General features: G+C 54.1%; 83 protein-coding genes, 1 tRNA gene, 2 rRNA genes and 2 pseudogenes (2 of these 88 cut by a window edge). 45 read left to right on the top strand and 43 right to left on the bottom strand.

Annotation, left to right across the window (positions count from 1 at the left end; all coding sequences use genetic code 11):
* The 9 genes from G7064_RS06375 to G7064_RS06340 form a co-directional block, all read left to right on the top strand.
* Window positions 1–40, top strand: a tRNA-Ala gene (locus G7064_RS06375); it begins 34 nt to the left of the window's first position.
* Window positions 41–246: 206 nt separating this feature from the next.
* Window positions 247–3,157 (top strand): 23S ribosomal RNA (locus G7064_RS06370).
* Between the two features lie 83 nt (window positions 3,158–3,240).
* Window positions 3,241–3,352: ribosomal RNA gene (gene rrf, locus G7064_RS06365) — 5S ribosomal RNA — on the top strand.
* Window positions 3,353–3,500: 148 nt separating this feature from the next.
* Window positions 3,501–5,567, top strand: a complete 2,067-nt coding sequence (locus tag G7064_RS06360; RefSeq protein WP_166072933.1) for a BatA domain-containing protein — start codon at window positions 3,501–3,503, stop codon at window positions 5,565–5,567.
* Between the two features lie 12 nt (window positions 5,568–5,579).
* Window positions 5,580–6,143: a DUF4199 domain-containing protein gene (locus G7064_RS06355; RefSeq protein ID WP_166072932.1), complete on the top strand. Its 564-nt coding sequence runs from the start codon at window positions 5,580–5,582 to the stop codon at window positions 6,141–6,143.
* A 48-nt stretch (window positions 6,144–6,191) separates the two neighbouring features.
* Window positions 6,192–6,719 carry a DUF4199 domain-containing protein gene (locus tag G7064_RS06350; protein WP_166072931.1) on the top strand — a complete coding sequence of 176 codons (528 nt, stop codon included), beginning with the start codon at window positions 6,192–6,194 and terminating at the stop codon, window positions 6,717–6,719.
* The gene (locus G7064_RS06345) at window positions 6,712–7,698 is read left to right on the top strand and encodes a glycosyltransferase family 2 protein (protein WP_133272079.1); all 987 of its coding nucleotides are present in this window, start codon (window positions 6,712–6,714) and stop codon (window positions 7,696–7,698) included. The genes G7064_RS06350 and G7064_RS06345 overlap by 8 nt, the downstream gene beginning before the upstream one ends.
* An 80-nt stretch (window positions 7,699–7,778) precedes the next feature.
* Entirely contained in the window at window positions 7,779–7,994 is a 216-nt protein-coding gene (locus tag G7064_RS22280; RefSeq protein WP_240935777.1) for a hypothetical protein, read from the top strand.
* Window positions 7,991–8,902 (top strand): glycosyltransferase, encoded by a 912-nt coding sequence (locus G7064_RS06340; protein WP_240935776.1) that lies wholly within the window; start codon window positions 7,991–7,993, stop codon window positions 8,900–8,902. Before G7064_RS22280 ends, G7064_RS06340 begins: the two co-directional genes overlap by 4 nt.
* Here the strand turns inward: G7064_RS06340 and G7064_RS06335 are convergent.
* Together G7064_RS06335 and purB are read right to left on the bottom strand one after the other, a co-directional pair.
* Window positions 8,899–10,008, bottom strand: a complete 1,110-nt coding sequence (locus G7064_RS06335) for a glycosyltransferase family 9 protein (protein ID WP_166072930.1) — start codon at window positions 10,006–10,008, stop codon at window positions 8,899–8,901. The two genes, G7064_RS06340 and G7064_RS06335, sit on opposite strands and share 4 nt — an antisense overlap.
* A 92-nt stretch (window positions 10,009–10,100) precedes the next feature.
* On the bottom strand, window positions 10,101–11,459 hold the full coding sequence (gene purB, locus G7064_RS06330) for an adenylosuccinate lyase (protein ID WP_166072929.1): 1,359 nt from the start codon (window positions 11,457–11,459) through the stop codon (window positions 10,101–10,103).
* Between the two features lie 159 nt (window positions 11,460–11,618).
* Between purB and G7064_RS06325 the strand changes: the two genes are divergently transcribed.
* Window positions 11,619–13,769, top strand: coding sequence for a transglycosylase domain-containing protein (locus G7064_RS06325; RefSeq protein WP_166072928.1), 2,151 nt, complete (start codon window positions 11,619–11,621; stop codon window positions 13,767–13,769).
* 84 nt (window positions 13,770–13,853) lie between these two features.
* On the opposite strand, the gene G7064_RS06320 is transcribed toward G7064_RS06325, so the two are convergent.
* The 3 genes from G7064_RS06320 to hemG are packed head-to-tail and all read right to left on the bottom strand — an operon-like array spanning window position 13,854 to window position 17,009.
* Window positions 13,854–14,798, bottom strand: coding sequence for a TerC family protein (locus G7064_RS06320; protein WP_166072926.1), 945 nt, complete (start codon window positions 14,796–14,798; stop codon window positions 13,854–13,856).
* Window positions 14,799–14,856: 58 nt separating this feature from the next.
* Window positions 14,857–15,651 carry a polyprenol monophosphomannose synthase gene (locus G7064_RS06315; RefSeq protein ID WP_166072925.1) on the bottom strand — a complete coding sequence of 265 codons (795 nt, stop codon included), beginning with the start codon at window positions 15,649–15,651 and terminating at the stop codon, window positions 14,857–14,859.
* Between the two features lie 26 nt (window positions 15,652–15,677).
* A complete protein-coding gene (gene hemG, locus G7064_RS06310) occupies window positions 15,678–17,009 on the bottom strand; it encodes a protoporphyrinogen oxidase (protein ID WP_166072924.1) in 1,332 nt (443 codons plus the stop codon).
* A 165-nt stretch (window positions 17,010–17,174) separates the two neighbouring features.
* On the opposite strand from hemG, the gene G7064_RS06305 reads away from it, so the two are divergent.
* A complete protein-coding gene (locus G7064_RS06305) occupies window positions 17,175–17,714 on the top strand; it encodes a D-glycero-alpha-D-manno-heptose-1,7-bisphosphate 7-phosphatase (RefSeq protein WP_166072923.1) in 540 nt (179 codons plus the stop codon).
* An 87-nt stretch (window positions 17,715–17,801) separates the two neighbouring features.
* Here G7064_RS06305 and G7064_RS06300 read toward each other — a convergent pair whose 3' ends face one another.
* Together G7064_RS06300 and G7064_RS06295 are read right to left on the bottom strand one after the other, a co-directional pair.
* Entirely contained in the window at window positions 17,802–17,954 is a 153-nt protein-coding gene (locus G7064_RS06300; protein ID WP_165963497.1) for a hypothetical protein, read from the bottom strand.
* A 354-nt stretch (window positions 17,955–18,308) separates the two neighbouring features.
* Window positions 18,309–19,718: an arginine decarboxylase gene (locus G7064_RS06295; RefSeq protein WP_133272087.1), complete on the bottom strand. Its 1,410-nt coding sequence runs from the start codon at window positions 19,716–19,718 to the stop codon at window positions 18,309–18,311.
* A 272-nt stretch (window positions 19,719–19,990) separates the two neighbouring features.
* Between G7064_RS06295 and rocF the strand changes: the two genes are divergently transcribed.
* From rocF to G7064_RS06220, 15 genes and pseudogenes are all read left to right on the top strand, one after another.
* Window positions 19,991–20,983 (top strand): arginase, encoded by a 993-nt coding sequence (rocF, locus tag G7064_RS06290; protein ID WP_166072922.1) that lies wholly within the window; start codon window positions 19,991–19,993, stop codon window positions 20,981–20,983.
* A gap of 142 nt (window positions 20,984–21,125) precedes the next feature.
* Entirely contained in the window at window positions 21,126–21,572 is a 447-nt protein-coding gene (locus tag G7064_RS06285; RefSeq protein WP_133272088.1) for a YbaY family lipoprotein, read from the top strand.
* An 80-nt stretch (window positions 21,573–21,652) separates the two neighbouring features.
* On the top strand, window positions 21,653–23,446 hold the full coding sequence (gene argS / locus G7064_RS06280; RefSeq protein WP_166072921.1) for an arginine--tRNA ligase: 1,794 nt from the start codon (window positions 21,653–21,655) through the stop codon (window positions 23,444–23,446).
* A 101-nt stretch (window positions 23,447–23,547) separates the two neighbouring features.
* Entirely contained in the window at window positions 23,548–24,129 is a 582-nt protein-coding gene (locus G7064_RS06275; protein ID WP_166072919.1) for a TIGR00730 family Rossman fold protein, read from the top strand.
* 224 nt (window positions 24,130–24,353) lie between these two features.
* On the top strand, window positions 24,354–24,854 hold the full coding sequence (locus G7064_RS06270) for a glutathione peroxidase (RefSeq protein ID WP_240935774.1): 501 nt from the start codon (window positions 24,354–24,356) through the stop codon (window positions 24,852–24,854).
* Between the two features lie 81 nt (window positions 24,855–24,935).
* A pseudogene (locus G7064_RS06265) lies at window positions 24,936–25,879 on the top strand (1,4-dihydroxy-2-naphthoate polyprenyltransferase).
* Between the two features lie 156 nt (window positions 25,880–26,035).
* The gene (locus G7064_RS06260) at window positions 26,036–27,955 is read left to right on the top strand and encodes a 7TM diverse intracellular signaling domain-containing protein (protein ID WP_166072918.1); all 1,920 of its coding nucleotides are present in this window, start codon (window positions 26,036–26,038) and stop codon (window positions 27,953–27,955) included.
* Window positions 27,956–28,451: 496 nt separating this feature from the next.
* Complete coding sequence (locus G7064_RS06255; protein ID WP_166072917.1) at window positions 28,452–30,836, top strand: beta-glucosidase; 2,385 nt, start codon at window positions 28,452–28,454, stop codon at window positions 30,834–30,836.
* Between the two features lie 111 nt (window positions 30,837–30,947).
* Window positions 30,948–34,049 (top strand): SusC/RagA family TonB-linked outer membrane protein, encoded by a 3,102-nt coding sequence (locus G7064_RS06250; protein ID WP_166072916.1) that lies wholly within the window; start codon window positions 30,948–30,950, stop codon window positions 34,047–34,049.
* A 22-nt stretch (window positions 34,050–34,071) separates the two neighbouring features.
* Entirely contained in the window at window positions 34,072–35,589 is a 1,518-nt protein-coding gene (locus G7064_RS06245) for a RagB/SusD family nutrient uptake outer membrane protein (RefSeq protein WP_166072915.1), read from the top strand.
* A 34-nt stretch (window positions 35,590–35,623) separates the two neighbouring features.
* Complete coding sequence (locus tag G7064_RS06240; RefSeq protein ID WP_166072914.1) at window positions 35,624–35,953, top strand: PKD domain-containing protein; 330 nt, start codon at window positions 35,624–35,626, stop codon at window positions 35,951–35,953.
* Entirely contained in the window at window positions 35,953–36,888 is a 936-nt protein-coding gene (locus G7064_RS06235; protein ID WP_166072913.1) for a hypothetical protein, read from the top strand. The genes G7064_RS06240 and G7064_RS06235 overlap by 1 nt, the downstream gene beginning before the upstream one ends.
* 49 nt (window positions 36,889–36,937) lie before the next feature.
* Window positions 36,938–37,822, top strand: coding sequence for a family 16 glycosylhydrolase (locus tag G7064_RS06230; RefSeq protein WP_133272096.1), 885 nt, complete (start codon window positions 36,938–36,940; stop codon window positions 37,820–37,822).
* Between the two features lie 529 nt (window positions 37,823–38,351).
* Window positions 38,352–41,549 carry a SusC/RagA family TonB-linked outer membrane protein gene (locus G7064_RS06225; protein ID WP_166072912.1) on the top strand — a complete coding sequence of 1,066 codons (3,198 nt, stop codon included), beginning with the start codon at window positions 38,352–38,354 and terminating at the stop codon, window positions 41,547–41,549.
* A gap of 21 nt (window positions 41,550–41,570) precedes the next feature.
* Entirely contained in the window at window positions 41,571–43,055 is a 1,485-nt protein-coding gene (locus tag G7064_RS06220; protein WP_166072910.1) for a RagB/SusD family nutrient uptake outer membrane protein, read from the top strand.
* Window positions 43,056–43,276: 221 nt separating this feature from the next.
* Here G7064_RS06220 and G7064_RS06215 read toward each other — a convergent pair whose 3' ends face one another.
* Window positions 43,277–43,429 carry a hypothetical protein gene (locus tag G7064_RS06215; protein ID WP_165963500.1) on the bottom strand — a complete coding sequence of 51 codons (153 nt, stop codon included), beginning with the start codon at window positions 43,427–43,429 and terminating at the stop codon, window positions 43,277–43,279.
* Between the two features lie 222 nt (window positions 43,430–43,651).
* Between G7064_RS06215 and G7064_RS06210 the strand changes: the two genes are divergently transcribed.
* Window positions 43,652–45,166, top strand: a complete 1,515-nt coding sequence (locus G7064_RS06210) for a hypothetical protein (RefSeq protein WP_166072909.1) — start codon at window positions 43,652–43,654, stop codon at window positions 45,164–45,166.
* A 62-nt stretch (window positions 45,167–45,228) separates the two neighbouring features.
* Here G7064_RS06210 and G7064_RS06205 read toward each other — a convergent pair whose 3' ends face one another.
* Window positions 45,229–46,818 (bottom strand): DEAD/DEAH box helicase, encoded by a 1,590-nt coding sequence (locus G7064_RS06205; RefSeq protein ID WP_165963700.1) that lies wholly within the window; start codon window positions 46,816–46,818, stop codon window positions 45,229–45,231.
* Between the two features lie 303 nt (window positions 46,819–47,121).
* On the opposite strand from G7064_RS06205, the gene G7064_RS06200 reads away from it, so the two are divergent.
* Window positions 47,122–48,330 (top strand): CaiB/BaiF CoA transferase family protein, encoded by a 1,209-nt coding sequence (locus G7064_RS06200; RefSeq protein ID WP_240935772.1) that lies wholly within the window; start codon window positions 47,122–47,124, stop codon window positions 48,328–48,330.
* Between the two features lie 110 nt (window positions 48,331–48,440).
* Window positions 48,441–49,145, top strand: coding sequence for a hypothetical protein (locus G7064_RS06195; protein WP_240935771.1), 705 nt, complete (start codon window positions 48,441–48,443; stop codon window positions 49,143–49,145).
* A 217-nt stretch (window positions 49,146–49,362) separates the two neighbouring features.
* Here G7064_RS06195 and trpS read toward each other — a convergent pair whose 3' ends face one another.
* The 5 genes from trpS to G7064_RS06170 all read right to left on the bottom strand — a co-directional run bounded on the left by trpS (window position 49,363) and on the right by G7064_RS06170 (window position 53,839).
* Window positions 49,363–50,337: a tryptophan--tRNA ligase gene (trpS, locus tag G7064_RS06190; protein ID WP_166072908.1), complete on the bottom strand. Its 975-nt coding sequence runs from the start codon at window positions 50,335–50,337 to the stop codon at window positions 49,363–49,365.
* A 123-nt stretch (window positions 50,338–50,460) separates the two neighbouring features.
* Entirely contained in the window at window positions 50,461–51,207 is a 747-nt protein-coding gene (locus G7064_RS06185) for a queuosine precursor transporter (protein WP_166072907.1), read from the bottom strand.
* A 103-nt stretch (window positions 51,208–51,310) separates the two neighbouring features.
* On the bottom strand, window positions 51,311–52,222 hold the full coding sequence (locus tag G7064_RS06180; protein ID WP_166072906.1) for a ribonuclease Z: 912 nt from the start codon (window positions 52,220–52,222) through the stop codon (window positions 51,311–51,313).
* 171 nt (window positions 52,223–52,393) lie between these two features.
* Entirely contained in the window at window positions 52,394–52,768 is a 375-nt protein-coding gene (locus tag G7064_RS06175) for an STAS domain-containing protein (protein WP_084446661.1), read from the bottom strand.
* Between the two features lie 234 nt (window positions 52,769–53,002).
* Window positions 53,003–53,839, bottom strand: a complete 837-nt coding sequence (locus G7064_RS06170; RefSeq protein WP_166072905.1) for a DUF4198 domain-containing protein — start codon at window positions 53,837–53,839, stop codon at window positions 53,003–53,005.
* A 137-nt stretch (window positions 53,840–53,976) separates the two neighbouring features.
* Between G7064_RS06170 and G7064_RS06165 the strand changes: the two genes are divergently transcribed.
* On the top strand, window positions 53,977–55,011 hold the full coding sequence (locus G7064_RS06165; RefSeq protein ID WP_166072904.1) for a fasciclin domain-containing protein: 1,035 nt from the start codon (window positions 53,977–53,979) through the stop codon (window positions 55,009–55,011).
* Between the two features lie 98 nt (window positions 55,012–55,109).
* Here G7064_RS06165 and G7064_RS06160 read toward each other — a convergent pair whose 3' ends face one another.
* The 3 genes from G7064_RS06160 to G7064_RS22275 all read right to left on the bottom strand — a co-directional run bounded on the left by G7064_RS06160 (window position 55,110) and on the right by G7064_RS22275 (window position 58,899).
* Window positions 55,110–56,948 (bottom strand): glycosyltransferase, encoded by a 1,839-nt coding sequence (locus G7064_RS06160; RefSeq protein WP_133272105.1) that lies wholly within the window; start codon window positions 56,946–56,948, stop codon window positions 55,110–55,112.
* Between the two features lie 143 nt (window positions 56,949–57,091).
* Entirely contained in the window at window positions 57,092–58,078 is a 987-nt protein-coding gene (locus G7064_RS21885) for an alpha amylase C-terminal domain-containing protein (protein ID WP_240935864.1), read from the bottom strand.
* Window positions 58,078–58,899: an alpha-amylase family glycosyl hydrolase gene (locus G7064_RS22275; protein ID WP_240935770.1), complete on the bottom strand. Its 822-nt coding sequence runs from the start codon at window positions 58,897–58,899 to the stop codon at window positions 58,078–58,080. Before G7064_RS22275 ends, G7064_RS21885 begins: the two co-directional genes overlap by 1 nt.
* Before the next feature lie 171 nt (window positions 58,900–59,070).
* On the opposite strand from G7064_RS22275, the gene G7064_RS06150 reads away from it, so the two are divergent.
* Both G7064_RS06150 and G7064_RS06145 read left to right on the top strand, forming a co-directional pair.
* The gene (locus G7064_RS06150; RefSeq protein WP_166072903.1) at window positions 59,071–59,736 is read left to right on the top strand and encodes a hypothetical protein; all 666 of its coding nucleotides are present in this window, start codon (window positions 59,071–59,073) and stop codon (window positions 59,734–59,736) included.
* Between the two features lie 159 nt (window positions 59,737–59,895).
* Entirely contained in the window at window positions 59,896–60,297 is a 402-nt protein-coding gene (locus G7064_RS06145; protein WP_166072902.1) for a DUF6960 family protein, read from the top strand.
* Between the two features lie 66 nt (window positions 60,298–60,363).
* Here the strand turns inward: G7064_RS06145 and G7064_RS06140 are convergent, their stop codons facing one another.
* From G7064_RS06140 to G7064_RS06125, 4 genes and pseudogenes are all read right to left on the bottom strand, one after another.
* Window positions 60,364–61,710 (bottom strand): YfcC family protein, encoded by a 1,347-nt coding sequence (locus G7064_RS06140; protein ID WP_166072901.1) that lies wholly within the window; start codon window positions 61,708–61,710, stop codon window positions 60,364–60,366.
* A 148-nt stretch (window positions 61,711–61,858) separates the two neighbouring features.
* Window positions 61,859–62,134 carry a hypothetical protein gene (locus tag G7064_RS06135; protein WP_133272109.1) on the bottom strand — a complete coding sequence of 92 codons (276 nt, stop codon included), beginning with the start codon at window positions 62,132–62,134 and terminating at the stop codon, window positions 61,859–61,861.
* Window positions 62,135–62,220: 86 nt separating this feature from the next.
* Window positions 62,221–62,493, bottom strand: coding sequence for a hypothetical protein (locus G7064_RS06130; RefSeq protein ID WP_166072900.1), 273 nt, complete (start codon window positions 62,491–62,493; stop codon window positions 62,221–62,223).
* A gap of 447 nt (window positions 62,494–62,940) precedes the next feature.
* A pseudogene (locus G7064_RS06125) lies at window positions 62,941–64,166 on the bottom strand (cation:proton antiporter).
* A gap of 296 nt (window positions 64,167–64,462) precedes the next feature.
* On the opposite strand from G7064_RS06125, the gene G7064_RS06115 reads away from it, so the two are divergent.
* Window positions 64,463–64,705 (top strand): hypothetical protein, encoded by a 243-nt coding sequence (locus G7064_RS06115; RefSeq protein ID WP_166072897.1) that lies wholly within the window; start codon window positions 64,463–64,465, stop codon window positions 64,703–64,705.
* A gap of 83 nt (window positions 64,706–64,788) precedes the next feature.
* Here G7064_RS06115 and G7064_RS06110 read toward each other — a convergent pair whose 3' ends face one another.
* Window positions 64,789–66,915 carry a T9SS type A sorting domain-containing protein gene (locus tag G7064_RS06110; protein ID WP_166072896.1) on the bottom strand — a complete coding sequence of 709 codons (2,127 nt, stop codon included), beginning with the start codon at window positions 66,913–66,915 and terminating at the stop codon, window positions 64,789–64,791.
* A 470-nt stretch (window positions 66,916–67,385) separates the two neighbouring features.
* On the opposite strand from G7064_RS06110, the gene G7064_RS06105 reads away from it, so the two are divergent.
* A complete protein-coding gene (locus tag G7064_RS06105; protein WP_133272115.1) occupies window positions 67,386–67,817 on the top strand; it encodes an EamA family transporter in 432 nt (143 codons plus the stop codon).
* Window positions 67,818–67,840: 23 nt separating this feature from the next.
* Here G7064_RS06105 and G7064_RS06100 read toward each other — a convergent pair whose 3' ends face one another.
* The 4 genes from G7064_RS06100 to G7064_RS06085 all read right to left on the bottom strand — a co-directional run bounded on the left by G7064_RS06100 (window position 67,841) and on the right by G7064_RS06085 (window position 71,953).
* Complete coding sequence (locus G7064_RS06100; RefSeq protein WP_166072895.1) at window positions 67,841–68,290, bottom strand: GNAT family N-acetyltransferase; 450 nt, start codon at window positions 68,288–68,290, stop codon at window positions 67,841–67,843.
* Between the two features lie 60 nt (window positions 68,291–68,350).
* Window positions 68,351–69,784: an amidohydrolase family protein gene (locus G7064_RS06095; RefSeq protein ID WP_166072894.1), complete on the bottom strand. Its 1,434-nt coding sequence runs from the start codon at window positions 69,782–69,784 to the stop codon at window positions 68,351–68,353.
* Window positions 69,785–70,050: 266 nt separating this feature from the next.
* Entirely contained in the window at window positions 70,051–71,271 is a 1,221-nt protein-coding gene (locus G7064_RS06090) for a Gfo/Idh/MocA family protein (RefSeq protein ID WP_166072893.1), read from the bottom strand.
* A 181-nt stretch (window positions 71,272–71,452) separates the two neighbouring features.
* Window positions 71,453–71,953, bottom strand: a complete 501-nt coding sequence (locus tag G7064_RS06085) for a hypothetical protein (RefSeq protein ID WP_166072892.1) — start codon at window positions 71,951–71,953, stop codon at window positions 71,453–71,455.
* A 281-nt stretch (window positions 71,954–72,234) separates the two neighbouring features.
* Here G7064_RS06085 and G7064_RS06080 point away from each other — a divergent pair, with 281 nt between their 5' ends.
* The 6 genes from G7064_RS06080 to G7064_RS06055 all read left to right on the top strand — a co-directional run bounded on the left by G7064_RS06080 (window position 72,235) and on the right by G7064_RS06055 (window position 78,058).
* A complete protein-coding gene (locus G7064_RS06080; RefSeq protein ID WP_166072891.1) occupies window positions 72,235–74,013 on the top strand; it encodes a TonB-dependent receptor in 1,779 nt (592 codons plus the stop codon).
* Entirely contained in the window at window positions 73,959–74,477 is a 519-nt protein-coding gene (locus tag G7064_RS06075; protein WP_166072890.1) for a putative porin, read from the top strand. Before G7064_RS06080 ends, G7064_RS06075 begins: the two co-directional genes overlap by 55 nt.
* Window positions 74,478–74,620: 143 nt before the next feature.
* Window positions 74,621–75,301: a hypothetical protein gene (locus G7064_RS06070; RefSeq protein ID WP_166072889.1), complete on the top strand. Its 681-nt coding sequence runs from the start codon at window positions 74,621–74,623 to the stop codon at window positions 75,299–75,301.
* 71 nt (window positions 75,302–75,372) lie between these two features.
* Window positions 75,373–76,044 (top strand): hypothetical protein, encoded by a 672-nt coding sequence (locus tag G7064_RS06065; protein WP_166072887.1) that lies wholly within the window; start codon window positions 75,373–75,375, stop codon window positions 76,042–76,044.
* A gap of 4 nt (window positions 76,045–76,048) precedes the next feature.
* Complete coding sequence (locus G7064_RS06060; protein WP_166072886.1) at window positions 76,049–77,176, top strand: sensor histidine kinase; 1,128 nt, start codon at window positions 76,049–76,051, stop codon at window positions 77,174–77,176.
* 81 nt (window positions 77,177–77,257) lie between these two features.
* Window positions 77,258–78,058, top strand: coding sequence for a LytR/AlgR family response regulator transcription factor (locus G7064_RS06055; protein ID WP_166072885.1), 801 nt, complete (start codon window positions 77,258–77,260; stop codon window positions 78,056–78,058).
* A 36-nt stretch (window positions 78,059–78,094) separates the two neighbouring features.
* On the opposite strand, the gene G7064_RS06050 is transcribed toward G7064_RS06055, so the two are convergent.
* The 6 genes from G7064_RS06050 to G7064_RS06025 all read right to left on the bottom strand — a co-directional run bounded on the left by G7064_RS06050 (window position 78,095) and on the right by G7064_RS06025 (window position 84,312).
* The gene (locus tag G7064_RS06050) at window positions 78,095–78,868 is read right to left on the bottom strand and encodes a LytR/AlgR family response regulator transcription factor (RefSeq protein ID WP_166072884.1); all 774 of its coding nucleotides are present in this window, start codon (window positions 78,866–78,868) and stop codon (window positions 78,095–78,097) included.
* An 18-nt stretch (window positions 78,869–78,886) separates the two neighbouring features.
* Complete coding sequence (locus G7064_RS06045; protein ID WP_166072883.1) at window positions 78,887–79,372, bottom strand: DoxX family protein; 486 nt, start codon at window positions 79,370–79,372, stop codon at window positions 78,887–78,889.
* Window positions 79,373–79,405: 33 nt separating this feature from the next.
* Entirely contained in the window at window positions 79,406–80,434 is a 1,029-nt protein-coding gene (locus tag G7064_RS06040) for a sensor histidine kinase (RefSeq protein ID WP_166072882.1), read from the bottom strand.
* Between the two features lie 57 nt (window positions 80,435–80,491).
* Complete coding sequence (locus tag G7064_RS06035; protein WP_166072881.1) at window positions 80,492–81,370, bottom strand: hypothetical protein; 879 nt, start codon at window positions 81,368–81,370, stop codon at window positions 80,492–80,494.
* Window positions 81,371–81,372: 2 nt separating this feature from the next.
* Window positions 81,373–81,855, bottom strand: coding sequence for an ABA4-like family protein (locus G7064_RS06030; protein ID WP_166072880.1), 483 nt, complete (start codon window positions 81,853–81,855; stop codon window positions 81,373–81,375).
* 192 nt (window positions 81,856–82,047) lie between these two features.
* Complete coding sequence (locus G7064_RS06025; RefSeq protein WP_166072879.1) at window positions 82,048–84,312, bottom strand: PAS domain S-box protein; 2,265 nt, start codon at window positions 84,310–84,312, stop codon at window positions 82,048–82,050.
* 236 nt (window positions 84,313–84,548) lie between these two features.
* On the opposite strand from G7064_RS06025, the gene G7064_RS06020 reads away from it, so the two are divergent.
* Together G7064_RS06020 and G7064_RS06015 are read left to right on the top strand one after the other, a co-directional pair.
* On the top strand, window positions 84,549–85,250 hold the full coding sequence (locus tag G7064_RS06020) for a hypothetical protein (RefSeq protein ID WP_166072878.1): 702 nt from the start codon (window positions 84,549–84,551) through the stop codon (window positions 85,248–85,250).
* A 99-nt stretch (window positions 85,251–85,349) separates the two neighbouring features.
* Window positions 85,350–87,665: an FUSC family membrane protein gene (locus G7064_RS06015; RefSeq protein ID WP_240935769.1), complete on the top strand. Its 2,316-nt coding sequence runs from the start codon at window positions 85,350–85,352 to the stop codon at window positions 87,663–87,665.
* A 33-nt stretch (window positions 87,666–87,698) separates the two neighbouring features.
* Here the strand turns inward: G7064_RS06015 and G7064_RS06010 are convergent, their stop codons facing one another.
* From G7064_RS06010 to G7064_RS05960, 11 genes are all read right to left on the bottom strand, one after another.
* On the bottom strand, window positions 87,699–88,844 hold the full coding sequence (locus G7064_RS06010; RefSeq protein ID WP_166072877.1) for an AMP-binding protein: 1,146 nt from the start codon (window positions 88,842–88,844) through the stop codon (window positions 87,699–87,701).
* A gap of 510 nt (window positions 88,845–89,354) precedes the next feature.
* Complete coding sequence (locus tag G7064_RS06005; RefSeq protein ID WP_166072876.1) at window positions 89,355–91,115, bottom strand: DUF885 domain-containing protein; 1,761 nt, start codon at window positions 91,113–91,115, stop codon at window positions 89,355–89,357.
* A 57-nt stretch (window positions 91,116–91,172) separates the two neighbouring features.
* The gene (locus tag G7064_RS06000; RefSeq protein ID WP_166072875.1) at window positions 91,173–91,622 is read right to left on the bottom strand and encodes a hypothetical protein; all 450 of its coding nucleotides are present in this window, start codon (window positions 91,620–91,622) and stop codon (window positions 91,173–91,175) included.
* Window positions 91,623–91,674: 52 nt separating this feature from the next.
* The gene (locus G7064_RS05995) at window positions 91,675–92,040 is read right to left on the bottom strand and encodes a DUF6370 family protein (protein ID WP_166072874.1); all 366 of its coding nucleotides are present in this window, start codon (window positions 92,038–92,040) and stop codon (window positions 91,675–91,677) included.
* 124 nt (window positions 92,041–92,164) lie between these two features.
* Window positions 92,165–93,718: a lipase maturation factor family protein gene (locus G7064_RS05990; RefSeq protein WP_166072873.1), complete on the bottom strand. Its 1,554-nt coding sequence runs from the start codon at window positions 93,716–93,718 to the stop codon at window positions 92,165–92,167.
* Between the two features lie 181 nt (window positions 93,719–93,899).
* Window positions 93,900–94,622 carry an adenylate/guanylate cyclase domain-containing protein gene (locus G7064_RS05985; protein WP_166072872.1) on the bottom strand — a complete coding sequence of 241 codons (723 nt, stop codon included), beginning with the start codon at window positions 94,620–94,622 and terminating at the stop codon, window positions 93,900–93,902.
* 237 nt (window positions 94,623–94,859) lie between these two features.
* The gene (locus G7064_RS05980) at window positions 94,860–96,365 is read right to left on the bottom strand and encodes a serine hydrolase domain-containing protein (protein WP_317172833.1); all 1,506 of its coding nucleotides are present in this window, start codon (window positions 96,363–96,365) and stop codon (window positions 94,860–94,862) included.
* A gap of 227 nt (window positions 96,366–96,592) precedes the next feature.
* Entirely contained in the window at window positions 96,593–97,411 is an 819-nt protein-coding gene (menB, locus tag G7064_RS05975; RefSeq protein WP_133272142.1) for a 1,4-dihydroxy-2-naphthoyl-CoA synthase, read from the bottom strand.
* A 16-nt stretch (window positions 97,412–97,427) separates the two neighbouring features.
* Window positions 97,428–99,293, bottom strand: coding sequence for a 2-succinyl-5-enolpyruvyl-6-hydroxy-3-cyclohexene-1-carboxylic-acid synthase (gene menD, locus G7064_RS05970; protein ID WP_166072870.1), 1,866 nt, complete (start codon window positions 99,291–99,293; stop codon window positions 97,428–97,430).
* Between the two features lie 41 nt (window positions 99,294–99,334).
* Window positions 99,335–100,579, bottom strand: a complete 1,245-nt coding sequence (locus tag G7064_RS05965) for a chorismate-binding protein (protein WP_166072869.1) — start codon at window positions 100,577–100,579, stop codon at window positions 99,335–99,337.
* Window positions 100,576–101,019, bottom strand: coding sequence for a hotdog fold thioesterase (locus tag G7064_RS05960; RefSeq protein WP_166072868.1), 444 nt, complete (start codon window positions 101,017–101,019; stop codon window positions 100,576–100,578). Before G7064_RS05960 ends, G7064_RS05965 begins: the two co-directional genes overlap by 4 nt.
* A gap of 79 nt (window positions 101,020–101,098) precedes the next feature.
* Here G7064_RS05960 and G7064_RS05955 point away from each other — a divergent pair, with 79 nt between their 5' ends.
* The 3 genes from G7064_RS05955 to G7064_RS05945 all read left to right on the top strand — a co-directional run.
* Window positions 101,099–101,713 (top strand): histidine phosphatase family protein, encoded by a 615-nt coding sequence (locus tag G7064_RS05955; protein WP_133272145.1) that lies wholly within the window; start codon window positions 101,099–101,101, stop codon window positions 101,711–101,713.
* A gap of 153 nt (window positions 101,714–101,866) precedes the next feature.
* On the top strand, window positions 101,867–103,627 hold the full coding sequence (locus tag G7064_RS05950; protein ID WP_166072867.1) for a pyruvate dehydrogenase complex dihydrolipoamide acetyltransferase: 1,761 nt from the start codon (window positions 101,867–101,869) through the stop codon (window positions 103,625–103,627).
* A 138-nt stretch (window positions 103,628–103,765) separates the two neighbouring features.
* Window positions 103,766–105,651, top strand: the 5' portion of a protein-coding gene (locus G7064_RS05945; protein WP_166072866.1) for a TonB-dependent receptor. Its footprint extends 673 nt past the window's final position; the window shows 1,886 of its 2,559 coding nt (coding positions 1–1,886); it begins with the start codon at window positions 103,766–103,768; its stop codon lies off the right edge, out of view.

Below are 105,651 nucleotides of genomic sequence, written 5' to 3'. Positions count from 1 at the left end.
TGCACGCAGGGGGTCAACGGTTCGAATCCGTTATTCTCCACATAAGTTGTCTATAATAGGTAGATAACAAGGAGGCTAAACAGTACTAGTTAGCAGGCTTGGCGACAGGTCGCTAGCAACAGTGTCTTCAACAGGAAGACAGATGTTCTTTGACGTAGGATAACGAGTAAGAAGAAAAAGAAAGAAGCGAGGACTACTTTTAGTGGTTTCTTGTTATGAGCCCTCCTTTCCTTGCGGAAGGAGATAAGGTAAGTAAACAAGGGCACACGGGGGATGCCTAGGCTCTCAGAGGCGAAGAAGGACGTGATAAGCTGCGAAAAGCCGCGGGGATTGGCACATACGAGGTGATCCGCGGGTATCCGAATGGGGCAACCCACCTGTGTGAAGCACAGGGGCGTCTATCTTTAGTGGTAGACGGGCAAACCCGGGGAACTGAAACATCTAAGTACCCGGAGGAACAGAAAATAACAATGATTCCCTAAGTAGTGGCGAGCGAACGGGGACGAGCCCAAACCGGGTTGGTTACGGCCAGCGCGGGGTTGTAGGACCTCAACATCTGATTGTTTGATTTTAGCTGAACGACGTGGGAAAGTCGACCATAGACGGTGAGAGTCCGGTAAGCGAGAGAATCAAGCACGGTAGAGGATTCCTGAGTAGGGGGGGACCGGAGAAATCCCCTCTGAATCCAGCGGCACCATCCGCTAAGGCTACATACTCCTGAGAGACCGATAGTGAACCAGTACCGTGAGGGAAAGGTGAAAAGAACCTCGAATAGAGGAGTGAAAAGAACCTGAAACCGTGTGCTTACAAGCGGTCGGAGCCCTTTTGTGGGGTGACGGCGTGCCTTTTGCATAATGAGCCTACGAGTTACTCCTCCCTGGCAAGGTTAAATGACTCAAGTCATGGAGCCGCAGCGAAAGCGAGTCTGAATAGGGCGCAGAGTCAGGGGGGGTAGACGCGAAACTTTGTGATCTACCCATGACCAGGGTGAAGGTTGGGTAAAACCAACTGGAGGCCCGAACCAGTTTCCGTTGAAAAGGATTTGGATGAGTTGTGGGTAGGGGTGAAAGGCCAATCAAACTGAGAAATAGCTCGTACTCCCCGAAATGTATTTAGGTACAGCGTCGGCGTTGAGTTACGTGGAGGTAGAGCTACCGATTGGACTAGGGGGTGTCAAAGCCTACCGAATCCAGACGAACTCCGAATGCCACGTAATATAGCCGGCAGTGAGGCGTGGGGTGCTAAGGTCCCATGCCGAGAGGGAAAGAACCCAGACCATCCGCTAAGGTCCCTAAATTCGGACTAAGTTGAACAAAGGAGGTCCACTTGCCTTGACAGCCAGGATGTTGGCTTGGAAGCAGCCATTCATTTAAAGAGTGCGTAACAGCTCACTGGTCGAGCGAGAGGGCATCGATAATACGCGGGCATCAAGTCCGGTACCGAAGCGATGGATTTGCATTATATGCAAGTGGTAGGGGAGCATTCTAGCAGCGGTGAAGGTATGCTGTCAGGCGTGCTGGAGCGGCTAGAAAAGCAAATGTAGGCATGAGTAACGATAAGGCGGGTGAGAAACCCGCCCCCGATAGACTAAGGTTTCCTGCTCAACGCTAATCGGAGCAGGGTTAGTCGGGACCTAAGGCTACGCCGAGAGGCTACGTCGATGGACAGCTGGTTGATATTCCAGCACTTACAATGAGAAGTGATGCAGTGACGCAGAAGTGAAAGTACCGCGGGCGGACGGAAGTGCCCGTTGAAGCGCGTAGGTATAGAGACAGTAGGTAAATCCGCTGACTTTGCTGAAACGTGATAGTACCCTACGGCCTCGGCCACGGGGATAGTGTACCTAATCAGACTGCCAAGAAAACCTGCTAAGCGTTTTAATCTTATTGTAACCCGTACCGCAAACCGACACAGGTAGTCAAGGAGAGTATCCTGAGGGGCTCGAGTGAATCACGGCCAAGGAACTCGGCAAAATGGACCTGTAACTTCGGGAGAAGGGTCGCTTCCTTGTCGCAAGACAAGAAGCCGCAGTGAAAAGGCCCAGGCGACTGTTTAACAAAAACACATGACTTTGCGAACGCGTAAGCGGAAGTATAAGGTCTGACACCTGCCCGGTGCCGGAAGGTTAAGAGGGGAACTTAGTCGCAAGGCGAAGGTTTGAATCGAAGCCCCGGTAAACGGCGGCCGTAACTATAACGGTCCTAAGGTAGCGAAATTCCTTGTCGGGTAAGTTCCGACCTGCACGAATGGTGTAACGATCTGGGCGCTGTCTCAGCCGTGAGCTCGGTGAAATTGTAGTCTCGGTGAAGATGCCGAGTACCCGCCACGGGACGGAAAGACCCCGTGCACCTTTACTATAGCTTGACATTGACGCTGGGTAACACATGTGTAGGATAGGTGGGAGGCTACGAGCCGGGGGCGCCAGCTCTCGGGGAGCCAACGTTGAAATACCACCCTTGTGTTACTCGGTGCCTAATCTCCGAGACGGGGAAACAGTGTCTGGTGGGTAGTTTGACTGGGGTGGTCGCCTCCAAAAGAGTATCGGAGGCTTTCAAAGGTCCGCTCAGTACGCTTGGTAACCGTACGCAGAGCGCAATAGCAGAAGCGGGCTTGACTGTGAGGCCTACAAGCCGAGCAGGGTCGAAAGACGGATATAGTGATCCGGTGGTTCCGCATGGAAGGGCCATCGCTCAAAGGATAAAAGGTACGCCGGGGATAACAGGCTGATCTCCCCAAGAGCTCATATCGACGGGGAGGTTTGGCACCTCGATGTCGGCTCGTCACGTCCTGGGGCTGGAGAAGGTCCCAAGGGTTCGGCTGTTCGCCGATTAAAGTGGCACGCGAGCTGGGTTCAGAACGTCGTGAGACAGTTCGGTCCCTATCTGTGGTGGGCGTTAGAGATTTGCGAGGACCTGTCCTTAGTACGAGAGGACCGGGATGGACCAGCCGCTAGTGCACCGGTTGTGGCGCCAGCTGCAGCGCCGGGTAGCTACGCTGGGATGAGATAAGCGCTGAAAGCATCTAAGTGCGAAACTCACCTCAAGATGAGATCTCTCATATACGAAGAGTCGTGGTAGACTACCACGTCGATAGGCTACAGGTGGAAGGTCCGAAATGGCCGAGCCGAGTAGTACTAATGACTCGAACACTTACCTAATACCAGCTCTTTTCTGTGGCTTCTTACTCGTTTTCTACGTCAACGTTTTTTGTTGTGGCCCTGAACCCGCCACGACCGCCAGTAATGGTGGCTTTAGCCCGGGTGTTCACCTCTTCCCATTCCGAACAGAGCAGTTAAGCCCCGGAGCGCCTATGGTACTACCTTCACCGGTGGGAGAGTCGGTCGCCGCCAACCTTACTTTCAGTCCAGCCCCCAGCGTCCCCGATCAGCGGATGCGGGGGCTGTTCGCGTTTAGGAGCAGCCCTGTTTTACCTAGACGAGAAGCCGTCTTTCTCTCCTATGTGAAATAGGAGTGGACTATTTTTAAGTATTATCTTTAGCAATGGCGTTATTATCTCCGTGGTTTTTGATGGGATTACTTGCTGTAGCTATCCCTATTGTTATTCATTTTTTTGAGTTGCGTAGGCCTCAACTCATACATTTTACCAATGTTGGCTTTATTAAGGAGGTAAAACTAGTAACTGCTCGTCAAAGGAAATTAAAGCACTTACTAGTTTTACTGGCTCGGATTGGGTTTATCCTGTTTTTGGTCCTGATGTTCTGTCAGCCATTTATCCCGGCCGCAAAGGAAGACATAAAGGAAGGAGAATCTGTTTCTATACTTGTAGATACTTCACCAAGTATGCAAGCTCAAGGTAGTGATCAATCTTTGTTGGATAGGGCAGTGGAAGAGGCTAGAAATCTTGCTGATGTCTATCCAGCCACAACTCGGTTTCATCTTCCTTCAGCTGGTAATACACTTAGTAAAGCTGCATTTCAGAGTGCTACAGAACAGCTTACTATATCAGGGCAAGCCGGAGGTTTGAGGAGATTATTAGTTAAGAGAGAAAGGTTGGCTAGAGATGGAAGTGGGCAAACTTTCATCTTTTCAGATTTTCAGAAAAATGATTTCTCTTCTGAACTCTTATCTCAACTTGATTCTACGGATAAGATTTTTCTGGTGCCTACAGGTCAGCAAGACATTGTCAAGAATGTATATGTAGATAGCATAGTGCTAGATGATGCATTCGTGCGACGCGGTGCTGATATAATATTGCGAATTCGACTACGTAATGGCGGGCAAGAGGCAGTTGATAATTGTCAGGTCAAGTTATTCATAGGTGATAAGCAAGCAGCGGTATATCGTACAGCCGTTGGGACTGAGAACCCAATAACTACCCCCGTAAGGGTACGCATTGATAGCAATGAATTGCAACGTTGTAGGGTAGAGATCGAGGATTTTCCTGTAACCTTTGATAATACTTACTACTTTACCCTCCAGCCTTCGCCGCAGATCCGTATCGTTGATTTGGCCACGGGTGAACCAGCTACGCAACGCTTGTATGCGAATGAAGTCTTATTCTCATACAGAAAAAGCACTCCACAGACCATAAATTATAGTGAGTTAGCAGGGGCTAATCTTGCTATAGTTCAGCAGCCACGCGTGGATGCTAGCCTGCTCGAAAATATAAAGAGGCTAGTAGATAATGGCGGCTCAGTAGTTATTGTGCCACCCATACTTGCCGCAGGCCGCGCATCTTATATGCAACTGTTCAAAGAGCTAGGAATAGGCTCGGTGCAATGGGAGCCTGTGCCTACTGGCACGCCAGGGTTCAAGGATGTATCTGTTCCAAGTCCTCAGAATCCTTTCTTTAAAGAAGTATTTGCAGCCCGTAATCGACAGACTGTAATGCCAAAAGTGTCGCCTGTATTACGCTGGTCAAGGTCTGAAACAGACATTATGCGGTTAGAAGATGGCGACGGCTATCTAGCCAGCTTCAACAGCGGCAGAGGTACTGTATATTTATTTTCTGCCCCATTTGAGGCGGAATATTCAGACTTTACTAGTCATGCTTTATTTGTGCCAGTGATGTACCGATTGGCAATGGAAAGCTTTCGAAATGACCAAAATCCAGCTTACCGCTTAAATCAACGGACAGTAGTAGTGGCTGTACCAGAAGCAACAGACAATGCCGAGCAAGTATTCAAGCTAACAAAGGATAGTTCAACATTCATTCCTGTGCAGCGACTACAAGCGGGCGCGTTGCGTTTTGATATTCCACCTGGAATGCAAGATGCCGGCTTTTATCAGCTCACGCGTAACGGTCGTACAGTCAAAACCCTGGCATTTAACCTCGATAAGCGAGAATCAGATTTGGCGCGCTTCTCAGCCGATGAACTGCGGAACATGATTGGCAATAACCATCCAAATATTCAGGTTTATGACGCATCTGGGGGGCAAACTGTAGCAGCACAATATCGGGCTGAGCGAATCGGTACACCCTTATGGCAATACTGCTTGTGGGCTGCACTTGCCTGTTTACTGGCCGAAGCGTTGTTACTTCGTTTTATGACCAGACCTAAACTAGCGGAACCAATGGCCGTGGCCGCCCTAAAATCCATCCAATAGTCTTTGCGGCAGGTGTCTACCATCTTGCTTTACCACCTTCCAAATCAAGTGAACTCAGCCTCAGACCCTAATAAACTTACTGTACGCCATGCGCTCCGCTACGGGATTGGAGCTGGATTCATATGTGTTATTTGGGTAATCGTACTTTATCTGACCGACAACAATCCATATGGACCTAAGCGTTTGCTAAGTGTGTTCGTGCCACCATTAGCTGTATTACTCTGCCAATGGGCAGTTCGGCGTTCCTTTTTGCCAGTCGGGCCAGGCTTGCGACGTGTATTATTAGCTGGTATTCTGACGACCGTTCTGTCTGCTGTGACGTCGGCCGCCGGTGTATATGGTTTTGCACGAATCACCGGGCAAGCACCAATTGATCGGCATTTGGCAGAGATGAAAACGCTTCTTGAGGCTAGTAAGGCAGAATTTGTAAAGCAGCCAGGAGGCCAAGAACAATACGACCGAGCCCGTCAAAGCTTAGCTCACACGCCGCAGGCGTTGGCATCTGATGATTTTGAGAAGAAATTGCTGTTTGGATTGCTTTTAAGCTTTCCGGGGGGCGTTTTCTTTAGAAAATAACTGCGTTATTGCCGCTATTATTCATCTTTCTCTCATTTCATAAATGCCATGGCAAATAATTCTACTCCAGTTTCTACTACCTCTGTTGGCTTACGTTATGGCCTTTTGACGGGTATTGTATCTATTATTTACTCCTTTATTCTACTGGCTACCAGTTTGGAGCAAAATACAGCGTTAGGTCTTCTAAGCCTTCTCATCTTAGCTGGGGGTATCTACTTAGCGCACAAATTTTACAAGGAGAATAATGGTGGCTTTATGTCATATGGCCAAGGCCTAGGAATTGGAACGTTGATTAGCTTGATTGCAGGATTACTGGGGGGCATTTTTCGCTATGTGTACACGGAATTTATTGATCCATCTGTAACTCAGCGCGTAATGGATCAAACGCGCGCTAAGATGGAGGAAGCCGGCAATATGAGCGATGCGCAGATAGATCAGGCGATTCAGATGTCCCAACGGTTTTCAAGCGGCCCTGTTGGTATTGTTATAGCAGTTTTAGGATCCGCTTTAATCGGCTTTTTAATTAGCCTTATTATAGCTGCTATTACCAAGCATAATCGTCCCGAATTTGAGTAAGCGTTTGCCTCAACATTTTCCTGTTGAAATATCAGTCGTAATCCCACTGCTCAACGAAGCAGAATCGTTGCCAGAACTGACACGTTGGATTCATCGAGTGCTAGCTCAGCACGGACTCACGTACGAAGTCATTTTGATTGATGACGGTAGTACCGATGATTCGTGGGAGGTAATCGAGGAATTGGCGCAGGCCGATACTCATCTACGCGGCATCCGCTTCAATCGTAATTATGGTAAGTCGGCCGCTCTCAACGTGGGCTTTCGGGCAGCAGTGGGGCGTGTGGTGTGCACCATGGATGCCGACTTGCAGGATTCCCCGGAGGAGTTGCCCGAACTCTATCGTATGATTACGGAAGAGCACTATGACTTGGTGAGTGGCTGGAAGAAGAAGCGTTTCGACCCACTGAGCAAGACCATTCCAACCAAGCTTTTTAACGGCGTTACACGTTGGATATCAGGTATTCAGCTGCACGATTTCAACTGCGGTCTTAAAGCCTACGACCAACGCGTGGTAAAAGGCATTGAGGTGTACGGGGAGATGCATCGCTACATTCCGGTGATTGCCAAATGGAACGGCTTTGCCCGCATCGGGGAGAAGCCGGTACAACATCAGGAGCGGAAGTACGGGGTGACGAAGTTTGGCCTAGAGCGCTTCGTATACGGCTTTCTGGACTTGCTGAGCATCACCTTTGTAAGTCGTTTTCGGCGGCGTCCCATGCACTTTTTTGGCACGATGGGCACGTTGTCATTTCTGCTCGGAATGATCATCACCCTATGGATTGGGGGGCAAAAAGTCTATCTGGCTCTAAACAACTTAAAAGCGCGCGACGTAACCGCACAGCCTTTATTCTTTCTGGCTTTGGTAGCGGTAATTGTAGGTGTTCAATTGTTTTTAGCGGGGTTTCTGGCCGAGATGATTTCTTTGAGCGGCGCCCGTCGGAACGACTACTTAGTAAGGGAGAAACTGAATATTAAATAGCGGAGTAGCCCGTAATCAGCAAGTGTCAAAACATGCTGATTACGGGCTGTTTCTTTTTTCATTTATGCCAAGCTGAAACTATGCGCGTCGTCATTATTGGGCCTGCGTATCCGTTACGGGGTGGATTAGCCACCTACAATGAGCGGTTAGCGCGGGCTTTCCGCGACGCCGGTGACGATGTGCGGCTCGTAACATTTAGCTTACAATATCCTAGCTTTCTGTTTCCGGGGCAAACCCAGTTTAGTACCGAAAAAGCCCCCACGACTTACAAATTGAGGTTAGTATCAATTCTGTGAGTCCAGTATCGTGGTGGCGCGTAGGGAATCGGTTGCGTCGCGAAAAGCCGGAGTTGGTTGTCTTCCGCTTTTGGCTGCCGTTTATGGGCCCGGCGTTGGGCACCATTGCCCGCCTTATTGCCCGCAATCGCCACACGCGTGTAGTAGCCATCACCGACAATGTAATTCCGCACGAAAAACGCCCCGGCGACCGGCCCCTGACGCGCTATTTCCTGTCGGCTTGTCATGGGTTCGTGACGATGTCGCGCTCCGTGCTGGCTGATCTGCGCCGTCTGCATTTCAACCAGCCCGCTCGCTACCAGCCACACCCGCTTTACGATAATTTCGGGCCTTTAAAGCCCAAAATGCAAGCTTTGCAGGCGTTAAATCTTAGCCCGGATTTTCAATACATTCTGTTTTTTGGCTTTATTCGAGCTTATAAAGGCTTGGATCTTTTGCTCGAAGCCTTCGCTGATGCGCGACTTAGCGCCTTACCAGTTAAGCTTCTTATTGCTGGCGAATTTTATGAGCCTGCTGCACCCTACGATGCTTTGATTCAGCAGTATAATTTGGAAGAACGGTTGGTGCGGGCCACCGACTTTATTCCCAATGAGCGCGTCGCTGACTACTTCTGCGCCGCCGATCTGGTTGTTCAGCCGTACAAAAACGCGACTCAAAGCGGCGTATCACAGATCGCCTATCACTTTGAGCGCCCTATGCTGGTCACTGATGTTGGCGGCTTATCGGAGTTGATACCTGACGGCGAGGTGGGCTACGTTACCAAACCGCAGCCAAAAGCTATTGCCGATGCATTGGTTGATTTTTACCAAAACAAGCGGGAGCAGCAGTTTACGGCAGGGGTGCGAGAGCAAAAAAAACAATTTTCCTGGAGTGAGATGGTAACAGCCCTCAAAGCCATGGCAAACTAACTTTGTGGGATCGAAGTGGGCAATGAAGCCTGCACGGCTGCAAAAACCTTAGCGGGGGGCAAATCTTCCATGCAGCTCGTCCCTAACTTACAGGTGCCACGGTAAAAGCAGACACATTGCCGGTCAGGCTGCACAATCTGGCCGCGGCCGTACAGATCGAATTCACGGGGATTGAAGATATTGTTCATCAGGACGGTTGGCTTGCCAAGCGCAATGCTAATGTGCATGGCCATCGTAACCTGAGTCACAACCAGATCCATCTGCTGCATCAAGTTGATAAACTGCTCCAACGGAAACGTGCCCAGATAAGCAGCTCCGGTAACTAGGCGCAGGCGCTGGTTACGTTCGTCTTCCGCAGTGCCACCAAGTAGCACGGTCGTATAGCCAGCTTGTTGAAGTTGAGTGATTAGCTCTATCCAGTGCGTGTCGGACCATAAACGCGTGGTCCAACGGTCGCCACAGCCAGTATTAAGACCAATGCGCGGGCGGCTCGTCGGTAAGGCGTCCCATTGGTATCCTTTATCGTCGTGGTTATCGAAAATGTACTCCTCGCCCCGAAACTCGTAGCCACACAGCTCAAAGATCTCCTGCACATACGGCTTCTGATTTTGTAAGCTCAGCTCATCAAATACACCCGTAAGGAACTTGTGATTAGCCAAGGTATTGCCGGGCCATGGTATGCCATTCGGGAGCAGTGTATAACCAAACTTCTGCACCGCCCGAATAGTATCGTGCAGGGCGCAGGCTTCTTTGTCTTTATCTAAGTTGAATAGCAGCTCAAACTCGCGGGCCTGCAAGTGCAACACCGTGGCTAAGTCCAGCTTCAGAATCTCATCTACGGCGCTGGGGGGCAAAATAGCGGGCGTATGCGTGAGCCAAGTGATTTTAGCCGCCGGATATTCCTGACGAAGTTTGCGCAGCAGAGGCGTAGTCCGAATTACGTCGCCAATGGCACCGAGCTTGATGATAAGAATCCGTTGCTGTGTAGGTGCATATACTGGGCAGCCGGCGCATTGGTAGCCCTGTTCTTTATTAGGGCGACAGGGAATATCACCGCGGAAATGGCGGCAGTCAGGATGAACGAGGATGCCGTTGAGTTCGGGCATTGAGGGCTGGAATTATCTTTTGTTTAATGTGCAAGCTGGCGAATGGAGTTGTCATTGTCACTCTAGGCATATTCGCCAGCAATCAACGGCTGTTAAATACCCACGTAATTCATGGGAGAAATGGCTCGCAGCTCAGCCTTCACTTCTTCGCTTACCGTCAGGGTGTCGATGAACTCCCGAATTGTTTGCTCGGTAATCGGGCCGTGGGTGCGAGTGAGCGCCTTGAGCGCGTTGTAAGGATCGGGGTAATTCTCGCGGCGCAAAATGGTTTGGATAGCCTCCGCTACCACGGGCCAGTTGGCATCAAGGTCGCGGCGGAGGGCTTCTTCATCGAGGGCCAACTTACTTATACCGCGTTGTAAGGAGTTCAGTGCCAATAGTGTGTGGCCAAGTGGCACGCCCAGATTACGCAGTACCGTGGAGTCGGTGAGGTCGCGCTGAAGGCGGGAGATAGGCAGCTTGGCAGCCAAATGCTCCAGCAAAGCGTTGGCTACTCCCAAGTTGCCTTCCGCATTCTCAAAATCAATAGGGTTGACCTTGTGCGGCATGGCCGACGAGCCCACTTCGCCGGCCTTGATGGTCTGACGGAAATACCCCAGCGAAATATATTGCCACACGTCGCGAGCGAAGTCAATCAGAATGGTATTCAGCCGCTTTAAGCCGTCGCAGGTAGCGGCCAAGTGGTCGTAATGCTCAATCTGAGTGGTCGGGTGGCTTCGATGCAGGCCTAAGGTGTTATTTACAAATTGGTTAGCAAACTCCTTCCAATCTACCAGGGGGTAGGCGACATGATGCGCATTAAAGTTGCCAGTGGCTCCTCCGAACTTAGCGCCGAACGGAACCTGAGCTAGCAGATCCAACTGTGCTGCTAGGCGGGCGGCGAATACCTCGATTTCTTTACCCAGGCGGGTTGGGGAAGCCGGCTGCCCATGCGTGCGGGCAAGCATCGGAATTGCCCCCCAGGTTTGGGAAAGCGCCTGCAAATGCTGTTGCAAGCCAACGTATTGTGGCAATATTATTTCCGTCAGTGCCTCGCGCAAGCTGAGAGGAATAGCCGTGTTATTGATGTCCTGAGAAGTGAGGCCAAAGTGAATAAACTCCAGATAATCGTTTAACCCTAGTGAGGAGAATTGATCGCGCAGGAAATACTCAACGGCTTTCACGTCGTGGTTCGTCACGCGCTCATGAGCTTTCACCGCTTCCGCATCCCTGATGGAGAAATTTTTATAAACTTCTCTTAATGAAGCAAATATATTAGAATCGATGCTGGATAATTGGGGTAGAGGCAGCTCGCAGAGCGCAATAAAGTATTCTACTTCCACCCGCACCCGGTAACGAATCAGCGCCAGCTCGGAGAAATAAGTGGCTAATGGAGCCGTCTGGCGATGGTAGCGGCCATCGAGGGGAGAGAGGGCAGTGAGCGGAGAAAGTGTAGTGTCAGGGGCAGACATGAGGGGCAGAAAAAGTCAGAAGGACCAAAGGTAGCGAATGCGCTCACGCTACCATAAACGCCGCGTTCGGCTTTTCGCTACCTTTGTGGCTCGTGCGGCCGTGGGTTCGGCGCGAATTTCGCAGAGCCTGGTCGCGATATCCTCTCCCTGATTATTCGCGTGACTCCTGCTACTAAGAAAAAAATCGCCCTTGGCTTCGGCATCCTTGTGCTGCTGTTGGCCGGCGCCGTTGGCGTATTCTTCCTGAAGCGCCAACAACTTCTGGACTATGCTCTCGCTCAGGTCAAAACGCGGGTAGAGCGAAAATATCCTGTGCAGCTGACCCTTGGACCGGCTAAGTTCACTGACTTCAACACGGTGCGTGTTGACGGCGTTTCTCTGGTGCCTACGGGCAAGGATACGTTGCTGCGGGCCCGTAGTATCAATGCTTCTCTCAGTGCCCGCTCCTTATTCGCGGGGCGGCCGGTGTTCAGCAATTTGCAGATCGATAATGCCCGACTAACGGCCCTTAAAACGGCTGCTACCGATAATTTCTCTTTCCTCTATAAAAAGAAAAGCCGACCGACTGCCGTAGTGCGTGATACTACGCAGGGCACCAATTATGGCCTGCTACTGAATCAACTCATCGAGGCCGGATTCGATAATATCCCCGCTGAGGCTGATTTTAAGAACTTTCTCGTCACCTACCGCAGCCCAGGCCATGCGGCGACCATTGATATGCCCAGCCTGACCATTGAAGATGGTAATATTGCGGGGCAACTAACCGCAACTATCGATTCCGTTGAGAATCGGGTAGGCATTCAGGGGCGGGTTGAACCCCGCGACTACGTGGTGCAGGCCAAGGTATATGGCTTAAATAAGCGCCCGGTAGTATTCCCTTACTTACAGCAGCGCTATAAAGCGCGCGTACAGTTTGATACGCTACGCTTTAGCCTGACCGATAAGGAACTAGACGACGATGAGCTGACGCTACGCGGTACAGCAGCAGCCAGCAACTTTGCTGTTTATCAGGCCAAGCTTGCTGATCGGGATATCGTGGTGCGCAGTGGAGTTATGGATTTTGTGGCTACGCTGGGCCAGGGGGCTTTTTCGCTGGATGAGGGCACAAAGGTGACGCTGAACAAGATGGTGTTTTACCCCGCCATTAGTTTGCGCAAGCTGCCGGTTCAGCAGCGGCGTATCGGTAAAAAGCTGAATGGGCTTACTTCTCGTAAAGACTTGCTGGCTGGCTTGCAGTTCAAAGCGGATATCAAGTCAACGGAAACGACAGCTAATGACTTTTTCGCTTCGTTGCCGGAAGGCATGTTTGAAACCTTGGAAGGAACGAAGGGCGAGGGCACGCTTACGTACAGCCTGAAGGCAGCTTTGGACATGAACCAGCTCGATAGCCTGACGTTCAATTCAACACTGCGCAGCAAAAACTTCCGCGTTACGCGCTGGGGCAATGAAGATTTGAGTAAGCTGAATCAAGCCTTTGCTTATACCGCTTATAACGACAAGGGCGACTCTATTCGCACCTTCAAAGTAGGGCCTCCTAACCGGGATTTTACGCCTTTCAACCGAATTTCTAATCACCTCAAAAACGCCATCCTGACGGCCGAAGACCCTCGCTTCTTCACGCATAGAGGATTCATGGAAAAGGCGTTTGTGAAGTCAGCTATTCAGAATATCAAAGAGAAGCGCTTCGCACGTGGTGGCAGCACTATCTCGATGCAGCTAGTCAAAAACGTGTTTCTGACGCGTAAGAAAACTCTGGCTCGGAAAGCAGAAGAGACGCTGATTGTGTGGATTATTGAAAATACGCGTGTTGCGTCGAAGGAACGCATGTTTGAAGTGTATCTCAACATTATTGAGTGGGGACCTAAAGTGTATGGGGTAACAGATGCAGCCCGCTTCTACTTTGATAAATCACCCAGCGAGTTGAATTTATCCGAAAGCCTGTACCTAGCCAGCATTGTGCCCAAGCCTAAGTTCTACCGTTACTCCTTCGATAGCTACGGTAACCTGCGCGGCAGTGCGCGGTATTTTTACCGACTTATTGCTGGTATTATGGCCAAGCGGGGTATGATCTCCCAAAGTGCCTATGATGATCTGTCGTTGGGTGTGGCGCTCAATGGCCCGGCGCGCAAGTACATTGTGACGGCCGTGGATACCGTACGCGCCTTCGCCCCTGCCGACTCCGCGCAGTTTGAGCCTCTGAATCTGATTGATTTGCTTGGGGGCAATACAACCCCTGATGCGGGCGTAAATACCACTCCGCCTGATCAAGATGATAACAACAACCCTACTCCAAATCCGCAACAGCCATAAGTACATTGTTGCCCGTGATTCAGGAAAATACAGCCACAAAAAAGCCCCCAGAAGTATTTTGGGGGCTTTTTTGTGGTCGATCAATTACTTGTGCAGTGGGAGTGTGTCTTCCTTTTCCTTCTTGGGCAACACTAGAGATAGAATAACCGATATCACCAGAATGAAGCCTACCACTCCCAAAGAAATGGCCATGGGAATATGGAGGTAATCAGTAATTAAGAGTTTGAAACCGATAAATATCAGGATCAGGGATAAGCCGTAGTGCAGGTAGTGGAAAAGTCGCATAAGCCCTTCCAAAGCAAAGTACAAAGCTCGCAGACCAAGCAGTGCAAACACATTGGAAGTGTACACGATAAACGTGTCGCGAGAAACGGCGAGAATGGCGGGGATAGAATCGGCAGCAAATACGACGTCTGTTGTTTCGACCATTACTAGTACCACAAACAGAGGAGTAGCGAAGAGCAGATTTTCCTTGCGCACAAAGAAGCGCCCATCCTCTATTTTGCTGGTAATGGGCATGTAGCGGCTCAAGAACTTGACCACGGGATTATTATCCGGATCAATTTCGGGCTCACTACCGCTGGTGGCCATCTTAATGCCGGTGTAAATCAGGAACGCGCCCAAGACATACAGTAAGAAGTGGAACTTGGCCAGTAAAGCCGCGCCTACCAGAATAAAGACTGCCCGCAGCACTAAGGCTCCAATAATTCCCCAAAAGAGGATTTTGTGCTGGTATTGCTGGGGAACCTTGAAGTAACTGAAAATGAGTAGGAACACGAATAAATTGTCCACACTCAGAGACTTCTCAATCAGGTAGCCGGTCAAGAATTCCAGTCCGGCCTGCTCCCCCATCGTGCGATACACGAGGTAATTGAACGTGAGGGAAAGGGCAATCCAGAATGCGCTCCAACCCAGGGCTTCGCGCATTTTTACCACATGGGCCTTGCGGTTGAACACCAGCAAATCCAGCATTAGCATTGCTAATACAAAGACGTTGAAGCCAACCCAAAAGGCGGGGGTATTTTCCATTCGTTGTTAGTAGGTAGATACTGGACCGCGGCCCGGCAGCAACTCCGCCGTAGGTGCCTTACCTGGTTTGGCGGGCCGGGGTTGCGGTCGGAACCGAAATAGCATTGGAACTAGCTGCTGAATTCCGGTCGAAGCGACGAAACCAGCTGGCTACTTTCATCTGCACGACTCCGAAAAAAGCTTCTTTAAAAATACCCTTCGACATCTTGGAAGTGCCACGGGTACGGTCGGTGAAGATGATCGGAACTTCTTTTATGCGGAAACCATACTTGTAAGCTAGCCATTTCATCTCAATCTGGAAGGCGTAACCCACGAAGCGAATACGGTCGAGCTCAATAGTGCGCAGTACCTCCGCCGAATAGCATTTAAAGCCCGCCGTAGCATCGGCGATAGGCATACCCGTAATGAAGCGAACGTAGGCGGAGGCAAACCACGACATCAATACCCTATCCATGGGCCAGTTGACGACGTTTACCCCCTGACAGTAGCGGCTACCGATGGCCATGTCATAGCCTTCCACGGTGCAGGCTTCATATAAGCGCTGAAGGTCGTCGGGGTTATGCGAGAAGTCGGCGTCCATCTCAAAAATGTAGCTGTAGCCGTGTTGCAGAGCCCACCCGAAGCCATGAATATAGGCCGTGCCTAAGCCGAGCTTACCGCGCCGTTCTTCCAAAAACAAGCGACCCGGAAACTCATTTTGCAATTCACGTACAACCTGAGCGGTACCGTCAGGCGAGCCATCGTCGATGACAAGCACGTCGAAAGCTTTAGGTAGCGAGAATACTTTACGGATAATCAATTCCGCGTTTTCGCGCTCGTTGTACGTCGGAATTAGGACCAGCCCATCATTCATTGGATCAAAGATAGAAATATAGGCACTCAAGCTGCACTATCAGCGATTTTTTCTGCCATTTGGCGCGCATAGCGTACACAATCGGGTACACCAACTCCAGCCCGCCAATTAGCCACAGACTCTATTCCCTGCGCCGCCAGTTCATCGGCAGCAGCGTGCGCCGCTATAATGCGTGTATCAAATTGCGGAATAGCCTTCGCCCAATAATATTGATGTTGCCACAGTGGAGCACTCTTGATTCCGTAGAAACGACTTAATTCCTTATGTACAGCCGCCTTTTGCTCCTCGGCAGCCTGATCAGCTTGTGCTGCGTATTGACTCCCGCCCACGAAGGTGGTGAACAGCACTTGATCGGTGGGAGCGCGGTCGGGAAAGATGGAGGTGGTCCAGATACTGCCGGCTGCGTAGGGCTGCTCTACCTTTGGGTGGAGGGCCCCAAAGCCATCCAGCGGGTGAGTGACATCGGTACGGCGGTAAGCGGTGAATACGGCGGCCATGGGCGGATAATTCACAGCTGCTAAGGCAAAAGCTGCTTCCGGAAAAAGCGATTTAAGTAGTGGGGCAGCGGCGTAGGCAGGTAGGGCCAGGGCGACGACATCATAGGACGCATCTGAAAAAGCCCCCCGAGCCGTCTGAACCTGGTAGTTGCCCGCCGTATCACGCGTCAGGCCCGTAACGAGCTGGCCGGTGTGGCGGTGGGTAAGCTGATTGGTAAGGGCTGTGGCCAGCGTTTGGAGGCCGCCACGCAGGGAAAAAATTTTGCGCCGCCCACCCGCGCCGCCCGATTTGGCTAGGCCACGCAGCACGGAGCCATGCGTTTGCTCCAGCGCGGCTAGTTTCGGGAAGGTCTTGTGCAGAAGGAGCTGTTCCGGGTCGCCAGCATAAATACCCGAGATAAATGGATTGAGCGCGTAATCGACGATTTCGGAGCCAAAGCGCCGCCGGAAAAAGCCCCCCAGTGTTTCCTGCGCATCCGGCAGCACAGCAGGACGGGCCAATTCGCGCAGTATATTCAGTTTGGCTTTGAAGCTAAAAAAACTACTGGTAAGCAACGCTGGCGGCGAGGCAGGCAAGCGATGGTAGCGGCCATTGCGCAGGATGTAACGGTTGGCGCTGACGGCGGCCGTTTCCTGAATTTCGCTGGTAAGGTTCAAGTCGGCGAGTAGGTCGCGCAACTCGTCGCTGAGCTGAAGGGAGTTGGGGCCGGTTTCGAGCAGATAGCCATCCCGGCGCTCGGTGCGCAAATTGCCCCCCAGCGTATCATTAGCCTCAAATAGATCGTAAGCGACGCCAGCTTTTTGCAGATAAAAAGCGAGTGTAAGCCCCGAAATGCCTCCTCCCAGAATAGCGACTTTCATAGTCAGCGAAAAGTAAGTGCCACTAAGTTGTGTGGGATGAATAGCGGCCCACAAGTGACACTCTTACCAACACAACCTACGGCTAATAAATGCCTTTTATCAGCAGTGGCATCAAAGGTAAGGCCGCTAATTTGCCCCCCAGCCAGAATCAGTAGCTTTATGCCAATGAATAACCCACAAACTGAGCATTCCTCTCGCGCTAAAGCCATCTTTCTGGACCGTGATGGCGTTTTGAATAAAGAAATTGGCGAATACGTGTGGCGCCCAGCCGACTTCGAGATACTGGAAGGTGTGCCCGCAAGCCTAGCTCGTCTGAAAGCAGCCGGTTATTATCTAATTGTAGTGACCAACCAGGCCGGCATTGCCAAAGGCCTGTACACGGCTGCTGAGGTAAAGGCCTGCCACATTAAGCTACAGGCAGCCTGCGATGATGCACTGGACGCGCTTTACTTCGCGCCGGGTCATCCTTCGGTAAGTGAGTCGCTGTTGCGCAAACCGGATTCGTTGATGATAGAGAAAGGTATTGCCCGCTTTCAACTCGATCCGGCTCAGTGCTGGATAATCGGCGACCGGCTTCGCGACCTGGAAGCCGGCGCACGCGCCGGCGTACGTGGCATTCTGATTGGCGATACAACTATTCACCCCAACCTTATGCAAGCCAATGATTTAGTAGGTGCTACCGACTTGATTCTGGATAGTAACTAAATAACTGCTTACCTCTCTACACGCACCAAAGCCGGCCTCCCCTGAAGGAAAGCCGGCTTTGGTGCGTGTAGCAAAACCTTTGGCAACCTACTGCCGCGCGGCCGAAGTTTGTTCTGCGCTAGCCGTAATGGAAGACGAAACCTGGGTAGCAGGCTTGGTAGTGGAATAAGCCGGGCACTTAGTGCGGCACGAGCCCAGGCCGGCCAGTCCGACAACGGCTACTAGAAGCAGTTTTTTCATGATAAAATACAAGTTGAGAGGAAATTCGGACGCTTATACTCTATTCCTCAAATGTTATGCCCGATAACGCTTAGTCGCGATTTAAATTATCTGTGAAGCTGCGAATAATCCAGAGCTTATGCGAAACCAATGCATCAGCTTATGTTTTAGTCTCTAATATACTTGGGTCTTCCCTAATGTTCAAGTGCTCGTAGCGTTACGAACAATTTTCTCAGCATAGTAGCAGCTGAGACCTGTTCGGGCCAACTAAAAGTATTTCCTCTAAGCAAAAAAGCCCCCCACATGGAATGTGGGGGGCTTTTTTGCTTGTATTAAAGGGCCTTTCAACGGCAGCTGCATTAAGAAACGGCTGGTCTACTGCTGATAGCCCAGAATCCGCATCATACTGTCGCTGTTCTGCTCTGGGGCAAACTCCCAATCAAGGAGCGTTCCGTCTTCAGCGCGGTCGAGGATGACGTGCTTAGGAGCCGGAATCAAGCAGTGTTTAACGCCGCCATATCCAGAAAGGCTTTCCTGATACGCGCCGGTATGGAAAAATCCAACGTACTGCGGCTCCACCGTTTCTTGATTCTTGGTGCGCAACTCGGGCAGAAAGACCTGATAAATGTGCTTCTCGGCGTTATAGTAGTCTTGCGAGTCGCAGGTAAGACCGCCCAGTTGAATCTTGTTGTAGCGCTTCTCCCAGCCATTCAGGGCCAGCATAATAAAGCGCTGATTCAGGGCCCAAGTGTCGGGAAGATTGGTGATGAACGAGCCGTCAATCATGTACCACAACTCCTTGTCGTTCTGAAGCTTCTCGCCCAGAATAGAGTAGAGCGTCATGCCACTCTCACCGACGGTGAAAATGCCAAACTCGGTGAAAATATGAGGTTCTGGTACACCTTCTTCCGCACAGATACGCTGAATAGTGCGCAGAATTTCTTCTACCATGTACTGATAATCGTACTCCGGCTGGATGCTGGTTTGGATAGGCAGTCCGCCGCCGATATCGATGGTAGTAAGGGTGGGACAAACCTTCCGCAACTCACAGTACTTATGCACAAAACGGCTTAGCTCCGACCAATAGTAGCTGGTGTCTTTGATGCCCGTATTAATGAAGTAGTGCAGCATTTTGAGCTCGAAGCGCGGGTCATCCTTGATCTTCTGCTCATACAGCGGAATCGCATCGGCGTAGCGAACACCCAGGCGGGAGGTGTAGAACTGGAAACGTGGCTCTTCGTCGGAGGCCAAGCGCATGCCGACGCTGCATTTCTCGCGGACGTGGTCGTGGTAGTAATCAATTTCGCCCAGGTTATCGAGAATGGGCATACAGTTCACGAAGCCGTCGTTGATCAGGTCGGAAATATCGCGCTTGTACTCCTCGCGCTTATAGCCGTTGCAAATCACATACGTGTCTTTTGTGAGCTTGCCTTTCGCGTACATAGCCCGCACAATATTGATATCGAACCAAGATGAAGTCTCGATATGAATGTCGTTTTTGAGCGCCTCCTCAACAATGAAGCTGAAGTGCGACGATTTCGTGCAGTAGCTATAAGTGTACGTGCCGTTATAGCCTATTTTCTCGATTGCGTCAGCAAACCATGTCTTGGCACGCTGAATCTGAGAGCTGATTTTGGGCAAGTACGTGAGGCGCAGCGGCGTACCATGTTTGCGCACGATTTCCATGAGCGGGATATCATGGAAGCGTAGTTCGTTATTCTGAACAGTAAAATCGGCCGTGGGAAAATCGAAGGTTTGGGAAATCAGGTCGTGGTAGGTATCCATTAGGGGAAATGAAAGGGCTAAATGGGTAGAATTTTGGGGCGAAAAGGGTAATAAAGTGGGTGGGCGGTAATCCACTCGTCATCATTTCCGCCAGTTAACAACAGATTGGCCTTTTGCGGGCTTTTCCGCACCTTTGTAGGCCGACAAAGATAGGCGGTAGGTGGGTACTCCGATGCGGGGCGCCCAGGGCGAGAGCGGTGAGACGTGGTCCTGCTCTCTGGTATTCGGCCAAGGCCCTTAGCCGTCCGTTCCTGTCGGCGCATCGTTCTTTTATGAAACGTATTAAGCTCATCGAAGTCCGCTCCGAGCTAGGAGCCGGGACTCGCGGGGCCAGTCTGGGCGTAGATGCGCTACGGATTGCCTGTTTAAACAAAGGTTCTGATTATTTCCGCCGGTTCAATTCCGTGGCTGTGCCGGACCTGAATCATGTGCTGTTCGATAAAAACCACTTCCCTTACGCCAAGCACATCGACTCAGTTTATACGGTTCAAAAAAACATTGCTAACACGGTTGAACAAACAGTACGCCTCGGAGAATTTCCACTAGTTCTGGCCGGGGATCATTCCAACGCTGCCGCCACTATAGCGGGCATTAAAACTGCTTATCCGCACAAAACGCTGGGCGTGGTGTGGATAGATGCCCACGCCGATATTCACTCACCTTACACCACACCCTCGGGCAATATTCACGGCATGCCCATCGCTATGGCGCTGAACGAGGATAATCTGGAGTGCCAGCGGAATGTGCCGGAGCCGGAAACCGAGTTTTTCTGGCATCGCTTAAAAAACTTGGGCGAACCCGGTCCTAAGATTAAGCCCGAACACCTGGTGTATGTGGTGGTGCGCGATACGGAGCACGAAGAAAACGAAGTAATTAAGCGCCATAACATCAAGAACTTCAGCTTGGCTGAGTTCAAAGAGAAAGGCCCGAAGCAGGTAGCCCGCGAGATTTATGAGCGCTTACGTTTCTGCGACTTAGTATATGTGTCGTTCGACGTAGATTCGCTGGACTCACGCTTCAGCAAAGGCACCGGTACACCTGTGAAGGAAGGATTGAACGTAGATGAAGCAATTGCTTTATGCCAAGCCCTTTTGGATAACGACCGGATAGTGTGCTTCGAAATGGTGGAAATAAACCCGACGCTCGACTCCGAAAATACGATGGCCAGAAATGCCTTCGACATTCTGGAAGCGGCCACGGATACCATTCAGAATCATCTGCACCTCGCCGACGCTACCTCGCGTCAGAGTCGCGCCACCACGTAGCTCTATTTCGCCCAAAAAAGCCCCCCAGCGCTTGTTTGTGGGGATAAGTGGCGACTAAACAACTGCTGCCATTGAAGTCGGGGTATTAAAGCTGCGGCGGCTTGCCTATATTCAATTCCAGTTCAGGCTAAAACCTAGTAATATGAAGCTCAGGAACGTGCGGTTGGGAGTAATAGCTTTGGCACTTAGTGCCTGCTCCGTAACGCCCCAGAAGCGCGGTCCTGAAGGCGATGTGCCTGGCCAGACCGTAAGCGCCGCTGTTACGGGCACAGTGAGCTACCGCGAGCGAATAGCGCTCCCGCCCACGGCCATCGTAAAGCTGCAACTCCTAGACGTAAGCTTCGCCGATGTAGCCGCCACTGTGCTCGACTCCTTGACCTTGCGCCCTTCGGAGGGCAAGCAGGTGCCGTACGAGTTTTTACTGCGCTACGACCCCGCCCAAATCAAGGCGCAGAGTACTTACGCCGTGCAAGCTCGCATTCTGGCAGATGGCAAATTGCTATTCACGACCACCCAAGCCTACCCCGTTATTACCCACGGCAACCCCCTCGACGTGAACATTGTGCTCCAGCAGGTGAGTGCTAAATAAGGGGCTGGGGGCTTTTTCGTAACCTAAGCCGTAGCTTGCACTACTTTTGTGCCGCTTAACTTCCTAATTCTCCGCACCCCGTGCAACAACTCGAACAAGACATCAAAGCGGCGCTGAGCGCCGCTATTCAGCAGATATTTGGCGCTACGGTCACAACGGAGCAGCTTGTTATTCAGCCTACTCGCAAAGAATTCGCCGGCACATTTACGCTCGTGACGTTTTCGCTGACCAAAAGCCTAGGCAAAGGGCCGGAGCAGATAGGGCAGGCGCTGGGTGAGTGGCTGGTCGCCAATGAACCCCGCGTGAGTGGGTTTAACGTGGTAAAAGGCTTCTTGAACCTAGAAATAGGCGACCGTGAATGGCTGCGCCAGTTTCAAGACTTAGTGCAGCAGCCCGAAAATGCGCCGGTACTCACTAACGGCCCTCGGAATGTGGTGGTGGAATATTCGTCGCCGAATACCAACAAGCCTTTGCACTTAGGCCATTTGCGCAATAATTTCTTGGGCTACTCTGTGGCTGAGATTCTGAAAGCCACTGGCGCTACCGTGTCGAAGGTAAATCTGGTCAATGACCGGGGCATTCACATCTGTAAATCGATGCTGGGCTACCAGAGGTTTGGCCACGCCGAGACGCCCGAGAGTGACAGCATCAAGGGCGACCATTTGGTAGGTAAATACTACGTGCTGTTTGAGAAGCATTACAGGGAGCAAGTTGCTCAATTGGTAGCCGAAGGCGTGGCAGAAGACAAGGCTAAGGCGTCGGCGCCGCTGATGATGGAAGCCCGCGACATGCTGCAAAAGTGGGAGGCCGGCGACGAGGAAGTGGTCAGCCTATGGCGGCAGATGAACGGCTGGGTCTACGAAGGTCACAATGCTACCTACGCGGCCATCGGTGTCGATTTCGACAAGTTCTACTACGAGTCGGGTACTTACCTACTGGGTAAGGAGCGGGTGCAGGAGGGGTTGGATCGGGGATTATTCTACCGCAAGGAAGATGGCTCCACCTGGGTAGACTTAGCTCAGGAAGGCCTCGATCAGAAGATTCTGCTCCGCTCAGATGGCACTAGCGTGTACCTAACGCAAGACCTAGGTACGGCCGAGCTCAAGTACGCCGATTTCCACTACGACTCGAGCATCTACGTTATTGCCGACGAGCAGAACTACCATATGCAGGTGTTGCAGGCCACGCTTCAGAAGCTTGAAAAGCCCTACGCCGACGCCATTCACCACCTCAGCTATGGCATGGTGGATTTGCCCACGGGTAAAATGAAAACCCGTGAAGGCACGGTTGTAGACGCCGATGAACTGGTGCGCGAAGTAGTGGAAGCCGCCAAAGTCGCGACCCTTGAAAAAGGCAAAATCGAAGGCCTGACTGAGGACGAGCAAACCGAGCTGTTTCACATCTTGGGCCTCGGCGCCCTGAAATACTATCTGCTAAAAGTTGACCCTAAGAAGCGGATGCTGTTCAATCCGGAGGAATCGGTGCAATTGGAAGGGCACACGGGGCCGTTTATTCAATATTCCCACGCTCGGATTGCATCCTTAAGGCGTAAGGCTCAGCAAATGGGGATCAGCGAAACCTCAGATTTTTCAACAATTATTGAGTTAGAAAAATCTGAGCGGGAAATGATTGAGGAGTTGGCTCGTTACGTTGCTGTCGTAAGAGAAGCAGCTCGGACATTCTCGCCAGCAGTAATTGCTCAATATGCTTACGATTTGGCTAAGACCTACAATCGTTTCTGGGCAGAAGTACAAGTGCTTACTGACCCTGACGAAACCCGCCGGGCATTCCGTGTGGCTCTTTCTGCCCAAACCGGCCGCACCATCAAAGCGAGTATGCACCTATTAGGCATCACAGTGCCTGAACGCATGTAAGATTAGGCGGCTTGCCTTCGCCTGAATGGCAACGCAAGTAGCTTTTCGAAATAGTCATAGTCGAAACGCGCTCCGGTGCGTTTCGGCCCATACCTTCCCAGATGAAAAGTGTAGCAGTATACTGCGGTTCCAGCGCCGGACACAATGATATCTACCGCCAGCAAGCAGACGCGATGGGGCAAGCCCTAGCTGAGCGCAACATGACGCTGGTGTACGGTGGCGGCCGAGTAGGCCTGATGGGGGCCGTGGCCGACAGCGTTATGCGCCACGGCGGCCGTGTCATTGGTGTTATCCCTGATTTTCTGGCTGATAAAGAACTGGCTCACTTAGGCCTTACGGAGCTGCACATCGTGAAGTCTATGCACGAGCGGAAGCTGCTGATGGCTGATTTGGCAGAAGGCTTCGTGGCCATGCCCGGCGGTTACGGCACTCTAGAAGAGCTTTTCGAGGTCCTAACTTGGGCTCAACTTGGGCTGCACCGCAAGCCGGTAGCGGTGCTCAATGTGGATGGCTACTACAACCAACTCCTGGCCCTGCTCGATACGATGGCGGGGGAGGGGCTGCTACGGTTGGAGAATCGTGGGCAGCTTTTGCAGGACGAATCACCGGTGCTACTGCTGGATAAAATGCTGCGTTTTGAGCCAATAGCAGTCGAGAAGTGGCTTAGCCCACCCACTACATAAGTCGGCAGTAGCCTGATTAAGATAGAGCAGAGCGGGTTGTATCATCATTCTTGTGAGCTCCAAAACATTGGGTTCTTACTTGTGGTTTGGCCGATGCCAGGACGTAGTATCTTCATGCTCAACCATTGAAAAAGCCCCCCATGCAAGCTTTCAGTATTCTTCTGCTCGTTGCGCTCGCCTCCTGCGGATTTTCTTCCTCCTCTCAACCCACAACTGCCCCTACTATGAATACCGCTTCCGAAACTGCTGCCGGCACCGTATACGACTATACTGTAAAAAACATTGAGGGTAAAGATGTGAAGCTAAGCCAGTTCGCTGGCAAGAAGCTGCTCATTGTGAATGTGGCCTCAGAATGCGGCTATACCCCGCAGTACAAGGAATTGGAAGAGCTACACAAAAAGCACGGTGATAAAGTAACCGTACTGGGCTTTCCAGCCAACAACTTCGGCGGTCAGGAACCTGGCACCAACGAGGAAATTGCCACTTTCTGTGAAAAGAACTTCGGCGTTACCTTCCCTATGTTTGAGAAAGTATCGGTAAAAGGCGACGACACGGCGCCCCTATTTCAGTTTTTGGCCGACAAGACGAAGAACGGGGCCATCAGCGACGCGCCTACCTGGAATTTCTGCAAATACCTGGTAGATGAGCAAGGCCACGTTGTTGGTTACTATCCTTCCAAAGTAAAGCCCATGAGTGATGAACTGGTGGCCGCTATTCTGAAATAGAAGGATTGTACCTTTGTTCCTTCCGCAAAACGTCATGCTTTGATAATCTTAGCATGACGTTTTGGTTTCCGCTTCCGGCGTATGACTACTTCCTCGGCTTCTTCCACATCTCCAAACTCAACCCCAAGCTCCGTCAGCGCTTGGGTTTCGGCTTTTCGGCCACGCACGCTGCCCTTAGCATTGGCCAGTATTCTCACGGGGGCTTTTTAGCCGCTGCCGGGGGGCAATTCAATGGCGCCGTTGTGGGGCTGGCCGCGCTTACTACTATCTTACTCCAGATTCTGAGTAACCTCGCCAACGACTACGGCGATTCGCAGAACGGGGCCGACAGCGTGCACCGCGAAGGTCCGCTGCGGGCGGTACAGGCTGGCTATATCACACCGGCCCGTATGAAGCAGGCCATGGGCGTATTTGGCGTAGCAGCCTTTATCTCGGGGCTGGCGCTGCTATGGGTAGCGCTGGGCGCGGCGGGCATGTGGATTCTGCTGACGTTTCTGCTGCTCGGCCTGGCCGCTATTTGGGCCGCTATCAATTACACGGCGGGCAGCAATCCGTATGGCTACGCCGGCTTGGGCGATGTCTCGGTATTCATCTTTTTTGGGCTGGTTGGCGTGGGTGGTACCTACTTTCTGCAAACCCAGACCCTGCCACTGGCTATTCTACTGCCTGCCATTACCTTAGGCTGCTTCGCTACGGCCGTGCTCAACGTCAACAACATCCGCGACATTCGCTCCGATGAGCTGGCTGGTAAAATCACGATTCCCGTGCGGTTGGGGGGCAAATTGGCGCGGCGCTACCACTGGCTACTGCTGATCTTTGGCTTGGGCAGCGCTGCCATCTACGTAGCCCTCACGTACCATTCGCCCTGGCAGTGGCTATTTCTGCTTTCTATTCCACTGTTCTGGTTCAATGGCCGTCAGGTATGGGCCCGACAGGAATCAAAGCAGCTTGACCCGCTGCTGAAGCAAATGGCTATGAGCACGCTGGTGTTTGTGCTCCTGTTCGGAATAGGACAGGTGCTGTAGCAACTACATTTGCACGCTCGAATGGAATGCTAGTGAGCGGTTTCTGGGGGGCAAATGTGTACATTAGCCTGCACTATGCGCGCACTAAACCTGCCCTCGTTCTTGTCTGGTCGACTTCTGTTACTGTGGAGCTGCTTACTTACTCTATGTGCCGCCATGTCGGCTCAGGCGGCAACGGAGGATACATTGGTAATGCGGCCATCCGGCGCCGACTTTTTTATTGACGGCACTTATTACAGTGTGTTAGAGGACCCTACGGGGCAACTAACGCTACATGATGTGCGCCGCCCAGACAAGGCGAGGCAATTTGCCCCCTACACTGGCGCACCCAATATGAGCAATACGAATTCGGCGTATTGGCTGCGTTTTACCGTGCGCAACGAAGACCATTCGGGTACGCACTGGTACCTCGATTTATTCGACTCTCACATCAACGACGTCCGGTTTTTTCAGCCTATCGCTAGCGGCGGCTACAAGCAGTTTCATACCGGTGCCGATCTGCCTTTTGCTACCCGGCCCCATCCCTACAAAGACTTTCTGTTTGATCTGCCCCAGCCGCTGGGCCAGACCCAAACGTATTACCTGCGCTTAGCGTCCAATTCCAAAACGAGCTTCCGCGCCATGATGCGCAACGAGCCTGTGCTGCTCACCCATTTTCAGGCCCAATACGGCTTACTGGGGGCCTTTTATGGAGTGCTTTTCATCATGGTGGTGTATAATCTGTGCATCTACCTTTTTATCGGGGAAGAAACCTACCTGCGCTATGTGCTATACGTGCTGAGCTGTAGTCTCCTTTTTTTATCGGAAGATGGGCTGGGGTTCGAGTATGTGTGGTCCGATTTGCCGTGGCTTAATCACCTGATCAATGCCGGGGCTCCCGTATTGCTGCTCTTTACCTTCATGCACTATGCGCGCGGCTTCCTCGATACATCCTTGCGCGTGCCCCAACTCGATTGGTGGATCCGGCTGATTGGCGCCCTGAGCGTTGTTCTACTAGTGGCAGATATAATGGTAGTGCAATCGGGCTTCAGCTTCTGGCTATATCTGCTGCCTTACTGCCTTATTTATTATGCTGCCTTGCTGGTGTATCGGCAAGGATTGCGGGCGGCGCGCTATTTTCTGCTGGCGCATGCGTTGGTTGCCATCAGTCTGGTTTTCCTGATTACCCGCAAGCTTGGCATCGAATTCTTGAATAATCACTTCACCGTGTATAGCATGAACGTGGCGTTTGTGGTGGAAGTGACCATCTTATCTTACGCGCTGGGCGAAAAGATTAAGGGAATCAAGGATGCCCGGCTGGCCGTGCAGGCTCGCCTAGTTAAGCAGCTTCGCAAAAAACATCTTGCCCAAGACCGCTTGGTGGAACAGCTCCAGCAAAACCAGCAGCTTAAGGATCAGCTGAATTCGGAGCTGGAGGCACAGGTAGCCCGCCGCACCCAGGAACTACGCCAGCAAAGCGAAACCATTGCGGCCCAAAACCGCGAGCTAGTGCAGGCCAATAGCCTTCTGGCTTTGCAATCGGCTGCTATTGAGAAGCTTAACGCCAACCTTCAGCACGATTTGCAGCAGGCACAAACCGCTCGCGTCCTGGCAAAGGAGGTGGACTTTGGCGAGTTCAGCCAGATATACCCCGATAAGGATGCCTGCCTGAGCTACCTAGCTGACCTGAAATGGGCACACGGCTACCAGTGCCGCAAGTGTGGCTACGAGAAGTATTGCGCCGGCCGCGAGCCTCACGCACGGCGCTGTACGCGTTGTCGCTACGTAGAGTCGGCCACGGCTTACACGATGTTGCAGAAGTGTAAATTCTCTATTGTCAAGGCTTTGTATGCTGTCTTTCTAATTAATGCCCACCAAGGGAATTACTCTTCCCAAGAGATGTCCCGGCTTCTGGACCTGCGTCAGGCCACGTGTTGGAGTTTCAGCCAGAAGGTAATGGACGCCATGCGTCGCCGTCGCCAGTCGCCCGACTATGAAGTGAGCGAAAGCTGGACCCACATCCTTCTCGATGCTACCAGTGAAACAGAAGAAGGATCTGAGTCTGACTGCTCCACCACATTATCTCAAAAGGTATAATCCTTACTCAAAGAAGCACACCGGTTTGGGCAACGCAGTGAGGTTGAAAGAATAGCAGATCTAGATATTGCCTTGAACCAGTAACTATTTCGATTACGGAACAGCATTTCTGGTTTTAGGGAGTAAATAGCTTAGAATGTGGGACGGAGGCGGCTTTTGGCAAAAAAAATTATCGGGTGCTCACTTTTTTTCATTGTTTTTTAGCCGCTTCTGCGCGTCTCTTGCGAAAGTCAGCTAAAGCGCGTTAGCCCGTAATTAGCTCTATTTTACGTGTGTAGTAAGTGTATAAGTAAGAATTGATATACCTATAAAATCTTCGTTTTGAGGCTGTGGGGGCTTTTTTGCCTTGCGTTTTCAAAACAAGGACGGATATATTTGGTGAAATTTCCCTGTCTTTATGAGCATACCTACTTACTTTTTACGGGTATCTTTTCTTTTCACAAATACGGGAGTATCATCGGCGCGCCGTCTTCGTCAGCTTGGCTCACAGGGGCTCATGCTCGGAGCATTACTCAGTGCTGGTCAGAGTTGCCAGCGGGCAAGTACTTCTGCTGCCATAGCTCCAGCAACCACAGTCACGGCGGCGGCGCAATCCACAACCGGCTTTAAGTCTGCACCCGTGAGTGAGCGGGTGCGGACCTTGCTTGCGCAAATGACGTTGGAGGAGAAAATCGGGCAGATGACCCAGCTCGCCAATACCACCATTAATAACACCGGACAGCAAAAGGATATAACACTGGATTCAGCCAAGCTAATACCGCTGATCAAGCAGTTTCATATCGGCTCCTTTCTAAATGGAGAGGCCGTAGCTCCGGCGCAGTGGGCTGCTTATTCAGCGGCTTTGCAGCGCATTGCGATGCGCGAATCGCGGTTGCACATTCCCATTATCTATGGGATCGACCACATGCACGGGGCCAGCTACGTATCCGGAGCAGCTATTTTCCCCCATAATCTGAACCTCGGAGCCACTTTCAATCCAGAGTTTTCGCGGCAGGCTGCTCGGGCTACCGTGCTTGAGTCGGCTGATCTGGGGCATCATTGGGTGTTCGCTCCGGTTCTGGACTTGGGCGTGAATGCGCAGTGGCCACGCTTGTATGAAACTTACGGCGAAGATCCGTTGGTAGCATCGGTGATGGGCGCCGCTTATGTTCGGGAACTACAAGAGAACAAAGAAATTGCCCCCTACAAGGTGGCGGCCTGCGGTAAGCACTTTCTCGGTTATTCTGATCCGCGTACCGGCTGGGACCGCACAGTGGCGGAAATCTCCGATCAGCGCATCGAAGAGTTTTTTCGCCCTTCTTTTCAGGCCGCAATCGATTCAGGCCTTAAGAGTATCATGATAAACAGCGGCCAAATCAATGGGGAGCCGGTGCACGCCTCGCGCCGCATTCTTACCGATTTGCTCCGCACCAAAATGGGCTTCCAGGGTGTGGCTGTCACCGATTGGGAAGATATTATACGCTTAGTGCGCATCCAGAAAGTAGCCGCTAACGAGAAAGAGGCGACATTCATGGCCATCGACGCGGGCGTAGATATGGCTATGACACCCTACACCACTACGTTTTGCACGTTAATTAAGGAGCTGGTAAAAGAAGGACGCCTGACGGAGGAGCGTATCAACTTGTCGGCGGGTCGCATACTGCAGTTGAAGGATGACTTGGGCTTGTTCGACAACCCCATGCCCCGCACTGACCGTCTTAGCCGAATTGGCGACCCGGCTCTGAAGCAACAGACGGTAGAAGCTGCCCGCGAGTCTATCGTACTGCTCAAAAACACGGATAATATACTCCCACTCTCGGCGTCCAAAGTGAAACGCCTGTTGGTAGTGGGCCCTTCGGCCGACTCACGGGCAAACTTAGCCGGCGGCTGGACGCTGGCGTGGCAGGGCCGGCCTGAAGACGCGTATCCTAAGGAAGTTCTGACCATTTACGCCGCCTTAAAGAAGGAATATCCGAATACCCAGGTTGAAACCGTCGCTTACCGTGACGCAAAAGGTGCGTTGGCTTTGGCCGGCGTAACTGCTGCCGCTCGCCGTGCCGATGCCGTAATTATGGCTCTCGGCGAACGTCCCTACACGGAAGGGCTAGGTAATACCAGCGACCTGACGCTGCCCGAGGACCAACTGCAATTGGCTCGGGCAGTGCAGGCCGTGGGTAAGCCTTCGGTAATAGTAGTGATAGGAGGGAGGCCCAGTATTATTCGGGGTATAGCAGAGGGCTCGGGGGGCATTTTGTGGGGCGGATTGCCGGGCTTTGGTGGCGGACAGGCCATTGCGGAAATCATCAGCGGCAAGGTAAATCCTAGTGGTAAGCTGCCTTTTACCTATCCACAGTTTGCCGGACACTTCTCGCCATATCACCACGATAATAATGAAAACAGCTTGGAGCTTAGTGACTTCGGAGCTGGTTTTGAGAACCGGGGGGCAAAATATAAGCCTTCTATGCTCACTGAGTTTGGCCAAGGCCTGAGCTATACCACCTTCCGCTACTCCGATTTAAGCCTTGCCGATACCGTGCTCAGTGGTAATACCACGCTGCGAGCTACCGTGCGCGTGACCAACACAGGCGCCCGCGCCGGAAAAGAGGCTTCGCTATGGTTCCTGACTGATGAAGTAGGCCGTATCACCCGCCCCGTGCGCCTGCTTAAGCACTTCGAAAAAAGTGACTTCAAAGCCGGCGAAAGCCGTGAGTTAGTTTTTGAGATTCAACCCCAGCGCGACCTTACTTATCCCGACAGTGATGGTCGGCGGCTACTCGAAGATGGGTACTTTACACTTCGTGTTGGCGATCAACTAAAACGTTTTCGCTACACTGGTGCCACTGCACAAGTACCCACTTCATTGGGAGGTGCAACTGGTGCTACAAAAGGTTCGGCTCCTTAACCTTTACCTGGCTGTGCTATCCCACAAGCCGCACTACCAGGGAGTATTTCTGCATATGCTTTCAGCTTACTTATTCCTACCCAAATGACCCTAAATTCTTACTCATCCTTCTTGCGAAGAGCGATTCTGCTGACAGCCTGTGGGTTGCCAGTGGTAGCGGCTCCCGCCTTGGCCGGGCGAAATTTGCCCCCCAACCCCGTTGTTGCTACACTGGCAACAGCCGATGTACCCGTTACGGGGCGCGTAACCCAATCGAATGGTGATGGCCTGCCCGGTGTCACGGTGCTGGTAAAAGGCACTTCTCAGGGTACTTCCACTAACAGCGACGGCACGTTCTCGATTACTGTACCCGAGGGCGGCACATTGGTATTCAGCTCAATTGGTTTTACCAGCCGGGAATTGTCGGTCACTAGCTCGACTTCCATCCTCAACGTGACACTGGAAGCCGATACCAAAGCCCTGAGCGAGGTAGTCGTAGTAGGCTATGGCACCCAGGAGCGCGGTAGCGTAACGGGCGCAATATCATCGGTTGGCAATGCCGAGATAGTACGCCAGCCCGTGGCCGACCCCACGCAGGCAATTCAAGGCAAGGTTTCTGGTGTAACTATTATCTCTAACGGTGGCGCTCCTGGTGGCGCAGCCGGTACCTCAGTGCGGATTCGCGGTATAACTTCCGCTGGCAATAACAGCCCGCTGTATGTGGTAGATGGTTTTCCGCTGCCTTCAAACGACCGGGAAAATCAGCTCAATGCTATTAGTCCTAACGACATCGAAAGCATTGATATACTGAAGGATGCATCGGCTACGGCTATTTACGGGGTACGCGCGGCTAACGGGGTAGTGATTATCACGACCAAGCGGGGCAAAGCGGGTAAGACCAATGTGAACTTCGATGTGTACCGCGGTATACAGAACGTAGCTCGCAAGCTAGACTTGCTGAACGCGGAAGAATATGCAGTTGTCAACAATGAGAACCGCATCGCGGCGGGTTTGCCTATCGTGGTTGATAAGCTGCGCAATCCAGCCGCTCTCGGCGAAGGCACTGATTGGCAGGACTTAGTGTTCCGTCAGGCTCAGATTCAAAACTACGCTCTGTCGGCTACAGGTGGCACCGAAAGCGCCCGCTATGCCCTCTCGGGTACTTATTTTCAGCAGGATGGTACCATCGTAGGGACCAACTTCGAACGCTTTACTCTGCGGGCCAACGGTGACGTGAAGGTTGGCCGCATGCTCAAACTAGGCAATAGCCTTCAACTCACTCACTTGGAAGACCGCCAGGTAACGACCAACGACGGCGAATACGGTGTTGTACAGCACATGCTGCGTATTCCGGCCACGGTACAGCCCTACCGCCCCGATGGCTACTGGTATGAGCCCAGCGGCGGCGTCGACAATTTCATCGAAGAGAACCCCTTGGCCAGCGCCCAGCGGACTAACCAAAAATTCCAGCGCAACCGGGCCCTCATCTCTTTATATGCTGAGCTAGAGCCCGTTAAAGGCTTACGCTTCCGCACCAACGTAGGTGGCGACTTCGTCTTCGACAATTTCAACTCATTTGCTCCGTCTGCTCCAGTCCTGGCTGGCTATACCTCGCGGTACACGGTAGCCGGCGCTTCGGCTACGTCTAGCTACTCACCTACTTACCTGATTGAGAATACGGCCACGTATGATCACCTCTTCGGGGATAAGCACCAGGTGACTTTCCTGCTCGGGCAATCGGCGCAGGAGTTCAACTACAGCAACGTGGAGGCCTACCGCACCAATTATCTGCGCAATAGCCTACAGGTAATCAACGCGGGCCCTCTTAACACGCAGTTGGCTAACGCGGGCACCATAAATGCCCCCCAGCGCTTGGCCAGCTACTTCGGTCGTCTCAACTATGAGTTTGCCGGTAAGTACCTGTTCTCGGCCGTAGCCCGCTACGATGGCTCGTCGGTGTTTCCTCCCGGTGATAAGTTCGGCTTCTTCCCTGGTGTATCGGCCGGCTGGCGCATTTCGGAAGAAGAGTTCATGAAAGACAACAGCACCATCAGCAACCTGAAGCTGCGGGCTGGCTACGGTAAAGTAGGTAACCCCCTCAATGCTGGTCGCTTTGCCTATCTCTACTCTGTCAACTTCGGCATCACCTATCCATTTGGTCCAGATGGAACCATCAATACGGGCGGTGCTCCCACCCGTTTGGCCAATCCTGAACTGCGTTGGGAAACCAATAACCAGACAAATATTGGCTTGGACATGGGCTTCCTGGAAAACCGGTTCGAGGCCAGCATCGACCTCTACAACCGTAGCTCGCCCAACCTGATTGCCCCAGTGCCAGTATCGCTCGTGTCGGGTACGTATGAAAGCGTAAATACCAACGCAGCCTCTGCTTACAACCGTGGCGTCGACTTCTCCTTCACTTCGCGCAACGTACAGGGCGCAGGTCAAGGCTTTAACTGGACGACGAATCTGAACTTTTCAGCCTTCAAAACAGAGTTGGAGTCATTGGGCCAAGGCTTGCCCTACAATGGCTTAGGCACTCTGAGCGGTACCGTTGTCCGTTATGACGAGGGTCAACCTTTCGGTTCGTTCTTTGGCTATGTAGCTGACGGAATTTTCCAAACGGCTGATGAAGTAGCTGCTCACGCCAAGCAACAAACTGGCACCTCTCCCGGCGACATTCGCTTCAAAGACCTGAACGGAGACGGCACCATCAATGCAGATGACCGCACGTTTATTGGCAATCCTAACCCGGATTTCGTGTATGGTGTTACCAATACAATGACCTTCAAGGGTTTTGATCTGAGCTTCTTTATTCAGGGCTCACAGGGCAACGATGTCTACAACCAGAACCGCTACATCACGGAAGGCGCTTTATATGGTACCACCAACGGTACCACCCGCATACTGAATCGCTGGACTGGTCCCGGCACCAGCAATGATGTGCCCCGCGCCGTTAGCGGCGACCCCAACCAGAACCTGCGGGTATCGACGTACTTCCTCGAGGATGGCTCCTACGCCCGCCTCAAAAACCTGACCCTCGGCTATACGCTGCCCGCAAGCTTGATGAGCCGGATTTCGGCTACCCAACTGCGCGTATATGTTACTGCCCAAAACCTGGCTACGCTAACCAAATACAGCGGCTTCGACCCCGAGGTGAGCTCCAGAGGTGTTGACCTTGGCATTTACCCACAGGCACGGGTGTTCATGGCTGGCTTAAACATTGGGTTCTAAACCTTTAAACTCCCACACAACAATGAATATCTCAAAATATACGTGCGGCGCTTTCCTGCTCACGCTCGGTCTGCTGACCGGCTGCGGCGAGAAGTTTCTGGAAGAAGCTCCCACCGACCAGATAACGGACGCTAACTTCTACAAGACCCAAACGGACGCCATTCAAGCCGTGACGGCCGCTTACAGCGAGCTGACTAAAGAAGGCCAGTACAATGCCGCTCTGTGGGCCATGGATATTATGGCCGACGTATCGACTACTGGCGGCGGCGGCGGCGGGGATGGTATCGAGTATCAGCAGCTCGATAACTACAACATCCCGAATACCAATATTATCGCCTCTCGCCTCTGGGGCGGAAGCTTTATTGGTATTCAGCGCGCCAATATTGTGATACAGAAGGTGCCGCTGATTACCGACATCGATCCGGCTATTCAGAAGCGCTGCTTAGGCGAAGCGCAGTTTCTGCGGGCCAAATACTACTTCGATCTGGTGCGGGCTTACGGCGATGTGCCGCTGTTTACAGCACCTCCCGCCAGCGTAGCGGAGGTTTCTATTCCGCGTACGCCTGCCGTGCAAGTATACGCGCAGATTGAGCAGGATTTGATCGATGCTATTGGCAACCTGCCTGCTTCTTATAGTGGAGAAGATATAGGCCGGGCCACGAAGTGGGCAGCTACAGGTCTGTTGGCCAAGGTGTACCTGACGGAAAATAAAAAACCGGAAGCCGCCCAGCGGGCTCGCGAGGTGATTGCCGGCTCAGGCAAAACCCTGTACGCCAACTACGCCGACATCTTCAAGGTGGAAAATGACAATGGGCAAGAATCACTGTTTGAGGTACAGTTTCAAAACGGCCGCAATCAGTATGACCGTAACAACGTAGGATCGGCGGCTAATCAGTTTTTTGCCCCCCGCGGTGGTGGTCTCACGCCCGTTGGCGACGGATACGGCTTCAATATTCCGGAACCTGACTTCGTGAATGGCTACGAGGCCGGCGATACGCGCAAGGCTGTTTCCATCTTTTCTCCTGGCGATGCCTGGCCCGGTGGAGGTACCAATCCCAACAGCCTGCCCGGCTCACCCTTTGGCTATAGCTCCAAAAAGTGGTTTATCGGCAAAGTGAACACCAACATCTGGGATTCACCTCTGAACATGAAAGTGCTGCGTCTGGCCGAAATGTATCTGATTCTGGCCGAGGCTGTTGGGCCGACGCCTGAAGGAGTGGAGGCCATTAACAAAGTGCGCCGTCGGGCATTTGGGTTGCCCATCAATACGCCATCGGCGGCCCGCGACCTCACAACCGCTACGCCCAACTTCACCGATGCCGTACTGCGGGAGCGCCTCTATGAGCTGGCTTTCGAAATGGACCGCTGGTTTGACCTCAAGCGTACGGGTAAGTTCATTTCGCGCATGACGGAGCACGCTGCTTTTCTGCGCACGGTGGGCGTACAGCGTGGCGTACCTACCGAAGCGAATCTGGTGCTGCCTATTCCGCAGTCGGAGCTTGATACCAATCCCGCTTTAGTTCAGAACCCCGGCTATTAAGCCACTTCCCACCGACGATTTTAGCTGACTTTATATGAAAAATACCTGGAACAAAGCGGTGTGCGTGCTGCTGGGCGGCTCCGTATTTCTGGCATCTTGCGAGAAGGAAGACACGGGCGAGCTGGAAGGCGTGGCACCTACGGCCGATTTTACGGCGGCCATCAATACAACGGAGTTTCCTACAGTTGTCACTTTCACCAATACCAGCCAGAATGGCTTTCTCTACCAATGGGAGTTTGGCGACAACTCTACGGGCACCGGCGAAACCGTAACGCATACGTACCCACGGGGCGGCACCTACAAGGTGCGCCTCACGGCCGCCGGGCGGGGGGCACGGGCACTTCGCCCGAGAAGGACGTTGTAGTGCCTTCGCCCTGCGCTAATGCCTCTTTCGCGGGACTGACTGATTGTGCCGGCGGTGGCGTTACCGTTTGGACCTATTCACAGGCAGCGGGCGCCATTGAGGTGCTGGCCGCCGATGATCGCACGGTGGTATCAAGTTCGGCTGCTAACAGCCTGCCTGCCTGCCAGGCAGATGACCAGTTCAGCTTCAGCGGCGGTTACCAGTATATCTACAAGAGTGGGGGGCAAACTTCCGTGAACGGCGCCTGTGCTACGGCAGCTGACGTTACTACTAACTTCCGGTTCCGGCCCAACGGTAGCGGCCCCGCCCAGATTATTCTGCAAGCCGACAACGCATTCATTGGGACGTCGAGCCCCGCCGCGGCCCGCACCTACGACATCGTAGAGGCTACCGCTCAGCGTTTGCGCCTGAAAAGCACCAATGCCAACGGCACCAAAACGGTGGTAACGCTTGTGCCTTTCAATGCTACTGATCCAATTCGCCAGCTGCTTACTGGCGGCTCGTCCAAAACCTGGATGCTGGATAATGCTACTGATGCGCCCATCATTGTAGGCACAGAAGGCAACCCACTCCAGTACTTCGCGGGCGTAAAGGCTGGTGAGCTGCCTACTTGTCAGTCGGACGACGAGTACACGTTCTCCTCCACCAATACGCTGACCTACAATGCCAAGGCCGAAACATTCTCGGCAGCGGCTGGCTTCACTTGTCAGCCTGCACAGTCCGGTACGTCGGCATTCACATTTGGGCCGGCTAGCGGCACTGGATTGGCTCAGTTCGTTCTGGCCCGGACCAATGCCTTTATCGGCACTACTGATGCTTCCCCTACAGAGCGCGTGTATCGCATCATTTCTATTGATGATAAAAAGATGACCCTGCGTGCTGGCAGTGGCTCGAATGGAGGTACCGTATTCACCATGAAGTTTGTCGCTAAGTAGTGCAGTGCTGCGGGTCAAAGATGTTGTTGATTAAATCACTAGGAAGCTTATGAAAAAGAATAGCTTACAATACCGCAGGGCACTGGGGGGCTTTTTGGGCGCTGCCATGCTGTGCTGCCTGACGGCCACGGCTTGCACTGAGGAGAAGGAAAAATCGGTTCCGACTCCAACTCCTACGCCTCCCGCCGCGACCGAAGTAAATGCCGAAGCTCGCGACTTCAGCCAATACACGGAGTTGGTGTGGAGCGACAACTTTGATGGGAGCGCCCTAGATCAGAGCAAGTGGACCTATGAAGTCAGCGACAACTGGTACAACAATGAACTGCAAGCCACTACCAACAGCAGCGAAAACTTGTATCTGAACGGCGGCAACCTGGTCATTCAGGCGAAGCGGGAGCAACTGCGCAACCGACAGTATACCTCGGCTCGCATCGTTACCAAGGGCAAGCAGGATTTTGCCTTCGGCCGTGTTGATATCCGGGCCAAGCTCCCGAAGGGCAAAGGCATCTGGCCAGCAATCTGGATGCTCGGTTCCAACGACTCTCAGGCCCCTTGGCCGGCTTGCGGCGAGATTGACATCATGGAGTTGCGCGGTAGCCAACCAGCTGTGAATATTAGCACCATTCACTTTGGCAATACTACCGCCGACCGAAAACAAAAGGGCACAGAAGTACGCCTACCCACCGGCGACTTCGCGGATGATTATCACATCTTCAGCTTGGTGCGTAGCAAAGGTCAGCTACGGTGGTACTTAGATGGCCAGCAATACTTCTCGGTCACGTCCAGCGAGGTTTCGCCTTATCCCTTCGACAACAAGTTCTACATGATTCTGAACATAGCCGTGGGGGGCGATTTTGACGGTAATCCTGATGCCAGCACCACTTTCCCTAAGCAGATGCAGGTAGATTATGTGCGCTACTATCAGTACAAATAATTGTATGGCGCTTGGGGGGCTTTTTTAAGCCTGCATTCTTGAGTAGTTAATCTTACTCACACCGGTCTGCTCAATCCAGACTAGTGAGGGCCGGGGCCGGAGCTGTTGCGTTTGAGGTGCAGCCCGGCCTCTTGGCTTTCAGGCAAATGTTATTTGTTTAAAAGGCCGCTTTCTCTGGAATTTCACCAGGGGAAGCGGCCTTCGTATTTATTGCAATGCGGCTGTTACTTCAGTTTGTTGCGTTGCTAGAAGGGAGCCAGAGAAGGAGCATCTCATGGGGCGATACTTGTTTTGATGCCCTTTATATAAGTGTATTGTCGCTAGCATCTGGTATAATATCAAGTACGTAAACGTCTAAGATATAATTTAATGCGAAAAATCACATATAGATAAAATATAACTTTAACAACAATGTTTGATAGTTTAAACGATTGTTATATAATAATTCTATGATCTATTTGTTCAGGTGAAATAAAGGCTATTTCTTGTCGGCGTCAGTCAAATATGTCTAACACTTTAAAACCGACAAATGAGAAAAGTTTTACTACTGTGCATGCTTATGGTGTGTACTATTCTGGCCTATCGGGCAGAGGCACAGGTGCGTACCATCTCCGGAAAGGTGGTAGCATCTGATGGCAATACGCTGCCTGGCGTAACAGTGGTGGTGAAAGGCACTACCCAAGGCGCCTCCACCGATGCCAACGGTACTTACACCTTAGCTTCGGTGCCCACCACGGCCACCACCTTAGTGTATTCTTTTATCGGCTACGACACGAAAGAGGTAGCAATAGGCGATAAGACTACCATTGATGTGAGCTTGGTACCGAATACTACCGGCCTCGATGAAGTAGTAGTAATCGGCTACGGTACCCAGCTTCGCCGTGAGCTGACAGGCTCGGTGGCTACCATCAGCGGAGCTGATATAGCCCAGAAGCCTGTGCAAAGCTTCGAGCAGTCGCTGCAAGGGCGCGCTCCCGGCGTAAACGTCACGACTCCTAACGGCGTGCTGAATACGCCTCCCGTGGTCCGAATTCGGGGGGTGAACTCCATCAACCTCAGCTCTTCGCCACTATATGTTATTGACGGCATTCCGGCATTCAGCGGCAACAACTCGGCACTTTCCAGCGTGCCCAATAACCCGCTCAGCAACGTGAACCCCAATGATATCGAAAGCATTGAAGTACTGAAGGATGCTGCCGCTGCCGCTATCTATGGCTCGCGGGCAGCAGGCGGTGTTATTCTGGTAACCACCAAGAATGGTAAAAAAGGGCAGAGCCGTATCTCCCTCGATTCGTGGGTTGGCTGGAGCAAACCTGTTCGCCTGTATGAGGTGCTGGGTGCCGAGGACTACATGTTGATTAAGAATGAGGCTGTTCGCAATCTGAATGCAAACCGTGCCTCCGTAGGGGCGGCGGCCAACAACCGAGAAGGTTTCCTGCCTTCGTATGATGCTGATGGAAACGTGGTTAATACGCGTTGGTATGACTACATCTACCGTACTGGCTTCTCTCATTCCAATGCCCTGAACTTCTCCGGTGGTACCGAAAAAACGAGCTATTATGCCTCGGTTGGTTACACGGGTCAGAATGGCATGTTGAAGAATAACGAATTCAAGCGCCTGTCGGGTCGAATAAACATTGACCACAAGGTGTATAAGAACTTCACCGTTGGCGCCCGTATTGGTTACTCCAATAACTACAACTCTTCGCCCAACTCCGGCTCAATAGGAGACGCGGCTTTCAGCATAGCAGGCTTAGGCCGGGCCCCACTGGTTTTGCCCCCCAACGTAGCTGCCCGCAATCCTGATGGCACTCCTAATATTAATACGGCAGGCAATGGCGTGGGTCCGGGAGCTAATACCAACCCAGCTCCCAACTACGCCCCCTTGGTTACTGGCTACTACAATCCCCTGGTTGACCTCGAGAACAACTACTTCACGTCGGAAGGCAACGAGATTCAGGGTAGCCTCTATGCCAACTGGGAAATCCTGAAAGGTCTGAACGTGCGAACCACGTATGGTTTGAACAATAGCTCTTTTGAGGATCAATTGTTCTACACGGCGCTATCAGGCGACGGCTATGCTACGGGTGGACAGGCCGCCAACTACTTCCGCACCAATAAGCGCTGGAACTGGCAGAACACCGCCCAGTACGACCGCAGCTTTGGCAACCATAACGCCTCGATCCTGCTCGGTGGCGAACAACAGCGCACACAGGTAGACCGCTGGGGTGCCAGCCGCACGCAGGTAGCTGATGACTTCTTTAATACGTATCAGGGTAATTACACCAACATTGCCGTATCTGGTAACTCCCAGGGTGAGAACTACTTGGTGTCTTACTTTGGCCGTCTGACCTACGACTTTAACAAAAAGTATCTGGCCTCCATCAATGTGCGTCGCGATGGCTACTCGGCCTGGGGCAACGAAAAGTGGGGCAACTTCTACGGAGCATCACTTGGTTACATTGTATCGGAAGAGCAATTCTGGAAGGATGCTGCCTTTTCTAATGTCTTCAACTTCCTGAAATTTACGGGTAGCTACGGGGAGGTAGGCAATAGCCAGGGTATCAACGATTTCGCTTCGCTATCTACCTATGGTTCGGGCCTGTATGGCTCTAGCGCCACGCTGGGTTACTCTACAGCTGGCAACCCTGATTTGACCTGGGAAACCAGCAAAAAGACGGATGTTGGCTTCTCTTTCGGCTTGTTCCAAGATCGGGTGCAGGGTGACTTCTCTTACTACCGCAACCTCGTTGATGGTTTGATTCTGGATGTACCTCAGGCACCTTCCAGAGGTGTTCCCAATAATACCATCGCCGCTAACGTAGGCTCGATGCGCAACACGGGCATTGAGTTAAACCTCAACCTGCGCGCTATCCAGGGTAAAGACTTCAGCTGGACAGTAAACGGTAACTACACCACCCTGAAAAACCGCGTAGAGACGCTAGTAACGGAAGGACAGCGCATTGCTACCGCTACGTCTGGTCTTGAGATTGTCAACTTCACGGAAGTAGGTCGGTCAGTGGGCGAAATCCTAGCTGTTCCATCCTTAGGTGTTAACCCACTCACCGGTCAGCGCATGGTGCGCAAAATTGACGGTACTGTAGTGCAGTACAACCACTTAGGTACCACTGGCCCGGGCTCTACGGGCTGGACAACGCTCGATGGTGTAAACACTACGGCTCCCACGCAGCTGGCCGATGGAATTTACTATGGCCCAACACTGCCCAAGTGGTATGGTGGCTTCGATAACACGTTCCGCTACAAGAATTTTGATCTAGGCGTATTCATTCAGTTCTCGGGGGGCAATTATATCTACAATGGCACCAAATCGGGCTTGCATGACCAGCGCTTCTGGAACAACGAAAAAGATATCATGAACCGCTGGACCTCGGAAAACACGAATGCTGAATGGCCCCGCGTAGTATACGGCGACAACGTGTCCAACGGCTCGGCACTGATTATGTCGAGCAACGTAGAGAAGGGTGATTTTGCTCGTCTGCGCAATGTAGCGCTGGGCTATTCGGTGCCTTCTACGTTGGCTACTCGCCTGGGCCTGGCTACTGCCCGCGTGTACGTGCAGGTGCAGAATGCTGCCTTGCTAACGAAGTATTCCGGTATTGATCCTGAAATCTCGACGAACGGCAACACCAACACGGGTGCTGGCGTCGACCGCAACTCCATCGGTCAGGCCCGCACGTTCACGGCTGGCTTCAACATTGGTTTCTAATACTAGCTCTCTCTGACACTGATGAATACGATACTAAAGAATAAGGCGAAGGTGGCTGTTTTCACTGCCTTACTAGGCATGGGAGCCTTTTCCTGCCAGACTGATTTGCTGGAGCCAGTTCCAGAAACTGTATTTTCTGACTTGGTGGTGTTTGACACCCCTACGCGGGTTGCGCTACAGATTAATTCACTCTACACCTACGTAAAGGCAGGGGCTTTTTATGGCGGCCGCTACCAGGTGTACGGCGACATTCGGGCCGACGATTTTATCGTGCAAACGAGTAATAACGTGACGGGCTACAGTGTATGGAATCATACGCTCACCGAGTCATCACAAAACGACGTTACCAACCTCTGGAATGCAGCGTATGCTGCTATCAACCAGGTTAATGTATTCCTGGCTGGACTTGACGCTAACACGGCAAAGTTTGTAGCTCCGGCCTTCCCCGCCGACTTTGCGACTACGACGGCGAATGCTTACCGGGGTGAGGCTCGGCTGCTTCGGGCGCTGAGCTACCACGCGCTTTTGCAGCTGTATGCCCGCCCTTATGCCGATGGGCAGGGCAGCAAGCCCGGCTTGCCCTTGCGCATCATGGCAGAAACAGGATCTACCAACAATGACTTGGCGCGCAGCACAGTGGCCGAAGTGTACGACCAGATTTTAGCTGATCTGATCTTCGCCGAGCAGAACCTGCCCCTGACGTATAGTGGTGCTGCCCTGAACACAACCAGAGCACATCGCAATACCGCTATTGCCCTGAAAACGCGGGTGCTCCTGACCATGGGCCGCTATGCCGAGGTCATTACGGAAGCCAACAAGATTGTGCCGGCCACCGCGCCATTCACAGCAACCACCGGCGTAGCTCATGCCCTGAATCCGTCGATAGCTGCCGTATTTACTTTTCCCCAAGAAACCACGGAGAACATCCTGGGCTTCCCGTTCACCGCTCAGAACGCACCAGGCACTCAGAATCAGCTTGGGTATTATTTCCTGCCTGGTTCACGGGGTGGCAATGGGGAGTATGCTCTGAACTCCGATGGTATTCTGGGTAATGCGGCCTGGTCGGCGACGGATGCGCGCAGAACGAGCTTTGTATTCCGGGTCGGAACTACTCCTTATCTGACGAAGTATTCCAATGGCTCTACCTCTACAAATCCTTATCTGGATAAAGCGCCGGTGATTCGCTACGCTGAGGTGCTCCTGAATCTGGCGGAGGCGCGTGCTCGGGTAAATGGGCCCGCCGATGCTCAGGCATTGGCCCTGCTCAACGCTGTGCGTACGCGCTCGGCCGGCACACCCTATACGCAAGCCACAGTGAACAACATTCTGCTTGAGCGGCGTATTGAGTTTTTGGGCGAAGGAATTCGCAACATGGACATCATGCGTTTGAACGCAACGATTCCCGCCAAAAGCTCCGTTGGTGCCGTAGCCCCATCCGATCCGCTCTATGTGTGGCCAATTCCATCTGGCGAACTGCAAGCCAATGCGCTGATGACCCGCAACTAGACTATTCACCGCAAGCCCAAAAAAGCCCCCCAGCATATTGTTGGGGGGCTTTTTTAGATTTGATGCGTATGCCACGCTCATTTTTACTGATGAAAATTCAGCGGACTGCAAATGGAAAAATAAACTTTCATTCTCAGGCTCACGAGCAGCTATAGTTTCAATAAAAAGCCCCAGCTACCTGAATAGTAGCTGGGGCTTTTTATTGAAATTCTACGGCCAGATTAGTGGGCGTGAATGCGCTTGCGCTTTTGGATACGACGTTGTTGGGCCTGCTTAACCCGACGATACAGCGCCTCTAGAGGCGTTTCGGCTTGGCGCGTGGTGGGAGCTGCATCTTTCAGCTCTTCAACCTTTTTTGATTTGGTAGGCTTCATAAGGGAGTGTGTACGTGTCTCTCAACGGTAGAGTTCCCCTCAAAGATACGCCGCCTCGTTGGATTAGCCGACGTAAGGCTTGTTGATAAAAACATTTATGTATTCAGATTATGCAATATGCATTAATTCAGCATCGTTGGAAATATACACCCTATTTCCCCGGTAGCGTCCCCGGTTTCGCGTCGCGCTCGTATGAAATACTGTAGTGTTTTCCTATTGCTGATGGCGCTGAGCGTGACCGCTTGCAGTGCCCAATCGGATGAGACGGTAGTGGCCCGCGGCGAGTTCGGCCAAGCGATGAATGGCCTTATCTACTCCCCGCAGACCATGCGCCAGCTCCGCCACATCGTGGACTCGCTGAACCTGCGGCATAAAGTGTGCGATGCGCGCCCGGTATATCGCAGCCAGTGCCAAGGCCAGGCGCACTATGTGCGGTTGGATGAGGGCAACTTCAAGCAGGCCCGCCAAGCACTCGAGCAGGGTATTACGCCCGAAGCATTTGCAGTAAGATTTCCGAAAGCGACCATTGCTAAAAACTTGCTGGTAGTCTGCTACGAAGACGAGGAAGAAATAAGTGATGCTGACACAGGCGATGACCGAAAAAGGAGCAATGTCACGGTGTATCGCAGTATTCCTTTCAACGATGAAGGCGATTATACGCTAAGAATCAGCGGCGCTAATCGGAACCAAGCTGCAAAAGGCGGGCGCTGGGTTATTGATCACCAGTCTCAAACAGCATATTCTGACCAGTATGTAGAGGGCTTTTATTTTACCACGGAGCTAACGCAATCCACGCTGCCAGTTCAGTATGCCTCAATGGTGCAGTATGCTGATTGCCTGATTGATACTACTACCCAGATCTATTTTGACTCTGCCAAGCGTACAGGTCGCAGGTATCAAGCAGAGTCGACGAAAGCGCAGGAGTTCTTTATGAGCTATGTTCATCAGCAAACTCAGCGCCCGTCAATAGACTATAATGAGAAGATGACCGAGGCCCAGCGAGAAGCTCGGTGGCGGGCCTATTACGAATGGGATTCGCTACGGCTAAATAAGGTAGACGCCTTGGCCAAGGCGCCCAAGTTTCGGGCGTTGTTAGCCCAAGCCGTTACGGATACAAACAGTCGTGGTGCGACCACCGACGAATTTGAGGAATATGTAGCCCGATACTATTCACCTAAAAAAGCGCTGGAGTTTAAGCGGAGCCGCATTGTGGTAGGCGGGTGCAGTCAGGATGATAGTCCGCGCTATCATGCGCTAAACATTGCCCAGCTTTCGGCGGAAACCGTGAATTGGGAAACGTTTCTTCGGGCCCACCTCGACATTATGAACGACCGATTTGAGCGCTCATCGGATGGTAGCTACGCATGGGCTGCGCGCAAAACCTACTTACGTGAGCTCGAAGAGCTGGATATTGATGTACCCAATCTGATGCTTGGCATCACGTTGCGCATCGACAAACCGAGCCGTAACCATTACTTCGGCAGTCTGGGGCGCTTAGGCCGTGCCCTAGCCGAAACCCAGCAACCCCGGGAACTAGAGCAACGCCTATTAGACATTGTCGCCGATCCTGCTCTGGACACCTACAACCGTGTGCTGGCTTATTACCTGTTCTTAAATTATAACAACTACTTGGAAAACGAGCAACTTAAAAAGCAGAACGTAGTGAGGCTAAATGAAGCCGTGCAGAAACTGCCGTCCTACTTAGTGGCCCGCGCGACTGTAAAGGAGAGTAGATAGAACTCAAAAAAGCCCCCCGGTATGAACTGGGGGCTTTTTTTATTGATTTGTGAAATTAGGGATTATTCTCCGGTAGACACTGGAGGCGCGGTCTGCGTGGTTTCTGCGCCACTAGCTTCGGGTCGCGGGCCACGGTTATTGCGGTTGCGGCCGCCGCGCTTGCGGCGTTTCTGAGCCTCACCAGCTTCGCCTTCGGCCCGGGGCTCGCGTGGTGTCCGGGGTTGGCTGCTGCCATTCGTTGGTTCGCCCTCAGCTCTGGGCGCACGCGGCTCCCGCACTTCGCCTTCCGGGCGCGGGGCGCGGGGCGGGCGCTGGTAAGGCTGCGCTGGTGCACCACCGGCGTCGAGAGCAGCTAGAGCAGCATTGGCCTTCGCAATACGCTCTTTCTGCGCTGGGTCGTTGGCATCAGCATCGCGACGGGGCGGGCGACTGCCATCACGGGGGCCTTCGCGGCGTGGACCACGGCCGCCGCCATCACGCGAGCTGCCACCGCCAGAATGACCATTGCGAGCCGGGCGACCCCCAATTTTGCCCCCCAGACCACTAAAGCGCTTTGGGTCGAACTCCGGAGCGGGGCCCAAGCCTAGCTCTTCAGTAATATTCTTCTTTTCCAGCTCCCGCTCAATAAGCTTTTCAATCTTAAGCACGCGGTCCTGGTCCTGATCGGCAATGAAGGTAATGGCCGTGCCGGTGGTAGCAGCGCGAGCCGTGCGGCCGATGCGGTGAACGTAATCTTCCGCGGCTCGTGGAATATCGTAGTTCACCACGTGCGAAAGGCTATCAATGTCGATGCCGCGGCTAAGCACGTCGGTAGCTACCAGAATCGGGAACTGCTTGTTCTTGAAGTCGCGCATGATCTTCTCACGCTCTTCCTGAGTTCGGTCAGAGCTGATGCCCTGGGCCACGTAGCCTAGCTTATTAATAGATCGCACAATGTTGCCCACGGCCGCTTTTTGCGAGGTAAACAGCACCATGCTCTGCACATTCTGAGTTTTGAGAATGTGCTCCAGAATGTAAATTTTCTGGCGGTCGAAAGCCATGTACAGCTGCTGATCGATGCCGGCAGCAGGCTTGGATACGGCCAAACGAATTTCCTCGGGCTCGTTGAGAATCTGCTTCGAGAAGTCGCGGATTTTATTGGGCATGGTAGCCGAGAACAGCAGCGTCTGGCGCTTCTTCGGTAGCTGGCGCACGATGTTGAGGATGTCATCGGAGAAGCCCATGTCCATCATCTTATCGGCCTCATCCAGCACCAGATACTTGATCTGGTCGAACTTCACGTAGCCCATTTGCAAGTGAGCAATCAGGCGGCCTGGCGTGGCAATAATAATGTCGGCGCCACTGGTGAGGGCGCGTTTCTGCTGCTCCCAACCTTCGCTTTTGCCGCCGCCATAAATCGCAATGCTGCTGGCTTCTACGAAGTAGCCAAAGCCCGTTACCTGCTCATCAATCTGCGTAGCTAGCTCGCGGGTCGGCACCAGAATGAGGGTGGAAGTGTGGCCGTGCTTGGCGTGCGAAATGCGGTCGAGGAGGGGGAGGAGGTAGGCCGCCGTTTTGCCGGTACCCGTCTGGGCGCAGGCAATCAGGTCTTTACCTTCAATAATTTTGGGAATCGCCTGCTCCTGTATGGGCGTGGCATTCAGATAATTCATGGCGTCCACACCGGCCAAAAGGTCGTCGTGGAGATTAAACTCGCTAAATTTCAAGGTACAGCTAAGTGAAGTGAAGAAATGGCTGACCTTGTTTTTCTGGTCAGCGAACCGCTTGATTTAAGGCAAAGATACGCCATTTTGAAGCGCTGCCGTTGAGGCTACATTTGCCTGCATTACTGAGGAGTGCGGCGTATATAGAATAAGACAATTATAGCCGTACTGCGGTTCAAAAGCGACTACTGCTGCCTGCTTCGGGAAGTGCCGTTTGCTGGATTTATCTTGTCGGACTTTTGATGGCTAAAAATGACTGTATCAATTCCGAATTCTACTACCTCCGTCGTTGAAAAAGCCCCCCAGCCTTTCGCGGGCCTGCTTATTTTGGAGCTGGCCTCCGTGCTGGCGGGGCCGCAGGTCGGGCAGTTCTTCGCCGAGCTTGGGGCGACGGTATTAAAAATAGAAGCTCCCAGCGGCGACGTAACCCGCACCTGGAAGACCGCATCCGAAACTTCTGAAGCGGATATCTCCGCCTATTTCGCCGCTTCCAACTGGGGCAAAAAGTCCATCGTGTTAGACCTGACCACGGCCCACGGTCAAGAAGCTATTCGTGCCTTTGCCGCTCGTGCTGATATTGTGCTAACCAGCTACAAACCAGGCGATGCGGAAAAGTTGGGTGCTGATTACGCCACCATTTCAGCCATCAATCCGCGCCTCATCTACGGGCATCTCACTGGCTACGGCCCTGCTACCAACCGTGCGGGCTACGATGCCGTGCTACAGGCCGAAGCAGGATTTATGTACCTGAACGGCCCGCCCGGCAGCGAACCACTGAAAATGCCCGTGGCCATGATCGATCTGCTCGCGGCCCATCAGCTAAAAGAAGGCCTGCTCACCGCGCTCTACCAGTGCACACATACGGGCCGCGGTGCCTACGTGCAGGTGTCGTTGCTCGACAGCGCATTGGCTTCCCTGGCCAACCAGGCCGCGACCTGGCTTGTTGCTGGCCACGACCCTAAGCCTTTAGGATCTGGGCATCCGGGCATTGTGCCTTACGGCACCGTGTATCGCGCCGCCGATGGCCGGCAGCTTGTGCTGGCCGTGGGCAGCGACCGACAGTTTGGATTGCTGTGTGAAGTCTTGGCCCGACCAGAGTGGGGCGTGGATGCTCGCTTTCAAACGAATGTGCTGCGCGTGGCTAACCGGACTGTATTAGAAGAACTATTGCGGCAACGCATAGGGCAGGTAAATGGCGACAAGCTGCTCCAAACGCTGGAAAAGCAGGCGGTACCGGCAGGTGCCGTGCGCACGGTAGGAGAAGCGTTGCAACACGCGTCAGCGGCGCGAATGATTTTGCCCCCCACAGCTGATTTTCCGCATCCGGGTCTGCGAACGGTCGCTTTTCAGAGTTATACTTGGCAATGCGCGGCCGCACTCACGAGCCCGCCGCATCTGGCTCAGCATCAGGTAGAAACTGAGTCGTTGAACACTGGATCTGGCCAGCACGGTTTAGGCTAGGCAGGCTTGGCACAGCTTTGGTTTACTAACTTATCAAGCTCAACCGCGTAACTTCTTACGACTGCTCATGGCTTTCAGGGCCGACTGTAGCCTTTCTTTTCTTTGCGATTATGGCCAAAAGAACCTCTAAAAAATCAGTTGCCACCTCTGTAGAGGACACTGAAACTGCTCATACTCATGAGAAGGCAATGGCTGCCGCCGAAGAGGTTACGGCGGAAGTAGCCATTGAGCGTTTAGCACTTATTTCTGAAGGCCTGAAGCAAAAAGCCACAGCCAAGCAAGCTATCTTCCGCAATACCAGCGCCGCCTTCGAACTGTTGCGCCAGGTATCGATGGAGCTGACGCTGGAGCTAAGCCGGCGCATCACAGCCATTGATTCTACGGTGGTAATTGAGTACCGACCCATCAATGAAATGGAGTTTCACATCCGTTTCTCCGGCGACCTGCTCATGTTCGTGATGCACTCCAACATTGTTACTTTCCCCGACGACTACGGTCCCATGCCGACCAAGTACGTGGAAGATGATTTTCGGCGGCGCTTTTTCGGCCATATCATGGCCTACAATTTCATGGCCGACAGCATCAAATATCAGCGCCTCAATGACCCCGGTTATTTGGTTGGCCGATTACTCATCAACATCGAGAATCACTACTTCATCGAGGGGGTAAAAGAGCTGGAATTGCCTGACATAAATATGGCGGATAATATGCTCACCCACGATGCCCTGAAGCTGTTCGTGGAAAGCGCCATGATTGCCGCCGTAAACAACGATTTAATTGCCCCCCGCTCCAGGAAATTCAGAAAATTACGGTAAAACAAAAAATTGAGAATCAACAGGTAAGCCGCGGCAGTAAACTAGGGTTTAGCTTTTACAACGGGCAGCATCACCCCGAATAGCCATACTGCTGGCGCTTCAATTTATAGGCATTTTTCAACAAGAAAGCCCCCCAGAAGTACTTCTGGGGGGCTTTCTTGTTGAAAAAAATTGCTACAGTTATACTGTTTTATTTATTAGGTTCAAGTAGATGTTTCTAGATCGAATACCCAACTTTTTCGCGCACCCTGTTAAGAACCTCACGGCCATAAGCCTGCGCTTTGCGGGCGCCTTCGGCCAAGCGTGCGTCAAGCTCAGGCAGGTTTTGCATGTAGAAATTAAACTGCTCCCGCTCGGTAGCAAAACGCTGCATAATCAGGTCGAATAACGCCTGTTTGGCGTGGCCATAACCGTAGCCGCCAGCTAGATATTTCTCGCGCATTATCTGAGTGTCGGCGGGGGAGGCGAGCAGCGAATACAGCTTGAAAATAGTGTCGTTTTCCGGGTCTTTCGGGTCGTCAAGTCCGCGGCTATCCGTCACGATAGTTTTGATGGTTTTGAGCAGCTCTTTTTCGGGGGCAAATATGTCGATAATGTTGCCGTAGCTCTTGCTCATTTTCTGCCCATCGGTACCCGGAATCGTCATCAGTTGCTCATCGACACGGGCCTTCGGAAGCACAAACGTTTCGCCGTAGCGGCTGTTGAATGTAGCGGCGATATCGCGCGTGATTTCCAGGTGCTGAATCTGGTCTTTCCCCACGGGCACGATGTCAGCATCATAGAGCAGAATATCCGCCGCCATAAGCACCGGATACGTAAACAGGCCCGCATTTACGTCCGCCAGCCGATCCGATTTATCCTTAAATGAGTGCGCATTCGCCAGCATCGGGTACGGCGTAAAGCAGCTTAGATACCACGTCAGCTCCGTTACCTGCGGCACGTCGGACTGACGGTAAAACAGGTTTTTCTCGGTGTCAAATCCGCAGGCCAGCCAGGCTGCTGCCACGGCGTAGGTATTTTGCCGCAGTACCTGCGCGTCGCGCACCGTAGTGAGTGAGTGCAGATCAGCAATGAAATACAGCGAGTCGTTCTGAGCGCTTTTCGACAGCTCAATAGCGGGCAAAATGGCCCCCAGTAGATTGCCGAGGTGCGGGCGGCCGGTGCTTTGGATGCCGGTGAGAATTCGGGACATGTTTAGTTATGCGTAGTTCGTGGTTTTAAGCTCAGACTCAAGTCACTTTTGCTGCTAGTGCCGATAATCGGCTTCCTTGTCGAGCAGTCTTTTAATGTATAAGATGTGTAATCAAAATCTGAATTACACACTTACATCGGCGGCGGCTTCCTGTTGCAATTCCACCGTTTCTTCTTGGCCTAAATATCTGTCTATGAGAAAATGGGCCAAATAAATAACCGGCGTCAGCAGAATTGCCGCCGCGAATTTATACCAGTAATTGGTGTTGGCCACGCTCAGCACTTGCTCAAACGACCAATTGCCGAATAAGTAAAACGCCACATACAGCACCACAAAGCTATCCACAAGCTGCGACACGAGAGTGGAACCCGTAGCGCGCAGCCACACGTAGCGCCCACCCGTCAGCCGCCGAATAGCTTGAAATACCGTAGCATCGAGTACTTGCCCAATCAGAAAGGCGGTGATGGAGCCCGCAATAATGCCCAGGCCTTGGCGGAAGATGCTCTGGTAAGCGAAGTCAATATTGAACGGGCGGCCAGCGGCATCGGTCTTGTTTACGTCAAGCCAGAAGGCGGCGGGGGGCAAATGTGTGGTGGCCAGAATAACCACGAAGGAATACAGGATCAGGCCCACCGTAAGGTAGCTGATGCGTAGTACGCCCGCCCGCCCAAAGTATTCATTGATGATATCGGTGGTGACAAATACGACGGGCCAGATCAGTACGCCGGCCGTCAGATTGCCGGGCAGTCCCATCAGGGCATCTACCGAAAAAATCTTGACTCCAATGATTTCTGCCAGCAGTGCATTCACCACGAAAATCCCGCTGAGCACGAGATAAAGCTGCTGTTTTTTGCGTGCGAAAGGAGTCATAAGTCTAAGAATGCGCCACGGCGCGTTCGATCATTAGTAGGTTGAAAAAAGCCCCCCGCACCTCACTAAGCAACATAAATAGCGAACGCACCGTGGCACATTCTTACAGCGTCACAATTTTGCCTTCGGTCGCCAGCTCTACCCACTCAAACACTGCTTTTGCTTCATCTAATAAAGGCTCTAACTCGCGGTAACGGGAGGAGAAGTGACCAATGAGCAGGCGGTGAGCATTGGCCCGGCGCGCCAAATGTGCTGCTTGCCGCGCCGTAGAATGATGGGTGAGCGTGGCCCGCTCGCGCATATCATCCAAAAAAGTAGCTTCGTGATACAGCAGATCTACGTCGCGCACTAAGTCGGCTAGGGCAGGCGTGTAGAGCGTATCGGAGCAGTAGGCGTAGCTGCGTGAAGGCGAAGGATCAGTGGTTACGTCGGCGTTGGCCACTACCAGATTGCCGGCTTCGTCGAAGATGTCTTCGCCCTGGGCCAGGCGGCTGAGCTGAGTGGGAGTGAGGTCGGCCGGGAGGCGGGTTTTATCGAGGTGGCGGCGCTTGGGGTGCTCCCGAAACAAGTAGCCACAACACGGAATCCGGTGCCGCATCGGCAGGGTATGCACCGTCAGATACTTGTCCTCATACACCAGCGCGTGCTGCGTGGTATCGACGGGCGTAAAGTTCAGCTCAAAAGAAAGCTGAGTATGCGAATAGCGAAACTGCGTACTGAGAATATCGTCGAGGCCAGCCGGGCCGAAGAGCAGCAGGGGCTCGGTGCGGCCGTGCAGATGCATGGTGGAAAGCAGCCCAAACAGTCCGAAGAAGTGGTCGCCATGGAGGTGAGAAATAAAAATGGCCCCCAGTCGCTGGTGGCGCACCTTATATTCCATCAGGCGTCGTTGCGTGCCTTCGCCGCAATCAATGAGGTAAGAGTTCGCGTCGACGGAGAGCACCTGGGCTGTGTGGTGCCGATTGAGAAAAGGCGTGGCCGAAGCACTACCCAGGATTTTTAGCTCAAACTCCATGTGAGAAAGATGAATGGCTGAATGGAGAAGTGAGGGAAGCGTCAGTCAGATAAATGACAGTCATTCCTTCATTCGGCCATTCACTCATCTAGCTATAAAAAAAAGTTGGTCGTCTACTATCAGCTTCGTTAAACTGACAACAGACAACCAACAGCAGATTACTAAAAAAACCTATTCCTTGCTGGTCAAGTCGCGCTCGATAGCGTGCAGAAATACGCGGTCAATACCTTCTTCAACGGTAGGCAGAATATGCAGTACTGATTCAAGCTTGCTGATGGTGATAAGCTTCATCACGTGATCTTGCAAGCCCGTGAGCACCAGCAAACCGCCGGTAGAGTTGCATAAGCGGTTAGCAATCAGAATGGAGCTTAGACCAGAAGAATCAGTGTACTTCACGTTGCCCAGATCCAAGATGAGGTTATTGATGCCTTCCGCGTTCAGCTTGACAAACTCCGATTTTAGGTCCGGGGCCACCGTGGTGTCCAGCTTCTTCTCATCAATAGTGATGATGGTGTAAGTTTCCTTTTTATCGATGGAGTACTTCATACGGACGTTAGGGACGGGTTAATGGGAATTGCGAAGGTAACAAAAAATCAGTTTGCGTGAAATGAGCGAGTCTCGGATAAAGAATACTCGTGCAGCGACAAAAATACGATAAGAGAATGCACTAATGGAGTTCAGGTTAGCCGAATAAGTACCCAATTAGTCGTTATTCTCTGGCGAAAATCAAGTCTAAGCTAGGAAAAATACTGATTAAAATTCAGTACTAATACCCGGCATCTACACCCCCTTTTGGGGGGCAAATCCAAATGTAAGGGTAGTCCAGGTGCTTTGCCAATCGGCGGTTATGCGGTCTTTGGTAGGTACTATATGCATCGCACTGACCATATAGCTGCCCGGCGCCGACAAGTGAAACAGTACTCGCCCGTTTTGGTTGGTGTATAATTTGGTCCGACGCGTAATTGTTTGATTTGGGGCGCCACGCTGCCAGATCTGCACCATCGTTCCCGGCAATGGTTTTCCCTCATACAGCACGCGTACCGTGAGGGCAGCTCCTATTTTGAGCGCGTAAGGATTTTGCTCCGGAACTAGCTCTAAGGCCTGTCCGGTGACACAAGCGAATGTACTGTCGTGGGGAATAAGTGAGCCAGCGAGCAGCAGCGTTTTAGCGCAACGTCGATACACTTCCCGGCCGGACTTAGTGGTTTCGTTACGCTGGTGGCGTAAGGCTAAAGCATTCTCAAGCCCAGCCTCTTGCAGATAAACTGTGAACTGATTGGCTGTTAGCTCAGCAAAGGCATTCGTGGTTGAGAGTGCCACTAAGTGTAAGCCAGGCTTGTGAAAAGCAAGGTTGGCTTGCAGCGTATCCAAGCGAGTAGCCGTTGAGGTCAGGTTCAGAGAGTCGGTGGCAGTGTACTGCATAAGCCGGGCAACACGATTGCTTTTGCCCATCCAGCGCTTACCCAGAAAGTCCTCGCCTATAAATATATAAAGATTTTGCTTGCTCCCGGATGCCACGAAAAAGCGCGATGGGAGTAGCCAGAATTCGCTGGCCTGAGCTATAATAGATGATGCTAATAACAGCACGGAAAGCAAAGCCTTGAAGTATAAACGCACGGGATAAAAGCGAGATTAAAATTGTAATATAGCTGATTTAAAGCTTTTTAATTAAAAATTAATATAAACAAATTCTTCGTTAAGCAGTATTGATGATTGAAATTTTGTTTAACATTTTACCTATAAAAACTAAACAAATGAAAATCAACAATTTCTTTCAAACGCTTCCTATGTATCGCGCCTTGCGGTTGCTTACTGTTGGGTTGTTTATTGGACTAAGTGCTACTAGCTGTGATGACGATGAAGTCATCATTCCGCCCGTTACCCAGCAGAACATTGTGCAAGTAGCGCAAAGCAATGCCGACTTCAGTGTACTGGTAGCGGCCGTCACCAAAGCTGATCTGGCCACCACGCTAAGCGGCGCGGGACCGTTCACGGTGTTTGCTCCCAACAATGCTGCATTTGCCAAACTAGCCGGCGGACCCTTAGATGCCTTCAGCTCAGTAGCCAAAATTAATGCCGTAACAGATGCCAGCCAGATTGCTGCGTTGCGTGGAGTATTGCTCTACCACGTATTGCCAAGCAATGTGATGGCCAGCAATATTGCCACTGGGGCCAGCACTACGGCGCGGCCCGCCAGCGCTTCCGGCGTCAACGACAACTCTATTTACTTGACCAAAACGGGTAGCAACGTCTTTATCAATGGCGCTACCAGTGTCGTAACAGCTGATATATCGGCCAGCAATGGCACCATTCACGCCATCGACAATGTATTGCTTCCCCCAAGCCAGACCATTGCCGGTATCGTACAGAGTAGTGCAGCCGCGTCGCCAGCTCAATTCACACAGTTGCTGCGGGCTTTGCAGCGACCCGCTGCGCAAGCTTTATTAGCGGCAGCAGCCAGCAACTCATCCAATATCACCGTATTTGCGCCCACGGATGCTGCCTTCCAAGCTGCTCTCACGGCGCTGAACTTGCAAAACGTAGATCAAATTCCTGATGCTACCCTCGTGGCTATTTTGCAAAAGCATATCGTCAGTTCAGGTCGGGTATTCTCATCTGATTTGGTGCCCGGCAATGTCGCTACGCTCAACGGTAACGTGACCATTGCCGCATCCGGTACTGGCTTCACGGTGCGCGGCGGCTCCGGCACTGCGGCCAATATTACTCCCGCCAATATTCTGGCTACCAATGGAGTGGTTCACGTAATCAATCAAGTTCTGCTGCCCTAGCGCGTATTCAATTAGTAAAAAGCAATAGCACACAGAAGCCCGCTTGCCTAGGCAAGCGGGCTTCTGTTTTTAATGTTTGGGGGACTTTTTTGCGTTTGTTATGAGCGTTCTAACGCCAAAGAATAGGCCCGATCGTAATGCTCGCGCAGGTTTTTCCAGTCGAATAGCTCGGAAGAGCTTTCTACTTTATTGCGCTGCATAATTCGCTCGCGCCGATTAAGCAGCACAAAATTCCAAAGCATATTGGTGAGTTCTTCGGCGGCTTCGTCGAAGGTTTTTTCCTGACGCTGCACTACAAAAATGCCTTTGTCTTCGTGGTCCGGCACGTTCTGCATGACATAATCACCGAAGCCCGATAAGTCGCTGGTAATGGCTGGTACGCCGCGGGCCACGCACTCCAGTGGCGTATAGCCCCAAGGCTCATAATAGGAGGGGAAAATGCCCAAATGACAACCCCGCACAAACTGCCCGTATTCCATGCCAAACAAGGGCGACGTAGGCGAAACAAAGTCAGGGTGATACACGATTTTGACGCGGTCGTGCTGGTGGTTGATCATGTTTGAACGACGCAGGAAATTCAGAATATCATCCTTAGCGTCGTCAACCAAGTTGTGCGTGATAACTGAGGGGAGCGCATTGGTTTTCCAGCTTTGCAACGTGCGGCGGTAGCGCAGACGCCAGTAGTCGTCTACCATATCCGAGAGATTAGGCAGGCGATGATCGGTGCTGGCGGCGGCGGCATACACGAGGCGCTCGCCGACCTGCCGCTCAATGGCCGCGCAAGTTTCGCGTACTTCATCTAGCACCGCTCGGCTTTGAAGTACTAGTGGGTTGATGCTGGTAAACGGCCGCTTCGTAATGAAAAACATGACTACCTGACCTTCCATGCCGCTTTGCTGCAAGCGGTAATTCAGGCGCGCCAACGCTTCCAGGGTTATATCGAAACCCTTGTTATGATACTCATAGCGGCCTGAGGTGAACATGTACAGCGTATTATCCAGATCGAAGGCGTAGCTCTGGAAAAAGTGCGCCATCACAAAGTCATGAATCTTGGCTTTGTACTGCTGGTGCAGATTCTGGAATTCGTGCAGAGCCACAAAGCGCTCAATGTTGAGACCGTTGGGCAGTACCGCATCCGGAATCCGATCCAGTAGATAAATACACTCGCGCACCGTTAGCTCACTCACGGTGGTGAACACGTGGGAGCCGTGGGCCGCCGCACGCTCAATCCGCACCGCCGTTTCGATGTTGAAATGGCGACATTCTGCTTCCCAATTGACCTGCATGAGATGGTCGTAGAAGTTGGGATCGTTCATGGCCAAGTAGCGGCCCAGCAGCGTGGCATGCGTGGTAAACACAATGTGCGCAGGCACCTGCTCGCGACGCAATACAGGAATAGCCACGCCCGTCATCCACTCGTGAAAATGCGCCACTACGCGCTGAGGCGGTACTACTTCAGCGGTCAGAATTTGCAGGAAAATAGTGGCCAGATGTCCGAAGGCTTCTACCTGATGCAGCAAGTCGTCGTGGTCGGGCGTGGGAATGCCGTGGTGCTGCCAGAGGTCGGCTTTAATGCTGCCTAGGCGGTCATACACCTGAAAAGGGTTGATGAGCACCACGCGCGGCCGACCCGTTACCAGCCAAGTACCATACTGCACGTCGTAGCCCATCAGGCGCATCTGACGCACGGCTCCGGCAAAGGGATCCGTCAGCAGAGTTAGCTCATGATCTTCGATGGGCTCAAACTCGCCTTGGGCCTGCTGCGGGAAATAAGGTCCAAGTAGGCAATAACGGTCGCCCCAGCCCTGCACGGTAGCCGGTACTTTAGAGCGAATAACGGTATAAATGCCCCCCACCTGGTTGCAGACTTCCCAAGCGACTTCAACAAGCAGAGCATCGGGAGCAATGATTTCGGGGGCTGATGGAGGTGGCTGCATGTGGGGAGAGTTTTAGTAGGTCGTAGGGCTGGCAAGATAGACGGGCTTACGGATTTTCCGCAGGCTGGCACATAGGAAAACGCAGAAGAGCGCAGAACTCGCTATTTGCTCTGCGCTCTTCTGTAAGCTTCGATTTACGACTTTTACTGCGAGATAATCAAGACTGAGTACGGCGCCAGTCCAAAACAGGCGTGAAACGGCAATTCATCGTACTCGCCTTCTTCGGCTTCAGCGCCAAAGCTTTCGAAGTTGCTGAACTCTTGATCGTAGCCTTCCCAGTCGCTATTAAAGCGTACCTGCCACTGGCCCGCCGCGGGTAGCCCAATGCAGTAGCCTTCGCGCGTGGTATCAGCGAAGTTCGCCAGGATGATGGTTTCATCACCGGGGCCGCCCTGGTCCCAGCGGCGGAAGGCAATAATCTTATCCTCGTTGTTGACGTGAAATACCTCCGTATGCTGGCCTGAAAGCCCGCGCGTGGTACCAGCGAAATTGCGGCGCAGGGCTATCAGGTCGCGGTAGAGATGAATCAGGCCGCTATGTTTTTCAGCCCGACTCCAGTCAAGCGGTTGATCATCGGAGAAAAAGCCGTCGGCCAGCATCGCCTGACCTTGAAACAGCATCGGAATGCCAGGGGCCGTGAGTACTAACGCGGCCCCCAGCGTCGCGCGTTTTTTCGGGTACCAATGGTGGGCCGCGCCGGGCATAATTTCCTCCGGTACCCGTGATTTTCCATTGGCCACCTCGTCGTGCGACTCAGTGTAGATAACCCGCTGAAAAGCGTCGCCATTATACGTTTGAGCGATGGCACCGGCTACGGCTTGCATGTCGCGGTCGGCGTCGTGCTGCGTTGTCAGAGCTTCGCGAATGGGGTGCAAAAAGGCCATATCCCATTGGGTCGAAAATCCCTGCCCGTCCTGATCGGTGGGGCGGGTGATGTACTCATTGCCCAATAAGTCTTCCGCAATCGTAATTTTCCAGGGAGTACGGGCCTGAATCTCCTCATTGATCCAGCGCATTAGGTCCCAGCCTTCCGGTAAGTCGGTGGAGGGGTCACTGCTGCCGTTCACGTTGCGAATGTGCGAGATAGAATCGGCGCGCAGGCCATCGACCCGAAACTCCTCTAGCCACATCAGAGCGTTGTCGCGGATATATTGACGCACCTGGGGTCGGCCGTAGTCGGGGCGGTTGTGGCCCCAGGGCGTTTCGGCCCGCCAGTCGTTGTAGAAGTAGATACCGCCCCGTCGTTTTCCTGCCAGCCGTCGAACTGCCACAGGTCGAGGTCGCCGGGACCAAAGTGGTTATACACAACATCCAGAATGACAGCAATGCCGTGACGATGCGCTTCTTTTATAAGCTGCTTAAGCGCTTTGGCCCCACCATAATCAGTTTCGATAGCGAAAGGATGCGATGGATTGTATCCCCAGCTGCGGCTGCCTGGAAACTCCGTGGGAGGCATTATTTCGAGGGCATTGATACCTAGCTCCCTCAAATAATCCAGCTTCTCAATAACGTTGTAAAACGTGCCGGGCTTGTCAGGATCGGGGGCGTTGAAGGTGCCTACATGGATCTCATAAATAACGAGTGTGTTCCAAGGAGGCATTTCGAAGTGGTCGTCTTCCCAATCAAAATCGTGATCTGGTACCACGGAGTTGCCAGCCGAGTGCGTGACTTCGCGGGCGTAAGGGTCGTTTTTGCTTAGCTCCTGCCCGTTGTTGCAGATCAGAAACCGATATTCATCACCGGGCTTCACGCCGGCCACATCGGTTGCCCAGTAGCCATCGGCCTCGGGGCGGAGCGGATGGCTTTTGTTGGACCAGCCGTTGAATGTGCCTGTTACGTTAACTTCTTCAGCGTGAGGTGCCCATACGCGAAAGGTGGTGCCAGTAGAATGTGGAATAGCGCCCATACCCAGCTGTAGGGTAGAGGCAATGAGGGTAGGGTGAGTTGGCATGTAGGAGTAGTAATACACGGAGCCGTCGCAATAAAAACTAGACGGTAGAGCACGTTAAACTGCCGAGGTTCATATTTGGTTGTCTGGGGGGCAATTTGGGCCCTTAGGGCACCACCGCAGCCATTTGCCATCGCATTGCACAAGCCCGGAAATTTGCCGTGCTTAGTTGCTATGAATCCTGCTGCTCCATCTAATCACACCTTACTCTACGATAAGCGCCATGCGCTCCGCCAACGGGCAAAGGGCCTTTCTCACCTCATGCCCGCGTTTGTGCTCCTGACCGGCATTTTGGCTGTGATAAGTGGCAAGGAGCCATTGACTACTATGGTCATCATTGAGCTGGTTGTAGGGGCTGCCTACATTATTCTGCTCGTGCAGGAACTGCGCCACCTGAGCCGGGGGCATCTGCATCCTGGCAAAGTGGCGTGGCTGGAAATTGCGGCTGGTGGCGTGCTGGCCCTGGAAGGGTACCACATCATGCACCGCCATCAGCTGGCCGAAGCGGCGGGCGCTCCACAGCGGTTTCATGTGTTGCCCTGGCTGTATTTTGCGGTGGCAGTGGTATATGTAGGACTGGCGTTTTGGCTGCCGCGCGTATTAGGGCGGCGCCATTTGCATTTGCACGAGGCCGGTTTTGGCGGGCGTCTGCACCCGCTACGTCCAGGGTTTTCCTTTGCCTGGGAGGAAGTAGCGTCGGTGGAGGCCGTGGGAGCTGCCGACGTGCGGGTGCACCTGACGGATGGTAGTGAAAAGCAGATTTCCTTCGCCAAGATGCACGACGGTGCCGCCCACCGCGACCGGCTGCTAGCTCATGCCAAGCAGAAGTTGAGGAACTAGCGCCCTGTTGCAGGCCCGTAAAAAAGTGACGAAAGCCAGGGAAGTAGCCAGTATTGCGGAATAAATTGCCGGCGTTTTGTGTTCTGAAATTTGCCCCCAGCTATGCCCAACCTATTGGTGGGCGGCTGGTTGTTGAATTTTCGTATCTATCTCGCTTTCATGGCTCGACCTAAACCTGTTCGTTACGGCTTATACCCCTGGACTCCCGATTATGGCCTGCGCTACATCCATCCGGCCAACCGCCGCACCTTCGAGTGGCTGGAGCCAATGGGTAAGCTATTTGAGAAAATTGATGAAACTGATGACTGGATTTTGATTCGCTACGACGAGCAGCAATTCAAAGTAAGCGGCGAGTTGTTTACGGAACTCAGCGAGAAACCCGTGTTCAGCTTCGGCGACTTAGTAGAAGAAATAAATCCCGAGCCCGGCCGCGAACCGCACCGTGGCCTCATCTCCGACGTGTACTGGGACGAAAGCCGCGACCGGCCACGGTTTCAAATTGTAGAGAAAAAGCGCAAGATAAAGCGTGTGTTTGAGCCCGAAGAGTTACGTAGCGTGTAGTGGCCACAGTAATTATTTCACGAAGAAGCCCCCCAGATACCTTTCTGGGGGCTTTTTTGTGATGGATTATTGTAAACCGACTGTAATACCGACCACTACTGCCAGTGCGCCCAAGACTAGCAGCCCCAGATAGAGCGGCAGCACAAACTTCCACCACGCGTCAAACCGCACGCCGCAGGCCGCTACAATGGCCATCAGGGCGCCGTTGGTGGGCGTAATCAGTTCGCAGAGGCCAGCGCCGTATTGGTACGCCAGCACCGTAACCTGGCGCGACAACCCCAGCAAATCGGAGAGAGGCGTGAGGATGGGCATGGTGAGCACCGCCTGGCCGCTTACGCTGGGCACGGGCAAATGCAGCGCCGTATGAACCGCCATCATGCCCAAGGCCGACAGCGTGACCGGCAGCCCCGCCAGCGGCGCCGACATGGCCTGCACAATGGTATCCACGATCTGGCCTTGCTCCAACACCACAAAAATGGCGCGGGCAAACCCAATCAGCAGGGCCGAAAAAGCCAGGTCGCGGAAGCCGGCAATGAAGCTCTCGGCCGTGCCCGTCAGGCCCAGGCCACCAACCAAACCAGCCACCACACCCAGGACAAAAAACAAAGCGCCCATCTGCTCAAACTCCCACCCCAGATTCAGCACGCCGTAAGTAAACGCGGCAAACGTGAGCAGGAGCAATAGCAGCACCAGCCCATGACGGCCCGCACCACCTACCGCTTCAGTTTCGGGTTCTGCCAGCTCAGGAGCTACCCGATGGCGGGCAGCGTAGCGCATGGTGCCGCCAATCCAAAGGGCCAATGCCGCCGCCAGGAAAATCAGCCGAAAGCCAGCACCAGAAAGCAGCGGTAATTGCGCCAGCTTTTGGGCAATGCCTACCTGAAATGGATTGATGGGGCTAAAAGCTGCTCCTACTGCGGCCGCGCCCAAACTTACCGCTGCGGCCGTCAGCACCGGATAGCCCAAACGACGCATGAGTACCAGCAAGACAGGTACCAGCGGAATGATTTCCTCCTGCATATTCTCCAGTGCGCCCATCGTGGCGAAAAGCAGGGAAATAAGCGGAATGACGAGTGCCTCCCGCCCCCTAAAGCGCACTAGCAGCCAGTCGACACCGCGCCGCAATGCGCCGGTTTGGTCGACTACGGTGAAAGCGCCGCCCGTCAGAAAAACGAAGAAGATAACGCTGGCCGCTTCCTGCAAACCGCGCGGAATACTAACCACCGCCTCCAGCGGACTTACCGGCGAAGGCGCTACCCGGTGATAGGAGCCGGGAATGACTACTTCGCGACCAGTAGCGGCATCGGCGCGGCGCTCGAATACGCCGGCGGGCAATACATAGCTCAGCACGGTGGCCAGCACAATAAACCCAACCAGAAGAACCAGCGGGTGTGGAAAGCGAAAGGTGTTCATGAAGTGGAATAAGGAATGCTGAACAGTCAGCAAACATCCACGAAAAAACGCATTCTCTGCTCTCTTGCTCAGAAACTAAGTTGATCTGCGGCTAATTAATGGGCTGCTGACCATGCCGGCGCTATTCAGCGCTTGGCCGTAGCTCCGATCAGGCAGAGATGCTGGCGTAGTGGTCATCAATAGCTTTATCCATCGATTCGCGAAAAGTCACTAGTAGCTTATTGCGCTCGGTGTCGGGCATGCTTTGCAATGCCTGCTCAAACGTAGTACGGTACACATGCACCATAAATTCTGCGCCGTGACTAGCCAGAAACCCATCGTGAATGCTTTTGAATACTACCTTTTCAGCGGAGGAAATAGAAAGTGAAAGGGACAGCCACTCCTTCGCGTTATTGGCTAAGCTGAGGCGTAAGTCTTCATTCATAAGCGTACTGGTAAAAGAAGAAGGTAATGATTGGAGGTTCGTAAAAAGAGTGACAGTTCCGCTTACTACATGGCCCCTGACGCTTACTAAGAACCAGGTGTTGGAGGCTCCGCAGACCAGTTTACTTGCCGCAGCAGCACGCGAAACTCCGCTTCGGAAGCCACACGGCCCTGAAAACTATAAAGCATCTGGCCATCGACTACTTCCAGCAAGGTGAGCTCATCGTCTTCATAAAGCACAACGGTTTCCTGGCCGCAGGCGCTGGGACGGCTGTACCGCATTTGGCGCGGTGGCGAGCGAAATGGCACGAAGCCTAAGGCTTGCAGCAGCTCCGCAGAAGGTTGATAAAAAACAGACATATGAAACGGCCCCTGATGAGAGCGCCAAGCAACTACGCCGAGCGGTAAGCTATAACGCGTAATGAGCTAAAAGACTGACTAATAACCCGCTGCCTGGAATGAAGAGCGGGCATCTTACTGGCAGGTTCCGGCTTTCTCGTCTGTTTCAATAATCAGAATTGAAAGCGCGCCACCTATTCAAGCCTTCTTGTGCTTAACATATGATACACAAGGAACGGTCCAGCTTAGCCCAAGTTCAAGAAGTACCGGTTGCTAATTCCATATTTTATAGATGGTGATTCATAAATATCTGTTTAATAAGTAGTTGTGTTAAAAATAAATAATGTCATTAGCTCTATAACGCGTCATTATAAAGGCAAGGAGAAGAGGCAGAAAATACTCTTGTGCCCAGCGGCTCACAATTCGAGTTGCTTCCATATTTGCCCCCAGGAAGGTAGTCGTGGTCACTTAGGGGCGCCCGGCAGCGGAGGTAGGCTCGGTGGGTGGCATTGCGGCAGCAGCGGCATCGAGGGGACGGTGGAAGCCAAAGAAAAGCCGATAGAATCCCAGCAGCTTGCGTTTTTCCAGCAAAAAAAACAGCACCGTACAGAAAATGGTCGTGAAAATAATGACGGCGAAGGTGATGGTTTGAATGGTGGAGCCGCTGGGCAGACCCCGCTGGGCGGGCAGCGTAGCCAGCACGGCCGCCCCCAAACCCTTGGGAATCATAATGCTCATAAAGGACATATCGAACAGCGGGGCTTTGGTGTCGGCAGAAGCCAGCACAACTGGAATGCGCACCAGGAAAAGTAGAACGGTAATAGCGGCTCCCAGCCCTATGAGGTAGGCATTGTTGAGTACAATGGACATGCCCACATACACGAAGAAAAACGTGCGCAGCAGAAACACCATTTCGGAGAAAAAGTCTTTCTCCACGGAAGTAAGCTCGATGTGGTGAGTAGGCAGAAATGAGGAAAGCAGGCGCGGGCGCAGCAGCGTCACGTTGCCCAGCGTGATACTGAAAAACAGCACCGCAATCGGGCCGCTGAAATTCAGCAGTTCTACCAGCCCGTACACAATGAATACAAAGGCTGGCGTTGAAAAGCGGGTTTTGAGCAGTGTGGGTACTTTCGTCAGCAGTATTGACCACAGGTAGCCCGTGCCGACGCCAGCCACCACCGCTAGCACCAGTGAAGTGAAGATGTGCCCAAACATGGAGCCCAGACTAAACGAGGCGCCCGTGTAGAGGCTGATCAGAGAGATGGGAATGGCTAGGGTGTACACGTCGCTGAAGGCCGATTCCATAACCAGGGTGGTGGAGGTTTGCTCCTGTATATCCACTTTACGAGCCAGGGTGGTAACAACTGCGGAGGATGTGCCCCCAGAATGCTGCCCAGAATAACGGAGCTGAGGAAATCGAGGCCGGCAAACATCTGAGCCATGGCCGCCACCAGCATAGTGGTCACAATGAAGTTGAGCGTGGTGAGAGCAGCGGTGCCCCGTAGCGCTAATTTCAGCTGCTCAAAACGTACCTCCAAGCCACTCTCAAACAGAATAAATACCAGCACAATGTTGGTAAAAACTCGGCCCGCCTGCCCAAACGAAGCCGGATCGATGAGGTGAAACACAGGGCCTAGCAGTATCCCCACCAGCAGTAAGCCCACCACATCGGGAATACGGGTCCGGTCGAACATCTCGGCCAGATAGTGGCCAAAGAAGATCAGGAAACCGATAAAAATAATGAGGACGGGAGTTATCATACTGAAGTTAGTTACCCCCAAATCTGGGTCAGGTTCCCCAGAAACGGCCCGGGCGCAGTAGCCGGTCGGTGTGGGCAGTACGTGCGAAGCAGGACGCGTAGTTGTCTGCGGCAACGTACTAATTTTGGGGGCTGGGGGGCAAATTCAGCGCTGCATCGCTGCAAGCAGCCCGCCAGCGTATCCTCTTGGAACCCGCCTGGCGGCATCGCCCGTTGTGGAATTATACCCCTATGCAACTCACCGCCTTCAAACAGCTACCTATGGGCCATCAGGCCGTCCTGCTACGGCAAGGGGGGCATTTTCTGGCTGAACGCCAGCAAGATAGCTTCAGCCTGCAGCTCTATGCGTTTGGTGATTTTTACGCCGAGGTGTGGCGCGTGCAGGGTGAGGAGCGTATTCTGTTCATCCATTTGTTTCAACACCCGGCAGGGCTGGCCGCTTACCTGGAGAAAATTCGATTGCCCGAGGTATAAAAAAGCCCCCCACCACCTACAAACAAAAAAAGCGCAGCCATGGGCTGCGCTTTTTGCATTAGAAAAGCAAGTTCGTGGCCGAGCTATTGGATCACCAGCTTCTGGGAAGATGAACGGCCGGCCACCTCAAACTTGGTGATGTACATGCCCTTGGGCAGCGAGCCCAGGTTCTGGGTCAGCGACAGGCGCTGCGTGCCTTTGGTACGGAATACCTCGCGCCCGCTCAAATCAGATACCACCACGCTGATGGGCTGATTATCCGCGGCTACTACGTTGAAAGTAACCTCGCCCGTGGAAGGGTTGGGATACACGCTGGCTTCGGTACCGATAGGTAGGCTGCCGCTGCCTTTGATGGAAGAAGCTGCTACTGCCGTCAGCGATTCGCTTCTCACGCGATTCTTCAGCTCTTCGAAGATCACATCAGCCTGTACGAAACCATAGCCGGTTTTGAAATCAAAGCCCGTATCGAAAACGCCAGGAGTCAGCGGGTTGTCCATATCAAGCGCGGAGGAAATCATGCGCTTCCGGATTTGGGTGGGGGGCAAATTGCCAACCACGCCGCCCAGCATGAGCGCACCTACCGCCGCTACGTGCGGAGCTGCCGCTGAAGTGCCGAAGAAGTTAGGGAAAGCATCCGCGTCAATGGGGCTATCGCCGCCTACTGGGAAGAAAGTAGTGTTAGCACCATCGGGGCCGGTTACTTCGGGCTTCTGATATACCTGAGGCTTTTTCAACTCTACGCCATCCTCAAAATAAATCGGCGTGCCACCCAAAGATGAAAAGCCATTGATGATCGGACGGGGCGTATTGGGGTTAAACTGGGGCGTATTGAAATAGGCCGAAGCACCCACAGCAATAACCTTCTCCGCGTTGGCGTGGCCAGCAATAGTAGAGCTGCGCGTGTCATATTCCACGGCAATAGGCGTGCTGCCATAGTTTATATACTTCAGCAGCTTAGGATCGGGCCCAGCAAATTTGGTAATAACAAGCTCCAGCGTAATTGGAGTAGCAAAGGGGCTGCTTACTCCCAGAATCTCCACCGGGTCGCCATTGGCGATATTATCGGCGGCAGAAAGCGCAACGAGGCTACCGTTAAAGAACAGATACATATCCATGTCGGTCTTGGCACCGATTACGCCATTAGCCGAGAAAAACGGATCAGTCCATTGTAAGGAAATAGTCAGGCTGCCACGAGCCGGTATGGTGATACTCTGGCGCACGTCGCCGGGGGCGAAGGCGTGAGCCGTACCATCAAGGCCTGGTACTACGATGCCCGAATTGGCGTAGGGAGCCTGGTAGGATTGCTGGCCCTGGTTGCCCGCCGAGGAGAAATACGAAGAGCCCCGATCTACTACTTCCTCCGCGGCCTGCGCGATGATGCCATCCTCGAAGAAAGGCTCCGCGAAGAAAATAACATCGTCTACAATCATGCGGCTTCCGGCTTCCTCCAACCGAATAATGCCTTGGGCAAAGCTGGCCTGACCCAGAAAAGCCGTGTGGAAGGCAATGTCGGCGCCGGGCGCTACGTCGTGCACCAGTTCGGCCATGCCGCGCCCTTCGTCGCTGCCGCCACTGGGTAGATCTGCTAGCACCTGCACGTTGGCTGGCAAGTCGCCGCTGGCTACTCCGGCCGCGGCCCCATTCCTGTTATTGTAGCTATCGGAGAGGATACCCACTTTCACACCCGCCCCCGAAACGCCATACTGTGCCCGTACCAGGTCCGACTTTAGCGATACGTCGCCTTGGCTGGTTACGGCGCCCACGTTGCGGGCCGGTGTGTAGGCTGGGCGCACAAACCGTAGCGAGCTAACGGCTTCCAGCCCTGCCAGCTTGTCGATCGGGAACAGGCCCGAAACCATTACTCCGTAGGAGGCGCCGTCTTTCAGGCCTTGGGCCTGCAACTCCTGCAATAGGCCACTCGCGTTGCCTTCAAGAGCGGTGGCCTCAATAACAACATAGCCGTCAAAAATCTGCACGTCAGATGTAGCCGTTAAACCTTCTACCTGACTGACAACAGGGGCGGAGCGCTGCGACCTAGCTGCCTGATTTTCGGCCACCTTCATCAGATCGGCCGAAATTTTGGATTTCTTGCTTTTGGCTGCACCTGCGCCTCTTTCCTGACTTTTTCCCTGAGCCAGTGCCGGGGTTTCGCTAACTAATGCGAGAGCTAAAGTGCCTAGCAGTAGTGGCTTCATGTAATGTTTTTTCATGCAAAAACAGTTAAGTAAGGGTGGAATGGATGAGGAGAAAAGCAATGTCTTAAGGTAGAGCTTATATAATTATTAAAGTGAAAAAATGTTATATACCATTGTTCAGTTCATGTAAAGTTTTTGCACAAATAGAGTGAGGCTCAACCTCAACTATTAGTTATTGACCACAGAAGCCGGTTTATCGGCGTATGAATAGCAGATTGAGTAGTAGAATTTTTGCCATTATTTTATTGCTGCTCGTCTGAGGTTAAGCCCGAATGGTCCTCAAAAAGCCCCCCAGATACGCTTTCATCTGCAGCACTAGTTGGCCATGCCGTAGCAGGAATGAATGCGCCTACGCTACAGTACAGCGAGCCTGTGGCTCAATAACTTTGCCCCCCGCCCGCCGTACTGTGGAGTGCCCGGTAAGCCGACGCGGCTAGGTAGCTGGAAAGGGGTGAGTGCCGGGGTAGTTGATGTAGCCGAAGCGTATGTGGATTGTCTTTTCGTTGTTAGCAGCCGTGTCGGCGGCTGTGGTAGTCACCCTTTCCAAGGCCGGCATTAAAAACGTCGATTCTAGCCTCGCCTTCGCTATTCAGTCAGTGCTGATTCTGGTTGTGGCGTGGAGCGTGGTTGCGTATCAGGGCAATCTGCCTGACGTATCGCGCATCGACCGGCGCAGCCTGACGTTTCTGGTTATTGCTGGCGTCGTGACGTGCGTGTCGTCGCTGCTGTCGTTTCAGGCCCTCAAGCTTGGTGAGGCCTCGCGCGCTTCGCCTTTGGATAAAATATCGCTGGTATTCTCGATAATTCTGGCCGTCGTTTTCCTGAAAGAAAAGATAAACTGGCAGGTAATTGTGGGCGCACTGCTGATGGCCGCCGGCGCGCTGTTTATTGCACTGGCCAAGCCTTCATCCAACTAAATAGTTGCGGCGAATCAGGCGGCCTACAACCGGCGCATGGGAATGTGCGGAATGCCGTCTTCCAGGTACATTTCGCCGCACTGCACGAAGCCGAAACTGCCGTAAAATTTCTCCAAGTATTGCTGCGCGCCAATCTTGATGGGCTGGGGAGCAAAATGCTGCTCGCAGTGCGCAATTGCCTGCCGCATCAGCTCCTGCCCAAGCCCGAAGCGCCGAAACTCAGGCGCCACAATTACCCGCCCAATACTGACTTCCTCATAGGCAATGCCCACGTCAAAAAGCCGGGCGTAGGCGGCCAGTTTTCCGTCCGGCGCGTGCCCCAATAGGTGATATGCCGCCATATCCTGCCCGTCAATATCCTGAAACGCGCAGGCTTGCTCCACTACAAATACTTCGCTACGCAGCCGAAGCAATTCGTACAATTCGGTTAGAGATAAGTCGTTGAATTTTTTGTTGGTCCAGGCTAACGTCATGGTTGATAGTAAGGCTGTTACGGGCAAAATAAGCGCTGCTTAGGTTTCCGAAAACGAGGCTTAGTTGCGCTTGATTTTCTTCAATGATTCTGCCAGCTCTTTGGCCGAATAAAGCTTGCCGCGCGAAATGACTGTGTCAATTTTTTTGACGTTGCTGATATTGGTCAATGGGTTCTGATTCAGTAGCACCAGATCGGCATATTTCCCGGCTCCGATGCTGCCCGACTGATCGGCCACACCCATAAATGTAGCGCCGTTGATGGTGGCCGCGCGCAGCGCCTGCGCGGGAGTAAGTCCGGCCTGCACCAGCAGCTCCAACTCTCCCTGCAACGACACGCCCGGATACACAAACGAGTTGAACGGCCCGCTGTCGGAGCCGGCCAGAATGGTGACGCCAGCGGCCTGCATTTCCGGTATCATCGACATGAACTTGGCCGAGAGTTTTTTGCCGAATGCAACGGTCTCTTTGGGTTGGCGCTTGGCGTTGTTGTAGCGGCCCATGTAAGTAGCCTGAATTCGGGGGTCGATGTAGGCAAGCATCGTGTCGCGGGCGTGATCTTGCTCGGTTATATTGGCCAGCGTTTTCTGGATAAATAACGTCGGCACCACGGCCGTTTTTCGGTCGGCCAGGGTTTTGAACATCGCGGCCGCTACCGTTGGGTCATAGGTTTTATAAATGGTGGGCAGCACCGCGAACAGGCCCAACGGCTTAGATGTGAGCAGGCTCTGTTTGATGGCGGTTGTCAGGCTGTCTTCGCGCGAGGAGCAGCCTTTGAATACATAATACAGGTGCTCGCTGGCATCGAGGCCACGCTCCGAAGCCTCGCGCAGCGTAACGGTGTAGGGCATATGGCCCGTCGTTTTGAGCCCGCGCTTTTCGGCTTCGGAAATAACGTTCAGGAAAGCTTCCCCCGAAATTTTGCTTTCGTAAATCTTGACGTAATCTACCTTTAGTTTCTGCAAGGAATCCAGCGCGGCCGTTATCTGAGCGGGCGTTTCAACTCCCAAAGAGCCCGGCCACGTGCCGCCCGGACCATCGATCTTGGGGCCGGAAGTGAAGATTCTCGGGCCAGCAAGTTTGCCGGCGTTAATCTGCTCGCGCCAAGCATAGACAGCTGGCGTCAAGTCGCCGCCCGCGTCGCGTACGGTGGTGATACCGTGCGCCATATACAGCGGCAATAGGTTCTTATTGGCTTCCGTCAGCGTGTCGCCGCCCCGAAAGTGCACGTGCATATCCCATAAGCCCGGCATGAGATATTTACCCGTGCCATCTAGGCGCTGAGAAGCGCGCTGGGGGGCTTTTTGTGCGCTCTCTATTCGTTGAATCAGGCCGTTTGCAATGACCACATTTTGATCGGGCTGCACGGTGCCGGTTAGCACATCAATCACATTGACGTGAGTGATAACCAGATCAGCTTCATCTGATTTTACTGCGGCACATTGCGTCAGAATAAAGACGAGTGAGCAGGCAGTAGCGAGGATGTGTAGTTTCATAAAAGCAGAGAAGCGGCGAGAAACAGAGAGCGGAGAAATTCCAATCGTACTTGGCTCAGCTAAAGTAGCGGAATTTGCCCCCCAGCGCTTTACGTGACTATAACAACCTTGTATTCTTACCTTACAGAACGTCATGCAGAGGCGGAGCCGAAGCATCTCGCATGCTGACGTTGGATTAGTAATCCTGGTAAACACGCGAGATGCTTCGACTCCGCCTCTGCATGACGTTCTTCTTGGATAACAGATTTAGATGACCTTGCTGCTCTTTACCGGCTATTCGTACGGTCGATGATATTCTGCACATCCTTGGTCGATACTTTCTGGCCGGTTTCGGCGGCGCGGTAGATGGCGGCCATCAGCTGCACGTCGCGCAGGCCCATTTCGCCGGGCACGCGGGTGGGCTTGTTGTTGAGAATACAGTCGGCAAAGTTGTCCATTTGCAGAGCCTGCTGATTTACATTCTGGATGTTCATCGGGCCCTTGCTGGTTGTGCCTTTTATGCCACCATATCCAAAGGCTGGCGAGAGCTCAAACTTGCCTTTGGCCGCCTCGGCTTGGAGGCGGTTGGGCAGGCTTTCGGCGTAGCTGGTGCGACAATCGGCCACGGAGCCATCAGCAAACTGGAACTGCCAATTCACGCCGGCCTCCACTTCCTTGAAATATTGATTGTTGGCAGGCTTGGGCGCAAACTTGGCCGTGACGGAAGCCGGAATCTGCCCTTTAGTGTACACCACGCCTTGCACGCAATAAATGCCCAGGTCCACCAAGGGGCCGCCGCCGGCCAGTTCCTTATCCACGCGCCAGGGCGTATCGTTGCTGAACACATACCCATTGTCGGCCACCAGGCGCTTGATGGGGCCGTAGATTTCCTTCTGACCTAAACGCATCACTTCCTGGTGGTGGGGCTCGAAGTGCAGGCGGTAGCCGATGCTAAATTTCTTGTTGGCTTTTTTGGCGGCATCAATCATTTGTCGGCACTCAGCGGGCGTCATGGCCATCGGCTTTTCGCAGATCACGTGCTTGCCCGCCTGCAAGGCCCGGATCGTGTATTCGGCGTGCATAGCAATGGGCAGCACCACGTAAACGATATCAATATCAGGGTTGTCAACGATGCGGTCGAAGGACTTGTAGTCGTAGACGTTTTTGTCGGGGATATTATACTTGGCTTTCCACACCGGTACTTTCTCCGGCGAGCCCGTCACGATGCCAGCCAGGCGGCACAGCTTGGTTTCCTGCAAGGCAGGCGCCAGCTGCCCAGTACTGTATTTACCCAATCCTACCAGCGCCACATTCAGCTGCTTGCCCGCCTGCCACGCTTCCAGACTAGCCGGCCCAAAGCTGTTTGCCTCTAACCCGGAAAGCGAGCCAGCCAGCCCCGATGTGCCCAGCAAAATGCCCCCCAGGCCTAGTGAGGCGTGCCGCAGAAAGTCACGGCGGGAGGTGGAAGCACTGGCAGAGGAAAAGGAAGTGTTGTCGAAGGTTTTCATAGCTGAAAGTTGGGGTATAGTAGCAGTACCTAGTCAGGCAATGTCGGGTTGCATTTACAAGCTGGTAACAAGGATGATATCCAAACAGGAAACTCGACTTTTGGGTGACAAGCAAGGCAACAAAAAGGGGGCAGCTGACGATGCAGCTGCCCCCTTTTTTCAGTTAGATGTAAAATCCTAATTAGCGCAGGCGCTCACCGTCACTAAGGGGCCGATCGATGATGCGGCTGCGCAGGACGGTATTCGTTGCGACGGGCTGGTCTGCTGGAGCTGTAGGGTCTGGGTGAGGAAACGGGGCAGGGCCATGCGCCGAAAGTGGCACGCCGCCGTGCTTGGCAACATAGCGACGGGCATACTCGGAGGCATTCACAGCACCGTGCTGATCAAGTACGTGCTGCACTTGCTCGGCATCCTGGCGGGTACGTACGTGCACCGTAAGGGTAGTGCCGCAGCGGGCGGCCGCAGCATGGTCTTTCACCTCGTGCTCATGGCCCGTAAATACGGCCCGGAAAAAGTTGTGAAAGGAATCATTTTCCGGAAACTCACCCGTTGGATTATCCTGGTTGACATCGGCGGCAGTCACGTCGATATGCTCGCGGCCAATACCTTGACCGAGTAGCGCGTGGAGGGCTTTATTCGCAACGTCGGCGCTTTCAAACACGCCAATTACAGTGTATGCCATAGCAGATCGGGTTTAGGGAGTGAGAATGGAGTAGGAAGATCGGGAATATTTGCTCCCGCAGAAAGGAGTTTTTTCAACGTTGGATAACGGCCATAGGTTGGGAGGACGACTGAGTTGCCGCGGCCGCCAAGGTATCGGATATAACGGCTCCAGCAGGTAGGTCTCGCCGGGTTGGCAACCCGGCCACACGCTTCATCCGCCTTATCCGACACTTCAGTAACCTTTCTTTTCATCGGGCTTAGCAGCCGGCCACTTTTGGTCATCACTTCGCTGCTACCCCCATGAAACGCATCCTGCTTCCGCTGTTTTTATTCCTGATTACCGCCAGCTATGTAACTGCCCAAACAGCCGCTACCACGCTGAGTGGCACTGTTCGCGACCAGAACGGACGGGCGCTGCCGGGCGTCAACGTATTTCTGAAAACAACCTTCGATGGCGCCAGCACCGACTCACTAGGGCACTTTCGCTTCAGCACGAAACAGGCCGGCACCCTTCCGCTGGTTGTTACGCTGCTCGGCTACCAGCTTCAGGAGCAAGCCGTAGTGCTTGACGGTAAACCTCAGCGCTTCACCTTTGCGCTGAAGGAAGTCCGCAACCAGCTCGGCGCCGTGACTATCACTTCCGGCACGTTTGAGGCGGGCGGCGACAAGCGCAATACCGTCTTTTCGGCCCGCGACGTGGTGACTACGGCCGGCGCCTCGGCTGATGTGGCAGGCGCGCTGAACACCATGCCCGGCACCACCCGCAACGGGGAAGAAGGCCGCCTGTTTGTGCGCGGCGGTGCGGCCGGCGAAACTCGGCAGTACCTAGATGGCGTGCCTTTGCAAAGCCCCTACAACGCCAGCGTAGCGGGTGTGCCGGCCAGGGGGCGTTTTTCGCCGATGTTGTTCAAGGGCATGGCATTTAGTACGGGTGGCTACTCAGCCGAGTATGGGCAGGCGCTGTCGGCAATCGTGGCTTTGCAGTCCGAAGATTTGGCCCCCGAAACGCAGACTGGTATTTCACTGCTGTCGTTGGGGGCGCTGAGCTTGTCGCACCAGCAGCGCTACGAGCGCTCGTCGGTGGCCGTAACGGGCGACTACATGAACATGCGGCCTTATTTCGGGCTGGTGCCTCAGCGGCTGCTCACAGCATTTCAATCGTCGGGCGGCTCAATAGCATTGCGCCAGCGTACGGGTGAAGCGGGCATGGTGAAGGCTTATGGCGCGTTCAATCAGCAGCACATCGGCGTGCAACAGCCCGAAGCCGGGTGGGAGCACGGCCGGCCCGTGCATCTGGAGGCCAACAATGTGTACTTGAATACCACTTTCCGCAGCCCATTGCGGCGGGGCTGGTCGGTGCAGACGGGTGCGGCAGCTACTCGGGATGTGCAAACGGCCCGCATTGCCGTCCGCGACACGCAAACTCAGCAAGTAAGCGACCAAGCCCGGCACGAGCTAGAGCAGTCGGTAGTGGGGCGCATGGTGCTCACCAACGACTCGGCCAGCGCTTATTGGAACGTTAAGCTGGGCGTAGAGGGTCTCGCGCAAAGCAACCAACAGCGCTACGAATTTTCCCCCCAGGATACTGTGTTTCGCTTTTCGGAGCAGCGTTTGGCCACGTTTGCTGAATCCGGTATTGCCTTCACCAACAAGCTCGTGGGCCGGGTAGGTAGCCGGGCCGAGTACTCAGCAATACTGAACCGATGGAATGTCGCGCCTCGCGTGGCGCTGGCCTATCAGGTGAATGAAAAAACGCAGCTGTCGGGCGCTTGGGGCTACTTCTACCAAACTCCCGGCAGCGACATACTGCTGCGGGCCGAGAATCCACAACGGCTGCGCTTCGAGCGGGCCCAGCATTTTCAGCTCACGTATCTGCGCAGCCACAACGACCGCACGCTGCGGGTTGAAGCCTACGCCAAAACCTACGCTCACCTCGTCCGCTTCACTGAAAATGCCCCCAAAGCCTACTCACGCCTTATGATCCAGCTTCGTACCGCAGCACGGGCCGCGGCTACGCCAACGGCGTGGATATCCTGTGGCGCGACCGCAAAACCGTCAAGAATGCTGATTACTGGGTAAGCTACGGCTTCCTGGAAACGCGCCGGCAGCAGCGCCTCGACCCGGTGCTGGCGGTGCCTACCTTCGCCGCACGGCACAACCTATCGGTGGTGGGCAAATATTGGTTCTCGAAGCTGCACACGCAGGTAGGCGCCACCTATACCTACAATAGCCCCCGCGCTTTCCACAATCCGAATGAAGCCGATGGCTACAATCAGGGCCGCTTGCCCAGCTTCCAGGATTTCAGTCTGAACGCCAGCTATGTCACCACGCTCTGGAAAAATCTGACCATCGTGCATGTGTCGTGCACCAATGTGCTGGGGCGCGAGAATGTATTTGGCTACCGCTACGCTGCTGCGCCGGACGCGAATGGTCTGTATAGCGGCACGGCCGTGCGGCCATCCGCGCCGCGCATGGTGTTCGTGGCGCTGCTCATCTCCATCAACAAAAAGCGTCCGGCCGATATCGACACGGCCCCGGAGTAAAAACTCATCCGCCGGCTTCTGCACTTCATCCTGCCCAACCGACGCTTCAGTAACACGGAATTTTTCTGCGCTGTGCCTTCGCTCATCTTTGACCCAGGCTCTCCACCACACAGCTTTTCTCACTTCATATTTTCCCGCAAACCATGAAAACGCTCATCCTCCTGCTAGCCTTCGTCGCTGCTTCCTTATCCGCCTCCGCCCAACAAGCTACCGCACCCGCTGGCTACTCCGAGATGATGGCGGCCACCATCACCGAATTGAACAGTACCGGCGACCCCGCGCAGCTCAAGCAAATCGTGAGCAAGTTTGAGCGGGCGGCCACCGCAGCTCCCACCGATTGGCTGCCAGCCTATTATCAGGCGTACGGCCTGCTGCTCACTACTTTTCAAACCAAAGAAGATGCCGCCACTAAGGACAAATACCTCGACCAGGCCGAAGCCGCGCTAACCCAGGCCCGCAAGCTACGCGGCGACGAATCGGAGCTGCTGGTGTTGCAGGGCTATATCTACCAGGCACGGCTGGGCATTTCGCCCATGGACCGCTCAGCCAAATACTCACGCCTGGTGAGCGAAGTGTTGGGTCAGGCCAAAGGCGTAAACCCCACCAACCCCCGCATTTATCTGGTGCTCGGCAACAACATCTACTTTACACCCAAGATGTTTGGGGGCGGACCTGAGGCAGCCAAGCCGCTTTTTGAGGAAGGTAAAACCCGGTTTGCCGCTTATCAGCCCAGCAGTCCGCTGGCACCCAACTGGGGCGAACGGCAGCTAGCGAGCCGTTTGAAAGCATACGAGCAGTCGGCCGGCGTCCAGGCGGCTAAGTAATAACCGGCGCAGGCCGCGTTGCTGAGGGCAGCGCGGCCTGCCCTCGATTTCTCTCCGTAACTTCTGCCATCATGGAGCTGCTGCATCAGGCTAATATCGGCTTACACATCGTGTGCGGCACGCTGGCTATGCTGTTTGGCCTCGTGCCCATGGTGGGGCGCAAGGGCGGCGCGAGCCACCGTCGCTTTGGGCGGTGGTTTCTGGGGGCTACTGCGGGCGTGCTCGCGACGGCGGTGTTGGGGCTGGCGGTGTTCAATTTTCGCGGTTATCTAGTCGGAATCGTGCTGCTGAGCGTGTACCAGGCGTGGTCGGGATATAGGGCAGTGCTCACGCGCACTACGGGTCCTACCCGGTTGGATGGCTGGTTGGCCGCCGGGGCTTTGGTAAGTAGTGTGGTGCTGGTAGCTTGCCTTAAAGCCATTGAGCTGGTCTGGACGCCGGGCATTATCTATTCTACCTTGGGAGCTTTGGTAGTGATGACGCTCTATGATCTGGCGCGTTTTCGTTTTGTGCCGCTGTGGCGTCGCACGTTGTGGCGCTACGACCATCTGTGGAAGATGATTAGCGCCTATTTTGCCTTAGTATCGGCTTTCACGGGCACGGTGCTGCCTCAGTATAAGCCCTATAGCCAGTTTGGGCCGTCGGTGATGGGCATAACGCTAGTGCTGGGCTTTGGGCTGTATTATGCTCTGCGTCCGGCAGCCGCTCAGCCCAATTTATCAACGAATAGCCGTTCTGCCTGACCCCATGACTTCTCGCCCGTATCTTGCCGGCATTCCCACGCTCGCACCTGTCGCCCAGACTGGCTCTATGCCTGTAAACCATCCCACAATGCCCCCCAGACAAGCCACCCGGGCCTGGCTGCGCGTACTGCTGATACTTCTGCTGCTTTCCGTCACCATCAGCTTTCTTACCTGCCTGAAGTGCCTCGACAATCCTCGGGAAATGGCGGTGAATTTCGCGTTGACTGCCATTTACACGACGGGGCTGTGGCTGGCCAACGGCTACTCCGTGGATTGGCTTGATCGATACGTGAAGTGGAAGCAGGCGCCGGCCAAGCGGTTGGTCCTCACGCTGCTCGTGTCGCTGGGGGGCTCTTTGGTGGTGATTATGCTCGTCCGGCTCGGATTCATTTTGTATAGAGGCAGAAATCCAGCGTTGCTGTTCTCGCCTGAATACGTGGATGGTTACTTGTTTCCGCTGGTCATCACGGCTTTGATTTCTATGTTCATGCACAGCCGGTCGTTCTTACTGGGCTGGCGCGAAGCCGTAGTGCAAACGGAGCGTTTGCAAAAGGAAATGGCCCAGGCCGAAGCCGAAACGCTCCGTCAGCAGCTGGATCCGCACTTCATGTTCAACGCCCTGAACGCCCTTACCTCGCTGGTAGAGGAAGAGCCGCAGTTGGCCGTGCGCTTTATTCGGCAATTGTCGCAGGTGTACCGCTACGTGCTCGATGCCCGCGGCCGGGAAGTGGTGTCGCTCACCGACGAGCTAGAGTTTGCCAAAGCGTATCTGTTTTTGCAGCGCATCCGCTACGGCGAAGCCCTGCAGGCCGAGCTGCCCGACCCGAATAGTGTGCCCTCGCACCTCATGGTGCCGCCGCTGAGCTTACAATTGCTACTGGAAAACGCGCTCAAGCATAACGTTGCGCTCCAGCAGCAACCCTTGCATATCAGCTTCGAACTGAACTTGCCAGCCCGACAACTCACCGTGCGCAATACGCTGCGGCCGCGCCGCCTCAGCCCCGAAGAAACCAGCGGCTTGGGCCTGCGCAACCTGCAAGCCCGCTACGCTTTTCTAACCAATCAGCCCATGCTTATTCAGCCCACCGCCACCGAGTTTGTCGTGACGCTGCCCTTGCTGGAACTGGGATAATCAAGGAGTAGAAACGCGACTACACGCCTCCACTTTCAGTGAAAAAAAGCCCCCGGAGCCCCCGAAACTATCAACTAACACATGTCTACTTTGCCAGCGCTTCGAGCCTTACTTATTGAAGATGAGCCCTTGGCGGCTCGGCGGCTGACGGAGCTGTTGCGGCGTCAGACGCCAGCGGTGGAGGTGATAAGCACGGCCGAATCGGTGGCGGCGGCCAAGGTGCTGCTCGATACCCTGCAACCCGCGCCCGACGTCTTGTTTCTGGATATTCACCTGGCCGATGGGTTGAGCTTTGAGCTGTTCGAGCAAACCACGGTGCCCTGTCCGGTTATCTTCACCACCGCCTACGACCAGTATGCTATTCGGGCCTTTAAGGTGAATAGCGTGGATTATCTGCTCAAGCCCATTGATGCCGGTGAGCTGGAAGCGGCCGTGCAGAAGCTGCGCCGCTCACGCAGCGCCGCCCAGCCGGCCACGCCCGCTACAGCTTTCGATCCGGCCTTGCTGGCGCAGGTATTACAGCAGATGCAAGTCCGGCCAGCCTACAAAGAGCAGTTTGTGGTGCGAGTGGGCGAGCACCTTAAAACTATTGCCACGGAGCAGATAGCCTACTTTTTTAGCCTCGAAAAAGCTACTCTGCTTCAAACCCGCGAGAACCGCCGGTTTGTGGTGGACTACACGCTCGAGCAGCTGGAAGGCTTGCTCGATCCGCGCCAGTTTTTTCGCCTCAACCGCACGTATCTGGCGCAGGCCAGCGCCATTCAGGACATTATTCACTACACCAACTCCCGCCTCCAAACCGTGCTACAGCATTGCCCCGAAGGGCCGGTGCTGGTAAGCCGCGAGCGAGTGCCCGCGTTCAAAGCGTGGTTGGATAGGTAGAAAATTTGCCCCCAAACCAGGTTTAGGCCCCCTAAATCAGCCCTCCAGCCATTGCTTAAATACGCTGGCTTTCTCCCGGCTCACCACCACTTCATCGGTGGGACTGGGGGCCAAATCCAGCTTCAGCTTGCCATTAAAATAAGGATGCAGGCGCTGTACGGACTGCAAATGAGCGACAAACTGCCGATTCAGACGAAAAAAATGGCGTGGGTTGAGCAAGCTTTCCAACTGCTCGAGCGTGTAGTCCACCACGAACCGGCGCCCATCTACTGTGGCCAGCGTCGTGACCTCATTGCGGCTTTGGAACCAAGCAATCTGCTCCGCCGGCAGGGGTAATAGCTGCTCGCCGCTACGCACCAGAAAGCGTGATTTGTACGGTTGGTCGGGGCGAGGAAAGCTGTCGAGCAGGCGCTCCAAGCGCTGGGCCGCGTCGGGTGGGGGCGGCGCGGCCGGTGTCCGCCAGTACTCCAGCTTGGTGAGGGCCGATTTTAGCTCCGCCACCTTGATGGGCTTCAGCAAATAGTCGATGCTATTCGTCTTGAACGCCCGAATCGCATAGGCATCGTAGGCCGTGGTGAAGATGACCGGGCTGCGTACCACCGCGCGCTCAAATAGCTCGAAGCTCAGCCCGTCGGCCAGGTGAATATCAGCCAGAATAAGGTCGGGGGGCAAATTTGACTGTACCCACGCTACTCCCGCTGCCACGCTATCCAGCACCGCCACAACGTTGGCTTCGGGCGCGGCTTGGTGCAGCACGCGCTGAATCCGCTCAGCGGCTGGGTACTCATCTTCCAGTATTAAAACGGTCATGGAGAACGTACGGGTAACCTAAATTACATGAGAAAAATTAGCGAGATAGGAGGGCCAGGCTAGCGAGAAAGTCCATGTCCAATAAATAAAAAATAGCTGAAGCGGAATCCGAAACCAGAGGTAGCGCAAGCCCGGTCCATCGAGGGTTCCGGTTTGGTAGTTCAGGTGCCGACGAGCCGCGATGATATTACCGGGCAAAATCAGGATGAAAAAGGCGATGAGAAACCAAGCCGTGAGTGGGCGCAAGGCTGGAAGTAGCAAGCCCACGGCCGCCACGATTTCCAACACCCCTGTAGCCAGCACCCACGCCTTTTTGGCCGGCAAAAAGTCCGGCAGCATCCCCATCATGCCTTTGGTAAAAGCGAAGTGTGCTATGCCCGTAAACAACAGCATGGCAGCCATAGCGCCGTTGCCGGCAAGCACAACATCAACGTAGCCCTGCCAAAAATACGTGCCCGCTGCCAACAGCCCGAATACGCCAAGCAATACAAATAAGGGTTTCATAGCAAGAAGTGCGACAGAGAAAAAGAGCGGTTTTCAGCGGGGCACCAGCAGCGGTAGCCGCACCCGAAACCATCGGTTCGCGGTGCTGATTTCAACGGGCTGAGGAGCGTGGAGCAGCTCGTAGCGATGCTGCACATTGCGCAGGCCCGTGCCGGTGCCCGGCGCCAAGCCCGCCAGGCGCGGGCGCAGGGCGTTTTCCACGGTCAAGTAGCCCGTAGCCGGGTCGGCAGTGAGGCGCAGCTCCAGCGGATTTTCGCGCGATACAACGTTGTGCTTGAGCGCATTCTCTACCAGCAGCTGCACGCTAAGCGGAGCTACATGCTGCTCCAGCGCTTCGGCCGGAATGTGCTGCTCGACTCGCAGGTTATCGCGAAATCGGACTTTTTGCAGGGCCACGTAAGTATCCACAAACGCCAGCTCCTCGGCCAGTGGCACGGTTACTTTTTCGCGGCTGAGCAGCACGTAGCGGTACACATCGGCCAGCTGCTCCACAAACTCCTGGGCCGCCGCATTGCCCGGCTCAATGAGAGCCGAAAGGGTATTAAGCGAATTAAACAGAAAATGCGGGTCGAGCTGGTTTTGCAGGGCTTCGAGCTGACTTTGTACGCCGGCCTGCGTGAGCTGCTCGGCTCGGCGCACGTTTTGCTCCCATTGCTGAAAAAAATGCTGGCTTTCATACACCAGCATTACCACCGACGTGGGCACCAGATTTACCAGCACCTGCACTAGGAGGCGCTCGGTGCTCAACGCCCCGAATAGCGCGGGGGGCAAAATCATGGTCAGGCTGACGGTGATGGCAACGGTAGCTAAGCTGGAGTAAACGATGCAGGCAGTGGCCAGCCACCACAGCCGCACCGCCGTTTGGCCCACCTGCGGATAGCGTCGGCACAGCCACTGCCAGATGGTGCGCGTGCCCAGCCAAATGATGAGGGTATAGAGCAGCGAAATCGCCCAGCTAACCAGAAAGGCGGCAACTGACTGAAACGCATAATTAGCCTCCGGCAGGAGCATCATCAGGCTGACAATCGGAACTCCAAACAGCAGCAACTGACGGTCTTGCATGGTAGGTAGCGTGGATTTTGGCCCCCGTGGGCTTGGCGGCAACTTACGCACTTTCCCTTAGTACGAAAGCAAGGGCAGCCCACTCAGCGCCCGCCAGTACAGCAGGGCCACGCCGCCCGCGTAGAGCGCGGCGAAGGCAAAAATGCTGGCCGTTTGGGCAACAGTACGTTCGTGCAGTGCCGTGCGGCCTAGCAGCCAACCAACCAAGGGAATAACCTGCAAGGCGTGGAGGCCCAGGAAGTGCGCGGCGCGCAAATCGCCGGCGCGGGTGCTCCAGCCTAGTACGGGCAAGCCGGCGCCGCCATCGGGGGCGCCTACGGTGTGGCCGTTTTGCCCAATCATTGCGCCGCCGATGGCGCTGCCCAGCAAAAACAGCAGCAGCCCCAGGCGCATGCCCCACACGTACCCCGCCGACCCAAATGGCCGGTAGCGCAGCATCAGTACCAGCGCCCACACCAGCAGCAGCGTATTGACGGCAATAAAAAGGCCCATCAGGGCAAATACCAGCCCGTCGAATGCAGAGCTGTTGTTGAAGTGGGACGTAGTGCCCCGCACAGCTTGCAGGAAAATAGCCGCAATTTCGACCGTCATGCTAATGGCTACGCCCCAGCTGATAAAGCGCACCGACCGCTGCGCGGGTGCGGGCAAATCGGCCAGCAGCCAGCCCAACGTCCACAGATAAATGAGGTTGGAAAGGGAGAATTTGAGCGGCTTAAACCAGACGTTGAGGCCCGTAACCATGCGCTCATCAAAAGGAGCGAGCGCCAAGGCCGTCAGGGCCAAGCCCACACTCAGCCAGCCCGCCCACGACAGCACCGGATTGCTACGATGCAGAATAAGCAGCCACTCGCGCACTTGCTGAAGGAAAGGCAGGAGCAACGGACGGCGGGGGACAAATTCGGCGGAGTTGTCGGAAGCGAAAAGGAGCGTTTTCATACTTACGATGGATAAGATGAGGAAACAGACTGCGGAGTGGTGGCGGGGCTGGGGGGCAAACTCAGGGGATAAAAGCGGCGCGCGGCAGCGTACAGCAGCATGCCCACCGGCCCCAGCAAAAAGGTAAATAGCAGGCACGGAATCAGCAGCAGGTGCGGCACTCCGCGGCGGTGCGCATCGCGCGCTTCCCAAGCGCCAATGGCCAAATCGAAGCAGAGATAATGCACCCAGCCGGCCAGCAGCGCCCACGGATCCTGAAAGAGCAGCGCCACATCAGCCAGCGAAGAAAAGCCCCCCACGCTGCCCTTCGGCCCAGCATAGTGTACCCCAATTACCACGGCATATACCACGGCCAGGGCCAGGGGCAGAACTCCGCTAAGCACCAGCCGGCGCGTGACTGTCCAGCGGGGCGCAATCAGCAGCAACACCCACCCAAGCATGGCAACCGAGTTGGCAACAGAAAACAACGTGGCGGGCGTAAGCATAGCGGGGGGCTTTTTTTGCTCTAAAGTACCCGCCGTTCCTGCCTGTGAAAACCCGAAAACAGGTGAAGCTACTCCCGCGACCGGTGAACCGCCGATAGCAGGACGTGAAACGTCATGGCTGCCTCATTGCATGAGCGCCTATAAGGGCGCGATGCCGCCTTCCACCGCTACCAAACCCGAAATGCTCAGTAGTTAGTGTGGGAAATAAACGCGGAACGTGGAGCCCACGCCAGCCTCTGTCTCCACCTCGATTTTGCCCCCCGCATTTTCCACCATCTTCTTGACCATGTATAGCCCAATGCCGGAGCCTTCCACATGGTCGTGGAAGCGCTTGAACATGGTAAAGAGTTGATCGAGGCGCCCGCTTTCTATGCCTAGACCATTATCCGTGACGGAAAGCACGTCGTATTCCGGCGTGATACTGCACTGCAATTGCACCCGCAGCGCTCGGTCTGGGGAGCGGTACTTTAGGGCATTGCTCAGTAAGTTGAACACCACCGAGCGCAGATTTTTGGCCGAAAAGCGAATGACCGGGCAGGCCGTCACCTCTACTTCTACGCGAGCATCCGCCAACGCCCGCTGCGCCTCCAAATCCAGCAGCACATGCTCAATTACTTCCGCTAGCTGTATCTGAACCGTTTCTTCTTTGTTCTCCTTCTGGAGCTTCACAATGTCGGTGAGGTTGGCAATGGTCTTGGTGAAGCGCTCCACCGATTCCTGCATCATGCCCAGCAACTGCTGCACCTGCTCCGACTGCATGCTCTCCGTGGAAGGCGTGCGCAGCAGGGCATGCAGAAGTCCCTCGATATTGGAAATAGGCGCTTTCAAGTCGTGCGAGGCCGTGTACACGAAGTTGTCCAGGTCGTTGTTGATGCGCACCAGCTGTTCGTTGGCCTTCTTTAGCTCAGTAATATCAATGGCCGAGCCCACGTAGCCGTATATCTCGCCGTTGGGGTAATAGCTGGGGGCACCCTGCGCCAGCAGCCAGCGGTACTCGCCGTCTTGGCGTCGCATGCGGTGCTCCATGCTATAGATCGTCCGGCTGCGTATGGCTTCCGTCAACGTTTTCTGAGCAAATTCCAGCTCCTCCTCCGGCAGGTAAGCCGACCAGCCAGTGGTGGCGTATTCTTCCATACTCACGCCCACAAACTCCACGAACGCTTTATTCACGTATCGTATCGTAGAATCGGGGTGAACGGCCCACACCAGATTGGGAGTAGCATCGGCCATAATGCGAAACCGCTCCTCGCTTTCCCGCAGAGCTTCTGTAAATTTTTTTTGCTGGGTTATATCCCGGGGGATGGCAAACAAATGAGGTTTTCCGCCTAGCAGAAGCCCGGCCAGGCTCACCTCTACCGGAAAGAGCTGCCCATTCTTGCGCTTATGCATCGTTTCCACCTTCGGGATGGTTTCCCGCTGGGCCAAGGCAAACAGTTGGGCAAATCCTTCATGGTCATGAATGGCATCCACATCGGGCACGCGCAGATTCTGGGCTTCTTCCTCCGTATAGCCCAAGGCCTCCAGCGCTTTGTGGTTGAGGTAGGCAAATGAGCCATCCTCGCGCATCAGAATAAAAGGGTCGCGGGCCTGATCGGCCATAAACTTGAAGCGCTTTAGCTCTTCGCTGTGCTCCTCCACTTCCTGGCGAGCCCGCACCTGCTCCGTTACATCGATGGCTAAGTGAATGACCCCAGTTACCAGCCCAGCTTCAATCAGTGGGGTATACGATACGTTGTAGTAGCGCTGCTCCAACTCACCGTTGTCACTCAGCATCTTAATCGGTACTTCATTGCCGCGGAAAGCCTGACCGGTTTCGGTTACCGCTTTGGCCATCTCCAAAATGACTTGCGACCCGACATGGGGCAGCACCTCCACCATCATCTTGCCTAGCACTTCCGCCGCCGTTGCCTTGCCTAGCATCCGCAGCATGGGCGTATTAATGCTCTCGATAACCACATCGAGGCCGCGCGTAAGTGTGATGGCCACCGGGGCCTGCTCCACCACGTTGCGGAAGCGTGATTCGTTTTCTTGGGCCCGTTGCTGGGTCCGCACCTGCCCGGTAATATCCTCGGTTGTATGAATCAAGTACTGCACCTCGCCCGCCGAGTTCAATACGGGCTTGGTGTGGGCCGACCAGTACCGCGCCTCAACTGCGCCCTCGGCATCGGACTCATCGTAGCAGATTAAAGTCAGCCGCTCTGGCTGCTTCGTGCGCAGGGAATTTTGCAGTGAGGCCCGCAGGGTAGAGGGGCCGTCGGCCGTCACTGCCGCAGAGTATTCCGGAAATATGTCGAATACACTGTTGCCTACCACATCGGTCCTGTTCTGAGCGCTGAGGCGCAGCAGCTCATCACTGATAGCCAGAATCGTGAACTGGGGGGCATTTGGCTCCAGTAGCAGGGTGTTGCCCGGCAGCGCCTCGAAAGCCATTTGAAAATTCACGGTCTTGTCTATCACTCGCTAGCCGCTTTTCCATTAGGGATAGGCTTATCAAAGGTAGAACTATATCCAAGCAACTGAATCAGCCGGCGTGAATGTATATAACGGCATCTATATTTTTTCATTATGCGTTGATAATAAAGCGATTAAATCCTGTACATGGCTTGCAGACTAAAGTAGCTAGACACCCTGATTGTTAGTTGCGCGTATGGGCAGAAGTACGGCCGTACCCGATAGTCGCGTACTTTTCGCCTGTGAATAAGGTTAGTCTACTTCTACTGGTGCTGGTGTTGCTGTTGGGGGCGCAGGCCCCGTTGTACGGAGCGGATATATCCGCTGTGGCCGATAGCTCCTTTGTGCGCCAGCGCCACCGCCGACCCGTATTTCAGTTCGACCAACGGTTTTCGCTGCTCAATGGAAAAGTGGTTGGTATCAATGGCCTGAAAGGCGGCATCGAGTTCAATGGGCGCCTGCGAGCTGGCTTAGGCGTGTACCTACTCAGCGGGGGCGTGCCCACCGATGCGCCCCTGCCGCCAGATTTGCCCCCCAATACCCGCGATGAACTGCGCTTTCGCTACTTAGTGGGCTACGGCGAGTACGTGCTTATCGGCAACCCGCGCTGGGAAGTGAGCACGCCCGTGCAGATAGGGGTCGGTAGCTTTTACTCTCGTTACCGGCTTCCCGATGGTAAAGTGCGCCGCTCCGCCAAAGACCAGATTTATATCCTGGAGCCTTCCATCGCCAGCCATTATCGGGTGTTTCAGTGGCTGGGCCTGGGGGCGGGAGCGGGGTACCGTCAGATGCTGTTTATCAACGACAAGCTGGAAGATGAGCTGAGCGGCGTCATCTTCTATGGCCGCGTTAAGCTGTTTCTAGGCGACTTATACAAGATAACGCGCGGCCGCCAGAAGCTGTTTTCGCAGGATGGACTACGCGCAAAGGATTGGCAGAAGTAGAGGCTGCCCCTTTCTGTAAATCGACTAGCTCATCCCACTTATGAGGAGAATTGGTCGAATTATAGGGGGCAACAGTAGTGCGCCTTTTAAGCTGGCTACATGCTGGCCAAAATGAATGAAAGCGTTATCGTAGTACATTCTGCGTTATCGGCTGAGCACCGCGCCGGCAATACGCTTGAACTGGTCTTCTGCATACAATTGCACAGTGGCGCGCCGAATGCTTTTACTTTGCCCCGCTATTCCGGCTCCGCTGTGCGCCCTCGCCCCATGACTAATGCGACCCGTCAAATACAATACTTCTTACTCAGTCAGGATTTCTCAGATGGCGTGCGCATCACCCTGGCGGTACTGCTGCCGCCGTTGCTGCTAGGGCAAATTGGACAACTAGACACGGGTATTTCCCTTTCCATTGGGGCCTTGTGCATTAGCCTTATCGACTCGCCGGGACCGGTAAAGCACAAACGCAACGGCATGCTCTACGGCAACCTAGCCATATTCCTGGTAGCGATGCTTACCGGCTTTGCCCGGCTCAGCCCCTGGACGATGGGGCTGGAAGTGCTGGTGCTCAGCTTTATATTTACCATGTTCAACGTCTATGGCAACCGGGCGGCGGCGCTGGGCTCGGCGGCGCTGCTGATCATGATTCTGAACATGGATCGGCCGCTTACGCCTCCGCAAGTGCTCACGCACAGTCTGCTGACCCTACTGGGGGGCATTTGGTATATGGCGCTGGGACTGCTGATTTTTCGCGTATGGCCCTACCGACCGGCCCAGTTGGCCATCGGCGAATGTGTGCACGCTATTGCTCAGTTTCTCCGGATAAAGGCAAGCTTTTACCACGCCCACACCGACCTGAACAGGAGTTACCGCCAGTTGGTGGCCCAACAGGTAGTGGTGAATGAAAAGCAGGAGGCCGTGCGCGAGCTCCTGTTCAAAACTCGGCAGATCGTGCGCGAATCCACTCCCGAGAGCCGCCGGCTTCTGCTCACCTTTGTGGACGTGGTTGATTTGTACGAGCACATCACCGCCACTTACTACGACTACGCGGCCCTGCGGGCGCAATTTCAGAATACGGGCGTGCTGACGGAGGTAGGCCGACTGATAGAGCAGCTGGCTGAGGAAATGGACACAATTAGCCTAGCGATGCAGGCCAACCGCGGGTTTCATGCGGCCCCCAACTACAGTCAGCAGCTGGAACACTTGCAGGCTCATATTGAGGCCGTGGGCAGGCAGCACCCAGAGGTGCGTACGCTGGTTTTGAAGAAACTGCTCATTAGTCTGCGCAACCTCGTTCAGCGCCTAGAAGACGTGATAGGCTATTTCAATACCCAGACCCACAAGCCCACTCGCCGCACGGCGGAGGTGGAGTACGGCCGCTTTGTATCGCATCAGGACTACGGCATAGGCGTTTTGCGCAGCAACCTGACGTTTAAGTCGGCCATTTTTCGCCACGCGGTCCGCGTGCTGCTGGCCAGTGGGGTGGCGTTTCTTATCGCGAAGCTGGTGTTTGCCGGCAACCATAGCTACTGGATCGTGATGACGACGATCTACATGCTCAAGCCAGCCTTTAGTCTGACCAAGCAGCGCAACTACCAACGTATCATCGGGACGCTGCTAGGGGGCTTTTTGGGGGTTCTGCTGCTGGTGGGCATCACCAGTCAGACTTTGCAATTCGTCTTTCTACTGCTGCTGATGGTGCTGGCCTTCAGCTTTCAGCGCCGCCATTACCTCACCTACGTCACATTCATCACGTCCTTCGTGGTTGTCATGCTCAGCTTTCTGGGCGGAAGCTACCTAGCCGTGGCCCAAGAGCGGGTGCTCGATACGGTGGTCGGCTGCTTTATTGCCCTGACGGCGGGCTACTTGCTGTTTCCCAACTGGGAGTCGGAGCAGCTGCGCGATTACATGGCCCGGGTGCTGTCGGCCAACCGTCGCTATTTGCAACAGTTAGCCGAAAGCCTAGCCGGCCATCCACCCGATTTTATCCACTACCGACTGGCGCGCAAGGACGTGTACGTGAGTTCAGCCAACCTGGCAGCCGCTTTTCAGCGCATGCTGTCCGAGCCCAAAAGCAAGCAACAGCGTAGTGAGGACGTGCATCAGTTTGTGGTGCTCAACCATATTCTGTCTTCCAACATCGCCACGCTGAGTGCCGCCCTGCGGGCTCAGCCTTCCAGGGCGCTTTCCGCAGAAGGGCAGCGGGCCCTGCGCCGGGCCTTATCTGCCCTGACCACCAGCCTGCAAAAGCTGACGCCCGCCGCGTCGCCCGAACCGGTGCCCGCGCTACCTGCAGCCCCAGCGGCGCAAGCAGAAAAGCCCCCCACCGCCGACGATCGGCAGGTGCTGGAGCAACTAGAGTTTATTCAGAAAGTAAGCGGCGATATCAGCCGGGTGACGGAGGCAGTACTGGCGTAGCCGGTCACTCTCTGAGTAACACAGTGTGGCTCCTTATCTGTTCGGATTGCTGTTCGCGCCGGTCGCCAGTGCGGCTTTCAGCGTTGCCCGCCGATCAAGCTTGCCGGATGCCGTGGTTTGAAATTGCGCTACATACAACAGCTCTTTGGGTAGCTCATAACGGCCCAGGCGCTCGGTCAGCAACGCCAGTAACTGCTCACGCTGAGCTGCTGACAGGGCTTCGCCTTCCAGAAAAGCCGTGACTTGCTCGCCTAGGCGCTCATCGGGGCGGCCGGCCACAAAGGCGCGTCTGGGGGGCAAATTGAGTTCGGCCAGCGCCACTTCCAGCACCTGCTCCACCTTTTCGGCCTGCACCTTCACGCCCCCGGAGTTAATCACAAAGTCGGCGCGACCTAGCCACTCAAACGCGTGCTCCTCGGGCAGCAGGCGCACCTGATCGTTGGTCACAATAAGCTGATCGTTGGTGACGTCGGCGCGCACGGTCAGGCAGCCGCGCTCATCTTGGTCCACATGAATGCCAGGCAGGACTTTGTAGGTTGGGGAGGCGTCGGGGCCATTTAAGCGGCGTAGGGCAATATGAGAGGCGGTTTCGGTCATGCCATACGTGTGGTATACGGGCACTGTCAGGGCCTGTGCGGCTTGCGCCAACCCACTTTCCACGGCCGCACCGCCCACCAGAATGGCCTTCATGGTATTGAGCCGGGCCGCGTGCCCATTTTCCAGCACCGTGCGCAGTTGCAGAGGCACGAAAGAAGCAAAGTCAAAGGCCGCCTCAGCCGGCACCAGAGCCAGCGGGTCGGCGTGGGGCTCCACGATGGTCAGGTGTAGATTCAGCTCTAGGCCACGCACCAGCATCATCAGCCCACCCACGTACTCGCAGTTCAGGCACACCAGCATCCGGTCGCCGGGCCCCAGATCGAAATAGTCGCCGGTGCGCCGCGCACTGGCTGCAAGCTGCTGCCGTCGAAGGATTATGCGCTGCGGCTCACCTGTAGAACCGGAAGTTTGCAGACCAAACTCCAGCGCTCCATTCAGCCACTGCCGACAAAAGTCTAGCACCTTAGCCTCGTAGCCGTTTAGATCTACGGGCGTATTGGCGGGATATTGCTTGATGTCGGCGTAGCGAAATTCGCGGCCGTTGAGCAGGAGGGAATCGGGGAGGAGAGAAGCGTCAGGCATTGATGCTTGGGAAGAGCAGGCTTTAGAATAAGATGCTCCTCTATACGCAACAACAAAGTGGGAAAGTTAGAGTGCTGCTTTGGGAGTCTGTAGCTGAAAGTGAAGGTATAGCCATCGTCCCGCTTGGGAAAGCCAGCTTTGTTGCTTACCTTAAGTGAGGAACCAAGAGAATCAGGCCATGAAACCGACTCAGCCCACTTCCGCGCCATCCGCTAAACCCGTTACCCTTGTGGGTGCTCCGAAGCTGCCCGTTTCCCTGTTAGTTCCCAACACGGATAATTCGCTCAGAGAAAAGGAGAGACAGGGCCAACAAGACCCGGAGCAGGAAAGCTTCTTCCGTGCCTGGTGCTGCGCTTGTGAAGGTTACGGCTCCATTTTTTAACCTGAATAATTAGTCACCCACACCGGTCTAGTTTGTCGCGTAGCGATAGACTGGCTGTAAACTGGTTGTTGCCATAGAATAGGGCCTGCAACTCCGCACTAGTTAGAAGGTATGACACCGGAGCCCAGTTAGCTCTTCTTATTCTTCCCCTTCTTTTCCTGCTGCTGCTGAATAAACCGGTCCGTCATTTTCTCCAGAATGGAGAGCGTGACCGTGCCGTTGGAGAGCACCATATCGTGGAAGGCGCGCACGTCGAAGTCGTCTTTCAACGCGGCTTCCGCCTTCTGGCGCATTTCCTTGATTTTCAACTCGCCCATTTTGTAGGCCAGCGCCTGCCCCGGCCACAGAATGTAGCGGTTGACTTCGGTGTTTACCTCGTGCAGGGAAAGGGCGGTATTATCAGCTAAGTAGGCCACGGCTTGGGCTCGCGTCCAGCCCTTCGAGTGAATCCCCACATCAATCACGAGGCGGCAGGCCCGCCACATTTCGTAGGTGAGCCGGCCAAATAAGCTATACGGGTCCTTGTAGAAGCCCATTTCGTGCCCCAGGTATTCGCTGTACAAGCCCCAGCCTTCGCCAAAGGCATTGATGTAGTTGTTTCTCCTGAACTCAGGCAAATCAGTCAGCTCCTGCGTCAAGGCATTCTGCAAATGATGACCCGGCACCGCTTCGTGCAGCGTCAACGACTCCAGCGTGTACAGCGTGCGGTTGGGCAGGTTGGACGTATTTACCCAGTATTGACCGGCCCGGGTGCTGCTGATGGGTGCACCCGAATATCGTCCTGCGGTATAATTGGGGGCTAAATGTTCCGGTACAGGTACTACCGTAAATGGCTGTCGGGGCAGTTTGCCAAAGAGCGAAGGCAATTTGCCCTCCACGGTTTTCGCGATATAGGCGGCATCCTTCAACAAGGCATCGGCTGTTTTAGGCTGAAACTGCGGGTCGGTGCGCAAAAAGGCAATGAACTCTTTAAAGTCGCCTTTAAACTTCACGTCCCGAATAACCTTGTCCATTTCCCCTCTTATCCGCGCTACTTCCTTCAAGCCAAGCTGATATACCTCTTCCGACGGGAGACTGGTGGTTGTAAAGTGCCGCACTCGGTCCTCGTAATAGGCCCGGCCATCCGGAAACCCTGAGGCTCCCAGCGTGGGACGCGCTTTGGGTAAATATTCCTGATCAAAAAACGTCTTGATCTTCTGGTAGCTGCTAATTACATCCTTCGTGATGACGGCCTTCGCAGTAGTTTGCAAGGCTGCCCAATCAGCCTCGGAAATTGCGGCTAGTTTCTTAGTAAACGGCTTCCAAAACACCGATTGCTCGGCCGTTGCTACTATGTGCTGGGTGTAGCTGATTTCATAGCCATTAAGCACTTCTCGGGGCTGCGTAATGCCCAAAGCAATGCCCTGACGCATTAATTGCAAGTTCTCATCGACAAAACGTGGGATGTCTTTTAAGAGAATAATGTACTGCTCGGCGTCCTTTTTAGAATTGATAGTAGCATTGCCTCTCGACGCTAAACTGGCATGAAAACCAGCATCGGTTTGGATGGGGTTCAAATAGGATTTGAACTGATACTCGGCCAATTCATCCAGTACATCGTGGCTTAATAACTCCAGGTTAATCTGGTCGTCAAACGACAGATCCTTTTTCTTAATCGCCTTTAATTGCGCGTCTATTTTTTTGTAGAAAAGCCCTTTGGCTATAAAGCTGCTTTCCGTTCGAGAGCGCAATACATGGTTGCTGCTGCTGTCGCGCTTCCATGCCTGCTTCTCAAAGTCTTTGATAGCGGTCAAAGCGGCGGCAATATCTTTCTGAACAGTCTTTTGTTGGGCCCGAAGTCCGCCCGCGATGAGCACGAGGGCGCAGGTGCAGAGTACTGGAATTCTCATAAATAATTAGTTAGGAGTGAGCCTTGCCACTAGTAGACCAAGGGCGGAAGCACAGCGCTACCCAATAAGCCACCGCTGATACGTCTTGGCCGAAGGTGCCATTACCGCGCAGAGCGTGAGCAATAAACACCCGAAGAATACTAAATCGATGGGGCTCTTGGTGATGGTGAAAGTGACGAGCGGCGGTAAGCCAGTGAGCCCTAATAGGCTGTTGCGTAGAAAAATGCGGCTTTGGTACAGCCGTAGGTTCTCCGTTGCTGGCCGGCGTAGGTTCGGCTTAATCTGGGAAGAAACCAGGTACACGAGCACACCCACCAACAGCAATAAGCCCCCCAGGAGCAAAAGCGCCGGCCATGTGGCAAGCTGCGGATTTACGGTTCCTGATCCGGCGGTTCGGCGGCTGGCGGCCAAGACGAATGCGGCCATGACTGCTGCCTGTATAGGGTAATGCAGCCAGTGCATGCGCCGAATTCGCCGAATAGCTTCGTCGTATGTGGGGTCTGCCATGCCTTCGGCCGCGTAGCAAGCTACAATCAGTAGAGGTTATTGATTGGGGGGCTTATTTTGCTTTAGTGGGCTCGGATAGAAGCTTAAAATAGCTGGCTTTGAAGCGATTATCAACCACTTCGCCCTGTACTTCTGCCTTGCGAATGGCGCTGCAGAAGCCGTCTTTGGCGTGCGCGTCCCCGTGCGAATCGATGTCGGACCCGTCGACGAAATAGGCTTTGCCATCAATCCGCACCGCCAAATCGCAGCTTTTGCCCGGTAGCCCCAGCTTGCACTGTCCGCACGAAGCGTCTACTATCATCACCTTCTGGGCCTTATCTGGGGCGGCAGCTACACCAGCAGCGGCTTGGGTAGTCTGGGCAGTGGCAGCGGATACCGCGAAAAAGCCAAAGGCAGCTAGTAGTAACAAAGACTTCATAAAGCAACTGGTTATTTGATGGGGCCTTGGCAGCACGATTGCCACGTGTAAATAACGGAAAAAGTACCTGCTCTAGCACCAACGCGTAAGAAGGTGGGGGGCAAAATTTGCGGCCGCGTTCGGGTTATTTTAGTGGTCCATCCAGAGGAAGCCATCCGGCGCTCTGCAAGACCTGAATCAACTGCGGATCGTCGGCAGACATAGCTCTGAGCCAGATGCTTTCCCGCTCTCGATTCCACCAAAGTCCTTGGTCGTTGCCGGGCTTTGCAAACGAATACCGGTACAGCACGGCCCGTACATAGCGCGGCGGCTGATTGGGAAAAGGGTTGCTGGCAAATAGACTCACCGCGCCTGAGTCGTTGTGCAAGAGTTTCCAGACCAAATTTACCGTCCAGGGATAGTCAGCGGGGGAGGCCATGGAGGCGAACCACATTTGCCAATCTAGCCGCAACTGGTAGGGGGCAATTTGGGGCGGCGGCTGATCCAGTAGCACCGGCAGGCCTTTGTAGAGGTACGGCTTCCAGGCGGCTTGATCAGTAGGATTCTCCTCCATCGTTCCTTCAAACACCACGTTCAACCGTTCCTTTCCCACCGTTCCGAAGGCGCCGTAGGTATTTACAAGGTCCAGTGGGTCGAAGGAGGTATTCATAATTTGCGCAGGCGACACGATGTTCAGGGCAGGCTTAATGCTTAGAATGGCGATAAGTGCCGTTACAACCCAGGCGGTAGTAAGCAAGGGTCTGGATTCTTCAGCGCCTTCAGCCGCTTCTTCTGCCATGCAAACGAGGCGGCGGGGAAGAATTCTGGACCAGAAGCCATCATCGAAACAAGCCAGCGCCGGCACAATCGTCAGCCAATTTAGGAACGAGAGGTTGCCGCTCAGAATGATGCTGATCTGAAATAACACGATTACCGCTCCCGCGATGTGGCGTGCTACCCGAGGCCCGAACACGAAGAAGGGTGCTACAATCTCGGCCAGCCAATTAAACCAGACACCAACCTGAAGCATGGGGCGCGGCAGAAAATGGAACCACCGGCTCAGCGGGCCGGGAATAGGCTGCGTTTCGAAATGGTAATAGAGGGCCGTACTGTTGCGCCACACTTCATCCCCGCGCAGTTTAATTAAGCCGGCCCCCAGCATAATACGGAAAGCCAGCCATCGAAATAAAACGATGATGGGCATGGGGGGCGCGTACCTCGGGAAAGGCCGCAGATCGAGCAGGGGGCAAAGGAAGATGGCGAGAAAACCAGTTTCCGTAAGCTGAATTTCCCAGCCGTAACCATACCATTCCTGGCCCACGTGCACAAAGGACATGTAGAGAAACCAGAGCACCGCCAGCAGCAGGGCATTCGCGTAGCCAGCCATTACCACGCAGGAAAGCACAAACCCGACCCAGGCCGCCATGAGCAGGGCCGCGTCCGAGTGCCAAAGCCAAAAAAGCGACGGTAAACGTGCGAAGCCAGCCCCATCTGAACCGAGTGCATCGCTCACCTGCTTTAGGTAGATTCCTACGGTAAGGAGGCCATTAGAGCCAATCAGGGGAATGATCTGGTTGATTGCCACGAGAAAAGCCACGGCATATATGACTCCCAACAGGCGCAGCATAACAAAGCGGGTGAGCCAGTAGGAGGAAGAGCTATCCAGGGCATGCGTAGCACGTTGAGATTCGCTGGCCATGTCGTTTCTGTTCCAGTCGTGTATTATCGATGGAAGTTTAATACGACTTCTTATTGGCGGTTGGCGGCTAGTGCCGGGCTATAAATGATTGTAAAGTTTTGCCCCCTGAGTTGGCTTTAGGCCTGCTTAAATTATTCTTTTAAACTCAATCCTGGCAATAGTTTTCCTCAACAATATATTGTTAGACAAGAACATAGCCCTCTACAGGATTAAGGATGCCTTTGAGAGTAAGTACTTTCTTTTCGGCATCTGGAAATTGCTCTTTCACCTCCTTGAAGACTTCTTCCGTGACCATAATTTCGCCTACGCCAGCCGCGCCCTGAAGCCTCGATGTCAGATTAACCACCGGGCCTATAGCGGTAAAATCTTTGTAAGTGGTTCCCACTTCCCCCACGTAGGATTCACCGGTATGAATTCCGATGCCCACCCCAAGCGTTTGGATATCACGTAAGCCAATTTCCTCCTTCATATGCTGACAGTCTTTTTGCAGTTGCACAGCGGCGCTAACGGCATTTTGCACATGATCTTTCCTAATTAATGGGAAATTGAAGATGGCCAGCACAGCATCACCAATGAACTTGTTGACAATCCCGTCTTTTTCCCATACTGCCGCTGAGCATCGGTCGTAAAAATGGTGTAGCAGTTCGTTCAGCTTCTCAGGTTCTACTTGCTGCGACAAATCTGTGTAGCCCCGAATATCAGCGAAGAGAATGGTAGTAGAAACAGGGACCTGTTTATGCTTCATTATCTTGGCAAAATTGCTCTCGCAAAAGGTGCACATATTAGGATGCATTTTGCTTCGTTTGATACCAAACGTTCTAAAGAAAGCAGAAAAAGGACCACGTATGGCAGTCGGCATATGCATATGCTCCCAGCAGCCTTGGCAGATCTGTGTCTCTTTCATACTGAACTTGAAATCCCATGTTAAGGCTTTAAGTTTAATATAGTATTATATCAACTAATATTTACACGTTTCTAACAAAATTCTGCCTGATCATTGATACTGTAAGTTTGTAGCTCAGCCCTGTTTTTATAGTAGCTTTAGTTTGGGATAGTAGTCAGATACAAGCTCGGAACAGAAGTTGGGCTTAGTGCAATATATGGGTAAGGTGGCCGTGAAGTGACCTTACTAAACAGGTACTTACTTTTTCTTTTCCCTGATGTAATACGCCTGAATTCGGGGTACTTGGTCGGGTGTGAGGGTGAAGCTTACTTCTAGATTCTTCTTTTCTCCCTCTAATAAGAAGCTGCCCCGTAACCCATTTTGTGGTACTAGTTCTCCAACTCGCACAATCTTACCAGCCTGCTCAAAAAGTGTAGTTGCTTCTTTGCGCAAGGAGGAAGTGGAGTAATCCAGAAAGAAATTCTCTGCGAAAATACCGCTTGCTTCAGCCTCGTTCCAAGATGGTAGCAGCTTTACCAGCTGGGCCTTACGCTCATTCAGCACGCTAGAAGGGCGAAGCTGGCGTGGCTTTAGGTCAGCTAGCGTTGCGAGTGTGTCTAGCATTCGGATCATGATGGGGGAAGTGGGGGCGTATGTAACGTTTGCAAAGCACGCTAGCCCAATACCATAATCAGGCAAAATTGCCCAGTTGCTACCGAAGCCCGGCAGCCCGCCGCTGTGCCCAACTGTCACCCGGTTCTCACAATCCTTGCTCCACCGTATTCCATAGCCATACGCCGCCATCAGCGAACAAGCTCGCCCAGATGGGTATTTGTATTGGGCATTCTGGCCAATCAAATTTGATGGGTACTGAATTTCCCGTAACGAGCTTCTTTTCAGGGGACCTTTTTCTGGGGCGCTAGAAGCTGGCCAAGCCGATTGATAAAAGGCCATGTATTTGCCAAAGTCTTCCATAGTCGTGATTAGGCCACCCATTGCCCCGCCGGCACCATCATGCAGCATAGGCTGCTCTACCCATTGTTCCTCCAGCCAACGGTATCCATGTGCCAATTGAGTAGGAGGCACTTGGCCATAGTCCCAGTATGTTTGCGTCATGCCCAGGGGCTTCAATATATTTTCGTTTATATACTGTTGGTAAGGCTTCCCTGAAACTTTCCTGATAATGTATCCTAGGGTAATAAATCCAAGGTTACTGTATTCATACGTTACTCCCGGATTGTTTGAGTAGCTGAGCCCATTGTTAATAAAGTCAACCAGTTGCGCATCGCTCATAGCCAGCTGACGGTCGCCCCAGGGGTTATCTTCCGGCAAGCCCGCCGCATGCGTAAGCAGGTGCCGAATGGTTACTACCGGAGCATCAGCAGTCGGAAAGTGCTGTTTTTTGAAACCGGGTACGTACCGCGACACGGGGTCATCAAGGCGGAGCTTTCCAGCGTCACGGAGCTTAAGAATGGCCATAGCGGTGAAGCTCTTGGTCATGGAAGCAATGCGAAAGGCTGATTGCGGAGTGGCAGGAGTTTTCTGCTCAATATTGGCGTAGCCGGTACCACCTGATGCGAGTAATTGTCCATCAACCATCACCCCGTACACAAAGCCCGGTGCATGCATAGCAGTAGCATATTTTTTATACATCCCGTCGAGCACGGGCAGGGCTCTCCGAATCTTCGTCATCCGGGCTGTATCGGCAAAAACAGGCTCAGGGTAAGTGATAGACGTGGATTTTAGCTGTGCAAATGCGTTCAAAGAGAACAACAGAAGCAGGAGTAAAGAAGGGCTGCGCATAGAGTGGGTTTAAAGGATCAATATATATGAATTGTTTACCTGTATTGCATCCTAACTATTATTTATAAAATTCAATGCTAGCCCCGCTGTGCTCTGGTTTTACCCGAGTTAATCCTTATTAGATTGTTGTAAATAAAAAAGCCTGTACCACGTGGTACAGGCTTTTCTTAATAGTCGCTGGTGAGCAGTTATGGAAACTTAGGGTACTTGTCGAAGTCAGGCTTGCGCTTCTCAACGAAGGCGTTGCGGCCTTCCTTGGCTTCTTCGCTCAGGTAATAGAGCAGCGTGGCGTTGCCGGCCAGCTCCTGAATGCCCGCCTGCCCATCAAGCTCAGCATTGAAGCTGGATTTGAGCATACGTAGCGCCAGAGGGCTTTTCTCGAGGATCTTGCGGCACCAAGCTACGGTCGTTTCTTCGAGCTGCTCCAGCGGCACTACTTTATTCACAAGTCCCATATCGAGGGCTTCCTGCGCGTCGTACTGGTCGCAGAGGAACCAGATTTCGCGGGCTTTTTTCTGGCCTACTACGCGGGCCAGGTAGCTCGCCCCAAAGCCGCCATCAAACGAGCCTACTTTTGGACCAGTCTGGCCGAAGCGGGCATTTTCAGCGGCGATGCTTAGGTCGCAGACGACGTGCAATACGTGGCCACCGCCAATGGCCCAGCCGGCCACCATGGCAATAACAGGCTTGGGAATGGAGCGGATCTGCTTTTGCAAATCGAGTACGTTGAGGCGGGGCACTGTGTCTTCGCCCACGTAGCCGCCGTGGCCGCGCACGCTCTGGTCGCCGCCCGAGCAGAACGCTTTGCCGCCTTCGCCGGTGAGGATAACTACGCCAATGTCGGTGCGGTTGCGGCAGATATCCATGGCCTCAATCATCTCCTGCACCGTGAGCGGGGTGAAAGCGTTGTGCACCTGCGGGCGGTTGATGCTGATTTTGGCGATGCCTTCGTGGAAGGTGAAGAGAATCTCGCGGAATTCCTTGATGGGAGTCCAGGTAATGGCCATAGAGAAGGTGATTATGCTAAGAGAAAGAGGTTCTGACAGAAGTACGGTAGTGCTCAAAAAAGGCCGCGTTAGTGGCGCTGTCGGTAGTAATTTCCAACAAGGCAGCGCCGCCTTCGGGTGCAAAGAAAACCGGTAAAGCCGATTCTAGTTCGGCGAAAGTAGAAACGGGGAAGTAGCGCAGGTTGAAATCGCGCGCCGTATTCTCGGCGGTAAGAGGCTGATGCGTTTCAAAAAACTCTTCCAGCTCCGGCTGCTGCCGCGGTCCGTCGATAAGGCGAAAAATGCCCCCCGCGTGGTTATTGAACAACACAATACGCAAATTGGGCAGCGGGTAATTGTGCCAGAGCGCGTTGCGGTCGTAAAAAAACGCTACGTCGCCGGTGAGCAGCACCACGGGCCGGTTGGGCTGTGCCAGCGCCGTACCCACCGCCGTGCTGGTGCAGCCATCGATGCCGCTGGTGCCACGGTTGGCAAAAACCTCCGTAGCAGCACAGTTAGCCAACCCCAAAATATTCGCGTAGCGCACGGCCATGCTATTGGCTAGGTGGAGGGCCGTGTTTTTGGGAAGAAGCTGGAGCGTGTGCTGAAAGGCCGTAAACTCGTTGAAAGGCTGGTTTTGCCCAGCAAAAAATTCAGCTAAAAAGCCATCCGCCCACTGTTCTGCGCGCTGCCAATGCGACGCATAGGAACTATCGGCTGCATCTGCTGATTCCAATGCGCTTTCGGGCGTCGGAATACCCAATGGCATGGCAGCGGGCACAACGCGGGTAGCATCGGCCGCTGCTGTAAGCCTGTTTGCCTTGGCTGTTGTTAGTTCTGAGCTCGTAAAATGCTGTTCATCAAGCAATAGTAATTGCTCGAAAAAAGTGGTGGGCTCCAGCCGAATAATGCGCGTCAGAGACTTAAAGGTGTCGGCGACTGGGCCGGCGGCTTGCACGTGCCAGTGCTGCTGGGGGACAAATTCGCGCAGGTATAGCTTCAGCGCTTTCGAAATCAGCGACTGCCCAAACGTGATGAGCAATTCCGGGCGCAGGTCAGCTTTCAGACCTGCATCCGGCACGGCCAAAAATACATCCTGATGCCCCATCGGCGCGGTGCCGAAAGCCTCAGAATTGCCCCCCACCGGCTGATGCACATTCGCAATCACATCGCCCACTACCGGCACCTGATACGCGGCCGCAAACTTCCGCAGACTGCGCACCAACTGCTCATCAAAAACATGCTGGCCGGCCACCACGAGTACCCGCGAAGTATCGCGCAGGGCCTGGGCCAAGCCAGCTAGCTCGCTGGGGGGCAAAGTTGGCGTGCCGGCCTGCTCTCGGATTACTTTGACTTCCTCAAACCGCAGCTCCTGGCCAGCTTTCGGATAAAAAGGTTCGCGTAGTGGAATGTTTACCTGCACTGGCCCGGCCGGAAATTGCTGGGCACTATTAATCGCCTCCGACACAATGCGGGCCGAATGCCACTTGGCATCGGCGTGGCTGGTATCGGCGGGAAATGTAAACGTCCCTTTGGCGTGCGCACCATACAGGTCGGTTTGGCGGATAGTTTGGCCGTCGAGCTGGTCAATCCACTCCGGCGGGCGGTCGGCGGTGAAAATAACGAGCGGAATCTGCTGAAAATACGCTTCGGCCACGGCTGGCGCGTAGTTCAGGCCTGCCGTGCCGGAAGTGCACACCAGCGCCACTGCCCGCCGCTGGCTTTGCGCCAAGCCCAGCCCAATAAAAGCGGCAGCCCGCTCATCGGGCACCGTGCGCACCCGAATCTCAGGATGACGGGCAAAGGCAATGGTCAAGGGCGCACACCGCGAGCCCGGCGACAGCACCACATCCGTAATGCCGTGGCACGCACAAATTTCCGCGATGTTATAAACTGCCTGCATGACCACGTTTTAATATGACTACCATTTTTATGTGAGCAGATTTATCCTTCTAAAACTGCTCCGGCGGTTTGGAGTTTCAGCTCAGTTTCTTCCCACTCACGCTCTGGGTCGGAATCGACGGTGAGGCCAGTGCCGGCGTACAGAATTGCTTCGGTGGGGCGGAGCTGCATGCAGCGCAGATTCACAAACAAGCGTGCCACGCCCGCCTGCGGCAGATTTACCGGGCCCAGGAATCCGCTGTAATATGCCCGGTCGTAGCCTTCGTATTGGTGCAAAAAGTCGAGCGCCGCTTGCCGGGGCATTCCACCCACCGCCGACGTGGGATGAAGCAAGCGGAGCATATCGGTACCTAAAGACGGAAACGGCACCTGCCGCAAATGCACGGCAAAATCGGTGCGCAGATGCAGCAACTCGCCGGCTACCACAGTACGGGGGCCGATTTCGTCGTACTCGCGAAGGCGCAGCTGCTTAAAGCAGCTCACAATGTAGCGGGCCACCAGCGCCTGCTCCTCTATTTCCTTTTGCCGCCAAATGGCTTTTTGAGGCGTCAGGCCGGGTGTAAGGGGTTGGGTGGCGGCTAGGGCCATGGTGCGAAATGTGCCTTCTGCTGTTACCTCCGCCAATACTTCGGGCGTAGCGCCCAGCCAGGTGCCCGCGCCCGGCGCACTCACCAACGACACAAAGGCCTGCGGATAGCGCACCTGCAATTCTTCGAACGCCAGCAGCGCATCAAAGTCGGGGGGCAAAAGTTGGCGCGCCGCCCGCGACGACACCACTTTTTGTACCGTTCCCTGCTCAATAGCCGCTACGCCCCGCCGTACAAGCGCCGTGTACTCAGCGAATGAAGCGGTAGCAGGAGCCGGCTGCGGACTCTGATGCCAACGTAGCGAAGTAGTATCCGGGGTGGCTTGCAGAAACTCTCGCAGCTCGGCCAATCGGAAGTCGGCTATGCCGGTTTTATTTACCCAAAACTGGCCGGTTTGTCTCGTGTCAAAAAAAACGTTGGCGGGCAGAAACAAAGCCGGGTTGTGGTCGGAGTCGCGGAAAGGGAAGAACGCGAAGCCTGCCGGCGCATTGGGTTCCAGGTTGGGGGGCAAACCGGTTAGGGCTTCTTCCCAAGAGAAGCTTAGGCAAAGCTGCGCGTGGGCCGCACCAGGTAGCCGCCACAGCGCTACCGGCAAGCCCGCCTGCAGGGCAAAGGCTACCAGCTGCCGCAGCTGCTCCGTAGGCGCTAGCTGCTCACTGCCGGGGTACGGGACCAGCGTAGGCCAGGGGCGCTGGCTCATGCGGCCTCACCCGCTCTGGGGGGCAAATCAATGACGGCCATGGTAATACGACTCACGCAAACCAAGTCCCCCGATTCCTCGTGCGTAATCCGGATTTCCCACACCTGCGTAGTGCGCCCCACATGCAAGGCTACCGCCCGCCCAACCACAAACCCCGAGCGAACTCCTTTCAGGTGATTCGCGTTGATTTCGAGCCCTACACAGGCTTTCTTAGTTCTGTCGACTTGCAAGGCGGCGCCTATGCTGCCCAGCGTTTCGGCCAGCGCTACGGAAGCGCCACCGTGCAACAGGCCCATCGGCTGGTGCGTACGATGATCAACGGGCATGCGGCCAACCAACAGTTTATCACCGATTTCGGTCAATTCCATACCGAGGTGTTCGCCCATCGTATTGCGACACCAAGCATTGAGCTGCTCGAGGGTAGGGGTGGGTGGTATCATAAGGGAAAATGAAAAAAGCTGGGTCAGCGGCCTGAAAAACCAGTACTTTCGGACCCGTCACAACAAAGCTAGGGGTAAAGTGAGCGTCAAAAAAATATACCTCATTCGGCACGGGCAAACCGATTTTAACGTGCAGGGCATTGTGCAGGGCAGCGGCGTCGACTCTTCCCTGAACGCGGCCGGCCACGAACAGGCGCGCCGTTTCTTCGCCGCGTATAAACATCTGGCGTTCGATAAAGTCTACACTTCTACCTTGCAGCGCACCCAGCAGTCGGTGCAGGGTTTCCTCGATCTGGGCTTGCCCCATGAAGCGCATCCGGGCCTGAACGAGATTAGCTGGGGTCTGCGCGAAGGCACCCGCATTACGCCCGAAGAAGATGCTGAATATCAGGGTGTGCTGAACCAGTGGGCCAAGGGCGAAACTCATGCCCGGCTCAGTGGCGGCGAAAGCCCGGATGAAGTCGCGGCCCGCCAGCGGGCTTTTATTGAGTTGATAATAAGCCGCCCGGAGGAAGAAACTATTCTGGTGTGTATGCATGGCCGGGCCATGCGGGTGCTGCTGTGCCAGCTGCTCAACTACAACTTAAGCCACATGGATGCCTTCGAGCACCGCAATCTGTGTTTATACCGGGTGCACTACACCGGCTCCATGTTCTCGGTGCGAAGTTTTTTAGATACAGCGCATTTGACGTAACACCCAAAGCGGTTTGCTGCGTTAACACAGGTATCCTTTCTAGTACCAAAATTGACTTTTGCTCAGTAGCCTACGCACGTCCTGCGTTTAGCATTTGCCAGCGCAGATTTTCGGGCTAATTTTGACCCTTCACAACCCAAGCCCAACAAGCAGATGGCCGAAATCATAAAAATGCCCAAAATGAGCGACACGATGACCGAAGGGGTTATCGCGGCGTGGCTCAAAAAGGTAGGCGATAAAGTGAAGTCCGGGGATATCCTGGCCGAAGTGGAAACCGACAAAGCCACGATGGAGCTGGAAAACTATGAGGATGGCACTCTGCTCTACATTGGTCCCAAAGAAAAAGACTCGGTGCCCGTGGATGGGGTATTGGCTATTGTAGGCAAAGAGGGCGAAGACATTTCAGCCTTGTTGGCCGGCATTAGCGGAGGCAGCACTCCTGCCGCTGCACCCGCTCAGGAGGCGCCCAAAGCAGAAGCTGCTCCTGTGGCTGAAGCACCCAAAACGGCTCCGGCGCCCGCACATGCTGCTCCGGCCGTCGCGCCACAAGCTGCTGCACCAGCCGCCGCGGGCAATGGCAAAAAAGCAACCGTGGTACGTATGCCCAAAATGAGCGACACGATGACGGAAGGCGTCATTGCCGGCTGGCTCAAAAAAGTAGGCGACAAAGTAAAATCAGGTGATGTGCTGGCCGAAGTAGAAACCGACAAGGCGACTATGGAGTTGGAAAACTACGAAGATGGTACCCTGCTGTATATCGGCCCGAAGGATGGTGAATCGGTAGCCGTTGACGGTGTACTAGCCATCATCGGGGAGGAAGGCGCCGACATCGAAGCCTTACTGGGGGGCAAATCTGGTGGCGCTGCGGCTGCTCCGGAGGCGGCCGCGCCTGCCGCCGAAGCTCCGGCGGCTCCGGCTACCGCCGCCCCTGCCTCAGCTACTACCTCTGCACCCGCCGAGGCCGCACCGAGTGGGGGGCGCCTGTTTGCTTCACCGCTAGCCAAGCGTATCGCCCAGGAAAAAGGTATTGATATCAGCCAGGTGAAAGGCTCCGGCGAGAACGGCCGCATTGTGCAGCGCGACGTGGAGAACTTCCAGCCCGGCGCTGCTCCTGCTGCTAAGCCCGCTGCCGCACCGCTACCGGAATACATCGCGCCTGTTGAAGCGCCCAAAGCAGCACCCGCTGCTCAGCCAAGTGCCCCGGCTTCCGCACCAACCAGCGCTCAGCCCGAAGGCACGTACACCGATACGCCCGTTTCGCAGATGCGCCGCGTCATTGCACGCCGCCTCGCGGAAAGCAAGTTCTCGGCCCCGCATTTCTATCTAACGATGGAAATTACCATGGACCGCGCCATGGAAGTTCGCACCCAGCTCAATGCATTGTCGCCCATAAAGCTGTCGTTCAACGACTTGGTAATCAAAGCAGCGGCCGTAGCCTTGAAGCAGCACCCAACGATCAACTCCTCATGGCTCGGCGACAAAATTCGCCAAAACCATATGGTGAATATTGGGGTAGCCGTAGCCGTGGACGAAGGTTTGCTGGTGCCCGTAGTGCGCAACGCCGACGGCAAAGGGCTGTCTACTATTGCTACCGAGGTAAAAGAATTGGCCGGCAAAGCCAAGAGCAAGAAGCTGCAACCCGCCGAATGGGAGGGCAGCACCTTCACCATCTCGAACCTGGGCATGTTCGGTATTGATGAATTTACGGCCATCATTAACCCCCCAGATGCCTGCATCTTGGCCGTGGGGGGCATTAAGCAGACCGCCGTGGTAAAAGATGGTCAGCTAGCCGTGGGCAATATCATGAAAGTAACTCTGAGCTGCGACCACCGCGTGGTAGACGGAGCGTCGGGCGCCGCCTTCCTCCAGACGTTGAAAGCGCTGCTGGAAGACCCCATGCGTATGCTGATCTGATAGTTTAGTCTGTATTCTAGCTTTGGAAAGCCAGCCCGTGAGGGCTGGCTTTTTTATTTATTCGCTTTATTGTGAAATCAATATGTTTTTGTCCTGCTCCATCTAGCCAAATCATCCATTCACTTTTCTTTTTTAGCAATGAAACAGCTAGTACCAATTACAATCATGTGCCTGACTAGTGTCATGGCCATGGGGCAAGATCAAACCCTAACGGGACAAGTGCTGGACGTGGCGGGCCGGCCGGTAGTGGGCGCTACGGTGCTGGAAAAAGGCACTAACAATGGCACCGGCACCGATGGCAGTGGCCGATTCACGCTGCGCGCACGTTCCCAATCGCCCACGCTGGTCATCAGTTCCATCGGATTTGCCCCCCAGGAAGTAAGTGGGGGCGCTGGCCCCATAAGCGTGCGGCTGGCCGAATCCACCACCAGCCTGGATGCCGTGCAGGTGGTCGGCTCGCGCAGCCAAAACCGGTCCGTCACCGATTCGCCTTCGCCGGTTGATATAATCGATATTCGGGAAGTGACGGCCAAAACTGGGCAGCTCGACGTAAACCAGCTGCTGCAATTCGTGGCGCCTTCCTTCAACTCCAACCGCCAGACCGGCTCCGACGGCGCCGACCACGTCGATCCGGCGTCTTTGCGCGGCCTGGGTCCTGATCAGACGTTGGTGCTAGTGAACGGGAAGCGCCAGCATCAGTCGGCGCTGGTCAACCTGTTCGGCTCGCGCGGACGGGGCAATACCGGCACCGACTTGAATGTGATTCCGGCGGCTTCCATTCAGCGAATTGAGATTTTGCGCGATGGCGCGGCGGCCCAATACGGCTCTGATGCCATTGCCGGCGTTATCAATATTGTGCTGAAAAACAGCGTGGACGAACTGACGGTAAGCGCCAACTACGGCGCCTACGACGCAAAATACCGCTTCGACAATGAGACGTTTGATGGTGGCAATTTCAACGTCAATGCCAACTATGGTATCGGAGTGGGGAGCAAAGGCGGTTTCGTGAATGCTACGCTCGACTACAACAAGCGCGAGCACACCCAACGCGCCGATGTACCCTCCTCGGCCGATGGCATAGCTCGGCGGCAGTACGGTGACCCAGAAGTGTCGAATGCGGCGGCTTACCTCAACGCCAAGTTTCCGCTTAGCGACAAAGCCCACATCTACACGTTTGGCGGCATGAATAAGCGCAAAGGCGACGCCTACGCCTGGACGCGCTTCCCCGACGATGACCGCAATGTACCCGCCATTTACCCCAACGGCTTCGACCCGATTATTACTAGCGACATTATAGACGGCTCGGCGGTGGTCGGCGCGCGGGTAATGGTGGGCGAGTGGGACCTGGATCTGAGCAATAATTTCGGCTCCAACCGGTTTGAGTACGGCCTGCGCAACACGCTCAACGCGACGTTGGGCGAGAGTTCGCCCACTACGTTTGATGCGGGGGGCTTTCAGCTCCAGCAGAACGTTGTTGGTCTGAGCGCCACTCGCAACTACAAAACGGTGCTGCAAGGCTTCAACCTGGCCGCCGGAGCCGAGTATCGGCGCGAGTGGTACTCACTCTTTGCCGGCGAAGAAGCCTCTTACCGCAACTATGCGCCCGGCTCCGACATAGCAGGCGGCTCCCAAGGTTTCCCCGGTTATCAGCCCAGCGACGTCATTAAGGCCAACCGCGACAATATAGGCGTGTACGTTGATGCCGAATTGAACGTGACCCAGCGCTGGCTGCTGGCCGCTGCTCTGCGCTACGAAAACTACAGCGACTTCGGCAGTACGCTCAATTACAAAGGCGCCACCCGCTACAACCTGACCGAGTTTCTGACCTTGCGGGGCACGTTCAGCACCGGCTTTCGGGCGCCTTCACTAGCGCAAATCAACTTCAACTCCACCTTCACCAACTTTATTGAGGGTCAAGCCGTGGAGGTACTGTTGGCCCGCAACAACAGCGCCGTCACCCAGAAACTGGGTATTCCGAGCCTTAAGCAGGAAACCTCCACCAACGCTAGCGTAGGCCTAACCAG

The sequence above is a fragment of the Hymenobacter sp. HDW8 genome (assembly GCF_011305775.1).
In the GTDB taxonomy this organism is placed as follows: domain Bacteria; phylum Bacteroidota; class Bacteroidia; order Cytophagales; family Hymenobacteraceae; genus Hymenobacter; species Hymenobacter radiodurans.
Note: the sequence above shows the minus strand (reverse complement) of the source record. Positions and strands in the feature narration are given on the sequence as shown.

Bases quoted from the DNA above. Each gene is read 5' to 3' on its own strand.
- G7064_RS06360 (WP_166072933.1), top strand. From the start codon at position 3,501: ATGGCGTTATTATCTCCGTGGTTTTTGATGGGATTACTTGCTGTAGCT.
- G7064_RS06350 (WP_166072931.1), top strand. From the start codon at position 6,192: ATGGCAAATAATTCTACTCCAGTTTCTACTACCTCTGTTGGCTTACGT.
- G7064_RS22280 (WP_240935777.1), top strand. From the start codon at position 7,779: ATGCGCGTCGTCATTATTGGGCCTGCGTATCCGTTACGGGGTGGATTA.
- G7064_RS06335 (WP_166072930.1), bottom strand. From the start codon at position 10,008: ATGCCCGAACTCAACGGCATCCTCGTTCATCCTGACTGCCGCCATTTC.
- purB (WP_166072929.1), bottom strand. From the start codon at position 11,459: ATGTCTGCCCCTGACACTACACTTTCTCCGCTCACTGCCCTCTCTCCC.
- G7064_RS06320 (WP_166072926.1), bottom strand. From the start codon at position 14,798: ATGGAAAATACCCCCGCCTTTTGGGTTGGCTTCAACGTCTTTGTATTA.
- G7064_RS06315 (WP_166072925.1), bottom strand. From the start codon at position 15,651: ATGAATGATGGGCTGGTCCTAATTCCGACGTACAACGAGCGCGAAAAC.
- hemG (WP_166072924.1), bottom strand. From the start codon at position 17,009: ATGAAAGTCGCTATTCTGGGAGGAGGCATTTCGGGGCTTACACTCGCT.
- G7064_RS06305 (WP_166072923.1), top strand. From the start codon at position 17,175: ATGAATAACCCACAAACTGAGCATTCCTCTCGCGCTAAAGCCATCTTT.
- G7064_RS06300 (WP_165963497.1), bottom strand. From the start codon at position 17,954: ATGAAAAAACTGCTTCTAGTAGCCGTTGTCGGACTGGCCGGCCTGGGC.
- G7064_RS06295 (WP_133272087.1), bottom strand. From the start codon at position 19,718: ATGGATACCTACCACGACCTGATTTCCCAAACCTTCGATTTTCCCACG.
- rocF (WP_166072922.1), top strand. From the start codon at position 19,991: ATGAAACGTATTAAGCTCATCGAAGTCCGCTCCGAGCTAGGAGCCGGG.
- G7064_RS06285 (WP_133272088.1), top strand. From the start codon at position 21,126: ATGAAGCTCAGGAACGTGCGGTTGGGAGTAATAGCTTTGGCACTTAGT.
- G7064_RS06275 (WP_166072919.1), top strand. From the start codon at position 23,548: ATGAAAAGTGTAGCAGTATACTGCGGTTCCAGCGCCGGACACAATGAT.
- G7064_RS06270 (WP_240935774.1), top strand. From the start codon at position 24,354: ATGAATACCGCTTCCGAAACTGCTGCCGGCACCGTATACGACTATACT.
- G7064_RS06260 (WP_166072918.1), top strand. From the start codon at position 26,036: ATGTCGGCTCAGGCGGCAACGGAGGATACATTGGTAATGCGGCCATCC.
- G7064_RS06255 (WP_166072917.1), top strand. From the start codon at position 28,452: ATGCTCGGAGCATTACTCAGTGCTGGTCAGAGTTGCCAGCGGGCAAGT.
- G7064_RS06245 (WP_166072915.1), top strand. From the start codon at position 34,072: ATGAATATCTCAAAATATACGTGCGGCGCTTTCCTGCTCACGCTCGGT.
- G7064_RS06240 (WP_166072914.1), top strand. From the start codon at position 35,624: ATGAAAAATACCTGGAACAAAGCGGTGTGCGTGCTGCTGGGCGGCTCC.
- G7064_RS06230 (WP_133272096.1), top strand. From the start codon at position 36,938: ATGAAAAAGAATAGCTTACAATACCGCAGGGCACTGGGGGGCTTTTTG.
- G7064_RS06225 (WP_166072912.1), top strand. From the start codon at position 38,352: ATGAGAAAAGTTTTACTACTGTGCATGCTTATGGTGTGTACTATTCTG.
- G7064_RS06220 (WP_166072910.1), top strand. From the start codon at position 41,571: ATGAATACGATACTAAAGAATAAGGCGAAGGTGGCTGTTTTCACTGCC.
- G7064_RS06215 (WP_165963500.1), bottom strand. From the start codon at position 43,429: ATGAAGCCTACCAAATCAAAAAAGGTTGAAGAGCTGAAAGATGCAGCT.
- G7064_RS06210 (WP_166072909.1), top strand. From the start codon at position 43,652: ATGGCGCTGAGCGTGACCGCTTGCAGTGCCCAATCGGATGAGACGGTA.
- G7064_RS06205 (WP_165963700.1), bottom strand. From the start codon at position 46,818: ATGAATTATCTGAATGCCACGCCCATACAGGAGCAGGCGATTCCCAAA.
- G7064_RS06200 (WP_240935772.1), top strand. From the start codon at position 47,122: ATGACTGTATCAATTCCGAATTCTACTACCTCCGTCGTTGAAAAAGCC.
- G7064_RS06195 (WP_240935771.1), top strand. From the start codon at position 48,441: ATGGCCAAAAGAACCTCTAAAAAATCAGTTGCCACCTCTGTAGAGGAC.
- trpS (WP_166072908.1), bottom strand. From the start codon at position 50,337: ATGTCCCGAATTCTCACCGGCATCCAAAGCACCGGCCGCCCGCACCTC.
- G7064_RS06185 (WP_166072907.1), bottom strand. From the start codon at position 51,207: ATGACTCCTTTCGCACGCAAAAAACAGCAGCTTTATCTCGTGCTCAGC.
- G7064_RS06180 (WP_166072906.1), bottom strand. From the start codon at position 52,222: ATGGAGTTTGAGCTAAAAATCCTGGGTAGTGCTTCGGCCACGCCTTTT.
- G7064_RS06175 (WP_084446661.1), bottom strand. From the start codon at position 52,768: ATGAAGTACTCCATCGATAAAAAGGAAACTTACACCATCATCACTATT.
- G7064_RS06165 (WP_166072904.1), top strand. From the start codon at position 53,977: ATGAAAATCAACAATTTCTTTCAAACGCTTCCTATGTATCGCGCCTTG.
- G7064_RS06160 (WP_133272105.1), bottom strand. From the start codon at position 56,948: ATGCAGCCACCTCCATCAGCCCCCGAAATCATTGCTCCCGATGCTCTG.
- G7064_RS21885 (WP_240935864.1), bottom strand. From the start codon at position 58,078: ATGTGGCTAGAGGAGTTTCGGGTCGATGGCCTGCGCGCCGATTCTATC.
- G7064_RS22275 (WP_240935770.1), bottom strand. From the start codon at position 58,899: ATGCCAACTCACCCTACCCTCATTGCCTCTACCCTACAGCTGGGTATG.
- G7064_RS06150 (WP_166072903.1), top strand. From the start codon at position 59,071: ATGAATCCTGCTGCTCCATCTAATCACACCTTACTCTACGATAAGCGC.
- G7064_RS06145 (WP_166072902.1), top strand. From the start codon at position 59,896: ATGGCTCGACCTAAACCTGTTCGTTACGGCTTATACCCCTGGACTCCC.
- G7064_RS06140 (WP_166072901.1), bottom strand. From the start codon at position 61,710: ATGAACACCTTTCGCTTTCCACACCCGCTGGTTCTTCTGGTTGGGTTT.
- G7064_RS06135 (WP_133272109.1), bottom strand. From the start codon at position 62,134: ATGAATGAAGACTTACGCCTCAGCTTAGCCAATAACGCGAAGGAGTGG.
- G7064_RS06130 (WP_166072900.1), bottom strand. From the start codon at position 62,493: ATGTCTGTTTTTTATCAACCTTCTGCGGAGCTGCTGCAAGCCTTAGGC.
- G7064_RS06115 (WP_166072897.1), top strand. From the start codon at position 64,463: ATGCAACTCACCGCCTTCAAACAGCTACCTATGGGCCATCAGGCCGTC.
- G7064_RS06110 (WP_166072896.1), bottom strand. From the start codon at position 66,915: ATGAAAAAACATTACATGAAGCCACTACTGCTAGGCACTTTAGCTCTC.
- G7064_RS06105 (WP_133272115.1), top strand. From the start codon at position 67,386: ATGTGGATTGTCTTTTCGTTGTTAGCAGCCGTGTCGGCGGCTGTGGTA.
- G7064_RS06100 (WP_166072895.1), bottom strand. From the start codon at position 68,290: ATGACGTTAGCCTGGACCAACAAAAAATTCAACGACTTATCTCTAACC.
- G7064_RS06095 (WP_166072894.1), bottom strand. From the start codon at position 69,784: ATGAAACTACACATCCTCGCTACTGCCTGCTCACTCGTCTTTATTCTG.
- G7064_RS06090 (WP_166072893.1), bottom strand. From the start codon at position 71,271: ATGAAAACCTTCGACAACACTTCCTTTTCCTCTGCCAGTGCTTCCACC.
- G7064_RS06085 (WP_166072892.1), bottom strand. From the start codon at position 71,953: ATGGCATACACTGTAATTGGCGTGTTTGAAAGCGCCGACGTTGCGAAT.
- G7064_RS06080 (WP_166072891.1), top strand. From the start codon at position 72,235: ATGAAACGCATCCTGCTTCCGCTGTTTTTATTCCTGATTACCGCCAGC.
- G7064_RS06070 (WP_166072889.1), top strand. From the start codon at position 74,621: ATGAAAACGCTCATCCTCCTGCTAGCCTTCGTCGCTGCTTCCTTATCC.
- G7064_RS06065 (WP_166072887.1), top strand. From the start codon at position 75,373: ATGGAGCTGCTGCATCAGGCTAATATCGGCTTACACATCGTGTGCGGC.
- G7064_RS06060 (WP_166072886.1), top strand. From the start codon at position 76,049: ATGACTTCTCGCCCGTATCTTGCCGGCATTCCCACGCTCGCACCTGTC.
- G7064_RS06055 (WP_166072885.1), top strand. From the start codon at position 77,258: ATGTCTACTTTGCCAGCGCTTCGAGCCTTACTTATTGAAGATGAGCCC.
- G7064_RS06050 (WP_166072884.1), bottom strand. From the start codon at position 78,868: ATGACCGTTTTAATACTGGAAGATGAGTACCCAGCCGCTGAGCGGATT.
- G7064_RS06045 (WP_166072883.1), bottom strand. From the start codon at position 79,372: ATGAAACCCTTATTTGTATTGCTTGGCGTATTCGGGCTGTTGGCAGCG.
- G7064_RS06040 (WP_166072882.1), bottom strand. From the start codon at position 80,434: ATGCAAGACCGTCAGTTGCTGCTGTTTGGAGTTCCGATTGTCAGCCTG.
- G7064_RS06035 (WP_166072881.1), bottom strand. From the start codon at position 81,370: ATGAAAACGCTCCTTTTCGCTTCCGACAACTCCGCCGAATTTGTCCCC.
- G7064_RS06030 (WP_166072880.1), bottom strand. From the start codon at position 81,855: ATGCTTACGCCCGCCACGTTGTTTTCTGTTGCCAACTCGGTTGCCATG.
- G7064_RS06015 (WP_240935769.1), top strand. From the start codon at position 85,350: ATGCTGGCCAAAATGAATGAAAGCGTTATCGTAGTACATTCTGCGTTA.
- G7064_RS06010 (WP_166072877.1), bottom strand. From the start codon at position 88,844: ATGCCTGACGCTTCTCTCCTCCCCGATTCCCTCCTGCTCAACGGCCGC.
- G7064_RS06005 (WP_166072876.1), bottom strand. From the start codon at position 91,115: ATGAGAATTCCAGTACTCTGCACCTGCGCCCTCGTGCTCATCGCGGGC.
- G7064_RS06000 (WP_166072875.1), bottom strand. From the start codon at position 91,622: ATGGCAGACCCCACATACGACGAAGCTATTCGGCGAATTCGGCGCATG.
- G7064_RS05995 (WP_166072874.1), bottom strand. From the start codon at position 92,040: ATGAAGTCTTTGTTACTACTAGCTGCCTTTGGCTTTTTCGCGGTATCC.
- G7064_RS05990 (WP_166072873.1), bottom strand. From the start codon at position 93,718: ATGGCCAGCGAATCTCAACGTGCTACGCATGCCCTGGATAGCTCTTCC.
- G7064_RS05985 (WP_166072872.1), bottom strand. From the start codon at position 94,622: ATGAAAGAGACACAGATCTGCCAAGGCTGCTGGGAGCATATGCATATG.
- menB (WP_133272142.1), bottom strand. From the start codon at position 97,411: ATGGCCATTACCTGGACTCCCATCAAGGAATTCCGCGAGATTCTCTTC.
- menD (WP_166072870.1), bottom strand. From the start codon at position 99,293: ATGCAGGCAGTTTATAACATCGCGGAAATTTGTGCGTGCCACGGCATT.
- G7064_RS05965 (WP_166072869.1), bottom strand. From the start codon at position 100,579: ATGAGCCAGCGCCCCTGGCCTACGCTGGTCCCGTACCCCGGCAGTGAG.
- G7064_RS05960 (WP_166072868.1), bottom strand. From the start codon at position 101,019: ATGATACCACCCACCCCTACCCTCGAGCAGCTCAATGCTTGGTGTCGC.
- G7064_RS05950 (WP_166072867.1), top strand. From the start codon at position 101,867: ATGGCCGAAATCATAAAAATGCCCAAAATGAGCGACACGATGACCGAA.